Genomic DNA, 104,089 nt, shown 5'->3' on the forward strand with positions numbered 1-104,089 from the left:
AGAGTGTAGGTGCCTTGCCTTATGGCATTGGTATTAAATATGAAAAACCAACAGAGGTTTATAAATATTGGGGCTCGGATGAACAAAAGGAAGAGCTGAACACTTACAAACGCTGGGCCGATAAAGGATTCATTCCCAAAAATGTATTAAACGTAAAAGATACGCTTCAGGATCAAGTGACTTCTGGCAAAGCAGCGAGTATTTTCGGTGATAATCCAACCCGGTTTAATGATATGGTCATTAAGCTCAAAGCATCTCACCCGGACTGGAAGCTCGAGTATTACCCATTCCCTTTGACGACAGGTTATGCAACTCCAGTGCATCCGATTCACAACGGCTTTGCAATTCCAAAAAGCAGCCCAAATCCGGCGCGCGCATTAGCTTTTTATGAAAAGCTTGTGACGGACAAACGCTATAATTTGCTCACGCAATATGGTATTGAAGGCAAAAACTATGAAGTCAAAGATGGTTACTATCATATGATTGGTAGCGGCAGTTCTAATGGATTTTCACGCGAAGGTATGAACAGTTGGGCTTGGCGTAACCCGGAATATATGCTGTTTGATTCAGGCTTTGACCGTGTGAAGAAGATATTTGCTGAGCTGGATAAAATCCAGAACCCTGACCTGTTTACCGGCTTTGCAGAGGACTACACAACCTACCAAGCTGAAAAAGCGGCTCTAGAACAGGTTGAGAAGCAATATCTGTATCCGCTCCAAGCTGGGCTGATCGACAATGTAGATCAAGGCTTGCAGACCTTCTTGCAGAAGGCAAACCAAGCTGGTTTGGAAAAAATTCAAACCGAATATACAAAACAATGGGAAGCTTACGTAAAGGAGAAGGGGATTAAATAAAACATAAAGAATTGTGATAAATAATAAAGCAAGTCTCCAGAAAGTTGGAGGCTTGCTTTATTAATGTCAGTTTATGTTTTTGGGAGCAATGTTCCGTTCTCGGAGCGGTCGTGTAGAGCAGTCTACTTATTGCGCATTTGCTTTAGAACGGCGAAAATCTGTCGGTGTTACGCCCAAGCTACGTTTGAACATGCGATGGAAATAAGAGCTGCTCGCAAATCCGGTTTGTTCTGCTACGTCAGCCACAGACCAGTCGGTCTGTTCCAGCAGTTCACAGGCCTTGCGAATACGGAGTTGTTGGATGACGTCCACGATGGTAGACATGGTCTGTTGCTTATATAGCCTGCTGACATAGATCGGCGACATATCCAGCTCTTCCGCAATCTGATTGAGACAAAAATTGGGATCCGTATAGGCTTGCTCTATTCGTTCATTAATTTGCCGCACCAATCGTTCCTGCTTCGTGTTTCGTTTTTCCGATAGACTGGAGCGAATATGATCAAAGACCAATTGATAATGATCAATAAGATTCTCAGCGGTCTCTAACCGATCTGCGGATGGTAATTCAGGTTTAGTTTCTATAGCAAATCCATTGAGCTCACTGATATGCCGAACAGCATTATTCACACTCATGATGAGCCGGGATATTGCCACTTGAATAGAGGAAAATGGATATTTTTCCATATGCATCAACAATTCTTTGAACATACTGTGTGCATCCTCCGTATGACCAGACAGTAGTGTATCCAGCATTTTTTTCTCTTTATCGGCTGGATATACGTAAGTATTTTGGATATCCTCGTCTGTAGTGTTTTGTGCATTAATAATGCAGCCATGCCCCTGAAAAAATCGGTGCATAGATGCGTCTTGTACCTGGCGGTACAGCAAATGCAGCCGTTCTGGTTGACTCGTGATGGCACTGTAAGTCAGTGAAACGCTCAGCTTCAAATATTCAAAGCAAGCTTCACGTATTTGGCGTAATAAGGTTTCTAGCAGTACAGTGTCTGTATGTTCTGCGGGATCGAGAATGTTAAGCATCAGCAGTACACTGTCCTCATCCATATCAACGGTCTCCACCCGGTACGTTTGTCCGCATATTTCAGAAGCAATGTTCATGATTGCAAACTTATAGGGTAGCAGATCAGGTCCACGTTCGCTTTGCCATCGGGTATATTCATCTATGCGCAGCAGCACAAGGCGGTAGTCTTTGTCGAACTGGAACGTAATCCCAAGCTCGCGTAATCGTTCCGGTTCTTCACCGGCAGGAAGATTTCGGATTCCTCGGATCACATTCCGTAAAATGTTTTGCCGGATCGTGTACATGCTGTTTCGTTTCTCCGATTCCAGTGAATTCATATGCATAACAATTTGGCCAATAGGCGTATACAGCATTTTGGATAGCAGCCACGAAGCCACGAATCCTGCCAATGCAATGATGGCGGCTATCAGTAACATCGCATTACGAATAACACTCGCCATTTTGATAACGCTTTCATATGGGGTGACACTAATATACTGCCAACCTAGTCCGTCCGGGGAGGTGTAGGAAATGAGTGATCTTTTACCATGAAAGTCTTCTACAAAATAGCCTGTTTCTTGTTTTTTGACTCTCGTGTGCAACCATAGCTGCTCTTTTTCGTTCAAAGTTTCGTCTGTCAATGTTGTACCAGACAACAGTCTGCCCTGATCGTCTAAAATATAAGCGGTCCCGCCTGAGATTGGATTCGCCGACATTTCCTTGTTCATCCAGGCCGCCGACACATTCACAATCACAGCCGAATTTATCGCTTCGTTCGAGTTAATTGCGTCATAACATAAATACGTATAGGCTGCGATATCTGGGCTTGCTTGCTCTACTCCAGTTTCGGAGTCTGAGGCCGACAGCAGCGGATACGTGCGTGGAATAGGCGTAAAGGGTTTATAGTCCTGATAATGATCCAGCACGCGAATGATATCTGTATCAGCCAGTTCATGTTTGCTGAATAACCCGTTTTGACCTTGTGATGACGCAATGTAGAAGGTGCCGCTTTTAGGGTTAAACACGTAGATGGATTCGATATACGGCATGGAGTTAAGATAATTGTTCAATTCGGTCATGGCAGCGGTTACATCATATACATTAGGTTTTGGATAATACAACAACTTGGACAGGGTACTGCTGCGATACATTTGAAATGCCAAAGATTGAGCAATAGATGTCATGTTAATAACTTCTTTGCTTCTCAACGTCAAGCTGTTGTGATTGGCCTCGAATGCCTGCTCCTTTTCCACGCGAATATAGTAAAAATAATACACAGTGGTGGATACCAGCAACGTTAGCGTAATACATAACGTAATGCTGACCAGCAATTTGCTGTGAAGCTTGTGATGCTTTTTGAAATTGCTCATATGAACAGGCCTCCTGTCTGTGTGCACGTAGCTGTAAAGTACACCCTATTTATGTATTCATTATACGTGTGATCTTGTGAACAGGACAGTGAACAAACCGATTCTTTGTGAAAAATAATGATTTTTTCGTAAAAAGGCCAGGAACACTTATACGCATTGGATTGCGTCGGTTCCCGGCCGGGTTTGTGTATTCAAATAAAAGAAGGAAAGATGACGGTACTGCAACTAGTCAGGAAATTGAACGTTACCATTAACGATATAGGCTCCGCCTGTACCATTTTCCGCTAGAGCTGGGATTGTATCGTTTAGCACGACACCACGAATGTCCGTAATTCGTATTTTCAGAGGTTGTTTTCCTAAGTTAGTACCTAGAAAGTGGTTGTAATCCTGTTTTTCGAGATTGAGCCATTGTCCGTTTTGTTGGACTTCCATCTTCAAGACCGGATATTTATGATTGCGTACTTGAATGGCTGCCCACCATTGGCTGCTGCCTTCTTTAATGCGGTAGGAGACATTGCCGTTAACCGGAGCTTTGACAACTTTCCACGAAATATTAATTTTTCCGTCTATTTGATTGCCAATCAGGTTGAACGCGTTTGGGGACAGATCGAGTGCGCCACTTGGACCTTCAGGGTAAAGATCAGTTACATATACGGTTGTTTTCCCTTTGGGACCTTGAACTTCCAAATAGGCTCCAGCTAATGCAGCTTTGATTCCGTTATAATTCAGTTGTGTGCGATTAAGCGCTGTAATTTTGGCATCCGAAGGGATGGGATCAAGCAGTAATGCCCCTCCAGAGTAACCTGATCCTGTATATGTGGCGTACCCCGTGTATGTATCATTCCAAGCAGCAGAAGCGGGAAGGGCGAATAATACAAGACTTAGCAACGATGTTAGACCGATGGTTTTGAACTTTCGGAACGTCGATATTTTTTGCATAACATTTCCTCCTTATTCATTTAATAGATTCATATAGTAAATATAAACACTATATTACCTAATATTTCAAATTGTACAATAGGACTTTGAGGCAAAAAGAAAATATTGAAGATGTTTGTCAACATACTCATAGGCCATATGGCGTGTTTTTTAAGAAATGGTTGTACAGATAAAGAACAAGGGGAGGATTAAGTAATGAGGACGAAAATAGGACTTTTGGATGAAGTCTTTTAAATAGAATAAGCGAACTATTGTTCTCCTTTTGTTTGTCGTATACAATCGAATCATGCTGATTCAAATGGAGTGATGTTGAACTCTGTTGTATGCTACAACGAAAGGATGTTTTGCACCATGATGGGAAGAGCCCATTTGATTATTGGAACCGGGGTCTCCCTGTCGGTATTAGCTTTAAGTGGATACGAAGTGACCCCGGCTGCCGTGGCAGCTGCTGTGGTCGGTTCACTGTTGCCGGATATTGATGAGCCTAACTCCATGCTCGTGAGCCGTGCGCTGCCAACCAAAATGCTTAGGCTTATACAGCTTCTAATGATTGGGGCTGCTGGTTGGGTATTTTTCACCCGTTTGGCTCCACCGCCATGGAATCTTGTTTTGGCTTTGCTGATGATCAGTGCTTCTTTTATGCCTTCACGATCCATGCGCAAGGTTATTATCTTTCTAATTGGTATCGGCCTAGCCTGGTATGGAGAATCATATGCACCGTGGAATTATATCGCCGGGTGTCTGCTGATCATTTGTACGTTAGTCCCACACCGGGGGTTGACACATACGGTATACGGGACAGTCGCATGGACTGCGTTGCTTTATGGTACGACACGTTTGCACGGTGACAGCATATGGCTGGCTGGAGGTCTAGCGTACTTGCTGCATTTACTGGCAGATTCCTTGACGAATAATGGAATCAAACCTTTGCCGCCGTTCAAATGGAAGCTGCGATTTAAATTGATGAGTACCGGAACCCGGAAGGGAGCTAAGATAGAAAACGTCTGTATTGCTTTAACTACTGTACTTGTAGTGATTGCTTTGCTTCGTTATAAGCATTTGATTTGATATATTCTATCTTTTGTTTCTATTAAATTAAAAAAACAGTCAATGCACGTTGTACGTGTCTTGACTGTTTTTTTATAGATTGCGATTCTCTGTTACAACTTAGGCTCGTTCAATAATGGTATTCAACGTTGTACGATCCAGATTTTGAACTAGCTTGATGATCAGCTCTTTGGCTGCATCATAATCATCAGTGTGAATAATGGACGAGGAAGTATGGATGTATCGTCCACAGATGCCTATGACAGTGGATGGCACGCCAATTCCGCTCAAGTGCACTTGACCTGCATCGGTTCCCCCTGTGGAGATGAAATATTGATACTTGATTTTGTGAGTTTCCGCCATGTCTTGCACGTACTCCACAATCCCGCGATGTGTAATCATACCCGGATCAAATACCCGCAGCAGTGCGCCTTTACCGAGGTGCCCGTAAGCATTCGGGTCGCCGCCCATATCGTTGGCTGCACTGCAATCCAGTGCAAAGAATATATCCGGCTGAATCAGATTGGCCGCTGTGCGTGCACCACGCAGTCCCACTTCTTCTTGAACAGTGGCCCCTGCATACAATGTATTGGGAAGCTTGTCTTTTTCTTTATGTAATGCTTCAAGCAGTTCAATAGCCAAGCCTACACCGTAGCGGTTATCCCATGCTTTAGCCATGATTTTTTTAGGATTTGCCAGTGGAGTGAAATCACAGATCGGCGCAATGGCCGTTCCTGGTACGATCCCCAGATCTTGCGCTTCTTGTCTGCTGTCTACGCCGATATCCAGATACATATGCTTGATGTCCATAGGTTTGCTGCGTTGCGATTCATCCAGCAAATGAGGCGAGACAGAGCCAACTACACCAATAACTGGGCCTTTTGGAGTCAATACTTGAAGACGTTGTGACATAATGGCTTGGCTCCACCAGCCTCCAACCGGCTGAAAACGAATCATTCCAGTTTCCGTAATACCATTCACGATAAAACCGACTTCATCCAGATGGCCTGCCACCATCACACGTGGTCCACTCTCTTGACCGCGTAGCACCCCAAAAAGACTGCCCAGTCGATCTTGCACGATTTCATCGGTATAGCCGGATATCCGTTCCTTAACCCATGCCCGCAACTCACGCTCATGTCCAGGAATGGAAGGAAACTCCGTTAAGGTTTTAAACAATTCCAATGTTTTTGATTCCATGATGTATACCTCACTCCTTATTAATTAACCAGTGGTCGTCATGTATTCAGTATGAATGGATTTGTATCGAATGTCCACGATATCATTTTCCTGACATAACATTTCTCCAAAAAGCTCATAATGAAAAAGAGCCAAGCAATTCGAACCGCCAAGCGCGAAAACTTACAGATAAGGGGTGGTGAATGATGCCAGCTAAATCCGGGCAGCGCGGTTTTCGTACCAATACGTCGCCGCTGTCCATAAATGAGAAGGACTATCAGAATATTTCACAAAAGCATGAACCCTCGAGAAAAGTATTTGCCAATTGTGTGCGCGCTTTTCTGGTTGGAGGCGGGATATGTGTGATTGGACAGGCGATTCAAGAGGCTTTTATGGCAGGAATGCACATATCAGCCAAGGAGGCCGCCCCGCCGACCTCATCGATGATGATCTTGCTGGCGGTCATATTAACCTGTATCGGGGTTTACGATAAGGTTGCTCAATGGGCAGGAGCAGGAACCGCTGTGCCCATTACAGGCTTTGCTAACTCGATGTGTTCGGCTGCATTGGAATATCGTTCTGAGGGACTGGTGCTCGGAGTAGGCGCCAATATGTTCAAACTTGCAGGCTCGGTTGTCGTATTCGGGGTGGTGGCTGCATTTATCGTAGGCGTTATATATGCCATCCTTGGTGTGGGAGGCAATCACTTATGAGAAGACAGGGCGGACAAACCTGGAAGTTTGAATCGAGACCGCGCATTATTGGAAGTGCCACTGTTGTGGGCCCGGATGAAGGAGAAGGGCCGTTGTCCACAGATTTTGATTATATTTATGACAATATAGAAATCAACGAGAAAACGTGGGAAAAAGCGGAACGTAGATTGATTGAGCATTCTACAGAGCTGGCGCTAATTAATGCCAATTTGAACAAAGAAGAAGTGCAGTTTTTTATTAGTGGTGATCTGATGAATCAGATTATCAGTAGCTCCTTCTCGGCTAGCAAGCTGGCCATTCCCTATTTGGGGGTTTTTGGAGCCTGCTCAACATCAATGGAAAGCTTAGCCTTAGCCGCACTTATTGTGGACTCAGAGGCCGGTGACTACGTGATGGCGGGTACGACCAGCCATAACTGTACTGTAGAAAAACAATTCCGCTATCCTAATGAATACGGATCACAGAAGCCTCCTACGGCTCAGTATACTGTTACCGGTTCCGGCGCCGCAATTGTAGGACATGCCAAGTCAGGAACGGTGGTGGATTGTGCTACCATTGGACGTGTAATGGACATGGGCATTAAAGACCCTTTTAATATGGGTGGAGCCATGGCTCCCGCGGCTGCGGATACGCTGTTGTCTCATTTTCGAGACACTGGCCGTGACCCTGGTTACTATGATCTCATTGTAACGGGCGATTTAGCCTCAGTGGGGCTACCAATTGCCAAGGAGCTGCTCAAAAAAGATGGGTTCGATATGAATCAGACGGAATTTAATGATTGCGGTTTGCTGATTTACGACATCAATAAGCAAAAGAAAGTCATTGCAGGAGGCAGTGGTTGTGGCTGCTCGGCTGTTGTAACCTACGGGCATTTGTTGAAGCGGATCGAAAAAGGAGAGCTGCAAAAGGTACTGGTCGTGGCGACCGGAGCGTTATTATCTCCTTTGACTACACAGCAGGGTGAAAGCATTCCTTGTGTTGCACATGCTGTAGCTTTTGAAGCGGGAGGAACAGTATGATATTTCTATGGGCTTTTTTAGTGGGTGGTGCCATTTGTGTTGTGGGCCAGTTGATGATGGATGTGTTCAAAATGACGCCGGCACATACGATGAGTACGTTGGTGGTTGCAGGTGCAATTGCTGATGCTGTTGGGATATACGATCCGCTTATTAAATTTGCAGGAGCGGGTGCGACCATTCCAATTACCAGTTTTGGTAACTCACTTGTACACGGCGCATTAACCGAATTGGAGAAGGACGGATGGCTGGGTGTCATTACAGGGATCTTTAGTCTGACAAGTGCAGGAATTTCCTCTGCGATTATTTTCTCTTTTCTGGCATGCTTGTTTGTTCGTCCAAAAGGAAGCATATAAAAGACGCGTACTATAGAGTTGACATAAAAATAAATGATTATATACATGTGCCCTTCGGATCTAATGACCGAAGGGTTTTTAATTGTTCTGCACATGAAAGATCGAAAGAAGGATGGAGTTTAAATCATACGGGCAGGGGGTTAAGTGTACTCTGTGCCCACCTTCATGTACAATAATAGGAAACATGTTGCTATCTAGGAGGTTTACAGAGCTATGCCCGTACGTCAAGAATCTGTGCAGATTGTTTCTGCAATCCGTTCTAATCTGGAATCATGTATATTAGGTAAATCCTTTGAAATAAAATTACTGCTTACGGCTATGCTGGCGGGTGGACACATTCTGATCGAGGACGTTCCGGGTACGGGGAAAACGCAAATGATCAAGGCTCTTGCCAAATCCATGCGCGGTGATTACCGCCGTGTTCAATGTAATCCTGATATTCTCCCGAGTGATATTACAGGGGTATCCATATTTCATCCACGGGACGAGCGTTTTTATTTCCGTCCGGGTCCTGTGATGACTAATATTTTACTGGCGGACGAAATTAACCGAGCGACGACGAAAACCCAGTCGGCTCTGCTGGAGGTTATGGAGGAACGCAGTGTGACAGTGGATGGGGACACTCATATGTTGCCTCATCCTTTTATGCTGTGTGCTACACAAAATCCGATTGATTTTGAAGGCACTTATATGCTGCCGGAAGCACAGTTAGATCGTTTTATGCTCAAAATCAGCTTGGGTTATCCTGACATGGAGACGGAGCGAAACATGCTGCTTCATCATCAAGCAGGCCAGCCAGCAGACCGTCTGGAGGCTGTAGCTCATATGGAGCAGATTGCTGACATCCAGCAGGAAATTAGAGGGATTTATATGGACGAAGCAGTGACGTCCTATTTACTTGATATCGTTCGTGCGACAAGAGAACATCCATCCGTGCTGCTGGGAGCTAGCCCCCGGGCGGCGCTTGCTTTTGTAATGGCTGCGAAGGCATACGCTTTTCTAGACAACCGTGACTATGTGCTGCCTGATGATGTGAAGGCGCTGGCACCTTATGTGCTAACGCATCGTTTGTTGCTGCGTCCCGAGGCGCGTCTGGACAGTTCCAGTGCCCAGTCCGTGCTCCAGGCTGTCCTTCGGCAGGTTCATGTACCCGTACGAATGGAGCGTCCTTAGGGAATGAATATGGTCAAAAGGAAGCGCAGGCTTCCACGGCTGTCAGGCCGCATCTGGCTTCTGGTGGTCATATGGGTGGTGTGCCTGCTATATTTGTTGTTTCAGGGCGGCAAGACGTCGGTCATGCTGTTGTCTATGGTTACGCTGTTAATCGTTTATTTATGGATCGTTGGTCTGAGCGGAGTTCGCCGTGTGCAAGGCTCCCGGCAGCTTTCGCAAGGCTCGCAGTTTGGAGAACTGCTGCATGCGGGAGATCAGGTGCATGTAAAGCTGAGCCTCAGTATACCTGGTTTTCTTCCGTTACCCTATGTCATTGTCCGTGAGGTCCTCAAGCGACATACAGGTGAATCCTGGTCGTTTGAGGACAGTGTCATTCCCAGTCTAAAAGGGGGCGGTCAGCTTACATTTCAGACTCCTGCTTTAGAGCGAGGAAGCTATCACTTTGAGGATACGGAATGTGTGAGTGAGGACATCTTCGGCCTGTTGGAGCACAAAGGCAGCTTGAACGCACGCGGTGAATTTCGAGTGCTGCCCCGAACGGTATTCATTCCGTATTGGCAGATGAATGACCGTCGCTCAAGGATGTCTGGACCGCAGACCGTTCAAACTCGAACGCGGCGTGAAACGACACAAATTAACGGTGTACGGGATTATGTATATGGAGATCGGTTTTCGCGCATCCACTGGAATGCGACGGCGCGTACAGGTAGCTGGAAATCCAAGGAATTTGAGCATGAGACCGTTCCTAAAACGATGCTTGTGCTGGACGTACACATGAAGCATTATGTAAACGCCGAACAGTTTGAGCTAGCTGTATCCTCTACCGCTTCATTGCTGGAATATGGTGGACGAGAGCGAATGGGGGTTGGATTGTGCACAGCTGGAGAGAAAGGTATCGTCTTTCAGCCAAGTGAGCAGACAATGGAACGACAACGAATGATGCATCACTTGGTAGACATACACACAACTTCACAAGGTAGCTTGAAATCCGCTGTAGAAAGCAGTGTACGCCAGTTTCCGCAAGGCTGTTATTTTATATTGATTAGTCCGCTGAAGGATTATCAGGCGATGGAGCTTCTTCGCTGGGCCGATACCCGGGGGATGACTCCGTGCCACGTCTATATCGGAGAAGGTTCTGCTGAGGGAGAAGCTGAAGAATGGATGAGCATGCTTCGTGCAAGAGGAATCAAGGGCTACGATGTTGAGAGCCTTGAGGAGCTCCCGGCTGTAATGGGGGGAGGAATACTATGAAGAGCTGGTTACAATCGTTAAAGGGTTCCTGGGCCCCCGCTTTTACATTTTTATGGATTATTATTATTGCCATGCAATGGGTTTCTTTTGCTTCCGAATTATGGCTGGAAGAGACAAGAGCACTTGTACTGATGACCATTACGATGCTGGCTCTGGTGAAGATTGTACTACCATTTCGTCCTTGGATTGAATTTATTGTTAAGGCGGCGGCGCTGTTTTTTATTTTGTATCGGACATTGGTGTCTTACTCCATCATTATCCCCTTCGGAGGGGTAGCCAATCGCCTGGACCAATTTATATCCAATATGTCTCCTTATATTTGGTTTTCCCTTATCGCTTGGCTAGTTATTGAAATGGTGCCGCTCATCGTTACAACGAAGCAACGGATTCTTGTTTTTGTGGGTATTAATATTGCCGCGCTGGCAGTGCTTGATTCCTTCACGCCAACTGTGCTGTGGGAGGAGGTTGCTTGGATCGTCTTTGCTGGTATGGGTTGGCTGGTGACACAGCATCTGCAGTATTTTCGGCAGCATTATCCTCAAGGATGGAAGCATATTCGGCGCTATCCATATAAAATAGCAGCCAATATTGCGGTCATTTTTGCGCTCATTATTATGGCTGGTGTTAATATGCCTGAGGTACAGCCAGCTTTGACTGATCCCTATACAGCGTGGACCCAGAGAGATAGCTCAACCACCGCTGGGATCAGCAATGGATCTGGGGCACTGAATCAGCGGATGAACACCGCATCGGGTTATAGTCGCCAGGATAATCGGTTGGGTGGAGGTTTTAATTTTGATTATTCTCCTGTCATGACCATCACGACCACTCAGCGAAGCTATTGGCGGGGGGAAACGAAACGAACCTATTCCGGTACAGGCTGGAGTGACGGGGGCAACGATGATCAAACGCTGAATGATGTGCCGATGACCGCAGAGCTTGAAAACACACAAGAAACGCGGCATTCGACTGAGCAGGTCGTTCAGACCATTACGATGCAAAACGACCAGAGCTATCCTGTTTTGTTTGGCGCCTATTCGGTGCAGCGTGTTCAATCGGTGGACAGAGATTCACGGGCAGATGGGTTACGTTGGAACCCGGAACAGGCGGAACTGCTTTGGAATCCATCCTCCCGAAGAACTGCTTATCCTAAAACGTATACTCTGGTATCGCATGTCCCTGTGATCCCTGAGAAAGAGCTACGCACAAAAACTTTTAATGAGTTGTACGGAAAAAATAAACAGGAAGCCTATCTACAAATTCCAGATGAGTTGCCACAGCGGGTTCGTGATTTGGCTCAGAACGTAACGTCAACGGCGAAAACGCCGTATGAAAAAGTCGGATTACTACAGCAGTATTTGCAGCAAAATTATGCATATACGAACAATCCGGACCTCTCACGGAAAAGAAGCAGAGATTTTGTGGATGCCTTTCTGTTTGAGATTCGGGAGGGCTATTGCGATTATTATTCCACCTCATTAGTCATGATGGCTCGCTCTGTTGGGGTTCCAGCCCGCTGGGTTAAAGGATATGCACCTGGTCAGCAGACGTTTTCAGATGATGCAACAACGGGCGAAAGTGACGAAAATATGTCCTCTTACTCCGTGACAAATGCGGATGCTCATTCCTGGGCGGAAGTATATTTAGGTGAATACGGTTGGGTCCCTGTAGAAGCTACGCCTGGCTTTGATATGCCGCTGCTTACGGAACAGGAGGATTCAAAGACTCCAGAAGCCCCTGAGGTTAAAGATCAGCCTGAACCAGAACAGCCTGAGCAGACCCCGCAGACTAATCCGGAGGAAGGTTCAAAGATTCATCCTGTAATCATAGGTTCTGCTGCTGCAATTCTGCTGCTGTGGGCTGCTTATATCGTCTGGCGTAATCGCGCAGACATTCACTTTTACCTGCTTCGTTTACGCAGAGGTAAGCCGCTGACCCCGGATGAAAAGGTGGTCGTCGAAACTGAGCACTGGTTAAGGTACATGCGAAGAAAGGGATTTGTCCGCGCCAGTCACGAGACGCTGAGGGAATCAGTTGATAGATGGTCGCTAGAAGTACCGGAACACGCTTCAATTTTACATCAGCTGCTTGGCCGATTTGAACAAGCGCGTTATAGCCCCTCATCCGTAACCGCAGAAGATTGGCATATGGTTCGCCAGCAGGCATCTCTGTTACACAAAGAAGGATGGATAAAACGATGGGCTGGACGAAAAGCTGCGACGGATCAGAAGGATCAAGACTAGTCTATTTTTGATTAGGTCCAAACGCCGTCTAATTTAATCTTAAGCTATATATTTAGTGAAAAAGCTGTCCGTTTGTTGCGGATAGCTTTTTACTAAGCCATAGTAATATGGTATAGTTTGTCGTATGAAACTGAGGTGACCGACGTTGTTTGAAATGCTGATGCCCAAATTACGGGTGAATACCGTCTTTGATATTGATCTTGAAGGCTTGTATGCTCAAGGATATCGCGGCATTATTACGGATCTAGATAACACGCTGGTTGGTGCAAAAGCGCCGAATGCGACTCCCGAGCTGGTGGCCTGGTTTGAGAAGGTCAAACAGGCGGGTTTTAAGCTTGTCATCGTGTCTAACAACAATATGGACCGTGTATCCGTGTTTGCTACGCCTTTGGACATTGATTTTATACATGCCGCACGGAAGCCCTCCAACTCGTCTTTTCGTAGAGCCATCCGTATGATGGGGCTGACTCCGGAAGAGACTATTATGGTCGGGGACCAAATGTTGACGGACGTATTGGGAGGCAACCGACTGGGATTGCATACGGTGTTGGTGCTACCGATATCCATTCATGATGAAGGAGTCATGACCCGATTTAATCGGCGGTTAGAGCGAATCGCGCTCACAAGGTTACGTAAGAAAGGCTTATGGCTTGAGGAGGAAAAGAAGAATGACTGAAAGACCTGACGGCGGCACTGCCGTCAAATGTAGTGGTTGCGGTATCACCGTGCAGACCACTAGCCCGGAGCTTCCGGGATATATTCCTGAAAAATTGCTTACTCGCGAACCTGTCATCTGTCAGCGTTGCTTCCGGATCAAAAACTATAATGAGACGTCTTCAGTTACGGTGGATCAAGATGAGTTCTTGAAGCTGCTCAGCCAGATTGGCGACAAGGATGCGCTCGTCATCCACATTGTAGATATTTTTGATTTTGAAGGTAGCTTGATTTCCGGTTTGCAACGCTTTGTAGGCTCCAATCCAGTTATACTGGCTGTGAACAAGACCGATTTGCTGCCTAAGGTAACGAATTGGAACAAGGTACGTAACTGGGTACAAAAGCAAGCGAAGGAGCAAGGACTTCGCACGGAAGAAATCGTACTGTGCTCAGCTAAAAAAAATCAGGGCTTTGACCGTCTGTTGGATGTGGTATCTGAGCTCCGTGGTAACCGCGATGTATATGTAGTCGGAGCGACAAATGTGGGTAAATCGACGCTTATTAACCGCTTGATTCGTGATTATAGCGATATGGAGCAGGAACTCACAACGTCCCGTTACCCGGGGACTACACTCGATATGGTGAATATTCCGCTCGACGACGGCAAGCACATTATTGATACTCCGGGTATTGTATACCCTTGGCGATTCAGTGAAATCGTCTCCCGTCAGGACTTGAGCGCTATTATGCCGGACAAGCCGCTGAAGCCTGCTGCATATCAGCTTGATGCTGGACAAACATTGTTTTTCGGCGGTATGGCCCGATTTGATTTTGTGGAGGGTCAGCACCAATCATTTACCTGCTACATTAACGGTGGTCTTAAGATACATCGCACGAAGCTGGAGCGAGCTGATCAGTTGTTCGCTGATCATGCCGGGGAATTGTTATCTCCGCCAACACGCGATCAATTGGCAGAGATGCCGGAATGGACAAGACATGAGTTCCGCGTTCCACGCAAATCTCCATCGGACATCTACATTTCCGGTTTGGGATGGATCAGGGTAAATAGCGAGAACGGAGCTCTGATTGCGGTTCATGCTCCTCGGGGAGTCCGTGTGCTTTTGCGGCCTGCGTTGATATAACGTTGCTGTAACCATGTTATAGGGCGGCAAGGAACAGGTACTGGTTCCTGCCGCCATTCATGTATTTGTGCGGCCTAATATTTTGCAATATGGGGGAGAGCAACGATGAACAGCGGGGAGTCTGAAGCGACCGAACAAGGTCTTGTACTATTGGGCGTATTGGGTGATCCGATCAAGCACTCCAAATCGCCTCTTATGCATAAAATAGCTTTACAGGCAGCGGGGATTGAAGGAGATTTTGTACCTCTTCATGTCAAACCGGATCAGCTGGAAGATGCCATGAAGGGGATTCGCGCTTTGCATTTCCGCGGAGTCAATGTGACGATTCCCCATAAAGTTGAGGTTATGAAATATCTGGATGAGATTGATGAAGGGGCCAGACTCATTGGCGCTGTCAATACGATAGTGAATGACAATGGACGTCTTAAGGGCTATAACACGGACGGAATTGGCTACGTACGTTCCCTCAAAGAAGAGACTTCTGTCGAGTTGAAGGGCGCAAGAATTGCTGTTCTTGGAGCCGGAGGGGCTGCTCGTGGCGTGATTCATGCTCTGTTGGAGGAGCAACCGGAATCGGTTATTATTTTGAACCGAACACGTGACAAAGCTGAGCAACTGGCATTAGAGTGGACGACGGAAGCGATCCCAGTGAGGGGTTATTCCAACGAAGATGCCAAGAGCGTGCTCGCCACAGTGAATGTGTTGATTAACACAACCTCGGTGGGAATGTCTCCTTTAGCGGATGAGCTTCCACTGGAAACGAGCTTGATTCCGGAGGGAATCATTGTGAGTGATTTGATCTACAACCCGCTGGAAACGAGACTTTTACAGGAAAGCCGTGAACAGCGCGGCTGCACTGTACATGGGGGTTTGGGCATGTTCGTGTACCAGGGGGCTGTGGCTTTTGAGTATTTTACAGGGGTTGTCCCTGCTGTAGAGCAAATGAGAGCGGCTGTGCTGAGTAGCCTGTCGTAAGTAAGATTGTACATTAAAATTATGGAAATGCTGCATTGTATATGTGGCGACGAAGGGGTTAAATATACATGTTAACAGGTAAACAAAAAAGATATTTGCGTTCAATGGCGCATCATTTGGACCCGGTTTTTCAAGTAGGTAAAAACGGCACGAATGAGCATCTTATGCGTCACATCAACGATGCGATTGAAAAGCGTGAGCTGATGAAAGTGCAAATTTTGAACAACTGTTTGGACGACAAGCATGAAATTGCGGAAGAACTGGCCGAGGAGACAGGTTCTGAGCTTGTTCAGATCATCGGGAGCACTATTATTTTGTACAAAGAATCCCGTGATCATAAGGAAATTGAGTTGCCTAGAGGATAACACGCGGGGAGAAAATTATGAAAATCGGTATTATGGGTGGTACATTTGACCCGATTCATATTGGACATCTGCTGGCTGGAGAAGCGGCAAGAGATGCCTATGGGCTGGATCAAGTATGGTTTATGCCTTCTCATATTCCTCCGCACAAGCATCAGGCGGGGGCGAGCGGTAAGGAGCGTCTGGAGATGACGAGTGAAGCGGTAGCGGGTCATCCTGCTTTTGAAGTGCTGGATATTGAAGTGCTTCGCGGGGGAGTATCCTATACCATTGACACGATCAAGGAGCTTCAAGAGTTGCACTCTGCTGTGGATTTTTATTTTATTATTGGTGCGGATATGGTGAACTACTTGCCTCATTGGCAGGGAATTGAGGAGCTGGCGCAGCGAATTTGTTTTATTGGTGTTCGGCGCCCAGGGTTCCAGCTTGCGTTGGATGAGTTGCCGCATTATTTGAAGGACAAGGTACTGCTGGCGGATATGCCGGTGGTGGATATTTCGTCGACGGATATTCGAGAGCGTGCTGCGGAAGGGCGCACTATCCGTTATCTTGTGCCTGATCGTGTGCATGACTATATTACAAGGGGCTGTTTGTATGAAGTACAGCCGTGAGCAATTAATGGAAGCCGTATCTGGTCAAATGCCTGAAAAGCGCTGGAAGCACACACTAGGTGTTATGCATACCTCAGTGGAGCTTGCGAAGCGCTATGGAGCAGATCCGGATAAGGCAGAACTGGCGGCTATTTTGCATGATGTAGCAAAATATTGGCCTGTTCAGCAGATGGAAGAGGTGATTCGCAGTCATCCCGAATGTGATCAGGAGCTTTTGGAACATGACAAGCAGCTCTGGCATTCAGAGGTAGGATACTGCGTTGCAGCAAGAGATTACGGAGTGGATGATCCGGAAATAAGGAATGCGATTCGCTGGCATACGTCAGGACGCGTAGGTATGAGCCTGCTGGATAAAGTCGTGTGTCTCGCTGATTACATCGAACCGGGACGGGATTTTCCGGGGGTTGAGCATATCCGTAAACAGGCAAAGAAAAGCTTGGAGCAGGGCCTTATCGCTGGATTCGACTCCACGATTTCATTGTTGCTGGAAAAGAAAAAGGTTATTTTTCCACTAACAGTCTTGTCGCGTAATGACTTGATTCAACAACTAAAACAGAGAAAAACGGAGGTTCATGAATGACCCTAACTAATGAGCAATTAATGCAAACAGCGGTTGATGCTGCAAATGATAAAAAGGCAATGAATGTTGTCGCACTGGATTTGCGGGGAATATCACTAGTAGCTGATTATTTTGTCATCTGCCACGGTAATTCGGATACACAGGTACAGGCGATTGCAACAGAAATTCGCAAACGCGCTCATGATGAAGGTGTAACCATCAAAGGAATCGAAGGAATGGATTCCGCCCGTTGGGTTCTAATGGATTTGGGGGATGTAGTAGTGCATGTCTTCCATCGCGACGAGCGCGAATACTATAACATTGAACGACTCTGGTCGGATGCTAAGGTTGTGGAAAAGGTATGAGTTTGATCGCCGGTACTTATGTCACCATTATGGTGGATCGTGAGGTATCTCCTTTCGGCTACTTTCTCACTGTTGGTGAGCAGGATGTGCTGCTGCATTATACGGAGCTGACACGTGAAATTGAAGTTGGTGAACGGTTGGAGGTATTTATTTTTCACGATACAGAGGACCGCTTGGCCGCAACCATGAAAAAGCCGTTCTTGTCGTTGGGCGAAATGGCAAAGCTTGAGGTGGCCGATGTGCATCCGCGTTTGGGTTGTTTCCTAGAGATGGGATTGGGTCGTCAGCTTTTGCTGCCGATTCGTGAGTTGCCAGAAAACCGAGATTTACATCCTCGGGTGGGCGACTACGTATATGCCATTATGGAGCATGACAAGCAAGGCAGACTGCGGGCTAAGCTGGCAGGGGAACAGGAGCTTGCTCCGTTGTGCTTCCACGCCCCTGATTCGTGGCTGAATACGTGGGTACAGGCGACTGTGTACAAGCCGCTTCAAATGGGTACATTCGTTCTGGTGGACGGAGGTGTGCTTGGTTTTGGCGCGATTGGGATGATTCACTCCTCGGAACGCAACCGGATGCTTCGCTTGGGCGAAGAGGTCAAGGTAAGGGTCACACTTGTTCGCGAAGACGGTCGGGTCAATCTGGCGATGTCGCCACGCAAGGAAGTAGGCCGTGATGAGGATGCAGATCGATTGATTGCTTTTCTGAAAGAGCGTCCGGGTGGCGGCATGCCTTACTCCGACGCAACGCCGCCGGATATTATCAAGCAACGGTTTGGTATTAGTAAATCCGCCTTCAAGCGTGCGATGGGCAAGCTGATGAAGGAAGGAATGGTTACACAAAAGGAAAACTGGACCTACCTGGTGGAGAAAATGCCGAAACCGAAGGACGGGAATGGGGAATAAAAATGGCTTCTTACCGGAAGTTTGCCTATGTGTATGATGAGCTGATGCAGGACATGCCGTACCCGGACTGGTTACGCTTTGCACGGCAGGCTTGGGATCAGTACGGTATGCCGCATACGGTGGCTGAGCTGGGCTGTGGAACGGGTTCGATTACGATTCCCCTAGTTAACTCGGGCTTCGAAGTGTCTGGAATCGACTTATCCTCTGACATGCTGGCAGTAGCCCGTCGCAAAATGGAAACCACTCCCCAGGGACAGCGATTGTTTCGTGAGGGAAGCGTTCGCTGGATACAGCAAGATATGAGAGAATGGGTTTTACCCGAGCCTGTGGATTCTGTAATTTCTTTTTGCGATTGTCTGAATTACTTGTTGGAGGAAGAAGATATAATTTCTACTTTTCGTAGAACTCATGCTGGTCTGAAGCCTGGCGGAACCTTCTTGTTCGATGTACATCATCCGCAGACGTTTTTACGTTATGATGAAGAGCAGCCATTCGTACTGGATGATCGCTCTATCTCATATATCTGGACATGTGCGTTGGACACTCCCCGTTGTGAAATTGAGCATCATCTTAGTATCTTTGCGAAAGCAGAACATGAGGGACGCGATTTGTATCAGCGTTTCGAGGAAATTCATGTACAGCGTGCCTATGATCCAGACTGGATGAAGGCAGAATTGTCCAAAGCAGGTTTTCGTGATGTGAAGGTATATGCGGATTTTGAATGGGTAGAAGCAGAAGGTGACGCGGCGAGACTGTTTTATGTTGCTGTAAAATAGTGAAGACTCATTGAGCAAATTTAGGAAAAGAAAGACGCTTTTCATGATGACATGAAGGGCGTCTTTTTGCACTCATATATTCACTTTATAGTTCAACTGAAGCTCATCACCCGGTACACCCCGAATACCCCAGTTCTGTTTGGGCGTTTCAAATATAGTAATCTCAAGATCCTGTGGAGCAATGCCAAAATGGTCCGTAATTCGTTGGAATAACAGCTGGATGAGCTGCTTCTTAGCTTCTGTCGTTCTGCCTTCAAAGATACTGATTTCAATAATGGTGTACGCCTCAGAGCGACCATCGGCATATATAAAGTCTTCCTGATCCATAGGGAAAAAACGATGAAACCTCTTGTCTGGAGGATATTTGAACGCATCCACCACAGCAGAATGAATCACCTCTGAAAGCTGCTTTTTGATTGGATTTAGAGCTTCTTTTATTCCGAAAATTTTAATCTGTGCCATGTCTCAGCTCACCTTTCTTATCTCAACTCAACTCAATTTTCATCAATTTAATTCGAAGTTATTATAAAACATTCGTATGCATGTGTCATGAACAATTAGTATGAAGAGGGTCTTTAACACCAAAGATAGTCCTTATTTGACTTTTTTCGCGGTTTTCAATATAATAGTGCCATTATTAACGGTTAAACAATCGCTGATGAGGAATAGTAGCTTTGTCTGGACATATAGAGAGCCGGCGGGTGGTGCAAGCCGGTTGACAGCGCAAAGTGAACTCGCCTCGGAGATATGCGTCCAACGCAGGAACGCCTTTACAGGTGCTTGTATCCTGTTATTAACCCGCATCGGATCACCTCCGTTATCAGGTGCAAAGGGAGTAGAACGCGAAGAACGCTTTCTGCTAACTAGGGTGGTACCACGGGAATATAACCTCTCGTCCCTAGCGCTGACACGCTACGGGATGCAGAGGTTTTTTTGTTGCATACCGTTTGAGGAGGAAAAAGACAATGACAGACACACAGCCGAAGCACGGCTATCAACCGCAAAGTATTGAACCAAAATGGCAGAAATATTGGGATGAGAATAAGACGTTCCGCACCGGGGAAGAGCCGGGCAAACCGAAGTTTTATGCTTTGGATATGTTTCCGTACCCATCTGGAGCCGGCCTGCATGTAGGCCACCCAGAGGGCTACACAGCTACGGATATTGTTTCACGTTATAAAAGAATGCGCGGCTACAACGTACTGCATCCGATGGGTTGGGACGCCTTCGGTCTGCCTGCCGAGCAGCATGCGCTGGATACAGGGGAACACCCACGCGAAATTACGGTGAAAAACGTAAATAACTTCCGCCGTCAAATCAAATCGCTCGGCTTCTCCTACGACTGGGATCGTGAAATCAGCACGACGGACCCTGATTATTACAAATGGACACAGTGGATCTTCATCCAGCTGTACAAGCGCGGCCTTGCATATGTAGCTGAAGTACCCGTGAACTGGTGCCCAGCGCTGGGAACAGTGCTGGCGAATGAAGAAGTTATTGACGGCAAGAGTGAGCGTGGCGGTCATCCGGTCGTCCGTAAACCAATGCGTCAATGGATGCTGAAAATTACGGAATACGCGGATCGTCTGCTAGATGATCTGGAGGAACTGGATTGGTCTGAGAGTATTAAGGATATGCAGCGGAACTGGATCGGTAAGTCTACCGGGGCAGAGGTTCGTTTTCCAATTGAAGGCTATGACGAGCAACTCACAGTATTTACAACCCGCCCAGATACACTGTTCGGCGCAAGCTACTGTGTGCTGGCACCAGAGCAGGAATTAGTGGATATTATCACTACGCCTGAGCAAAAGGATGCTGTACAACAGTACCGTGAACAAGCTGCTCGTAAAAGCGATCTGGAGCGTACGGATCTGGCCAAGGATAAAACAGGCGTATTCACAGGAGCTTATGCAGTGAACCCGGTGAACGGCGAAAAGCTGCCGATCTGGATTGCTGACTATGTACTGGCAGGCTACGGAACTGGAGCGATTATGGCTGTACCTGCTCACGATACGCGTGACTGGGAATTTGCCAAGCAATTCGGATTGAATATCATTGAGGTTGTCCAAGGAGGAGATGTGGCTAATGAGCCATATACTGAGGATGGACCGCACGTCAATTCAGGCCCGCTGAATGGACTTACCAATGAGGAAGCGATTCCGAAGATGATTGAATGGCTGGAAGCCGAGGGCAAAGGACACGGCAAAGTCACCTACCGCCTGCGTGACTGGCTGTTCAGCCGTCAACGCTATTGGGGCGAGCCGATTCCGGTAATTCATCTGGAGGATGGAACGATCAAAACGGTTCCTGAGGACCAACTTCCGCTCGTACTGCCGGAGATGGACAATATTAAGCCTTCAGGTACAGGTGAATCCCCGCTGGCGAACGCAACAGATTGGGTGGAAACCATTGATCCTGAGACAGGTATGAAAGCACGTCGCGAGACGAATACAATGCCGCAATGGGCAGGAAGTTGCTGGTATTACCTGCGCTTTATTGATCCGAAAAATGACAAAGAGCTTGTATCCAAAGAGAAACAACGTGAATGGATGCCTGTTGATTTGTATATTGGCGGAGCGGAACATGCGGTTCTTCACTTGCTGTATGCCCGTTTCTGGCATAAGGTACTGTATGATATCGGCGTAGTGGAAACGAAAGAGCCTTTTTATAAGCTGGTCAACCAGGGTATGATTTTGGGCAACAACAATGAAAAAATGAGTAAATCACGCGGTAATGTCATTAATCCTGATGATATTGTCAATACATTTGGCGCCGATACGCTGCGTATTTATGAGATGTTTATGGGGCCGCTGGAAGCGACCAAGCCATGGAATGAGAATGGGGTAGAGGGAGCACATCGTTTTCTGTCCCGCGTATGGCGCCTGTTTGTTTCCGAGGATGGTAGCCTGAACGATAAAATTACAAATGACGGCGGTAGCGATGAGTTCAATCGTACTTGGCATAAGACGCTGAAAAAAGTAACCGAAGATCTGGATGCGCTACGCTTCAATACAGCGATCAGCCAGCTGATGATCTTCACCAACGATGCATACAAAGCAGACCTTCTGCCGCGTGCAGCAATGGAAAACTTCGTGCAAATGCTGTCGCCGCTTGCACCCCATCTGGCTGAGGAATTGTGGCAGCTGCTGGGGCACAATGATAGCATTACCTACGCGGCTTGGCCTGCTTATGATGAAGCATGGACGGTGGACGCCGAAGTGGAAATTGTTGTGCAAGTAAATGGTAAAATCGTACAGCGTGCAACGATTGCCAAGGACCTTGATGCTAAAGCGATGGAGGCATTCGCTGTGTCGTTGGACAATGTTCAGCAGGCACTGGCCGGCAAAACGATCCGCAAGGTAATTGCTGTTCCAGGTAAACTGGTTAATATTGTTGCCGGTTAATCGGCTTTAAGCCGAAGGAGACATCTACCTTTTGCATATCCTCTTCATATTTGTTGTGCGTGGCCTGTATCAGCTCGGGAAAGACGCTATGCAGGCTGATGTCCAACAATGCGAGAGCTTCGGCGGTAATACCTCCGGGAACCGCCACTCTGGCCTGTAACTCGGCTGGTGTCATCCCGCCTTCCGTGAGCAGCTTTCCAGTGCCGATGATCATTTCTCCGGCCAGGGCGCATAGCTCCGTACGGTCTATACCTGTAGCTTGAACTGCGGCTTGAATCCACTGGTCCATAAAAAAGGCCAAGAAAGCAGGACCACAACTCGAAAAATCCGACGTGATCCGAGTATAAGATTCTTTAACCCGAATCGGCCTGCTGATGTGGGACATAAGCTCTTCCAGAAGGGTGCGATCCTCCTCTGTAATCCGGCTTCCATGGATGCACAGCGAGGCTCCGCTGCCCACTTGGTGGGTGATACTTGGAATAATTTTGGACACTTTGGCTTTCAGTGCATGTTCCAAAATACGAATCTGCACCGGGCTTGTGATAGATACGACGATTTGCTCTTCTGTAATGACGTTGCGTATTTCATCCGTTACGGCTTTTGATTCCAGCGGCTTCACACAGATAAACAGAACATCGCTTTCCGCTGCCGTTTCACGGTTGCTTTGGGCTGCATGCAAACCTGGATAGCGACGGGCTAGCTCGGTTACCTTGGAATGCGTTCGATTGCTTGCTGATATTTGCTGCGGCTTGAGTGCGTTAGAATTAATAAAAGACTCAATTAGCAGACTTCCCATGCTGCCAGTCCCGATAAATCCAACTTTCATTGTTCAACGTCCTCCTTTCATACTTTGCGGTATAGACGCTGTGCTGTCAGCTGTCATTCTTCTTAGTGTATGCGCCTGGTCTTGGCCGACATGACGAATTTTATGTCTGAGCATGTTAGATCGTCCCCGGGGTCGTACCACTTTTTTGTGAAAATGCTCACAGCGAGACCGTATGGAGGTTGTTTGCACCCTCCGGTTTAACGGGAATTGGACAGACTTGCTCTGTTTGATTGAGACGGTGTTTTCAGTCGGCTCAATTTCCCGAAATCCATGTGGAGTAGGGGACGATACGGAAATGAAACGTGTATGGACAGGAACAGCGATAACGCTTGCTGTAATCGGGAGTGGACTTATTTTATTTGCCGGAGGACAGCGCTCTGAGCCGCAAGAAGAGTGGACTTTACTTAACCATAAGGTGGAGCAGGCTGTGGCGATGGAGGCAGAGCCAAATGAGTCGCAGCGCAGCAGTGACTACGCCCAGAAAAAGCCTGGTGTAAAAGAACCTTCAGACAAAGCTGAGCGCAGTAGGAATGCCGAAGCCGCTGACAATGTGAAACGTGATACTGTGCAGATTTCTACTAGTGTATCTGCTGCTGTGAGCGAAAACTCTATTACGGGAAATTCAAGTACCGTAAAGCAGTCAGGTGTTGCGAATCCGAGCTCAGACACAGGTATTATTAGTTCGAGTGGTGCAACGACGAGTAGGACCAATAGGGTAAGTGATTCGGTTACTACACCCGATTCCGGCGAAAAAAAGGTAAACATTAACACGGCGACTGCTGCTGAGTTAATGGAATTACCGGGGGTTGGGGCTAAAAAAGCCGAGGCTATACTGAACTACCGTAATCAGCACGGGGCGTTCAAACGTGTGAACGATTTGGATCATGTAAAGGGAATCGGAGCTAAAATGTTGGCTAAAATGAAGCCGTATGTCAGTTTGTAATTTATATAAGATTATAATGTACAGGTCCTGAGAACGGCGGTAGCGGTATGGTTTACGTTTTAACTTGTTTATACGGGAGAGATGGAAATGAGTGCAGATGTACGCAAGGACTGGGACACCTATTTCATGGATATCGCTTATATGGTATCCACCCGTTCGCGCTGTGCGCGGCGTCATGTTGGAGCCGTACTTGTACAAGGTAAAAAGCTTTTGGGGACGGCCTATAATGGAGCACCATCCGGGGTACCTGACTGTTCTGAGGCAGGCTGCATGATCTCAGAGGAGTATGAGGTCGTTCACCGTGATGGGCGCGAGGAAATGGTTAAGAAGCAGCGTTGTATTCGCACTATTCATGCGGAGCAGAACCTGCTGCTGTTTACTGACCGAATTGATCGTGAAGGCTCTTCAGTATATGTCACCGACCAGCCATGCTGGACGTGTGCCAATATGTTGGCGAACAGCGGTATTGTGGAGATTGTATACCACCGACCTTATCCCAAAGATGCCGACAAGGTTCGTGCTATGATGGAGGAAAAGGGAATCGCCTTTCGTATGCTGAAAACCTATCATCCACCAAAAGAAACGCTGATGGATGTAATGAATTAAAAAAGTAAACGAGGAAGAACCTCTGACGAATGCTATTTTGTCAGAGGTTCTTTTTGTTTTGTGTTTTTTGGACAGAAAGCAATGTTTGCTACCGGAAGGTGATTGTATTCAGGCTAAGCTTGTGTTAACTAGACCTATATTGACCCTTACTGTTTGTTGGATTACAGGAAGTGCGGGAGCATGTCTGTATTCTGGACATATGCTTTTGTTACTCTGGGCGGGGGTTACCCTGATCTTTCCGCTTATAGCTTTATGGATGAAAATCCCCATCCGGCATATGGTATTACTTTGGCTTGCATTCAACGGGGGTGGATTTCATTGGTTTTGGCATGATACGCATAATGTTAGCAGTATTCCCGATGCTCTTCATGTATCGTCTTCTATGGTGGAAGACATGCCTGTTCAAGTAGCAGGGCTTATCGCTTCTAAAGTACAGGTAGATGGTGATCGAACACAGTTTGAGATGAGAGTCACCTCAATCAATCACTACGGAAGTCATTCGAAAAAGGACGAGAATCGTACACCAATTTCTGAACAGGTCATTGTTCATATCAAGTTGGCTGCCAAGCAGGAACAGCAACTTGCGGCAGCGTGGCAACGTGGAGATGCAGTCGTACTGCGTGGCACCTTAAAGGCTCCTACAAAAGCGGGGAACTTTGGTAGCTTTGATTATAGTGAATACCTGCACACACAGGAAATCCACTGGCTTTTCAAAGGCGATGGAGCAGCCTCGTTACAGAAGCAGGAGGCTTCACTGTGGAACCGCTACACTTTGTTCAGATGGAATGATCAGCTAAGGGAGCAACTAGGGCAGAGAATGGAATCGGCATTTACATCACTTCATCACGCAGGATATATGAAAGGACTGGTGCTTGGGGTAACAGATGAGTTGGACCCAGCAACGTATAACGAGTTTACGAAGCTTGGTTTAACGCATATTTTAGCAATATCGGGCATGCATGTGGCGGTATATGCAGCTACACTATTATATTTACTCAAGCTACTAAGAGTTAGCCGCGAGACATCTCTTACAGTCGTTTTGATACTCATTCCGGCTTATGTCCTGCTGACAGGTGCTTCTCCCTCTGTTGTGAGGGCGGGAATTATGGCGATGATCGGCTTGTTTGCAGCCCGACGAGGTGTGCTCAAAGACGGACTTAATATTTTAAGTATATCCGCGTTGCTCATGCTGATTTGGAATCCATATTATCTACTTAGCGTCAGCTTTCAGCTTTCCTTTTTGGTGACAGGTGGGTTGCTCATTTATATGCCGCTTATGAAGCCGTTTTTCGCCAAATGGCCTCTCCTGATCGGCGGTGAGATTGCGATTACAATTACGGCACAGCTTGTTTCGTTTCCAATGACGGTATTCTACTTTAATCAATTTTCGCTGTTATCATTTGCGGCCAATTTTGTGCTTGTACCCCTTATTACATATATCGTGCTTCCAATAGGTACGGTGGCGATGGGGCTTTCCTTTTTGTGGGGGGATGGGGCTCGTATTCTTGCGTGGCCGGCAGAGCAATTGAACGATTTGACCTTTTTACTAGTGAAATGGCTGAATGTGGATGATGCTTATGTGAGTATTTGGCCGTCTTCCTCCATCCTGTGGGTCATGGCGTATTACGCAGCTCTGTATAGTGTTCTGTACTGGCTTAAAACGTGGCTGACATCTCGCAGGCAAACAGACGATAATTCTGTTTTGAATTCCACACCCATATCATCACCCGTTTATACGGGATTAGCTGCTTCTGCCGAATGGGCTGCTGTTTTGAATACAGCTCATGAACCTGAGGGAGCAGGGAAATTTGCGCGTCGACAGTGGAATGGTTATCGTCATTTGGCACTGGCTCTAAGTGTTATCGCCTGGCTTGGCATATTGTATACAGGTTACCAATCTCCTAGTGGAGGAAATACGGGAACTGTTCAATATCTGGATGTGGGCCAAGGTGACAGCATTTTAATTACCACGCCGGGCGGGAAACATATTTTGGTGGATGGCGGGGGTACAATGGACTTTGCTACAGGGAAAAATGCTTGGCGCAAACGCGCAGATCCCTATGAGGTAGGTGAAGATACGATTGTACCCTTGCTAAAGCAACGAGGTGTACATCGGCTGGACGCTGTCATTTTAACACACGGAGATCATGATCATGCAGGAGGACTACAGGCTGTGCTTGACCAGATTCCCGTATCTACCTTGTTTTTTAATGGTACCCTGACAGATAAAGCCCCATTCCGTAAGCTGTTGAACACGGCTTTAGACAAGCAGATTAAGCTGTACGGTGCACATCATAGTATGGAATGGGAACCAGACCAGGCTACGAAAATCCGCTTTCTCTATCCGTTTACGCCACCGGAGAACGAATCTGAGCAGTTGCCTGTTATGAAGGAGCAAAATCATTACTCTGTTGCCATGATATTGGAGATGGAGGGAGCCTCTTTTTTGTTCACAGGAGATATGGATGATGCAGCAGAGTCGTCGTTGCTCTCTGAATTAACTCGTTTTTCATCAGGTGTGAAAGATAAGGGAGCAGCGGGGGCTGTCGGGAAAGCTGTAGATGTCATGAAAATAGCACATCACGGTAGCAAGTATTCCACCTCGGAAGAGTGGTTATCCTACTGGCGACCGAAAGTATCCGTTATTTCGGTCGGTGCGACCAATACTTACGGACATCCGAATGAAGCGGTATTGGAACGTTTATCGGCAGTTGATTCTGCTATATATCGAACAGATACGATGGGAGAGATACAGATTCGAGCGCAGCAAGGTAAACTGAGTGTGCGGTATCAACGTAAACGGTACAAAACAGATACTAATACAACAACATACTAAAAGGGTGCTCACTCTCAGGAGTGGGCTGTTTGCTTTGAATCCAATCTGCATGGACAGTAGCTGTAAGCTTTGATAGAATCATATGAGTAATGAAAATGAGAATCATTATTAACGGGAGGAATATTGTGAGTTATTTTAAATTTAGAGCCTCAGCTTGTTTGTTCATCATTTCATTAATGCTGGTATTGAGTGCATGCGCTACAAGTGGGGGTGGGACTGTAACAGAAAGCGGTCAATCGACTGCTCCCAAGAGCACATCAATTGGAGGTGAGGCTGCCACGCGTACATATGAAAGTGATAAAGGTACAATTACCCTTCCTGAGCATCCTCAGCGTGTTGTAGTTGCAGTTGGTGATTATGTAGGTGATGTGCTAGCACTTGGTATTACACCTGTAGGGGCTCCAGATACCGTATTTAATGCTCCATATTATAAAAAATACTTGAATGGTGTTGAAAATATCGGTGACAGCTCCGCATTGTCCCTTGAAAAGGTGATCACCCTAAAGCCGGATCTGATCATTACCTATGATGAGAAAGCATATGAAAATCTGAAAAAAATAGCGCCTACTGTGTTTATTCCATATGGTAAATATCAATATAAGGACCGTCTGATGGAGCTGGGCAAAGTGTTAAACAAGGAGCAGGAAGCGAAGAATTGCCTGGCTGATTTTGCAACCAAGATTGCTGAGAAGAAACAGGCTTTGTCTGACGTCATTGATTCGGGTAAAAAAATCGCTATTTTTGAGATTACAGGAAAAGAATTATATCTATATGGAAAATCTTATGGACGTGGAGGAGCCATACTTTATGATGAGTTGGGACTTCATGCTCCTGAGAAGGTAGAAAAGGCAGCGTTCGAGAAGGGGTGGGCCAGCATTTCAATAGAGGCTTTACCGGAGATGCTGGGAGATGCCGATTTTTTAATGTTGGGTATTCGAGGCGACGGAGCAGACCAAGGAAAAGATATTTTATCTAAAAGTGTGTGGAAGAACCTTTCTGCCGTTAAATCAGGTAAAGTATATCAATACTCAATCGACGATTTTTATTTTCAAGATCCGATTGCTCTGACTTATCAATTAGAACTCATATCTGATTTTTTGGTTTCCAAGAAGTAACAATATGATCCTGCAGCTCGATAGGCTAGCATTTAGATGTATGTAGGAGCTAGGGGAAGGTGACTACCTTCCCTTTTTCTGTTATTCTAAGGGAGGATACGCTGGGGATTCTGGGCTTTTTGGTATAATTTTTTTTGTTAAAAAAATAAAATTAGTGTCAGACGTCTATCCTGCAACAATTTGCAAAATGGATACGTCTGTAATATTGCAGGGAGAGGGGGATCCTTTGTGGTAGAGCAGGGACTCATTCGAGCCGCTCAATCGGGCGATCGCGACGCTCTCATTACCCTATTAAGAGAGATAGAACAGCATGTGTACCGTACGGCATATTACATTCTAAACAATGAGCAGGACGCCATGGATGCTTCACAAGAAGCCCTCATACGGATCTATTCCAAAATTAACTCTTATGAGGAAAAAGCGCAGTTTAAAACTTGGGTCCAACGCATTGTAACGAATATATGCATCGACAAATTCAGAAGAACGAAACCCTCGGTTTCCATTGACGAGCACGACATGATATTCAACGATCCCCAAAACGTGGAGGTCGAGGTGTTGACCTCTTACATGGCACAGGATGTTCGTGAGGCTATACAACAGCTTCCGGAGCACCACCGGACGGTAATTGTCTTAAGATATTTGCAGGATTTCTCCTATAACGAGATTGCAGATTCTCTGGATTTGCCGCTAAATACGGTCAAGTCATACTTATATCGTGCAAGACAGCAATTGCAAGGGCTACTTCAGGAATATCAGAAAGGTGGTGTATCAGGATGAAGTGTGGGGAAGAGGTGATGGATTGGATGCAGCGTTATGTGGATCATGAGCTGGGCGAAGAAGAGACGTCCCAATTAATGAACCATATTGCGACTTGCCCGGACTGTGCGGAAAAATTTCTTATTCTTCAGACACTCTCTCGCGAGCTGGAGGAATTGCCTGCGGTTTCCCCGGCGTTCAGCCTGGTGGATTCCATCATGCCTCAGCTTGATGCCATTGACCGCGCACGTGAAGAGCAGGGAAGTGCGCTTCAGGAAATGCAGCCTGTGGCTGTAGAGCCTGGACCAGTGCCTAGACAGCGTACCCAGCCTACACCTTGGTGGAATCGAATGGCTGGGCGCGCTGCTATGGGCGTGGCTGCCGCTGCTGTTGTACTGGGGATTGTAGTATTTAACTTCGAGCCTAAAACAGTGCAGGATGCGGAAGGCATACTTACAACCCAGTCGCCCGAAGTGACGAATCCGCAGAATCAGACGGAAATTCCTCCAGAGACATCCAATGGCAGTGGAGGCCGTGATGCAATTGGTTCGGATTCTACACAGCAGCCGTCAGAGCAGGGGCAAGGAACGGATGCATCTCAGCTACCTGCGGATAAAGATCCTGACCTGAGCAAAGGTGCAACCAATGCAGACGATGAAAAGAACTCTTCCAAACGGGATGCTGGGAAACGTGACGATCAGCGAGCTGGGGAGGAAGATTCGACGAAATCTGCACCAGCTGAACGTTCTTCTCGTCAGGAGGAAGGGCAGGGACAGCTACGTACGGATCGTCAGATGACAAAGGAAAATCCGTCTGCTGGAGATGCTCCTAAATCTGAGGACAAACAGTTAAGTCAGGAAAAATCTGATCAACCCACGATTGCTCCTGATGAACAGTTAGAACCGAAAATGGAAAAAGCGCCCCTAGCGGGTACGGGTACGGCTCAGGACGGTAATAACGATAGCACGAGTACGAATGATTCATCTTCGTCGCTTAGTCAGGAATTGAAGGTGCAGGAGCGGATTGCGTCAAACGAAACGTCGAAAGACACGACTTCCAAAAGCATCACTAAGGATTCGGGGAATACCTTGGGAACGGATAGCAGCAATGCAGCTTCTAATGATCAGCAATCATCCGTGTCACAAGACCCCGTTCGTAAAGAAGGCTTTGTATCTAATTCACTGGTCTCTCCAGACAACGATAATGCTTCCAGCTATAGTGCCCAATCCGCATCTACAGATCAGCTCAACTCGCCTGATGGTAGCTATGCGGTGGCTATTGAGGGCAAAAAGCTGAAAGTGTATAAGCTTTCCGATAACGGTGTAGACCGAACAACCCTGGAAGTCCGTACTTTAAAAGGTGCCTGGGTCAAAGGAAGCTGGTCAGAAGATAGCCAGACCTTTATGTATGAGACGGAGCAGGATGGGACAGCAAGTAAATATACGTACACCGTCCCGCGCAGCACTGGAAAATAGTTTCCGTAAGTTGACACACTTTTAAAAACAGAGAATAAACTATATGAACCGACGTCGTATCCCGACGGCCGAAAGTTTCTAGAGCTTTCTGCTGCCGTGTTGATATAGATGGTGGTGAAGGGATCCTGCCTATAGGCAGGGTCCCTTCGTTTGTATCATGACTTGCCTTCCGTTCGGATGTCGGGTACGATCAGTGGGTGGGGGGAACGGAAAATGGATGTAAAAACAGCCTCTAAGGCTATTCGCAAAGGCGACATTTCGCCAGTGTATTTGCTATACGGCAGTGAAAAATATCAAATGAAGCAGTTTGTTGAGATGCTTAAAGAGAAAGTGGTGGAAGAGGAGCACCGTGACTTCGCAATCATTCCTTATGATTTAACCGAAACGCCCATTGAGGTGGTCGTGGAGGAGGCAGAAACAGCGCCTTTTCTGGTACCAAAGAAGCTGATTATTGTACGGGATACCAGTGTATTTGCAGCAGGCAAAGATAGCGGTAAGATAGAGCACCGGCTTGAGACGCTGTTGACTTATATGGATAACCCGACTGACTATAGCGTCATCGTTTTTACGGTTCAGGCTGAAAAGTTGGATGAACGGAAAAAGATTGTCAAAAAACTGAAAAGTGATGCTTCGGTTATTGCTTTTGCTCCAATGGGTGGAGATGATCTTGTGGCTTGGATTCATAAGCGTGCAGGAGAAAGAGAAGTGCAATTGGCTGCAGGAGCTGCTGAAAGCCTCATTCAATTCACAGGTACCGGGCTGCAATCCTTGGCTGCTGAGATAGACAAGCTCTGCTTGTACGCAGGAGCACAGGGAACCATCTCATCTGCTGATATAGAATCCCTGGTGCCTCGTAACACAGAGCAAAACGTATTTGCGATGGTTGAGGATCTGGCTAATTTGCGGCTGGATAAGGCACTCAGTATTTTCTATGAGTTGCTTAAGCAAAAAGAGGAACCGATCAAGATTGCCGCTTTGATCACGCGCCAGTTCCGTATTATGTTGCAGGTCAAAGAGCTGGCAGGTCAAAGCTATTCCCAGCAACAAATTGCGAGTCAGCTTAGTTTGCATCCTTATGGGGTGAAAGTTGCAGGAGACCAAGCGCGGAGGTTTCGCCCTGAGCAGCTGCGTCAGCTTCTCTACGAATTGGGCGAGCTGGATTATCATATGAAAACAGGTGTCGTTGACAAGGTACTGGGATTGGAGCTGTTTTTGATGAAAATGGGTGCGGGGGCTTCAATCTAATTCCCCCCATGTGCTGTTATAGAGTCAGCTAATGTATCGTGAAAAGCTGACTCTATAAATTAATAAAAGTTATAAACTAAAAAAACCTGATCAGCCAAGGCTGGTCAGATTTTTTTCATTAACGTATGAAAGTAGCTCTTGCTTACGCTTGAGCTGTAAGAGCGTTAAGTTTTTTCGCCAAGCGGGATTTCTTGCGAGCAGCTGCATTTTTGTGGATCAGACCTTTAGTTACAGCCTTGTCCAGCTTTTGGGAAGCTACTTTGAAAGCAGCAGCAGCAGTTTCAGCTTCGTTACCTACCAACGCTGTATCGGCAGCTTTTACTGCTGTACGAAGCGCAGATTTTTGGGAAGCGTTCAACGCACGGCGTTTGTCGCTAGTTTTAACGCGTTTGATAGCGGATTTGATGTTTGGCATTACATTCACCTCCTGTAAAGGCATTACTTATGAACACAAACGTTTCACAACTTAAAATATTTTAGCATGCCACACCTCAAATTGCAATAAGAAAACATTCTGAGGCGATGCGAATTACAGGATGAAAATGGATGTGCATAAACCTGTTGGGTGTCTCGCACACTATAGTCAAAGATGGTATCCAAGGAGGCTTAAAAGATGGATCTGGATTTGCAGAAGTATGCGGTACGCACGGATTTGGCATTAGAGGCAAGAGAACTGGCCGAACGGGATCAGCCTGTACCTCTGGCGGGCATAAGTGAGAATGTGGAGGAAGATAACGGAATCAAAATCACACGGCTGGATGTACTGAATGAAGAAGGAGCCAACCGTATTGGGCGGGTACAAGGACATTACGTCACACTAGAAGTACCCGGCCTGCGTGAAGGCGACACGGGGCTCCAGCAACGTGTCGCTATTGCATTTGCAAAAGAAATGGAGCATTTTATACAAAAAATAGGAATCTCTAATACGGCAAAGGTACTGGTGGTAGGTCTGGGCAACTGGAACGTCACTCCCGATTCGCTGGGTCCGCTTGTCGTTGAAAATTTAATGGTGACTCGTCAATTTTTTGAACTGACACCTGATCAAATCAATCCGGGCTATCGAGATGTGAGTGCAATTGCACCGGGCGTCCTGGGTATTACGGGGATCGAGTCCAGTGAAATTGTTCAAGGCATCGTGGATCGCACAAAGCCAGAACTGATTATTGCCATTGATGCTCTGGCGTCACGTTCACTGGAGCGCGTCAACACGACTATTCAGGTGGCCGATATCGGGATACATCCGGGTTCAGGTATTGGCAACAAGCGGCGCGGTATCACCAAGGATATTATGGGTGTTCCGTGTATCGCTATCGGCGTACCAACGGTATGCTACGCTTCGACCATTGTCAATAACGTAATTGAACTGATGAAAACACATTTTACCAAAGAAAAGGCTTCTACAAAAGCAATCCTGGGGATGTTGGACGATATTTCAGAACCTGAGAGACTTGGGCTGGTGAGAGAGGTCCTACAACCGCTGGGACATGATCTGATCGTGACTCCTAAAGAGATCGATGAATTTATTGAAGATATCGCGAACATTATTGCTACTGGATTGAACGCTGCTCTGCACGAAGCTGTTGATCCTGGCAATGTCGCCGCCTATACGCATTAATCAAGGGTGGTAAAATCGTATTTCATACACAATAGTCTCTATTTAACAGGAATCTAATCTCTTTCAAAAAGGGAGGTGATATACCTGTAATAGAGATTTTTTGTGTTCTAGCAATTGTTCTCCGTTCATAGAGTTGAAGTATAAGAGATTTCCGTAGCAGATAGGAACCCTATGTTCCTAAATAAAGCGGGTTTCGACGGGACGAAGGAGGACAAGGCTCACATGAAAAAAATTCAGACCTGGAACGTCGGAAGATGGAGAAGAAAAGGTATCGAAATTTTGGCGATGGGACATACGCTTGTGCTGCTGATCATGGGCTCGGCGCTTTTATTTGTCGTTTTGGGGCTAGGGGGATTGGCAGAAAATCGTCTACAAACCTCTCCTGTTTCTTCCATGAAAGGATTGGCAGGATCGGTGTCCAGCGGTTTTTTCGCGGATATGCTAGGTATGGAAGTACCTCATTTGGCACAAAAGAAGCAGCAATCTTCGTTGTCGGGTGAACAATGGTCGCCTTTTGTTTTTCAGATGCTTACAGGTATTAATCCGCAGGATCCCAAAAGTCTCATTTCTCGTGAGATTCCTGGCATGTCTGCAGGAGCACCTGTCTTGCTGCGCAAGGGTTCGGGGAACACCAAGGTAGAGGGTCCTACGGACTATCAGCCCGATCAGGGGACGACGGATGCCCCTGGTGGCTCAGATGCATCTGAGAATCCACCGACTACTACGCCGGATATTCCGACAACACCGGAAACAGACCCGGTACGTGAGGATCATCCAGGTGATACAGCCAAAGGGGACAAGCGTATATTAATCTACCATTCTCATCCCAGAGAAGCATATAACCCACTACTCAGCAAAACCAGTTCCAACCCCAATTCAGGTTCTAAATCAGCCAATGTGTCAAGGGTAGGGGACTTTGTAAAGAAGAGACTTGAAAAGCAAGGGATATCCACATTGCATGTAAACAAGGATTATGCCACTACAGTTCAAAATTACAATTGGAACTACTCCTATAAATATTCACGCGAAACAGTCAAGGAAGCTTTAGCTGGAAATAAAGGTTTAACTTATCTGCTTGATATCCATCGAGATTCACAACGTCACGGAAAAACAACAGCAACCATTAATGGGCTTTCCTATGCCAAGGTATATTTTATTATCGGGCATGACAACAAAAATTGGCGCGAGAATGAAGCTTTTGCTGCTCGTATTCATGAAAAGCTGGAAAAATCGTATCACGGCGTATCACGTGGTGTATGGGGGAAAGATGGTGGCAAAGGCAACAACGGTGAGTACAATCAAAGCTTGTCTTCCCACAGTATTTTGATCGAAATCGGGGGTATTGACAACACCGAGGAGGAGTTAAAACGTACCTCGGACGTTTTGGCGGACATGATCGGTGAAGTGTATTGGGAAGATCAGAAAGCTCAGAAAGCGGGCACTAACGTATCGGATACAAAAAAGAGCAACAGCGGCAATTAAATGAGGTAGCGGTAAGGGGGAAGGGTAATGTCTGGACATTTTCGTAAGAAAGCACTTGGATTTGTACTGCTCATGGGGGCAGGTATTCTACTCGGTATGCAACTGGCAGGATCTGGCCTGCGTTCAGTGTATGGACCGGAATGGAATGGGGATACGATACAATCGGTAAATCAACAGAAAGTCGGATATGAACAGACGGTTATTGAGGATACACCCGCAGTTAACACTCGTGCATATAGCGGTACGTATAGCACAAGTGGAAATGTTAATGTTGAGCCGACAACGGGAGTGGGTATAAACGAAGCTAGTGGAAGGGAAGAAAATGAGGAACAGACGGAGCACGGGGCATCCAGGTGGTATTCGACGACTGCGCAGCACATCAATACTCAGGGCCTGGATACACCGCGTGAACTGCTGGCCGTCAAGGAACAGCAAGCCTCGGTGGATACCATGGCGGATAAAACAGCTGGGTTGCTTCAAAACCTGTCGAGACAGGGCATTCGATGGGTCGTATCTGTATTTGATGGAGTAACAGAATAGAAATATTGCTGACCCCCCTTACAACTGCTATAATAAGCTGATTGACACTAGGCATTGTGTGGGGGTAAGGCATGACTGACATTTTGGCAAGACAACGTAAAATTCGGAACTTTAGTATCATTGCACATATAGACCATGGTAAATCCACGCTGGCTGACCGGATTTTAGAATATACCGGTGCACTCACTTCTCGTGAAATGCAGGAGCAAGTGCTTGACCAGATGGAACTGGAACGGGAGCGCGGAATTACGATCAAGCTCCAGGCAGTGCGACTCACTTACAAGGCCGATGACGGCGAAGAGTACATTTTGAATTTGATTGATACACCGGGACACGTCGATTTTACGTATGAGGTATCCCGTAGTTTGGCAGCCTGTGAAGGTGCTTTGCTGGTAGTAGACGCCGCGCAGGGAATCGAGGCACAGACGTTGGCTAACGTATATTTGGCGTTAGATAACAATCTGGAGATTTTGCCGGTGCTTAACAAGATTGATTTGCCAAGTGCTGATCCTGAACGGGTAAAACAGGAAATCGAGGATGTTATCGGCTTGGATACAAGCGAGACCGTGCATGCTTCAGCCAAAGCTGGAATCGGTATCAAGGAAATTTTGGAGCAGGTAGTCAGAAGTGTGCCTGCTCCGCAAGGTAATCCGGATAATCCGCTCAAGGCACTCATTTTCGATTCGCACTATGATCCTTATAAAGGCGTTATCGTATATGTTCGCGTCGTGGATGGTAGTATTCGAGCCGGTTCGAAAATTAAAATGATGGCGACTGACAAAACGTTTGAGGTTATTGAAGTTGGTGCTTTTATGCCGCGTATGAACATCGTGGACGAGCTGAATATCGGTGATGTTGGCTTTATCGTTGCCGGAATTAAGCATGTAGGCGATACGCGTGTCGGGGATACCGTGACAGATGCAAAAAATCCAACATTAGAACCGATGCCAGGTTATCGCAAAATAAATCCGATGGTTTATTGCGGTCTGTATCCAATCGAAACATCGGAGTATAACGATCTGCGTGAGGCGCTTGAAAAGCTACAGTTGAACGATGCTTCGCTCAGTTTTGAGCCGGAAACATCAAGCGCGTTGGGCTTTGGCTTCCGTTGCGGATTCCTTGGTCTGCTTCATATGGACGTTATCCAGGAGCGGATTGAACGTGAATTTAACATCCCGCTGATTACAACAGCACCAAGCGTTATTTACCGCATAAAGTTGACGAATGGGGAAACGATCCAGATCGACAACCCATCGAATTATCCGGAAATCGGACGGATTGAACATGTGGAAGAGCCCTATGTAAAAGCAGGTATTATCGTCCCTAATGATTATGTAGGTACGGTGATGGAGCTTTGTCAAACCAAGCGTGGGGAATACGTAAATATGGAATACCTGGATACGACACGGGTAACCATTACGTATCAAATTCCGCTGTCTGAAATCGTATATGATTTCTTCGATCAGCTTAAATCAAGTACCAAAGGTTATGCTTCCTTTGATTATGAGATTTCAGGCTATCGCCAGTCCAACCTGGTGAAAATGGATATTTTGTTGAATGGCGAGCAGGTCGATGCGCTGTCGTTCATCGTGCATAGAGATCGGGCTTATCATCGCGGACGTATTATCTGTGAGAAGCTGCGCGAGCTCATCCCGCGTCAAATGTTCGAGGTGCCGATCCAGGCATCTGTGGGAACAAAGGTTGTGGCGCGTGAAACCGTTAAGGCGATGCGTAAAAACGTCTTGGCCAAATGCTACGGCGGCGATATTTCTCGTAAACGGAAGCTGCTCGAAAAGCAAAAAGAGGGCAAGAAGCGTATGAAGCAGGTCGGTAACGTAGAAGTACCACAGGAAGCATTTATGGCGGTACTGAAAATAGATGAGTAAAGCTGCTTGAAGTATTCGTCCATTCTTTCATGGGGCATTTGCCGTGCATGGAGAATGGACGTTATTTATTTGAGCAAGCTATCCAGAGATGGAGTGTTTGTTATCTCAGTTGCAAAAATAGTATATCAACAGCATCTTTAGCGTATTTCTAAAGATGCTTTACTCTTACTGCAACACCTACACCACAAAAAAATGACCGATGGTGGTAGGCAGCAGCGGAGTGGATGGAATCGTTCTGAAGAAGCGTTAGCGTTCGCCTTTATCCCCGGATTTTACCCTATTAAGTTTATTTAGAAAGAAAAAATCCGGGGGTAACAGCGATCGGAAGAATGATCCATCCACGGAGCGTTCTCCCCCTCTTCGCCATTTTTTTCAATCACCACACTCTGAATTGACAAGGAGGATCGGTATGACCGCATCCATACAAAAACATGAACATTCATCCGCCCCTCAAGCGGTTTACCTGCATATACCTTTTTGCACGAATAAATGCTTTTACTGTGATTTCAACTCTTATGTGCTCAAGGATCAACCTGTTATGGAATATCTGTATGCACTGGAACGGGAAATGGAACATACAGTCAAGCTTCACCCGCCAGGAGAGATTAAAACCATTTTTGTCGGGGGTGGAACACCAACAACCCTAAACCCGAAGGAAATGGAATATTTTCTGAAGAGTGTCCGAACCTATTTCCCTCATTGGGCGGAAGATATTGAGTTTTCCATGGAAGCCAATCCAGGCACCACTGATTTTGAAAAACTCTCTGTGATGAAAGAAGGCGGCGTCAATCGACTGAGCTTTGGTGTACAGGCTTTTCAGAATGAGCTACTCACAGGCATAGGTCGCATTCACAGTACAGATGACGTATATCGTAGTTTGGAAAACGCCCGTAAGGTCGGCTTGGACAACCTGTCGATTGACCTGATGTTTGGTTTGCCGAATCAAACGGTGGACATGCTGCATGAAAGCGTGAGTAGAGCACTAGAGCTGGAGCTTCCTCATTACTCTATCTACAGCTTGAAGGTTGAAGAAAACACGCTCTTCCACACGCTGTATCAGAAAAATCAGCTACCGCTTCCACACGAGGATGATGAATTGGAAATGTATTTACTTCTCATGCGTCGCATGAAAGAAGCGGGGTATGAGCAGTATGAGATTAGCAATTTCGCAAAACCAGGTTTGGGGAGCAAGCACAACATGACCTATTGGCGAAATGAAGACTATTACGGTCTCGGCGCAGGGGCACATGGATATGTTGGCAGAGAGCGTCATATGAACATTAAGGGTATTAACCCTTATGTGGAGGCTAGTCGTAATGGGCTGCCACGTCTGGATAGCTTTGAGGTACCGGCGGCGGAAGCCATGGAGGATTTTCTTATGGTCGGTTTGAGAATGCTAGAGGGCGTTTCTAAGTCCCGCTTTGAAGCTCAATTCGGTCAGGCGTTGGAGGATACATTTACTGCTCCTCTCGGAAAAATGCTCAATGCCGGGTTAATCGAATCAATTGAGGACGGTTATCGTTTGAGTGAACGCGGCATTTTATTCGGAAATGATGTATTTGCAGAGTTCATCGGTTCTATCACGGTAAATTCATAAGTCGTAGGCTTCAGTACAGTACGTTTCAACTTTATAAGCTGGGACGATCATTTTATAACACCATTCTGTCACAGCAGGGTAAATGGAGTATTGCGATTCTATGCGTTATGTTGTATATTTATTCATTATATGCGGCAAGCGGCAGGAGGAGAGCAAGATGGCTTCAGTGTGTAAAGATATATTGTGCAGAAGTGCGGTTCCTGAAGATGTGGAGCCTTTATATCAAATGATTAGCGGCTATGCAGAGCGGGGGATTATGCTGCCACGTTCGAGGGAAGTGCTTACGCGCCAACTGGAGCTGTTTATTGTTGCAGAGGTGGACGGCGAAGTTGTTGGTTGTGGTTCTTTATGCAAATTGGGCGCTGATCTGGTAGAGATTCGCTCCCTTGGCATCTCTGAAGGACACAAAGGTATGGGTATTGGCTCCAAGCTCGTGGAGGGCCTTATTATAGAAGCACGGCGGCAACGTATTCCTAAAATTATGGCATTGACCTACGAGGTCTCCTTTTTTATAAAAAACGGTTTTGATGTAGTAAGCAAAGAGATTTTCCCTGAAAAGGTATGGACCGACTGCATTCACTGTAGTAAACAAAACAATTGTGATGAAATCGCAGTGTTGAAAGTACTGAACTGACCTGTCAATAGTGAGGTCAGTTCTTTTTTCATCAGGACCTAATCATGCGTATATTATACAGCCTACATTGTTTAATCCTGATTCATTTCTCATATGTTTTGAGCAACCACCAAATGAATTGATGATGAGGCTCCAGTTCGGAAGGTATTCCATTCAGGCTTCTTATGGGTTGGTCCTTATGATAATCAATATCATTATAAAAGTATGCAGTGCCGTCTAATGGAACTCGGTGTTTATATTTATACAAGGCGACAACATATCTTTCGGACTCTCCGCTTCTGCTTGGACTATATGTATATCCTTCCCAATCGGCTAGTGTTAAATCATCGTAATGTTGTATTGCCGATATACTGTATTTTATTTGCTTGGGAATACTTGGACTGAATTCTTGAGGGTAAAACAAAATGGTATTCCATATGCTTAAAAGTATTGTAGGAACCAAGATTAAGGCACAACACAGGGGGCTTAATTTACGAATTAAATGGATGACTGAAATAATAAGGGTTGCATTCAGGATGAAAACCAATGGCAAAGCAACTATTCTTCCTAGTCCTGTATACGGAAACAACTCAATTAAAATCTGAAACAAACAAATTGTAGGTAAAAGTGCGATCGATGCGTATAAAAGATTGCGGCGATTAGTTCTCAAATTTAATTCCTCCTCAAGGACAAAGAAGCTATAATGGTATGGAGACATAGTCTCGAATTTTTCTATTTTCTGTGTCACTATACATAAATACGGTTTTTATACGCTGTATATTGAGATTTTTCGTGAAAAAGTGTAAACGTTGTGGATTCATTCCAGTAAACTAAACTGTTGTGATAAATCTTGTTTATTGAAAATACTGAACTGACTTGACAATGATCAGGTCGGTTTGGTATTTTTGTATTAACGGTTAGCACTCATCGCGAACGAGTGCTAATGATTCCATTAACAATCATGCTATTATGGATAAACAACAAGGGGGGATTCGCTTGTTAACCGAACGTCAGAGACTCATTCTGAATGCGATTATTGATGACTACATTCGTTCGGCTGAGCCAGTGGGTTCCCGCAGCATATCCAAAAGGCAGGATGTCGGATTCAGCCCGGCCACAATCCGTAATGAAATGTCGGATTTGGAGGAACAGGGCTATCTGGAGCAACCCCATACTTCTGCGGGACGCATCCCGTCTCATAAAGGCTACCGTTATTATGTGGACCATCTGGTGCCACTGAATACACTGAAGCCTATGGAAATGCGGGAACTGAAAGCCTTTTACGCCGAAAAGCTGAATGTAATGGAGCAAGTGATCCAGCATGCGTCAGGCATTTTGTCCCATATGACCAATTATACTTCCATCCTGCTTGGGCCGGAGGTTTTTCATACTTCATTGCGTCATTTTCAGCTGCTGCCGCTCAACGAAACGACGGCTGTGGCGATAATCGTGACCAATACCGGTCAGGTGGAGAATAAAACGGTAGATATTCCACCGGGAATTTCAATTTCCGAGATGGAGAAGGTTGTGAATTTACTGAACAGCAAGCTGGTCGGTGTGCCGATTTATCAGCTTAAATCACGCCTTTACACCGCACTTGGTCAGGAGATGGAGAAGCATGTGTCTCATTTTGAGGACGCTATGAAGGTGCTGGATAAAGCACTGGATAATGAATCGGATCAGCGCTTGTATTTGAGCGGTGCGACGAACATGCTCAATCAACCTGAATTTAAAGATGTAGAAAAGGTTAAACATATTCTCGATCTGCTGGAGGAAACACCAACGCTACTTAAACTAATGACACCTGTTGCCGGAGCACCTGAAATTCAAGTCCGCATCGGCACTGAAAATGATCATGAGGCGTTTGCCAATTGCAGCCTAATTACTGCTACGTATGCAGTAGACGGAGAAGCGTTGGGTACTATAGGCATACTGGGTCCGACACGGATGGAATATGCGAGAGTTATTAATATTTTGGGTATCCTGTCTAAGGATTTGACCGCAATGCTAACGCAGCGGTTTAAATAGAACAAGACCGCATAGGTTGCGGTACTACATGTTCCGCGCCGGGATACGGTTTGTATCCTGCGTGGGTGCATTGTTGCGTGTTTTTGTAAAGGTAGTTATGACTTGAAGGAGGTGAAACATTTTGAAGGAAGAACAAGCGTTCCAAGAAGAAAAACAACAAAATGTAAGCACAGAGGAAGCCGCCGAAACGAGCCAGCAGGAAGAGCCGGTTAATGAAGCGGCGACACTGGAAGACCAAGAAAGCGAAACAGAGCTGACTAAGCTTCGCGCTCAGGCGGAAGAGCATCAGCAACGGTTTTTACGCGCTCAGGCGGATTTTGATAATTTTCGCCGTCGTACGCTGAAAGAAAAAGAAGACCTTGCCAAATATGCATCTATGAAGCTGGTTACCGAGTTGGTGCCTGTTTTGGATAACTTCGAGCGTGCGCTGGCAACAGCACCGCAAGGAGCGGAGTCTGAGTCATTCAGCAAAGGCGTGGAAATGATTTTCCGCCAGTTTGAGAGTGTGCTTCAGGCAGAGGGAGTAACGGCCATGAATTCAGTGGGACAACCGTTTAATCCTGATTTCCATCAGGCTATTATGCAGGTAGAGAGCGAAGAGCATGAGGAAGGCATCGTCGTTGAAGAGGTACAAAAAGGATACATGCTGAAGGACAAGGTGCTTCGTCCAGCGATGGTAAAAGTGAGCATGTAGCTTTTTCAATATACATTAGAAATACATCATTTTGATTCAACCATTCTGGCCTGCGGGCCTCGTATATACAGAAGGAGGAATTGTCCGATGAGCAAAGTAATCGGTATTGACTTAGGTACAACCAACTCTTGTGTGGCTGTTATGGAGGGCGGCGAAGCGGTCGTTATTCCAAATCCGGAAGGCGCACGCACAACCCCTTCCGTTGTTGGTTTCAAAAAAGATGGAGAACGTACTGTAGGGGAAACGGCAAAACGCCAAGCAATTACGAACCCAGATCGTACAATCATGTCCATCAAGCGTCACATGGGTACAAATCATAAAGAAAGCATTGACGGCAAGGAATATTCCGCACAGGAAATTTCCGCTATGATTTTGCAAAAGCTGAAATCCGATGCTGAAGCTTACCTGGGACAAACGGTTTCTCAAGCTGTTATCACTGTTCCAGCTTACTTCAATGACGGTCAACGTCAAGCAACCAAGGATGCAGGTAAAATTGCCGGTCTGGAAGTTCTGCGGATTGTCAATGAGCCAACAGCAGCTGCATTGGCATACGGTATGGAAAAATCCGAAGACCAAACGATCCTCGTGTATGACCTGGGTGGTGGTACATTCGACGTATCCATTCTGGAACTGGGCGACGGTTTCTTCGAAGTTAAAGCAACAAGCGGCGATAACAAGCTGGGTGGCGATGACTTTGACCAAGTGATTATTGATTACCTCGTAAATGAGTTCAAAAAAGATCAAGGCATTGACCTGAGCAAAGATAAAGCTGCTGTACAACGTCTGAAAGATGCAGCGGAAAAAGCGAAAAAAGAACTGTCTGGCGTACTGACAACAACGATTTCTTTGCCGTTTATCACAGTAGCTGATGGCGTTCCACAGCATTTGGAGTTGAACCTGACTCGTGCGAAATTTGAAGAATTGTCTGAAGGTCTGGTAGAACGTACTTTGGGACCTACTCGTCAAGCGATGAAAGATGCAGGCATGAGTGCCAGCGACATCGACAAAATCGTTCTGGTCGGCGGTTCCACACGTATTCCGGCTGTACAAGAAGCAATCAAAAAGCTGACAGGTAAAGAGCCTCACAAAGGCGTAAACCCTGATGAAGTGGTAGCTTTGGGCGCGGCAGTTCAAGCGGGTGTACTTACTGGTGATGTGAAAGACGTCGTTCTCCTTGACGTAACTCCACTGTCCCTCGGTATTGAAACCGCAGGTGGCGTATTTACTAAAATGATTGATCGTAACACGACGATCCCTACGAGCAAATCGCAGGTGTTCTCGACGTATGCCGACAATCAGCCTAGCGTAGAAATTCACGTGTTGCAAGGTGAACGTGAAATGGCAGCAGGCAACAAAACGTTGGGTCGTTTCCAATTGGGAGATATCCCTCCAGCACCACGTGGTGTACCACAAATCGAAGTTACCTTCGATCTGGATGCGAACGGTATCGTGAACGTATCCGCTACAGATAAAGGCACAGGCAAAAGCCAAAAAATTACGATCACATCTTCCAGCGGCTTGAGCGATGAGGAAGTAGAACGTATGATGAAGGATGCCGAGTTGCATGCGGAAGAAGATAAAAAACGCAAAGATTTGGTAGAAGCGAAAAACGCTGCGGATCAACTGATCTACTCCGTAGACAAAACGATTAAAGATCTGGGCGAAAAAGCGGATGCAGGCGAAGTCGAAAAAGCAAATGCAGCTAAAGAAAATCTGCAAAAAACGCTGGAAACCGACAACCTGGAAGACATCAAAAAAGCTACTGAAGAACTGACTGAAATCGTTCAGCAATTGTCTGTGAAGCTGTATGAGCAAGCTGCTCAAGAAGCGCAGGCTCAACAAGCTCAAGATGGCGCAGCAGACAGCAAAGGCCGCGACAATGTGGTTGACGCGGACTATGAAGTTGTTGACGAAGACCAGAAGAAAGACTAATCTACGGATCGGGTAGTGGTAGCTTTACGGTACACCGATGCGTTATGATATACTGAATAGTAATTGCAGCGTAGCTGCCTTGATAAATAACAATTAGCCGAAGGGTAACAGTTATTTCCAAGATAAATAAGCATATTACGGGTTGTACTGCCTTGAAATGATGGGAAGGTCAAAGCCGGGTCATCCCGTGCCTTTGGCTTTCCTTTTATATGTAGTGCAGACACGTTGTAGGCATGGGGGTGGAACATTGGCTGATAAGCGTGATTATTATGAGGTGCTGGGCGTCGCGAAGGGCGCTTCGGATGAGGAAGTCAAAAAGGCTTACCGTAAGCTTGCGCGTCAGTATCATCCGGACGTGAACAAGGCTGCGGACGCGGAAACTAAATTTAAAGAAGTGAAAGAAGCTTACGATGTTCTCAGCGATGGTCAGAAGCGGGCAAGATACGACCAGTATGGTCATGTAGACCCGAACCAGGGCATGGGAGGCGGCTTTGGTGGTGGTGCCGACTTCGGTGGCGGGTTTGGCGATATTTTTGATATGTTCTTTGGTGGCGGCGGCAACGGTCGACGCGATCCGAATGCACCGCAGCGTGGGAACGATCTTCAATATACGATGACGATTGAATTCAAGGAAGCGGTGTTCGGTAAAGAAACCGACATTCATATTGAACGTACGGAAACATGTGATACGTGTCACGGTACGGGAGCCAAAGCGGGTACTCAACCACAAACCTGCTCCGTCTGCCACGGTAGCGGACAGGAAGAAGTGGTGCAGAATACACCGTTTGGTCGTATGGTTAATCGACGCGCCTGCTCCAATTGCAGCGGTTCCGGTAAGATCATTAAAGAAAAATGTACGACTTGTAGCGGTTCGGGTCGGGTACGCAAGCAACGTAAAATTCATATCCGTATTCCAGCGGGTGTGGATGACGGCGCACAAATGCGTATTAACGGTGAAGGCGAAGGCGGTGTCAACGGAGGACCGGCAGGTGACTTGTACGTCGTGTTCCGCGTGAAATCGCACGACTTCTTTGAGCGTGAGGGAGACGATATCTACTGTGAAATTCCGCTGACGTTCTCACAGGCAGCATTGGGAGATGAAGTCGAGATCCCAACGTTGACCGAGAAAGTGAAGCTGAAAGTTCCAGCAGGTACACAAACAGGTACTTACTTCCGTCTTAAAGGAAAAGGTGTGCCAAAACTGCGCGGCGTAGGTCAGGGTGACCAGCATATTAAGGTCGTTGTGGTAACGCCTAGTAAACTGAGTGAGGAACAAAAGGATTTGCTGCGTCAGTTCTCTTCGCTTAGCGGAGAGCAGACACATGAGAATGAGCAGTCTTTTTTTGACCGTGTGAAGCGCGCCTTCCGAGGCGACTAAGCCCAATTAGGAATCGCGGAGCTTCAACCATGAATCAAAGGAAACTATTCCGCAATTGCGGGATAGTTTCCTTTTTTTATATTCACGTAAACACATACATAACCATTTTTGTATAGGCATGTTGAACTGTTGAGACTTAATATCAAGTAGAAAGGGGTGAGTTCCATCGGAAATGTACAGCTCAAGCTGCGTCGGGGTAAACCGCTATTAAAGCTCAGAGGCCTAATTACACTGCTAGTATGTCTAGTTATGGCACTTGTGCTTCTACCTGTAACACTGTTATTTGCTGAGAGAGTGGAGCATGAAACTGAGAAGGGACTAGAAGAAAAGGCAATGTCCATCGCGCGTACACTCGCCCATACGCCGCTTATTGTCGAGCAATTGCAAGGGACGGGTTCGTCTCCTTCCATGCAGGAGTATGTGAAGAGGGTTTCAGCAGCAAATCACATCCAGTTTATCGTGGCAATGGATATGAAGGGAATTCGTAAAACGCACCCGGATGCTAGGATGATCGGCAAAGCCTTTGTCGGCGGAGACGAGTCTACTGCACTTCATGGACATGAGAGCGTATCCGTTGCGAAGGGAACATTGGGCTTGTCCATGCGAGCCTTTTCCCCCGTGTTCGGTTTAACGGGGAAGCAGGTAGGGGCGATTGTTGTGGGTATATCCATGCAAGATGTACAGATGGCTCAGGAAGGCAACAACCGCCTTATTGCGATAGCCATTGGCACTGGAATGTTGATTGGCACTGGAGGTGCCGTTGTGCTGGCTCGTAAAATCAAAAATATGCTAGTCGGTCTCGAACCGCCGGAAATCGCACGCTTGCTGGAGGAACGCAGCGCTATGTTGCAATCTATCAAGGAAGGAGTTATTGCGGTAGATGAATTCGGTTGCGTCATGCTGATGAATGCAGAAGCGATACGTCTGCTTAGACAAGCGGGGATTGAAGATTTCTCATTCTCCGGACAGGAGATTACCGTTTATCTATCCGCTTTTCGATTGCAAGAGGTCTTGGAAGCGAGTACTCCACAAATGGATGAGGAAATGGAGCTGGGTGGAATAACCTTGCTGACCACCAGTGTTCCGATACGGGTCAAGGGGGAAATTGTGGGGGCAATTGTAACCTTTCGGGATAAAACGGAGATGAACCAGCTTGCGGAACGTTTGACAGGAGTGTCCCTGTACACAGAAGCACTACGTGCGCAGGCTCATGAATTTATGAACAAGCTGCATGTCATTATGGGGATGGTACACTTACGAATGTATGATAAACTGGAGCATTACATTATGGATGCCGTCGAGCATCATCAAGTGGAGATTGGCTCCATCACCCGGCAGATCAGGGACCCAGTTATGGCAGGGTTTGTGTTGGGGAAATTAAGCCGGGCCAGAGAAGTAGGGGCGAATTTTGAACTGACTCCAGGTAGTTACTTGCCCGAATCCAGTCAAACTCAAACGACGCATGAACTGATTACTATTCTTGGCAATCTGTTTGATAATGCGGTGGAGGCGATGGAATCTTTGGAGCACAAGCGGATTACCCTTTCACTTTATTATGAGGAAAGTCAGAAGAACGGTTATCTGACCTGTATCATGTGCGATAATGGTCCGGGTATACCGCAAGGGCTTGTAAAGGCTATATTTGAAAAAGGTTTTTCGACCAAGGGAGAGTCACGAGGAATGGGCCTTTATCTGGTGACGCAAAGCGTGAAGAGATTACAGGGAAGTATAAAGTTGATCCCAGCCGAGCAAGGGTGCTGTTTTCAGATTACGATTCCATACATGATAGCGGGGAATGATGAACATGATTAATGTCCTGATTGTAGAAGATGATCCGATGGTTGCGGAATTTAACCGCAAATATATGGAGCAGGTGGAAGGTTTTCGATGTGGGGGCTGGGCTTCTTCTGTAGAAGAGGCGAAGAAATATATAGCTGAACAGGCCATTGATCTGATACTGCTAGATGTGTATATGCAGGAGAGCAATGGCCTCGATTTACTGTCATTCATACGGGAGACAGGTGTAAATATAGATGTCATTGTCATCTCGGCTGCAAGTGACATGAACAGTGTCAAAAAAGCGATGAACTTCGGCGCGGTGGATTACTTGATTAAGCCGTTTCACTTTAACCGTTTTTTGGAGGCCCTCACGGGGTACCGAGAGCACATTAGCATCGTGCGTGAGCACAATCTACTTTCTCAGGAGGAACTGGACCGACTGATTTATCATAAAAGCTTGACTAAAGACTTGGCACGGTTGCCCAAAGGCATAACTAAATCCACGCTGGCTATGATATGGAATTGTATCCAGCGGCATAATAAGGTACTATTTTCCACCGAGGATATTGCGGAGAGCGCAGGGATATCCAGGGTGTCTATGCGCAAGTACCTGGCTTTTATGACAGAGATTGAGGCTCTTTCCATGGAAACCATATACGGTACCATAGGACGCCCTGTTTACCAATACCGAATATTGCCACAGGCAGAAGGCATCATGAACAGTTTTATTTAAATCTTCTTTCTGATTACTTTAATTACAAAAGTGAATGATTAGTTATAAAACCAAATAAAGCGTTTTCCAAGGTGTAGAATGGAAACATGATCATCATTCTTCACTTTATGGAGGGAGATTTATGGAAAATGCTACGAATCAGCCTGTCATTCAAAAGGGGCAAAGATGGAGTAAAAATTTTGTAGATGGCCTCAGAATGCTGGGTAGGGTAAAGTTGGGGGTTATTCCTCTTCCACTCTATGCCGTGATCGCGCTGATTGTTTATGCAGCTGCAGTTACTGAAAGACTTCCAAACGATCTGTTGGGCGGGTTTGCCGTCATCATGATTTTAGGTATACTGCTCAGTGATCTAGGGGCCAAACTTCCATTGCTTAAGCATATTGGCGGGCCGGCCATTTTATCACTTATGGTTCCATCGTTAATGGTATTTTGGAATATGTTTAGTCCATCTGCGATGGGTGCGGTACACACGCTTATGAAAACCTCGAATTTTCTTTACTTCTACATCGCATGTCTAGTAACGGGAAGTATTCTTGGCATGGATCGCAAAATGCTGATGAACGGAATTGTTAAAATTTTTGCCCCCATTATTATAGGATCTATTGCAGCTGTTGGCGTGGGAATGGTGGTGGGTATGGCTTTTGGCTATAGCGCCTATCATACATTTTTTTTCATCATCATTCCAATTATCTCCGGTGGGATTGGGGAAGGCATTTTACCGTTGTCCATTTCGTATGGGTTGGTGCTGGGCAAGGATTCGGCAGTATTCGTATCCCAGTTTATCCCGGCTGCAATTATTGGGAACATTGTTGCAATCATAGGTGCGGGTGTTCTGAAGAGATTAGCAGAGAAAAATCCAAAAACTTCGGGTAACGGGAGGTTAATAAAACTGGAGAAAGATACAGACAAGTTAGCTCCGGCAAGTCTGGAACAATCGATTTCTTTTCCATTGATGGGAGGAGGTCTGCTGTTGGCCTGTACTTTCTTCATTGTGGGTAAGCTGCTGGAGCCGTATCTCCATATTCCAGGTCCGATCCTCATGATTCTAGCGGCGGCATTAATTAAGTGTATTCAGATCATGCCGAACACATTGGAGCAGGGAGCTTTTCACTTGTACAAATGTATAACGGCAAGTCTGACGTGGCCCTTGATGGTGGGATTGGGTATTTTGTATGTACCTTTGGATAGTGTAGTTGGGATTTTAACGGTTCCTTATGCCATTACCTGCGCATCTGTTGTAGTTGCATTGATTGTTACCGGATACTTCACAGGAAAATGGATTCACATGTATCCCGTAGAAGCTGCTTTGGTGACTAGCTGTCGCGGTGGGTTAGGGGGCACGGGAGATGTAGCCATTCTGTCTGCGTCCAATCGGATGGAACTGATGCCTTTTGCACAAATTGCAACACGTATTGGCGGGGCAGGCACGGTCATTTTAGCAACTTTGTTACTCCAATTTTGGAGCTGATGAGTTTTATACACAGGACTGAGTTTCATATCCAAATAGAGACATGAAAGGACGGAGAAAAATATGAGCAGTTTAATAGACGAAATTAGAGAATTACATGCAGGTGGCAAAATGGAGACCTTACCAAAGAAGCGAATTGAAACGATGGAGGGGCTGTCCAAAGTGTATACGCCGGGTGTAGCTGAAATTTGTATGGAAATCGCCAATGACCCAGCCAAAGCGTATCAATTAACGATCAAAAAGAATACAGTAGCAGTCGTTTCAGACGGAACAGCAGTACTTGGATTAGGAGATATCGGACCGGAGGCCGCTATGCCTGTAATGGAGGGTAAAGCAGTGTTGTTCAAACAATTTGCAGGTGTCGACGCCTTCCCAATCTGTCTCAACACGAAGGACGCTGATGAAATTGTTCAAATTGTCAAAATGATTGCTCCTGCCTTTGGCGGCATTAATTTGGAAGATATATCTTCGCCACGCTGTTTTGAAATCGAGAGACGGTTGAAGCAGGAACTAGACATTCCAGTATTTCATGATGATCAGCATGGTACGGCAGTTGTTGTATTAGCGGGTCTGGTCAATGCATTAAAGGTATGTGGCAAAAAAATGGAGGATGTTAAAGTTGTATTTGCAGGGATTGGTGCGGCGGGTATGGCCTGCTCCCGTATGCTGCTTAAGGCAGGTGTGCGCAATCTGATTGGCGTTGATCGACAGGGAGCTATTCATCGTGACGTGGAGTACAGTAACCCGCATTGGACAGAGTATGCGAACATGACTAATCCGCACAATTTAAGTGGAAGTTTATCCGATGTGATTGTGGGAGCTGATGTATTCATCGGTGTGTCAGGCCCGAATATACTGACTGTAGAGGATATAAAGAGCATGGCAACTGATCCTATTGTGTTCGCCATGGCGAATCCGAATCCGGAAATTGATCCAGCTGTAGCCGCACCTCATGTACGTGTACTTGCTACCGGTCGCTCCGATTTTCCAAATCAGATTAACAATGTGCTGTGCTTCCCGGGAATTTTTCGGGGTGCTCTAGATTGCCATGCTACGACGATTAATGAGGAAATGAAGCTAGCTGCCGGACTTGCCATCGCTGATGCGATCTGTCCTGAAGAGCTAAGTGAAACTTATATCATACCGAATGTTTTTAATCCGAAGGTGGTTCAAAAGGTACGGGATGCTGTTATTCGTGCTGCATGGGAGACAGGAGTAGCCAAGTCAGGTGAAGCTCCGGCAGCTACTTTACACCCGTAAAAGTTATATTCTTCACAAACTATAGTTCACTGTCTAGGCCCACTGTTTCCATTATCGTCTGCATCCGTCTAGTCTTCGTAGGGAATATAAAATCGTGCCAATGAGCAGGATATAACAAAGCGTAACGCTCTATGCTTTTGAAGAGCAGTTACGCTCAATACTACACAGGGAGATTTTGAGATGGGCGAAAAAAATATTTTGGCGTATTTCAAAAGTCCTGAGGAAGCACAGGGAGCCGCTAGAAAACTGGAAGCACTCCGGGTAGCCGATGTGTCGATAGACCGATTTAGCCGGTATCCGCGGCAGTCTACTGGCAACGCCGGATTGCCTGTATTTTCAGGACAGATTAGCAGCTTGTCCTCACTGACACAGGGCGTGGACTTTACAGATGCAACTCCAGCAATACTGGCTGCGGCTGATCCGTCCGCCAGTGGCATGAGTGATGGAGGACAAGGCGGACCGACAGGCCGCGATATTTTGTTGACCGCTGTGGTGGATGAATCCATACATCATCAGGCGATGTCCATCGTGGAACAGGCGGGTGGAATGCTGTGAAAAGTTTGGAGGGAGCAGTGACCGATGTCCAAAAACAAACGGTTTGATAAAGTGCTGACCAAAACCGAAAAAATCAAACGCATGCAATCTGCTAAAAATGAAGATGTTGAGTTCTCGGCAGATCAGGCAGATGCTGAGGATCTAGAAGCGATCCGGCGTAGCGAAGTAGCTGACCGTCGTCAGCAGCGTATCATAAACGACAATGAGTAGAATTTAATAAAACGGGTTATCCCCATCAACAATGATGATTTTGGGATAACCCGTCTTATTTGTGTTCTTTCCTCTTCCTATTCATTATCCGCTATATGCTGTTGCACTAAAAACAAGAGGACCGGAGACAAATGCAGTCGTCGCAGGCGTCTGATTTTCAATAATCAGTTGGTAGTTTTGCACGCCCAGAGGTGCAACGTCTACCGTTTCGACATTAAGAATAATATTGTTATCGAAGACATTGGATTCCAGTCCGTAATAAATTTCTTTGCCAGCTCTCCAAATCCGTACAAGTACTCTAATGTTACCGGCACCGACAAAACGTAGTCCAATCGAGGCTTTTAACTCTACTCGGTTGTTGACAGCTCCAGGAATAGCAGGATCAATAAATACAGACGTCGTAGCAATTCCAAGTCCGGCTGGAGAAATCGGAACAGGAAGATTTATACCATTCGTGATAGGTGTAATAACACTGGCATTATAATCTAACACCGTCTTTGCCATACTAAATCACTCCTTTTCTAGTATATTGTATTGTATGTACTAGAGTTAAGGGTGCTTGGACTAAAAGAGAGGACAACAAATACAAGCTCTACAAAAAATATTTTGAGCACCGATAATATTAGCTTTTTTGAACTCCTGTGCATGTATATAGTACAATGTAATGTATGCATGTGAAATGAGGAGGAAATGAAAACCATGTTGTGGAATGAAATTACAATACATACAACCGAAGAAGCCATCGAAATGATTTCGAATTTTCTGCACGAAGCAGGTGCAGGAGGGGTTTCCATTGAAGAATCTGGTTCGCTCAACAAGCCACGGGATACATCCTATGGGCAGTGGTATGATCGGCCTTTGAACGACATACCTGAAGGACAAGCGATCATCAAAGGCTATTTTGCCGAAGAAGTGGACATGGATAGTATTCGTTCGCAGATTGAGCCGCGCGTCGAAGAATTGAGAACTTTCGATATTGATCCTGGTGAGGTTCAGTATGAGCTGAAAACAGTTGATGAGGATGACTGGGCAAATGCTTGGAAGCAATATTTCAAGCCTTTGCGTGTATCGGACCGTCTGACGATTAAACCCACTTGGGAGGAATATGAGCCTGCGAGTGAAGAGGAAAAAATCATTGAACTGGACCCTGGTATGGCCTTTGGGACCGGAACGCATCCTACGACATCCCTTTGTCTGAGAACGCTGGAGTCTGTGATTAAGGGTGGAGAAGAAGTTATTGATGTCGGCACGGGTTCCGGTATTTTGGCCATTGGAGCTGTAAAGCTGGGAGCGAAGCATGTACTTGCCTTGGATTTGGACCCGGTGGCAGTATCCAGTGCGCGGGAAAATACGCGTTTGAACGGACTGGAGGAACGCATCACCATTAAAGAAAGTGATTTGCTATCTGTGCTTAATGCAAGCGATCCAACGCTGGGTATCCAGTTACCGGTCAAGCTGGTGGTAGCTAATATATTGGCAGAGATTATTCTGCTGTTCATTGATGATGTATATAAAGCCCTGGAACCAGGTGGTATTTATATTGCTTCAGGGATTTGGAAGAACAAAGAAGAGGTTGTCGAAACTGCTTTGAAAGCAGCTGGCTTTGAGATTGCCGAAATAAGCCGGGATGAAGATTGGCTGGCGTTTGTGGCGAGAAAGAGGTAAGTATGGATTTTCTACAAAATATTTTTCGTGTAAATTTAAATGTTCTTCCCTTTTATTTACTGGCTGTGATCATATCGTTCACGGTTCATGAGTTTGCACATGCGTATTATGCCAATAAATTTGGTGACCCTACGGCCAAGCTACTTGGGCGTGTGACTTTAAATCCGGCAGTGCATATTGACCTGCTGGGTACGCTGCTGCTGTTGATCGGAGGCTTTGGCTGGGCCAAGCCAGTTCCGGTTAATCGTGACAATTTTAGCCGTCCGCGCCTCATGGGCATTATCGTATCGGCTGCGGGTCCGCTGAGCAATCTGCTGCTTGCATTTGTTACTACTTTGATCTATGCCGTGCTCCTTCATTTTCAAGTATTGCCGGGGATGGAGAACCAACGGGTGGCTCAAGCAATCTATTTGTTTATCAATGCTCTGATCAATTTAAATCTATTTTTGTTTATCTTTAATTTGATCCCACTGCCTCCACTGGATGGATACCGGATTGTGGAAGATGTGGCCCCCACTCCTGTGCGCCGCAAACTCCAGCAGTTTGAACAGTGGTCGATCTTTATTTTTCTGCTTATCCTGGTCATTCCGCAGGTTCGAGCTGTAACGATTGAACCTCTTTACACGCTGGCCCAGATGATTTATATACAGTTTTTGCAGTTCTCTTTTTATATCACTGGATTGTTTGGAGCCTAAGGGCTCCTTTTTTTACGAGAATAGGTAGGTATAACCTGAATAGAAGAGGGAACAGACTGGTCATACAGGCGCAAAAGATGATATGATGTTGCTTGGTGATTTATTCGGATTTTGTACGGAACGTTAGTGGACAACAGTTATTTTTAGAATGAGGATTTTGCAAAATCCAGGAATAGGTGTGAGAGAGAATGCAGCGTTATTTTATTCCGGCAGAGCAATTTCTAGAAGATCACGTGATTGTCGCGGGTGAGGACGCGCGGCATATCGCTAAAGTCATGCGGGGCCGTAGTGGTGACAAAATTATAGTTAGTGACGGGGTATCTAAAGAAGCGCTGGTTGCTTTGAATACGATTGAGCAGGATCATATTACGGCGACGATTATTGAGCCGCTGAAGATGACCTCTGAACCACATGTGCAGGTCACCATCGCTCAGAGTCTTCCTAAAGGAGACAAGATGGAGACGGTGATGCAAAAATGTACAGAAATCGGAGCAACCGGGTTTGTACCGTTTTTGTCCGAGCGTACGGTCGTGCAGTATGATGCCAAAAAAGAAGGCAAGCGACTGGAGCGTTGGCGCAAGATTGTGAAGGAAGCGGCTGAACAAAGCCACCGTAACCGGATTCCAGAAATTAGCGCGCCCATGACGTGGAAAGAACTTCTGGCTTCTTTTGCTGGGTATGATTTGATATGTTATTGCTATGAAAAAGAGCAGGGTAAACAGCTACGGGATGTAATCCAGCCTTTGGCAGGACAATGGGCGTCGACGGACATGCCGCGTGTTCTGCTGGTGGTAGGCCCGGAAGGCGGCTTTACTGAAGCGGAAAGCCTGGAGGCCGAGCAGGCCGGGGCACAGTCTACAGGACTGGGAAGACGTATTTTGCGTGCTGAGACCGCAGGAATGGCTGCATTGGCATGCATTTTATATGAGACAGGAGAAATGGGAGGGGTTTAATATGCCGTCAGTGGCATTTTACACATTGGGCTGTAAGGTAAACTTTTATGATACAGAAGCGATCTGGCAGCTGTTTAAAAATGAAGGTTATGAACAGGTAGACTTTGATGAGCAGACTGCTGATGTTTATCTTATTAATACATGTACCGTTACGAATACCGGTGATAAAAAGAGTCGTCAGATTATTCGCCGTGCGATTCGCCGGAATCCAGATGCCATTGTGGCAGTGACGGGCTGTTACGCCCAAACTTCTCCTGCCGAAATTATGGATATTCCTGGCGTTGATCTCGTTATCGGGACTCAGGACCGGGACAAAATTATTCCGTTCGTGCAGGAAATTCAAGGGACGCGTCAACCGGTGAACGCCGTGCGCAATATTATGAAAACGCGTGTATTTGAGGAAATGGATGTACCTGATTTTGCTAATCATACTCGGGCATTTTTGAAAATTCAGGATGGGTGCAATAACTTCTGTACTTTCTGCATCATTCCGTGGTCGCGGGGTCTATCCCGCAGTCGTGACGCTGCGAGCATTATTGCACAGGCGCATCAACTGGTACACGCAGGCTACAAGGAAATAGTACTCACTGGTATCCATACAGGCGGTTATGGTGATGACATGGATAATTATGACCTATCTGATCTGCTGTGGGATCTGGAGAAGGTAGAAGGGCTGGAGCGTATCCGTATCAGTTCGATTGAAGCCAGCCAGATTGATGAAAAAATGCTTGATGTGCTGAACCGTTCCACCAAGCTGGTTCGTCATTTTCACATACCGCTTCAGGCGGGGGATGACACTGTATTGAAACGGATGCGTCGCAAGTACACGACAGAAGAGTTTTATAACAAAATGCTTATGATTCGCAAAGCAATGCCAGATGTAGCGATTACAACGGACGTGATTGTCGGCTTCCCTGGGGAGACGGATGAAATGTTCCGCAATGGCTATGAGCTGATGAAAAAAATCGGTTTTTCGGAAATGCACGTGTTCCCGTACTCCAAGCGCAGTGGAACTCCTGCGGCGCGTATGGAGGATCAGGTGGACGAAGACGTGAAAAATGCACGAGTGCATGAGCTGATACAACTGTCAGAGCAAATGCAACTGGCGTATGCTGAGAAGTTTGTAGGTCAGGTGCTGGAGGTCATTCCGGAAGTTGCGCCGAAAGGGACCGAAGATAGCGGCATACTCCATGGATATAGTGACAATTATATTCAACTGGCGTTTGAAGGTACTGAGGATCTGGTTGGCAAGGTATGCCGCGTGAAGCTGACGAAGGCAGGCATTAATGAAAGTGAAGGCCAATTGGTCCGCGTACTAGAGAATGGGTTGCAAACAGCTCTGTAAGAACAAAAAAAGCCTGAACAGGCAATAGAGATGGCAGACAAGGATTTCGCCTTTCCTTACAGAGAGGACGGAATCCTTGTTGCGCAAGGAAGGGAGATTACAGGATGGCAGCAAAAAAGGAAATTTCCGCAGGCGGCGTTGTGTTTCGCAAACAGGGGGAGCAGCTTGAAATTCAGCTCATTACTGACCGATATGGCAAGGTATCCTTGGCTAAAGGGAAAATGGAGTTGGGAGAAACAATCGAACAGACGGCTTTACGTGAAATTCGCGAGGAAACAGGGTTGAACGGGCGGATTATCCAGCATGTAGATATGATTGCTTATACGTATCAGCATCCAGAATTTGGGGAAGTAGATAAAGAAGTACATTATTATCTCGTAGAGGCACTGGATGGGGATTTACAGGCACAGATCGAAGAAATTAAAGGAGTTGCGTGGCATACGCCTGAGGAAGCATGGCGTCTCCAGCGCCAGGGTGGGTATGACAATAATGATGTCATTTTAAGCAAGGCGCTGTCCATGCTAGGAATTAATGTTTGATTCTGTGGGGAGATATACGATCCTCTAAACGCGTCCACACAGGTAGATAGCAGAGAGGCAAGACCAGCAGAGAGCTAATAACGTTAAACAGAGTTTGGGCATGGGCTACCTTGGCTCCGGGCTCGGTAGATATCCAGGCAGCGGCCATCTCCAGACCAGGGATCAACGGCATAAAGAGCAAGGCTCCGCCGACGTTCAGCAGCACGTGGGACCAGGCTACAAATTTGCCGGACACGCTGCCGCCAACAGCGGCAATCAGGGCGGTTACGCAGGTGCCTACATTGGAGCCGATGACGATGGCGATCCCCACATCGGCTGGCAAGGCTCCAGCAGCGGCAAGGCTAATCGCCATGCCAATGACGGCTGCGCTACTGTGAACCAGCGCGGTCAGGCAGGCTCCAGCAGCGAAGGCCCACCACATGTTGGCTGCAGCGTGATCAAGAAACCAACGGAATAGTCCGGCCTGCTCAATCCAGGGTCCGACCGACTGCATCACGCGAATACCCGCCAGAATCAGCGAAAATCCAGCAAAGACGAGGCTGATATATTGTACAGCCTGCGAACGGCTGAGCCCATTGGAGCCGGATGAAGCTCCGGCAGACACATACTGGCGGCTGGGGACAGCTTCACTCCACAGGACGGCAGTGCTCCAGCAGAGCAGTGAGCCGCAGAGCAGCGGAACAGCCAGCTTGCCGAGCTGGAGCCCCATCAGCTCGGTGGTCAGGCAGGTGCCGATATTGGTGCCGAGAATGATGCCGAGCGTGCGGCCGTAGGTCAACAGCCCGGCGTTGACCAGTCCGATCGTCAGCACCGTTACGGCGGTGCTGCTTTGCAGCAGGGCGGTAATGCCTGAGCTGAACAGCATGCCCCGCCAAGGGGAAACGGTGGCGTGGTTCAACCAGCGGGTGAGGAAGGGGCCGGCCAAATGCCGGAGGGCTGCTTCCATCAGCTTCATCCCGCCCAAAAAAATAAACAGCCCACCGCACAACGGGAGTATAACATGTATAAACACGGGCATAGCCCCCTTTTCTAGGTGAAAATACTTATGTAACAGCCTATGATCTGTCGGGGACAGCCATGACAAGCATGGCCGAGCTGTTTTTTTATAGAACGATAATTTTTGTAGTATCTTCACAAGCTTTAAAAGCGTGACGTCGATATACAGGCGGGCAGTAGCGGAGCGGTTCATTTGAATCTGGAGAAGCGCCAGCGTTCGCCTTTGCAACGGGATTCTTACCTTTAAATGTGTTACCTAATTCCAAGAATCCCGTTGCAACAGCGATCGTAAGATCAAATGATCCGCGGAGCCGCGCCCCTATCGAACAACGTTTTAACACTTTGAGTAATTCAAGAATGGGAGTGAAGGATTTTGCCTTCAGTAATATTAGAACGCAGCCGTAAAAAAAGGCTGGAGCACGCACACCCTTGGGTGTTTAAAAACGAAATAGCCAAGATTGAGGGTGACCCAGAGGCAGGCGATTTGGTCAGCATCGTTAACCATCAGGGGCGTTATTTGGCGACAGGTTACTATAATCCGGCTTCACAAATTACAGTACGTGTGATGTCCTATGAGCCGCTGGAAGCAATGGATCAAAACTTTTTTGCCCAACGCTTTCGCAAATGTCTGGAGCACCGCGAACGTTTTGTGACCGGGGGAGACGCTTATCGGTTGGTGTACGGCGAGGCTGATTTTTTGCCTGGACTGATTGTAGATCGATTTGGTGATGTGTTGGTCGTGCAGTTGTTAACGCTTGGCATGGATCGGCGCAGGGAAGAAATCAGGGATGCGCTCGTTGAAGTAGTGGGTCCTGTTGGTATATATGAGCGCAGTGATGTATCCATCCGTGAGCTGGAAGGATTGGAACAAACAAAGGGTCCTTTGTACGGTGATTGCCCGCGTCATGTGGTGGTGACGGAAAATGGGCTGCACATCAAGGTTGATATCGTAGAGGGCCAGAAGACGGGTTATTTTTTTGACCAGCGTGAAAATAGAGCGGCCATAGCACCGTTGATGACAGGTTGGGGAGCACGTAGTGGAATTACGCTACAAGAAGTTGCTACAGACTCAGGGGACGCTGGCACAACGGTCATGAAGCCAGTGAATAAAAGCGGTAAGGTTGTTGGATTTCCATTCTGGGACGGCGCAACCGTATTGGAATGTTTTTCACATACGGGAAGCTTTACGCTCAATGCATGTAAACATGGTGCTAAAAAAGTAACTTGTCTTGATATTTCTGAGCATGCGATTGAAAGTGCGCGGGATAATGTCAAGCTGAACGGTTTTGAGGAACGCGTCGAGTTTGTCGTCGACGATGCTTTTCAATATTTGCGCAATCAAGTGAAAGGTGTAGAGGAACGCAATGCACGAGCCGGGGGCAAAGGAGATACATCCAAGCCGCTGACAGCAGGTGGCGGACGCACCTTTGATGTGGTCATTCTCGATCCGCCAGCCTTTGCCAAAACGAAGAACGCTGTCAAAGGAGCTACACGTGGATATAAAGATATCAACCTGCATGGGATGAAGCTTGTCAATGAGGGCGGCTATCTGGTGACAGCGAGCTGTTCGTTCCATATGCGGCCAGAGCTGTTCTTGGACACTATTAAGGAAGCGGCGGCAGATGCCGGCAAAATCCTTCGTCTGGTAGACTGGAGAGCGGCTGGTAAGGATCATCCTCAAATTTTGGGTGTGGAGGAAGGCCATTACTTGAAATTCGCCATCTTTGAGGTGCGCAGCCGGACACAGCTTTAGGTTTCAACAAAGTCAAAGTCAATCGCCTTTTTGGTGATTAAATAGGTAAAATAGACTCATTTTAGGTATAAATCAGTCCTGTAGAGAAGGCATGCACCAAGCCAACCTGCGGGACTGATTTATTTTTAGGGGGAGGATGAATTGCTACAACATGGCAAACGTACGTTCTTTTCTCCCTTGCCTGATATGCTATACTGTTTAATAGAATGTTGTTCGTTGGAAAGGAGGCCGCATCATGTCGGTCCGCTTGTTGATTGGCCGCTCTGGTAGTGGTAAAAGTACGTTAATCCGCAATGAAATGACGTCTATGTTACGCGAGGAGCCGCTAGGTAAGCCTATGCTGTTACTTGTGCCGGAGCAATCGTCATTTGCTTCTGAGCATGCGTTACTTACAGAAGCCGGAAACGGTATTCAGGGGTCGGTGCGCGCCCAAGTGATGGGATTTCATCGTCTTGCCTATTTAGTTATGCAGGAAACCGGGGGTTCTGCACTGGTGCCTGTAACGGAAGAAGGCAAGAAGATGCTTTTATATAAAATTATTCGTCGTCGCAAGGATGAACTGAGCTTGTTTAAGGATTCGGGAGACCAGCTCGGCTTTGTGGATCGGTTGAATACATTGTTTACGGAGCTAAAGCAGTATGGAAATGATACTCGGTCTGTACCCGAGCAACTGGAGCGAATGAACGCTGTGGGAGAGTCAACTCCGATTTTGCGCGGCAAGCTCAAAGATATCAGTCTAATCTACGAGGATTTTGAACGAGAGCTGACGCTTAAATATATAGACGGTGAAGATACGCTGCGTATGCTGGCAGAACAGATTGCGGAGTCTTCCCTTGTGCGTGGAGCAGACATTTGGATGGATGGCTACCGTAGGTTTACACCACATGAATACAAGGTGGTGGAGCAACTTATGCTGCATGCCTCTTCGTTGACGGTGGCGCTGACTTGCAACCGTAGCTACGAGAGCGGACAGCTTCCGCATGAGTTGGATTTGTTTCATCCTTCGGCGGCTACGTATGTAAAGCTCAAAGGAATGGCAGACGAGCTGATGATAGAGACGCAGACACAATTACTGCGCCCTGATCCGTTGCCGAGATTTAAGGAGCGTCCGGCGTTGGCGTATTTGGAGGCTAACTTTGAACATCGTACAGGGTTGCGGAATCAGGAACAACGGATGCGGCTGCAGCAGCTACGAGAGCAGTGGACAGAAGAACAGCCGGAGGGCATAAAACTGTACACTGCGGCTAATCGCCGTGCAGAGCTGGAAGGGGCTGTACGCGAAATGCGCCGTCTGGCCCGAGTTGAAGGCGCGCGTTACCGGGAGATGGCTCTGTTTGTACGTCATATTGAAGATTATGAGCCATGGGTGGAACCGATATTCAAACAGTATGAGGTTCCAGTATTTCTGGATCAGCGAAGAAGTGTATTACATCATCCTTTGGTGGAATTGATTCGGGCTTCGCTGGATATCGTGCAGCGGCGCTGGCGGTATGAGGATGTATTCCGTGCGGTCAAAACAGACCTTCTACTGCCGCTGGACGGTCGGGTGAGCCGCGAGGAGATGGACCGTTTGGAAAACTATGTTCTGGCCTGCGGAATACAAGGCAGCCGTTGGACAGATGGTCGGCCGTGGCAGGCTGTGCCCAGCTTGTCATTGGAGCTGGAGGAGCAGGAACGGAACCGTAGGCGGGATGAAACGTTGGATTTGATGGAGCTGTGCCGGGATGTGATCGTGACGCCTTTACGTGCGTTTGAGAAACGTGTGGGCAAGGCACGAACTGCACTTGAGAAGTGTGAAGCGGTATATCTGTTACTGGAGGATGCAGAAATCGGCCACAAGCTGGACGCCTTCATTCATCAGGCAGAGGAAGCAGGAAAACCTGAGCAGGCGAAGGAGCATCGTCAGGTATGGGATGCAGTGCTTGAACTACTGGATCAAATCGTCGAAATGATGGGTGATGAGAGGCTGGATACCTCTTTGTTTGCGGGTGTGCTGGAAACGGGATTGGCCGAGTTCCGTATGGGACTTGTTCCGCCGGCTCTGGATCAGGTTCTGGTCGGAAACACGGACCGTACGCGTGTATCCGGTATTCAACATGCCTTTGTGCTAGGTATGAACGAAGGTGTGATGCCGGCTGTGTTCCATGAGGACGGTGTGCTGAATGAGCAGGAGCGTACGGCATTAAACGAACGAGGCGTAGAGCTGGCGCCGGATATGACAAGACGTCTGTTGGACGAACGTTTTCTCGCTTATACGGCCCTTACCTCAGCCAGTAAAAGCCTGTGGATGAGCTATGCAGTGACTGATGAAGAAGGCAAGTCATTGTTGCCGTCTGAGTTAGTACGACATATGCGGCACCTGTTTCCTAGTCTGGACGAACGTCCGTTGGCTGGATACCCTTTGCCTGGGGATGCTTGGACGACGCAATGGGAGTATGCTTCTCATCCGTCCGAGGCTTTGCCGCAGCTCACTGCGCAATTACGGCATTGGCGACGTGGCGGTGACATTTTATCTCCTTGGTGGGAGGTATATAACTGGTATGCAAGCCAGCAAGGGCGTGAGAAGGACAAGCTGCGTCAGCTGTTGACCTCACTTTTTTATGAGAACCATGCCGAAATGCAGAAGGAAACAAGCCGCCGTCTGTACGGTAGCAAGCTGCGTACCAGCGTATCTCGTATGGAACGTTTTGTGGCATGTCCATTTTCGCACTTTGCCTCTCACGGTCTTCGTTTGAAGGAACGTCAAATGTATCGCCTGAAGGCCCCGGATATCGGACAATTATTCCATGCAGCGCTTGGAGAGATGGCGATCAATCTGCGTAAACGCAATGTCAGCTGGGGCAGTCTCAGCACCGAGGAATGCCGACAAGAGGCGGAAAGTACAGTGGAGCGTTTGGCTCCTCGTCTGCAAGGCGAGATTTTAATGAGCTCCAAGCGGTATGGCTACATTTTGCGCAAATTGAAAGACATCGTGAGCCGTGCTTCGTTGATTTTAGGTGAACATGCGCGAAGAGGTAGTTTTGAGCCGATTGGGCTGGAGTTGGACTTTGGACCGGGTCAGCAGCTTCCTCCGTTAAGCTTCCGGTTAGATAACGGCGTTGTGATGGAAATTGTCGGACGGATTGACCGTGTAGATGTGGCAGAGGGAGAAAAGGGGTTACTTTTGCGTGTCATCGATTACAAATCTAGCCAAAAGGATCTCAAGCTGCATGAAGTGTACTATGGCCTGTCCTTGCAAATGCTCACCTACCTGGATGTGCTGCTGAATGCGGCGGAGGAATGGTTGGGCGAGACAGCTTATCCAGCGGGTACCCTGTATTTTCACGTCCACAATCCGATGTTGCAGTCGCCTAACGGTCTTAGCGCAGAACAGGCTCGTCAGGAGCTTTTGAAACGTTTTAAGATGAAGGGATTATTGCTTGCGGATCGGGATGTAGTTGGACAAATGGATACAGCATTGGACAAAGGATATTCCTCTATTTTACCTGTTGCGGTGAAAGCAGACGGCAGTTTTTATAGCAGTGCTTCGGTTGCTTCGCCGGAACAGTGGGACAGCTTGTTAGCCTCGGTGCGTAATAATATTCGGACGATTGGCACACGGATGACAGAGGGCGATGTGGCCATTGAACCTTATCGAATCCAGCAAGAGACGGCTTGTACCTTCTGTTCTTTTAAGCCTGTTTGTCAATTTGACGACAGTCTGGAGGGCAGTGGCTACAATCAATGGGGTAAACCCGGTAAGGATCAAATCTGGAATCTGTTGGGTCATACACAGGAAGGGAAAGGAGGAATGGACCAATGATAGGCACGTCAAACACTAAAGACATGCCGAAGCCGGAAGGCAGTATGTGGAGCGATGACCAGTGGCGTGCCATTTCGGAATCGGGTAACAACATGCTGGTCGCGGCAGCGGCAGGGTCAGGCAAAACAGCGGTGCTCGTAGAGCGTATTATTCGTAAAATTGTCGATCCCCAGCTTGGCTTCAGCGTGGATCGGTTGCTGGTAGCAACCTTTACGAAGGCTGCAGCCGCCGAAATGCGTCAACGGATACGCGAAGCGTTGGAACGTGTGTTGGAACAGGAACCGGAAAGTGAGCATGTACGCCGCCAGCTGTCGTTGCTGAATCGGGCCTCGATTACAACGCTTCACTCATTTTGTATGGAGGTCATCCGCAGGCATTATCAGGCCATTCCTCTTGATCCTGGTTTTCGGATTATGAATGAGCATGAGACAGAATTGTTGCGTCAGGAGCTTCTAGAAGAACTGTTTGAGGAGAAATATGAGGCTCATGATGAAGGTAGTACATTCCGCAGACTGGTCGACTGGTTTAGTGGAGAACGCACCGATGATGCAATGTACGTGCTTGTTCAGCGGTTGTATGATTTTTCTCAAAGTCATCCTTGGCCAGAACATTGGCTGCGGGAGACAGCGGCAGCATTTCGTGTACAGGATGTAGCTGCTTTGGGAGATACACCCTGGGTTCGCAGCATTTTGGCGGATGCTGCACTTTCATTGCGCGGAGCGGCGAGCTTGCTGGAACAGGCGCATGAAACAGCTATGCAGCCCGGCGGTCCTGCACCTTATGCCGTGACACTGCAAGAGGATGCGGCGATGGTGAAGGGATTACTGCAAGAGCTGGAGACAAAGCCGTGGGCATCTCTATATGATCATTTTCAGGCAGCTGCTTTCGGTAAGCTCAAGCCAGTCAAAAAAGATCAGACTGAGCCTGCATTGCAGGAACGGGTTAAGACGCTGCGCGAAGCAGCCAAAAAAATGATTACAGATATGAAGGCTTCCCTGTTTGGCAGGAGAGCAGAAGCTTATTGGGAGGAGCTGCACGCCGCGGCTCCGCTGATGGACGAATTGGTAGAAACCGTGATTGTATTCGGGGAACGATTTCAACAGCACAAGCAGTCAAAAGGGTTGGTGGACTTCGGGGATTTGGAACATTATTGTCTGAAAATATTACGACATCCGGATTCTACTCCTTACAAGCTACTACCTTCCGACGCTGCGCTCGAATACAAGGCGCAATTCGACGAGGTGCTGTTAGATGAGTATCAGGATACGAATACCGTACAGGAAGATATCGTTAGGCTAGTATCACGGGAGGAACCGGGTAACCGTTTTATGGTGGGCGACGTGAAACAGAGTATTTATCGGTTTCGGCTGGCGGAGCCGGGTCTGTTTTTGAATAAGTATCAACGGTACGGCATGCAGGAGCAGGAAGATGGATTTTTAATTGATCTGGCGCGTAATTTCCGCAGTCGGGAGGAAGTTGTCGATGCGGTCAATTTGGTGTTCCGCCAGATTATGAGTGTGGATGTGGCGGAAATTGAGTACGATGAACGAGCCTGGCTGGTACACGGCGCATCCTATCCCGACCCGTCGGATCAAGACACCGCATCTGTATACGCACCTGAGTTGCTCTTAGTTGATAAGGGTGGACAGGGTCTTTCCGAGGCTTCGGAGCTGTCCGAAACGGGGGACGAATCTGCTCTACAGGAAAGTGAGCTGGCTGAGCTTGCGGAGCTAGAAACGGCACAGTTAGAGGCTCGTGCGATCGCGCAACGGATTAAAGAACTGACCGGAGACACTGGACAACCACTGTTGATTTACGACAGAGGATTAAAAGCGATGCGTCCGGCAGTCTACGGCGATATCGTCATTTTGCTTCGTTCGGCAAGCGTGTGGGCCCCCCTAATTGTGGAGGAACTGCGGCTTGAGGGTATTCCGGCCTCCGGAGAGCAGACGACAGGCTTTTTTAAAGCAACGGAAGTTGAGGTGATGTTGTCTCTGCTGCACATTATTGATAATCCGCAGCAGGACATCCCGCTTGCATCCGTGCTTCGTTCGCCAATTGTTGGCTTGACCGAAGATGAACTTGCACAAATTCGGTTGGAGAAGCCGGATGGATTATTTTATGACGCATTGCTGGCGGCGGCAGAAGCTGACCCACTGGAAGAAAGTGAAAAAGGGATCGCAGCTGACATCATGGAGTTGGATCTTTTCCCTAAGGACTCTTTATCTTCATCTGACTTTGGTAATAGAAATGACGGGAATACGTTATCTGCCCGACTACGTTCATTTTTGCGTAATTTGGAAGCCTGGCGGCAGGAAGCCCGACAAGGCAACTTAAGTGCATTGATTTGGAATGTGCTGGAGGAAACAGGATATCTGGATTGGGTCGGTGGACTGCCTGGCGGCTCACAGCGTCAAAGTAATTTGCGGGCGCTATATGACCGAGCGAGACAGTATGAGACTTCTACGTCCAACCGAGGATTGTTCCGATTTCTGACCTTCATTTCCCGTCTACGGGAGCGAGGCGGTGATTTAGGATCCATTAGCGGGGGGACTGAACCTGATCAGGCTGTCCGTATTATGACCATTCATAAAAGTAAAGGACTTGAATTCCCTATCGTGTTTATTGCCGGGACAGCAAAAATGTTCAATCAACAGGATCTCAATGCGCCGTTTCTTATGCACAAGGAGTTGGGGTTTGGTCCTAAATATGTGGAGGAACAAAATCGTGTCAGCTACCCTACGCTGCCTAATTTAGCGATCCGCCGACGCTCACAGCTGGAGCTATTGGCTGAGGAAATGCGGGTGTTATACGTGGCGCTTACGCGTCCGCGTGAAAAGCTGATTATGACCGGAACCGTGAAGGATCTCGCTTCGCGCGCAGCGGGTTGGGCACGTGCCAAAGAACATACGGAAACGGTCTTACCAGACTATATGCTGGCGGCAGGCCGCAGCTATCTGGACTGGGTAGGTCCTGCTTTGATTCGGCATCCTTCTGCTACTTTGTTGAGGGAAGCGGCAGGCGATCAGGATGGGTACTATCACAGGCTGGAACATATGCCGGGAACAGACTGGTTATTTAAAATCGTCGCCTCGGAAACACTTTCCGGCTCTCGTGTGAACTCAGATCATGAGGAAGAGGTGTCGGGCGAAGAGCGCCAAAAGAAGACAGAAGCACTGAGAAATGCGGAGCTAATCGACTTGAACGAAGAGAGTGAAACGGATATTGAAGCTGCTCTTTCCTGGATCTATCCGTATGAACGGGCTGGCAAGACCGCAGCCAATACATCGGTCACTGAGATGAAAAGATGGCTGGAAATGCAGGAGATGGGTTCGGACGATTGGCTGAATCTATCTAACTCTCTACTAGCAGAGTCACCGGAGGATCGGGAGGATCCTCACACTGGGGGTAGTCAATTACACTTGCGCAGACCTAAGTTTATGGGGAATCAGCGACTGACTCCAACGGAACGAGGAACAGTCTATCATACGTTGATGCTGCATTTGCCATTAGATGGGGGGATGAGCGCCGAAGTTATTGAGGAAACCAAGGCTCGTTTGCTCAATCAGCGTATGTTACTGGATGTTCATGCAAAGGCGCTAGATACGGATAAAATATTACGCTTTTTCACTAGTGAGCTGGGTAGCAGAATGCTAGGGGCATCCCATGTTCAAAGAGAGCTTCCGTTTACTTATACCATGCGGGCAACCGATTACTGGAACCACAGCTTACCATCAATGTCACCAGGACAAGAAACAGATTCGGAAGGTGGACAGGACGGAGATAAAGTGCTGATGAACGGGATTATTGACTGTCTATTTGAAACTCCCGAAGGACTCGTGCTGGTGGATTATAAAACAGATCGGATATCTGAATATCGTACATTGTCCCATTTAACAGACCAATATCGTTTTCAATTGGAGCTGTATGCCCGTGTGATCGAAGAGATTACAAGCAAAAAGGTTGCTGAGAAGTGGCTGTATTTTTTAGAAGCTGGAGAGAGTGTACAGCTGTAGTTATATAGATAGGAGAGGAGGAATAGCATGCGGATTTTGCATACAGGTGATTGGCATTTGGGCCGCACGTTGGAAGGACGCAGCCGTTTGAAGGAGCAGGAGGCGTTTTTGGAAGAGTTGGCGAAAATGGCTGACGATCAGCAGGCCGATTTGATTATGATGGCTGGAGACGTATATGACTCAGTCAATCCTTCGGCCGCAGCCGAGCAATTGTTTTATGAAACGTCTGCCCGTCTTACGGCTGGAGGAAGACCACTAGTCGTCATTGCGGGCAATCATGATCAGCCGGAAAGGGTATCCTCGGTCACACCTCTGGTGAGCGGGCGTGGAATTACATTGTTGGGACTGCCCCATGGGGAAGCGGTACGCATTCGTACACCGCGAACGGGTGAAATGGCATGCATTGCAGCCTTGCCATATCCATCCGAGTCTCGTCTGAACGAGCTATTGTCTGAAGACGGAGATGAAACAGTCTTGCGCGAGGCATACAGTCGCCGTGTGGGCTTGCTGATGTCACAACTGGGTACAGCATTTCGGCCTGACACCGTTAATTTGTCAATGAGCCATATTTATGTGCTCGGCGGGCTGGAGTCGGATTCGGAACGTCCGATTCAGGTCGGGGGGGCGTATACCGTAGATCCGTCTGCTTTGAGCATTGGGGCACAGTATACGGCTCTAGGACATTTGCATCGTCCCCAATATGTGAAGGGAGACGGGCTGATGCGTTACAGTGGCTCGCCGCTGGCTTATAGCTTTTCCGAAGCCGGACAAGCCAAATCGGTTACGTTAATTGACGTGGTTGCTGGCAAGCCTGCTCAGGTCGAGGAACTGTATATCACCAGTGGACGCCCATTAGTGAGGTGGCGTGCACGGGGAGGTCTGGAGGAAGTATATCGCTGGCTGGACGAAGGATTGGATGCCGATGCCTTTATTGATCTGGAAATTACGCTGGATGAAGCGATGTCGATGGGAGATATTCAGCGGCTGCGCAAAAGCCGTGAAGGCATCATTCATATTCGCCCCATGTATCCAGAAATGGCTGCCGCACAGCTGGAGCACCAACGATCAGAACTGCCAGTGCATGAGTTGTTCCGGGCATTCTATCAGCGGCAGACAGGCGGAGCACAGCCGGATGACGGATTAGTGCAGTTGTTTCTGGAACTGGTGGAACAGGATGATGCTAGAGACCACGCTGAGGAGGATGACGCATGAAACCAATCCTTCTAAAACTGGCGGGGTTGCAAAGCTACCGGGAGTCACAGGAAATTCACTTTGACGATTTGACCGAAACTGGACTGTTCGGGATATTTGGCCCAACGGGTAGTGGAAAATCAACGCTGCTGGATGCCATTACGTTGGCTATGTACGGTAAAGTGGAGCGGGCAGTGAATGGTACACAAGGCATTATGAATCATGCTGAGGATACATTGTCTGTTGCATTTACGTTTGAATTAATGTCAGCTCAAGGTCCTCGTCGCTACCGTGTAGAACGACGTTTCAAACGTGCTGGAGGCGTATCGGTTAATAATACGCTTAGCCGTTTTATTGCGTTAACAGAGGATGGCGAGGAAGTGCTTGCCGATAAGGTGCAGGATGTGACGCGCTGTGTGGAGGAGTATATTGGTCTGAAAATGGACGATTTTACACGAGCTGTCGTATTGCCGCAGGGAAAGTTTGCGGAATTCTTGTCCTTAAAAGGCAGTGAACGCAGACAGATGCTTCAGCGTTTGTTCCATCTGGAGAAGTACGGAGACCAACTTGCGCAGAAGCTAAGCCGTCGTGTGAAAGATAACGATACCGCACTGAAAGCGTTAGAGGCGGAGCAGCAAGGGCTGGGGGATGCCAGTGCTGAAGCGCTTGAACATGTAGAGTTGCGTCTCAAAGAGGCGATTGCCAATGCAGAAGCTTCGCGTCGTGAGCTAGAGCGTGTCTCACGTGAATGGGAGGCGCTAAACAAAACCCGTGAGCTGGTCGTCGAGCTCAGCCAAAGATCGAACGAGCTGGAGCAGTTGGCAGCACAGGAGCCGGGCATTGCTTTGCTGGAGCGCAAGCTTCGCCAAGCATCTGCAGCCGAGGCATTGCTGCCTGCGCTGACGGATTGGAAGGAAGCCATTGCCGAAGCGGAAAAACGGCAAAAGAGTGCCGAAGAAATGGAAGTCTTGGCCACTACCGCGCAGGAGGCTGCGCTTGTGTCTGCGCAAGCAGATGAGCAGGCCCGGCAAGCACTCAGTGCCGAAGAACCGAAGCTATTGCTTCGGATCGACCAACTAGAGCAGGCGCTTCAACTGGAGCATGATACGGAAGCGTTGCGGACCGAACGGGAACGTCTGGCGGCCGAGCTTGTGCAAAGCGAACAAACCCTTGCTGAACATGCAGAAGGACTCGCAAAGGAACAAGAGCTACAGACGCGAGGCTTGAAGCGACAGCAAGAGCTTCAACAAGAGCTAAAGCAAAATGAAGTGCGGGCAGATGAGCGGCGTATGCTGCAAGAGGCTGTGCAACGGTTGCAACAGCTGGAAATCGCGAATGAGCAATTGCGTGAAGCTGAACTGGAGTACACCGCTCAGGAGAAACGGCTTGCGCAAGCTGACGAACGTTTAAAGCTGACGGACCAGAAGACACAGGAGACAGAGGCACGGCGTTCTGCCTTTGCTGCACAGGCAGCTGATGGTATTGAGGCATTGCTGACGTTGGAGGCAGAGATCACTGCCGATATGTCGTCACTGGCTTCCGAGGAAGAACAAATGCGCCACGAGCTCCGTGCGGAGGAGCTGGGGCGTCTCGCACAGCATCTCGCTGCCGAGTTGCGCGAAGGCGAGCCGTGCGCAGTGTGCGGCTCGCTGCATCACCCCGCGCCTGCCGTCGTTGCGGCGCATAGCGCGGATGCCGCTGCGCCAGATGAGCTGCACCGCCTGCGGCTTGGTTTGCAGGAGCTGCGCCTCACACTGCGCCAGCAGTTGCACGAGCAGCGCAGCTTGCTGGCGCAGCCCGCCACCGCAGACAGCGGCGCTGCCGCCACGGGCGAGCCTTTTACGCCTGCGGCAGCGCCAGCAGAGCCGCGCGGTATTGCCGCTTGGGTGGAGCGCTGCACGGCGCTGGAGCGTGCTGCGGCAGAGCTAGCCGCACGTGCGCATGCACTGCCTGCCGAGGCGCAGGCGCTGCGCGAGGCAGACGCCGCCGGACAGCAGCGGCGCATCCGTGCTGCTGCCGAGCAGGAGGCAGCAGCTGCAGCGCTGACGCAGGCACGCAGCAAGCGCGAGGCATGCACCACGCGCAACGAGGGGCTGCGCGCCGAATGGGCGGCGCAGCTGCCGGATGTCGCTCCGAGCGAAGCTGCGGAGCGCTACCGTGCCATGCAGGAGCGCGACGGGCGTGCGGAAGAGCTGCGGTCCCGGCTGGAGACGAGTGTGACCTTCCTCGAAGGAAAGGCGGCGCGTGTTCAACAGATACAGCAGAGTATCATCGAGGAGGACAAAATCATTATTGCCCGTCGTACAGGGCTCCAAAGCAAAGATGATTCGCTTCGTGAAAAGCTAGCACAGCTCCGAAAATGGGTTGGAGATGGCCAAGCGGCTTCATTGCTGGAAGAAGCGACCTCGCGACTGTTGGGGCTGAAAAACGGAGCCGAAGCCGCGGCACGCCGCCGTACCGAAGCGGAAGAACGCAAGCAGCAAGCCGTTCATGCTTCACTGATTGCCCGGCAGGCCTCCGACTCGGCAGAAGAAAGACGTCAGATGGCAGAGTCCCGTTGGGGCAACCGTCTGGAAGCCTCCTCCTTCGCTACGGAAGCAGAAGTCATGGAATGCTGCCTGGGACCGGAAGAAGCCGCACGCTATGAGCGTGAAGCGAGTTTGCATCGAGAACGGGAAAAAGAGCTGTCTTCCCGCTTAAAACATGTCGAAGAGCAGCTGAATGGAGCAACGGTAACAGAGGAACAGTGGGAAACGGCTACTGCACAGCTACGTGATTGCCGTGCACGCGACGAAGAGGCGCTTCAGAATCGCGCCAAGGCTGAGCGTGATTTAGAGGACTTGCAGCATCGACACGTCCGCTGGATGAAGCTGGAGTCCAATCGTATACATTTGCGTAGCGAAGCGGAAAAAATGTCCAAGCTCCAGTCTGTTTTTCGTGGCAATGCCTTTGTTGAATATATTGCCGAGGAGCAGCTCATGCAGGTCAGCCAGTCAGCTTCACGCCGCCTGCGTTTTCTGACCAAGCAACGTTACGCGCTAGAGGTAGATTCCAGCGGTGGTTTTGTCATTAGTGACGATGCCAACGGTGGGGTCAAACGTCCAGTATCGACCTTGTCCGGTGGCGAAACGTTCCTGACCTCCTTGTCGCTTGCGCTTGCGCTGTCGGCTCAAATTCAATTGCGGGGCCAATACCCTCTGCAATTTTTCTTTCTGGATGAAGGCTTTGGAACGTTGGACCCTGAGCTGCTTGACACAGTGATCACTTCACTGGAAAAGCTGCACCACGATCAATTGTCTGTTGGTGTGATTAGTCATGTGCCTGAACTACGGGCCCGTCTTCCGCGCAAGCTAGTTGTTCTTCCAGCAGAGCAGGCTGGAGGCGGCTCACGTGTGGTTATGGAAACTTTTTGAAGTAATGTGATACAGGTCACAGATACAGTTTCAAACTATTGTTATAATACAGCCAAGCCGACAAGTTAATCATACAGCACCCCGGCGGACGTATGCTGCGGAAGAAATCTTCCCGTCATACGTCCGTTCAGAGGGGCTCTGCCAAGAGCTCCCGGGGTGCTTCTTTTTTTTGCAAGCCGGAATTCGCCCAATTTGATGTAGCAAATAGCCCGTTTTTGAATAACATACGGTATACATGCAAGAGCCTAGGAGGAAACAACCATGGAAAAAAGCATGACAACCGAAAAAGTTACAGCACCGGAACAGACGGATGCTAAAACACTATGTCAAAAGCATATGCATCGTTATGTATGCGTATGGGTGAAGGACGGGACAATGTATGATGGCATTGTAGAGCATGTGGATGATGAAAAGATATACTTAGCCGTTCCTATGGGTGGAGACGAGATGGAGAAAGTCAATGTTAATCTCCCATATCCACCTAACAATTGTGGCTGCGGCTCCCGTGCTTATGGTGGCTATGCGTCTTATCCTCCGTACCCATATCCGTACCCGTATCCAGTACCCGCTTATGCATATGGGTTCCCATACGGACGCCGTCGCTTTAATCGTTTGATTCTGCCACTTGCAGCGTTGACAGCGATTAGCTTGCTGCCTTATTACTAATCCTAATTCCTTAGTCGCCAGATATAGTGAATTCTCTGCTCTCTCCCGCCTACAGTTCTTGTACAGTACAAGTGACTTTAAGGCGCATCCATACATCATCACCATGCAAGGCTGTTTCTTCCATTATGAAGAAACAGCCTCTTTTTCACGTAAACCATCCCAAATATGATCCAATAATTGAAACTGTATCAGTACAGTTCAATGAAATGAGGTATCCTGTTTATCCATAAACCATGGTAACATCTAGCGTGTAAAGAAACATAAGACGGAATAAGCATGTAATGAAATGAGCATGTAATGAGTATGTAAAGAGCAGGTGGGAGGATATTGTGAAAAAATACGTTTCAATTTTATTGGATATAGAACTTAAAATTCGCGAGGGACAATATAAATCAGGTTACAAGCTGCCGTCGGTCCGTGAGGCTTCTGAATTATACAGGTGCAGCAAAAGCACGATTTTGCGGGCATACGCTGAACTTGAAAAGAAACACGCCATCTATTCCATACCGCAAAGTGGATACTATGTAGTGGAAAATTCGGGCGATTTACACCATAGCCATATGCAAGACTTCGTTGATTTTGCCTCAGCCTCCCCGGATTTAAATGTATTCCCTTATCTGGATTTCCAACATTGTTTGAATCAGGCTATTGACACCTACAAATATCATCTGTTCACTTATGGCGATTCGCAAGGACTGGAAACACTGCGTCATACGTTGGTTTCCCATTTGGCTGATACTCAGGTGTTTGCAAAAATGGATCGGATTATCGTTACTTCGGGTGTTCAGCAGGCATTGGAGATACTCGCTAAAATGCCGTTTCCCAATGGCAAAGAAAAGGTTTTGGTCGAGCAGCCAAGTTACGATATATATTTGCGTTTTCTGGAGGAAGAGAACATACCCGTCAGTACCATCGTCCGGACAGCGGAAGGTATGGATTTTCACGAATTGGAGAATCAATTTAAGAACGAGAGCATCAAGTTTTTTTATACCATGTCAAGATATCATAATCCATTAGGAGTCTCTTACAACACAGAGGAGCGAAAAGCGATAGCTGCCTTAGCCGCCAAATATGATGTGTACATTGTAGAAGATGACTATATGGCAGATTTGGGGGCCGATCATCTTTTTGATCCCATTTATGCATACGACCAGACGGACCATGTTATTTATTTGAAAAGCTTCTCGAAAATCATTTTCCCCGGCTTACGATTAGGAGTTGCGGTATTGCCAGAAGCCCTATTAAAGACGTTTAATACCTATAAAAGATATGTCGACACATCTATTTTGTCTCAGGCGGCTCTTGATATTTATATTAAAAATGGAATGTATGAACGCCACAAGCACACGATATGCAACCTGTATTCGGAGCGCGTTCGTGCTCTTAACAAGGCTGTGGAACGATACAATCAGGCCGGATACGTTCAGACTTCAGCTGTAACCTCAGGAGTTTATATGCAGTTTAAACTGCCTCGGACGGTGAATTTGGAACGCTTGGTACAGTGTCTTTCCGCGAGGAACATCCAGGTTGTAGCTGGCAAAGGCTTTTATTTATCAGGCTATAGGGAACAAGAGAAGTTTTTGCGCATAAGTATTTCGCGCGCGCAGTTGGATCAAATTGATGCAGGGGTGAAAGCTATTATAGAGGAAGTTAGTAAGGGAAACTGGTATTAAGACCCTTTTTCCGTTATGATACATATAGAAACATAAGTATAACCAAACATGGCTGTATATGTTTCTATTCAGTGTGGGAAATACATAACTTTGAATGCCGAGAGCAAGGGCTGTTTATGCCTATTTACTTACGATCGGCTCACTGCCAAAGGAGGGTTTTGAATGGACGATCTGTTTTTGAAAATTGTGGATGGAACCATCCCCAGCAAAAAGGTGTTGGAAACCGACAATGTGCTCGCATTTCATGACATCCAGCCTGCGGCGCCAGTACACGTGCTCATTATTCCCAAAAAATATATTCCTTCGATGAATGCTGTGACGGAGGAGGATCTTCCTCTTATCGCGGAGATTCATCGTGTTGCGGTTGAGGTTGCGAAAAAGTTAGGAATCGCTGAGTCTGGCTATCGGTTGATTAACAACTGTGGCCCGGATAGTGGACAAGCGGTGGGGCATCTGCATTATCACTTACTGGGCGGCGCCAAATTGGGTGCCTTGACAGGTATTTCAGACTCACATTCTTAAAAAATGACAGAGCTTGTCTTTTCAGTAATACGGAAGTGAATGGAGAAAAATGGCCCTTTATGTATTCATTTTTTCTTATAGGTTGACACCTGGTTTCCGTTTCACCTATAATAAAATTTGATGAACCGTGTTATTGCTCTTGGACGGTCTGGTCGGAGGGAGGGAAAACTGGTGTCTGAAACTAAAGTTCGCAAAAACGAGACAATTGATGCTGCACTTCGTCGCTTTAAACGTTCCATTGCTAAGGATGGCGTATTGGCTGAGGTGAAGAAACGCAAGCATTATGAAAAGCCAAGCGTAAAGCGCAAGAAAAAGTCCGAGGCTGCTCGTAAGAGAAAGTTCTAGGAGGATCTAAGCAATCATGAATTTGAGCGAACGATTGAACGAAGATATGAAGCAAGCAATGAAGAGTAAGGACAAGTTCAAACTCTCCACCATTCGAATGGTTCGTTCTACGATTAAAAATCTTGAAATAGATTTGAAACGGGATTTGGACGACAACGAAGTGCTTGATATTCTGAGTCGTGAGATCAAACAGCGAAAAGATGCCCTCCATGAATTTGAAAAAGCCGGTCGTGATGAACTTGCGACAAGCACTAAAGCAGAAATAGAGATCATCGCTCAGTACCTTCCCGAACAACTTTCTGAGGAAGAAATTAAAGTTATTGTACAGCAGACCATCCAGGAAACCGGTGCTTCTTCGAAAGCCGAGATGGGGAAAGTAATGACGGCCTTGATGCCTAAGGTAAAAGGCCGCGCTGACGGTAAGCTCGTGAACCAAGCGGTTCAGCAATTTCTGCAATAAACCTGCGACAAACAGGAAAACACAACACCCTCTGTTTACAGAGGGTGTTATTTCTATATAAGCGATGCCTACCATAGAATGTAATGATGAAAGATTCTTATATGTAAGCGTTATCGTTAATTGTGTGAAACGTGATGTCCATTGGGTGCGTAAAGTATCTGACAGCCGTCAGGATTAGCAATATACCCAATAATTTCACATTAAATCCTGAAAACTGTATAGTTTGTCTAACAAAGTTTGGTATGCTGTAACATAGAAAGATCGAAAGGGGGGAGAGAAATGCATAGAGAACATCACCACTCCAGTCGCAAATTGATCTTTTTAACGTTGTGGATTATGGTATCCGTTTTGCTGTTACCCTTAGTTCATTCTGAATCAGCGGCGGCCCAAACTAAAGGTGGAGCTGTGTTTGTTATACCAGTTGATCAGGAGATTGAGCAAGGTCTGGGCAAATTTATGGAACGTGGATTTGCAGAAGCAGCAGATTTCAAAGCAGGTCTGATTTTACTGGATATTAACACTCCCGGTGGACGGGTAGATACAGCGGAGAAGCTGGGCAAACTGATTAAAGACAGTCCAATTCCGACCGTAGCCTATATAAGGGGCGAAGCGGCCTCAGCGGGTAGCTATATTGCGTTGAGCGCAAACAAGATTGTTATGAAACCGGGGAGTATTATCGGAGCAGCAGCGTTAGTAGACGGCAGGGGGCAGGCTATCACAGATCCAAAAACGATAGCCTGGTGGAAGAGTAGCATGGCATCTGCCGCAGAAGCTGGCGGACGTAATCCGGATATTGCCAGAGGTATGGTTGACTCTAAAACGACCATATCTATTCCAGAGATGAACTTTAATAAGGAAAATGGTCAGATCATTTCTTTAACCAGTGAGGAAGCGCTGAAGTTGGGTTATGCGGATCACATCGCGTCTTCCGAACAAGAAGTTATCCAGTGGATGGGTTACAGCATGGATGATGTAATTCATGTGGAGCGAACATGGGCTGAAAAAGCAGCCGAGATATTGACCAACCCAATTGTGCAGACGTTGCTTTTATTTATCGGTATCGCGGGTATCGTTATTGAGCTGCTCGTACCTGGTTTTGGTGTACCGGGAATTTTGGGCATACTCGGATTTGGGTTGTATTTTTTCGGCAATTATATCGCTGGTTTTGCAGGTTCGGAGACGTGGTTGTTGTTTATTATCGGTCTGGCTCTGCTTATCCTTGAAATGTTCATCCCAAGCTTTGGTGTTTTGGGCATTTTGGGTTCAGTCAGTCTTGTCGCCGGAGTTGTTCGCGCAGCATACAACATGCAGCACGCGTTTATATCTTTGGGCATTGCCTTTGCAGCTGCGGTTGCCGTGGTGGCGATCATTGCGGTTGTATTCAAGGACCGAGGGATATGGAACCGTTTTATACTTAAAGAAAGTTTAACGGCTGACCAAGGTTTTTCTTCAGTTGTGAACCGGGAAATGCTATTAGGTCAACGGGGTGTCAGTCTGACACCACTTCGTCCAGCCGGAACGGTGCTGATCGCTGATGAGCGAGTCGATGTTGTAACGAACGGCGAGTTTATTGCTACAGATATGCCGATTATAGTATCCAAAGTAGAAGGTGGGCGTATTGTGGTCAAGGCAGACACTAGCGTCTAAATAAGTAAACAACAAAGAATTAGATTAATGGAGGATGATGCGAGTGTTCGAATCAGGTATTGTCAGCGTTTTGCTGATTGCCGTTGTAGTGATTATTGTATTGAGCGTATTTTTCAGTTTCTTCCCGGTGATGCTGTGGATTTCAGCATTGGCTTCGGGTGTGCGCATTGGTATCATTACGCTGGTAGCTATGCGGTTACGGCGCGTCACGCCAAGCCGAATTGTCAATCCGCTCATTAAGGCAACCAAGGCGGGTCTGGGCTTGAACATCAACCAGCTGGAAAGCCATTTTCTCGCAGGAGGGAATGTAGACCGAGTGATCAATGCGTTGATTGCTGCGCAGCGAGCTAACATTCCGCTTGAGTTTGAACGTGCGGCAGCGATTGACCTTGCGGGACGGGATGTTCTGCAAGCGGTCCAAATGAGCGTTAATCCGCGTGTTATTGAGACACCTATTGTGGCTGCGGTCGCCAAGGATGGTATCGAAGTAAAGGTTAAAGCTCGTGTTACGGTGCGTGCCAACATTGATCGACTTGTTGGGGGTGCCGGAGAAGAAACGATTATTGCACGGGTCGGTGAAGGTATTGTTACAACCGTAGGTTCCAGTAACTCGCATAAGGACGTATTGGAGAATCCAGATTCAATTTCAAGAACTGTATTGTCCAAAGGTTTGGATGCCGGGACAGCATTTGAAATCTTGTCCATTGATATTGCGGACGTTGATGTAGGTAAAAATATCGGTGCTTTTCTACAAACAGAGCAGGCGGAAGCCGACAAACGTATTGCGCAGGCAAAAGCAGAAGAGCGGCGTGCGATGGCTGTAGCGCAGGAGCAGGAAATGAAGGCACGTGTTGTAGAAATGAGAGCACGCGTGGTGGAATCCGAGTCCGAAGTGCCGCTGGCAATGGCTGAAGCGCTGCGTGGCGGGAAGCTTGGCGTCATGGACTATATGAATTTGAAAAATATTGAGGCAGATACGCAAATGCGTAGCTCCTTAGGCAAACCGAATGAGAACTCGGGGAATGACAACAAGAACCGGGATTAATAACGGGACATAGCCGATGAATTACGGCAGCTAGGTGGTGAGTAATGAACTTTATCAGCTGGATCTTTGAACATTTGTATATCCTGATCGTGATTGGCTTTGCTTTGGTGTCCTTCTTGGGGAAAAGCATCCAAGGTACAGGGCGGAAATCACCGCCGCGAAAAGGTATGCCTACCTTTGGGGGTGATCATGGTTCTCGCGGGCTCTCGACGTCATCCAGACCCTTCACAACGGAACATGGGCAAGAGCAGCGCCAGCAGGATGTTGCTGGTGAGTTGCAACGTCAATTTCCTAATGAACGACGGGCGGTTATGGAGGCTCGTCGTATAGAAGAAGTGGGCGATCGGTCGGAAACGGAAGAACGGATGGACCGGGATTCATTAGATAACGGTTCGACTCTAGAGGATCGGATCCGTGCTATGGAAGAAGAACGCAGATTGGTTTTAGCCCGTCTCGATCGTATATCCAACGCGAGGGAGTCAGGGGAAATTACAGATGCGCCAGAGATAGCTTCGCAAGACCGTAATACGGTGGATACGGCTGATCTGCGCAGAGGTGTGATTTGGGCAGAAATATTAGGTCCTCCGCGTTCCAAGCGCTACATGGGTGGAGGAAGACGTTAAAATGATAGTGGATCCGTCACGGCTTTGGCTGTGGCGGATCTTTTTTGTGATGCTTTAGGAATACATAAGCATGCTCAGAATAAAAAGTGAATTAACGACAAATGCTCTAATTACCTGACAACGAATGTGATAATCTCTTGTGTGCCCTAGGTTTCTAACATTTGCTGTCATCTAAAATGGCGGCATTTTGTCTAATTTAGGGCCTCATTTATGAAAATATATTCGTGAAAAATGATCAAATGTAACAATATGAATGAGGCTTTCCGAAAGCAGTTTTCATTTTTTCTTTTTTATATATAATGTTCTCAATGATAGATACTTATGAAATTAACTCCATATTTAGCTAAAATTTGATTTAAATTGAGGTGATAAAACGAGGTTATAAAAATGAAAAATTAATTTTTAGGAGGATGGAATGGATGGGGAATAGCTTGTTCAGAAAGAAGAGCATTGATCAGTTGATTGCTGCTACGCGGGGAGAAAAAGCACTCAAAAGGGAACTGGGTGCGTTTGATTTAACGATGCTTGGAATTGGAGCCATTATTGGAACGGGGATTTTTGTGTTGACAGGTACGGGAGCAGTTACAGCTGGTCCAGGCTTGGTTCTTTCTTTTGTGATTGCGGGACTCGCCTGTTTATTCGCAGCATTGGCTTATGCGGAGTTTGCATCCACCGTTCCAGTATCCGGTTCTGTTTACACTTTTACATATGCAACGATGGGGGAACTATTGGCCTTTATTATTGGATGGGATTTGATTTTGGAATACATGCTGGCAGCCAGCGCCGTTTCCGCAGGTTGGTCGGGTTACTTTGTATCATTTTTGAATGGAATTGGCCTTCACATTCCGCTTGAATTCACTGCTGCACCTGGGGCTTTAAAAGACCAAACGACTTATTTTAATCTCCCAGCTTTTTTAATTTTGATGGGTATCACGTTCTTACTTTATTTTGGGATAAAAGAATCAAAACGGATAAACAACATCATGGTAATCGTAAAAATTGTTGTTATTTTATTGTTTATCATTGTTGCTTTTAAATATGTGAAGCCAGATAACTGGACACCGTTTATACCGTTTGGGTTCAATGGGGTGTTTGGAGCCGCAGCTCTTGTGTTTTTTGCTTTTATTGGTTTTGATGCTGTTTCATCAGCAGCTGAAGAAACCAAAAATCCCGCTCGTGATTTACCGCGAGGCATTATTTTCTCACTTGTTGTTTGTACATTTTTGTATGTCGTTGTTAGCGCGATTATGACTGGTATAGTACCGTTTATGCAATTTGAAGGTATCTCTCACCCTGTGTCATTGGTATTGCAGGTTGCGGGTCAGAACTGGGTTGCAGGTATTATAGATATAGGAGCTATCTTAGGAATGACAACGGTCATGCTGGTTATGCTCTATGGTCAAACTCGCATTATGTTTGCTATGTCACGTGACGGCTTAGTCCCCAAAGTATTATCCAAGGTTCATTCCAAATATAAAACGCCCTACATTAACACGTTGTTTTTCGGTACTTTATCTGCATTAATGGGTGGGCTGATCCCGTTAGATGAGTTAGCTAGTTTGGTGAACATTGGAACCCTGTCAGCATTTATTCTGATTTCGATCGCCGTCATCGTTATGAGAAAAATACAACCTGATTTGCCAAGGGCCTTCCGATGTCCTGGAGTTCCGTATATTCCAATTCTGGCTATCGTTTCATGTGGGGTGCTCATTCTTAATTTGAATGGTCAGACATTTATTCGCTTTATGATTTGGCTTGTCATTGGTATGGTTGTTTACTTCTTATACTCTAGAAAAAACTCTCTTTTGAATCGAGATACCGAGAAATAACCGTGTCATATAATGAAAATCAAAAAAGCCAATCTTGTTTTCGATATGAAAACGAGGTTGGCTTTTTTGGTTGTGAATTTTGAAAGACCCATCTTTTGCCTCTGCAATATAGTAGCAGCTACGAATTGTAAGTTTAGCCTCATAAATGCGGGGACTGGATCATAAAATGTACAGAACAGATATCTGTGGCGCTGGTGTAATGGTGTTCACTGATAATAAGAATATACGATGAAAAGCCAGCAGCGTAGCTGCCATGAAACATCTATGGGTCCGAATGGCAATAACAGAAGATGAAAAAATAGCAGCGTGCTGTCATCAAAACAACTATGAGCCGATGGATAACAGATGTTTTGATGACGGGAAAGGAGATTTCGCCGTATGAGCAGGATGAGCCGCAAACTGCGAAAGTGGGCCAGCGAGACGCTGGAGCTTCCGCAGGACATTCTATTTGACTTGCCGCGGTTAACCCTCATCGGCAGCCGCCAGCTTTATGTGGAGAATCACCGGGGCGTGGTGGATTTCACGCCGGATCAGCTCGTACTTGCACTTGCGCAAGGCAGGCTGAGGGTGTCCGGCCATGATCTAGTCATTACGTCTATTCTGCCAGAGCAGGTAAGTGTGGAGGGACATATAACGGATATCCAAATGGAAGGAACGGAGGAAGGCTCGTGAAACATCCTGCTTTAGCAAAGCTGCATGGCACGGTTACCCTTGCTGTCAAGGGCGAAAGTGTGGAAGCTTTCATTAATTTACTCACCGATCAACATATACCTGTTTGGAACGTGCGGCCGATGGGTACTAGACATGCAGAAATGAACCTTCTGCTGCCGCACGTCTTCCTCCTACGCCCGCTTTTGAGAAGGACAGGCTGTAAAATGCATGTTCTGAAGCGGCAAGGGCTTCCCTTTACTGTTATACGACTTGCCAAACGTAAATTTTTTCTGGCTGGATTGGCTTTGTTCTGGATAGGTCTCCTGCTGATGTCTTCGCTTATCTGGGACATTGAAGTGAAGGGGAATGATAAGCTCTCGACGGAATCCGTTCTCAAAGCCGCCCGACAGGAGGGGCTGTATCCGTTTCAATGGAGCTTTCGTCTTTCCAGTCAAGACAAGCTTTCCCGTGCGCTCATGCAGAAGCTTCCAGAGGCATCCTGGATCGGTGTGGAAAAACAGGGTACTTTGGTGACGATTCAGGTTGTTGAAGCTTCACAGCCTACCCCTGCGCCGCTCTACAGCCCACGTCATATCATCAGTAAGGCAGATGCGGTAGTCACTGAAATTTTTGCCGAGCAGGGTCGTCCTGTCGTGCATAAAAATACGCGTGTCAAAAAAGGAGCCATTCTCATCTCGGGAACGCTTGGAGATGAGGAGAATCAGCAGCAGGTCGTAGCCAAAGGAGAGGTTAAGGGTCTTGTATGGCATGAATACGAAATTAGCAGTCCCACGGTGCAACGCAGCAGCACGTATACAGGTACCAGTCACGACCGCTTGTATCTGGTGTTAGGCAACCGTGCGATACAATTGTGGGGATATGGGAAAATACCTTATTCTACACATAAAACAACAGTTGAACATGATCCGCTAACCTGGCGTTCCTACAAACTTCCAATGGGTTGGATGACCGAAAGTGTGAGGGAGACAAAGATACAAGAGCAGAAGCTTACGGAAGCAGAAGCGAAAATGTCAGGAATAGAAGGCGCGCGAGCTGATATTTTAGCTAAATACGGCAAAGGAACGAAAATAATAAGTCAAAAAATTTTGCATGAGAAGAGAGAGAATGGTAAAGTTTATATGAAAGTGCTTTTTGAAGTGGAGCAGGATATTGCGGAAGAACTTCCGTTAGTTCATAACCAAGGAGAATGAGGCTATTTGGCAGAACAACAACGCAGCATACAAATTGCATTGAACAATGCGGGAGAAGGACAGGCGTTATTTGGCCCGCAGGATTCCTTTTTAAAATTAATCGAAGCCGCTATTCCAGCAAAAATAGCATCTCGTGAGGCAGAAGTTAATGTTTTTGGTAATGCACACGAGGTGGAAGTGCTCGAACAATTGTTCGATGTATTACTCCAGTTAATTCGCAATGGGTATATACTGACCGAAAGGGACGTCCATTATGCGATTGAATTGGCCAAAGATTTGCGCGCTGATCAGCTGCTCGATTTGTTCAAGGGTGAAATTACGACGACGTTCCGGGGTAAACCGATTCGCGTCAAAACGATTGGACAAAAGCACTATGTAACCACGATTAAGAAACGCGATATTGTATTTGGAATTGGCCCGGCGGGTACTGGTAAAACCTATCTGGCTGTAGTACTGGCCGTAGCTGCCCTGAAGGAAGGTTCAGTCAAGCGAATTGTACTGACTCGTCCTGCGGTGGAAGCAGGTGAAAATTTAGGTTTTTTACCAGGGGATTTACAGGAAAAGGTTGATCCGTATTTACGCCCATTGTATGATGCCCTATACGATGTGATGGGCCCAGAGCAGACTGCAAAGGCACTGGAGCGCGGGTTAATAGAAATTGCTCCTTTGGCTTATATGCGGGGACGTACGCTGGATGATTCATTTATTATTTTGGACGAAGCGCAAAACACCACACCCGAGCAAATGAAAATGTTTTTGACTCGACTTGGCTTCGGCTCCAAAATGGTTATTACCGGCGATGTCACGCAAATTGATTTGCCTCGTGGCAAAAAATCCGGTCTGATTGAAGCGAATGCGATTTTACAAGGGATTGAGGAAATAGGCTTTGTCCAGTTTGCAGAAGAGGATGTTGTCCGTCATTCCCTCGTTCAAAAAATCATTGTTGCTTATGACCGTGTTGCCGAAAATCAAGGATAGCCATTCAATCACGAGTATGGTGTGTACGATCAGAAGTATAAAATGAGCAGTGTAGCTGCCTTGAAAAAGATGATGGAGAGGGATTGTTTTAGATGACCTCGAAGGAATTATCTAAAGGGAAAACGTTCCAGCATAGAATGAATGGATGGAAGTATAGCGTGGCGACACGCTATCTTCTGTTTTTATTTTTGGTGGTTCTTTTTTATGTAGGCTTTGCGTCCAAGCTGCTTCCCGAGCGTTATGATATTCGGGTAAATCAACCGAGTGAAAAGGAAATTGTCGCCCCGATGCAGCTTCCTAACAGTAAGGCGACTTTGAAGGCTCAAGAGGAATCAGCTGAACGTGTGCAGCCCATGTATACCATTGTGCCCGTTCGCAACGATAACCTGATTACTGGTATTTTGGATCGAATTGAACGGCTCAATCAGGATGATCAGGTTTCCAGAGCAGATAAGATTTCGATTTATAAGGATGAGATTCCGCAACGTGCACGGGAATTTGTGCAAAATTTTGTGAATAATAGCCGTAATGCAGATGCCTACCCAGATAAGCTGCTGGATGAAGTGCTGGAAAAAACGAAAGAGCAAACGTACCGAATTCCAGAGGAGACATTCATTAAAATTCCGCGCCTTACATCTGAGGATATTGCTGAAATGCGGCCTGTTGCCCGTGAGATTGTGACAGGGTTGATGAATGATCAAATTACGGATGCTCAGACAGCCCGAGCGAAAGTAGCTGAGCGGGTTAGTACAAGCTCGCTTACTAAGCGTACTTCACGGGAGGTTGTTCAGGAACTTGCAAGGCTTGTGATTACCGCCAACAAGTTTTATGATGATACAGCTACGAAGGACGCCAAGGTACAGGCTCGTGAAGATACACCGACAGTTTACATTAAACAGGGTGAAGTACTCGTCAAGAAGGGTGAGATTATTACCCAGGAAATCTATACACTGCTTGATGAAAATGAATTGCTCAAGGATAAAATCAATTATTGGCCACAATTTGGCCTACTGATGTTGTCTATGATGCTGGCATTGGGCCTGTTTATGTATATTCGTCAATTTCAATCACGAACACGAAACTTCAAGTATAATAATGCGCAGTTGCTCATGCTAGTATTAATCTTTGTGATTACAGTAGGAGCAATGATGTTAATTTCCATACTGCAAAACAGTGAACGTTCCTATCTCGGCTATCTGGCGCCTATCGCGCTTGGAGCTATGCTCGTAACGCTGTTGCTTGATATGTCGTTGGCTTTCGTATGTGCCGTTATATTCAGTATATTGGCAAGTGTTATTTTGAATGTCCGTCAGGGACAAATTTTTGACTTTAATTTTGGATTTTTTGCTATTGTGGTCTGTCTGGCAGCGATTTTCTCTACCCATCGAGCCAGCCAGCGTTCAACACTGTTCAAAGGGGCGATTATGGTATGCCTGTTCGGTGCCCTGTCTGTTTTTTCTCTGGCACTGATTGACCAAGGGAATTGGACTCAAACGACGACGCTCTATGGGGTAGCCTTTGCTTTTGCAGGCGGTCTGATAACAGCAATACTTGTTATAGGGCTAATGCCATTTTTTGAGTCTACTTTTGGTATCTTGTCGGCACTGAAGCTTGTTGAACTGTCGAATCCCAACCATCCATTGCTCCGCAAGCTGCTTACGGAGACACCGGGAACGTATCATCATAGTGTAATGGTGGGTAATCTGTCAGAGGCCGCAGCGGAGGCTATAGGAGCAAACGGCTTGTTGTGCCGGGTTGGTTCGTATTATCATGATATTGGTAAAACCAAGAGGCCTTCGTACTTCATTGAAAATCAAAATGGGTTGGAAAATCCACATGATTCAATAGAGCCCAAGCTTAGCAAATCCATCATTATCGCCCATGCTCGTGACGGCGTGGAAATGCAATTGGATTACAAGCTACCCAAGCCAATTCGCGATATTGCCGAGCAGCACCACGGAACGACATTCTTACACTATTTTTATCACAAGGCGTTGCGTGAGGCTGAAGAGCGGGGGGTGGAGCCTGACTTCACGGAGGATGATTTCCGTTATCCGGGACCGAAGGCTCAGTCTAAAGAGTCTGCTGTGGTGGGAATTGCTGATAGTGTGGAGGCAGCAGTTCGTTCCTTACGGAAGCCGACGGTGGAACAGGTTGAATCCATGATTGAGAAAATTATTAAGAGCCGTCTTGATGATCACCAATTTAACGACTGCGAGCTGACCATGCGGGAGCTTGATATCGTGGCTCAAACCCTCAAGGAAACAGTAATGGGGATTTTCCATTCCCGTATTGAGTATCCAGAGGAAAGGCCCAAGTCTGAAAACGGAAAAGCTTAATATAACTTGTGCATGAAGCACGGGTAGAGCACTAGAATTAAAAGGAGCGGTTGGCATGGGCCTTCAATTAGCTTGGAATAATGAACAAAACGATATGGTAATTAACGAATCTTTAATTACGCTGCTGAACACCTTATTAGAGGAGGCAGGCAGAGTGGAAGGAGTCACAGACGGTGAGGTAGCCCTTACCTTCGTTAATGATGAGCAAATTCATGAGTTGAACAGGGACTATCGGGGAATTGATCGTCCCACCGATGTGTTGTCTTTTGCTATGAAGGAGACACTGGATGAAGAGCTTGAAATTATTTACGAACCGAATGAAGAAAATTCATTGAATGATGTACCGGATGTTCTGGGGGATATTATAATCTCTGTACAGACAGCGCAAGCTCAGAGCGAAGAATACGGACATTCCATTGAGCGTGAAATCGGTTTTTTGTTTGTTCACGGCTTTCTGCATCTGTTAGGCTATGATCATCAGGATGATGTGAGTGAAGCTGAAATGATGGGCAAACAGGAAGCTGTACTGGCTCAAGCGGGGTTGACAAGGTAATGAGACGTCAGCCTTGGAGAATGACCTTTCGCTATGCTGCAGAAGGCGTGATGTATGCTCTGCGTACGCAAGTCAATATGCGGATACATGTGGCCGTGGCGTTCCTTGTCATTGTAGCAGGCTTAACTCTGCACATCTCCCGGCTCGACTGGTTATTCGTCTGCGTGGCTATCGCTATAGTCATTGTAGCCGAACTGTTCAACACCGCTGTTGAAGCGGCGGTGGATCTCATCTCACCTGATATTCATCCGCTGGCCAAAGCGGCTAAAGACACCGCCGCCGGAGCCGTGCTCCTGGCAGCGGTTTTTGCTGTAATTATTGGTATATTTGTGTTTTATAGGCCTATGTTGACGTTAATTAGTTCGCTGTTTTAATGGAAAAACCAAAATAAAATAGGTGCTTAATCGCGCTGGAGGAAATGAAATGGCTAAGAAACACTTTAAATCAGGCTTTGTCGCAATTGTTGGCAGACCCAATGTCGGAAAATCAACACTGATGAACCACGTCATTGGGCAGAAGATCGCCATTATGTCAGACAAGCCGCAAACTACACGCAACAAAATTCACGGCGTATTTACTACGGAGGACACGCAAATTGTATTTTTGGATACACCCGGGATTCATAAGCGCCAGTCAAAATTAGGCGATTACATGAATCAGACTGCTTTTAATACGTTGGGTGAAGTAGAAGCGGTACTTTTTCTTATTGACGCTGCTGAAGGCCTGGGCGGTGGCGACCGTTTTATTGCGGAACAGCTTAAACAAGTAAAAACGCCAGTTATCTTGGTGCTGAATAAAATTGATCGCATTGAGCCGGAAGCGTTGTTGCCCCTGATTGAGCAGTATCGCAAGTTGTATGACTTTGCAGAAATCGTACCGATCTCGGCCAAAATGGGCAACAATGTAAACACCCTGCTGGAGCAGGTGCAAAAATACTTGCCAGAAGGTCCGCAATATTATCCGGATGATCAAATTACCGACCATCCTGAACAGTTTGTTATTGCCGAGTTGGTACGGGAAAAAATTCTGCATATGACACGTGAGGAAGTACCCCATTCTATTGCGGTTATGATTGAAGACATGAAAGTGCAGGATAATGGGGTAGTGCATATTATGGCTGTTATTTTTGTAGAGCGTGACTCCCAGAAGGGGATCATTATCGGCAAACAGGGAGCCATGCTCAAAGAGGTGGGCAAACAGGCCCGCCAGGATATCCAAAACCTGCTAGGCTCCAAGATTTTCCTGGAACTTTGGGTTAAGGTAAAAAAAGACTGGCGCAACCAGGACCGCGTCCTTCGTGACCTTGGCTTCCATCGCGACGCTTAAAAACAGAATTCGATTCTACGTTACTTTAGTTCAAGGGTTTATTGAGGCTAAAAAAATTGATATTAAATATGTATAGTTGTTGTAAGCATCATAAAAAAGCCGTCCGATCTCTATGACTGAGATAAGTAACAGTCTTCTGGTCATTCAAAGCGCCGCGCATATGCGGCGCTTAACTCTTGCTCTTTTTTACCCTTTTCGTCGAGTGATGAAATAACGAACGTTTTAAAAAAGGTTATCTGTATGCACGTTGTAGCGGAGCGAAGGCTTTGAAACTGAAGAAGCGATAGCGTTCGCCTTTACCCCCGAATTTAACCCTTTGTATGTTTGTACATTCAAATAAATTCGGGGGTAACAGCGATCGTAAGATCAAATCATTTGCGAAGCGGCATTCCAATCTACATACAGCAGCCTTTTTTAACGCAATCCATTTATTTCATCGCATACTTCTCCCCTCTTCGCATCATCCTATTTTTGAGATGCAAACGTCATTTCCGAAGAAAGGATGAATACGATTGCGAGATTTTTCGTGGAAGTATTTTGCGATGACTGGAGATGTCGGTGCGTATCTGTTATATCGGGAGAGCGCCGTGACAAGGGAGCAAGACACGGATGAGGGAGAGTCGGACGAGCATGAAGAAGCCCGTGAATAGTACAAGCCACTGGCTTCTTCGCGAATGTTTGGGGGAAGAGGCATGCTTTACAGGGTGGAAGGAATCGTCATCCGCAGCATGGATTACGGTGAGGGGAACAAAATTATTACGCTTTGCACCGAAAGCGGAGGCAAAGCAGGCGTGCTGGTCAGAGGTGCAAAAAAGTCCAAAAGCCGTCACGCTGCTTTAACGCAGCCGTTTACGTACGGTGAATTCGTTTTTTTTCGAAACACAGGCTTAGGCACGTTGAATGCCGGTGAAATCATCCAATCCCACCATACATTACGCGAGGATATTACTAAGGCTGCTTACGCTTCTTATGCTTGTGAATTACTCGATCGGGTGTTACAGGATGAGGAAACAGGTGCGTTCTGGTTTAAGCAACTAAAAGCATGTTTGGAGGCGCTGGAGAGTGGCAAAGATCCGCTGATCGTCATGAGTATTTATGAATTTAAAATATTGCAGGCGGCCGGATATGCTCCTCAGCTTGATGCATGTATTTCAAGTGGCCAACAATGTGCTGATGAAGATATGTTTGTCAGTCCGAGGCTAGGCGGAGTTTTGTGCCGAAGCTACAAGCATTTTGATCCAGCTGCATTGAGCGTGACTCCACGTACATTGAAGTTGCTGCGCTTGTTCGCCAGAATGGATTTGAATCGGCTCGGCAACATTGACGTGAAGGACTCCACTAAGCTGGAGATCAAACATGTCATGCGTCAGTTCATGGATATGCAGTTGGAGGTCAAGCTGAAATCCCGCAATTTCTTGGATCAGCTCGACAAGTACGATATGTGAAACGCCCTATTCTCTTGACTGTATTGCTGAAAACGTGTAATATCCTACTATATATCTCCTTCGGGAGCAGATGCATTGAACGAGAAAGTAGCGGGATGTATTCTCTGTAATTAGCGAGTTGGGGACGGTGTAAGCCCAGCGGGGATTCTTCGTGAACAAGGCACTCGGGAGCATCTGAATGGACACGGAAAAGAGGATTACGATCTGATTGGTGATGTAGGATCGCAATCAAGTAGGGTGGAACCGCGGGAGTCAGCTCTCGTCCCTACGTCTGTACAGGCGTAGAGGCGGGGGCTTTTTGCTGTCTCTAGCAAGGCTTTTGGGATAAAATAGCCCTGTACATACGAGCTTAATGAGAAGAAATCACCAACATTTGAGGGAAGTAGAAAGGGAGCGTGTACCAATGAATTTTCAGCAGATGATTTTAACGCTGCAACAATTTTGGGCTGAACACAACTGTATTATTGTACAGCCGTATGACACGGAAAAAGGGGCAGGCACGATGAACCCAATGACGTATTTACGTTCGATCGGACCTGAGCCGTGGAATGTAGCTTATGTTGAGCCTTCTCGTCGTCCGTCAGACGGACGTTATGGTGAGAACCCGAATCGTCTGTATCAGCATCATCAGTTCCAAGTAGTTTTGAAGCCTTCACCGGATAACATTCAGGAATTGTATTTGGAGAGTTTGAGCCGTTTGGGCATTAACCCTCTGGAGCATGATATTCGTTTCGTTGAAGACAACTGGGAAGCACCGACGTTGGGAGCGTGGGGCTTAGGTTGGGAAGTATGGCTGGACGGTATGGAAATTACCCAATTCACCTATTTCCAGCAAGTGGGCGGTATTGATGCCAGTCCGGTTGCCGTAGAAATCACGTATGGTATGGAGCGTCTTGCTTCCTACATCCAGGACAAGGAGAATGTGTTCGATTTGGAGTGGGTCAATGGAATCACGTACGGTGATGTTTTCCACCAGCCTGAATTTGAGCATTCCAAGTATACGTTCGAAGTATCTGACGTCAAAATGCTCTTTACTCTTTTTAATATGTACGAAGAAGAGGCAAATAAAGCGATGGCGCAGCATCTTGTATTTCCAGCCTATGATTATGTGCTGAAATGTTCTCATGCGTTCAACTTGCTGGACGCTCGCGGAGCGATCAGCGTGACGGAACGGACTGGGTTTATTATACGAGTACGTAATTTGGCGCGTCAGGTGGCTGCGACCTATCTAGAGGAGCGCGAGAAGCTGGGCTTCCCGCTGTTGAAGAAAGGAGGTGCGGCAAATGTCTAAGGATTTATTGTTTGAGATCGGGTTGGAAGAAGTCCCTGCACGTTTTATCCCGAATGCGATTCAGCAGTTGAAGCAGCGTATGACGGCGTGGCTTGACAGCTCGCGTATTGCTTATGGTGCTGTAGAGGCTTATGCTACACCTCGCCGTTTGGCGGTACTTGTCAAGGAAGTAGCGGAGAAGCAAGAAGATATTAACGAAGAAGTTAAAGGTCCTTCCCGCAAAATCGCACTCGACGAAGCTGGTAACTGGAGCAAGGCTGCACTAGGCTTTGCTCGCAGCCAAGGTGTTGATCCTGAACAGTTCACATTCAAGGAGCTTGGAGGCGTGGAATATATTTACGCCACTAAGAGCAGCATAGGAGTACCAACAGCGGATGTACTATCCGAAGGTTTATTGCACATTTTACATGCCATGACATTCCCTAAATTCATGCGCTGGGCAAGTTATGACTTTAAATTTGTTCGTCCGATCCGCTGGTTGATTGCCTTGTTTGGTAACGATATTGTTAATTTGGAGATTGCTGGCGTGAAGTCAGGAAATGTGACAAGAGGGCATCGTTTCCTGGGACAGGATGCCGTTGTAGCAAGTCCAGCTGACTATGTTGAAGTACTTCGCAAGCAGCATGTCATTGTGGACATTGAGGAACGTCAAACGCTTATTGTAAAGCAAATTGAAGCGCTGGCTGCCGAAAAAGATTGGACGATTGCGGTCAAGGATGATCTGCTGGAAGAAGTGCTGTATTTGGTGGAAACCCCAACAGTACTGTTCGGAGGTTTTGATCCTGCGTTCCTGAACATTCCGAAGGATGTACTTATTACTTCCATGCGTGAACATCAACGCTATTTCCCAGTGCTGGATCGCACAGGAGAGCTACTGCCATACTTTGTTACGGTACGTAACGGAGGAAGTCAATCGCTGGAAGTCATTGCTAAAGGGAATGAAAAAGTATTGCGTGCGCGGCTGTCTGATGCCAAATTCTTTTATGAAGAAGATCAGAAGCTGGAAATTAAAGATGCACTCTCCAAACTGGAAAGTATCGTTTTCCACGAAGAGCTGGGAACGGTTGGAGACAAAGTGCGCCGAATTCGCCGTATTGCTGATGCTCTGGCAGAGAAACTTCACGTTTCCTCAGATACACAGGAATCGGTTAGTCGAGCAGCGGATATTTGTAAATTTGACCTGGTAACACAAATGGTATATGAGTTCCCTGAACTGCAAGGTGTGATGGGTGAGGATTATGCTCGTAAGGCTGGAGAGAAGGAAGAAGTGGCGAGAGCGGTGTTTGAGCATTACCAACCGCGTTATGCAGGAGAAACGGTTCCTTCAACGAATGCTGGAGCGATTGTAAGTATCGCAGACAAGATAGATACCATTACAGGATGCTTCTCCATCGGTATTATTCCAACAGGTTCACAGGACCCTTACGCGCTTCGTCGTCAGGCAGCAGGTATTGTGCAGATCTTGTTGGATCGTAAGCTTTCGGCTACGTTATCTGATGTGTTCAATATCGCGCTCGATGTGCACGGCAACCTTGGAAATATGAAACGTTCCGCAGATGAAATACGTAAAGAATTACATGAGTTTTTCGGATTACGGGTGAAGAAACTATTGTCTGAGACACTTCGCTATGACGTTGTGGATGCTGTGCTTGCAGCTGGATATGACGATGTTGCTTCCGTTGTTAACCGCGGAACTGCATTAATGACTGCCGTACAAACAGGTGAGGTATTCAAAGCAACAGTTGAATCCTTTAATCGTGTAGGGAATCTGGCTGCTAAAGCAGTGCATAAGTTAGTTAATACGAGTGAGTTTACGGAGCAAGGCGAAAAAACGCTTTACGAAGCATGGTCTAGCGCTTATGAATCTTATAGCGTAGCTTTACAGGAAGGTGATGCGACACGAGCGTTAGCGCTTGCTTCATCTATTACCCCTGCGGTGACGGCATTCTTTGATTCCGTTATGGTTATGGCTGAGGATGATGCTGTTCGTAATAATCGTTTGGCATTGCTGGCTGCTATTGACTCAGAACTGAAGCGTTTTGCCGATTTTTCCAAGCTTGTAGTTTAAACGTCAGTTGTGGTAGTATGAACAACTTGAAAAAATGGGTATAAATATACGGAACGGTGTAAGAGTAATCTTGCAGCCGTTCCGTATTTTACTCGAATGCGGATGGAGATGGGGGATGCTCATGGAGGAAACCGGAACTTTACTGGATGTGCGGATCGTTGTTGACGGGGACGCTTGTCCTGTTAAAAGTGAAATTGCGGAGATAGCTTCCCGTTTTCATATTGAGGTTATTATGGTATCTTCATATGATCATCTCATTCAGGGCAGCAAAGGCGTAAGCGTCGTTAAAGTAGACCGAAGCGACCAAAGTGCCGATCTCTATATTGCCAATCATATCCGCCGCGGAGATATTGTAACCACCAATGATTATGGTCTTGCTGCACTTGCCTTGGCAAAAGGTTGTGAAGTGATGTCTTTTCGCGGAGCTATGTATCGAAACGATTCGATAGATTTCATGCTTGACCGACGTCATACTTCTGCCAAAGAACGGAAAAAAGGACGTTATGGAAAAGGTCCTAAACCGTTTACATTAGAGGATCGTGAAGTTTTTCAACATAAACTGACAAAACTTTTACTTCGCTTGCAGGAGAATGAGTAACGGTATCGAATTATATTTACGTGCTAAAGAGATGAAGGTGGTTAATATGAGTGCCGGACAAGGCAACATACCGGACGATATCATTGAGTCGGTTTTACAACATCATGATATTGTAGATACGGTAAGCAAGTACGTGCATTTGACCAAGCAGGGGAAATATATGAAAGGCCTCTGTCCTTTTCATTCCGAAAAAACCCCTTCATTCACCGTGACACCGGATCGTCAGATTTTTTACTGCTACGGCTGCGGCGCGGGAGGCAATGCCATCAAATTTATGATGGAAATCGAAGGACTATCCTTTCCCGAAGCTGTCAGGACAATGGCAGAAGAAAGTCATATCCCGCTCGGCGAATGGCAGGGACGTGATTCATCGCATCAGCATCCTGAGTTGGACAGGCTGTTGCAAGCGTATGAGTTAACTTCTAAGATGTACCATTTTTTGCTTAAAAATACGGAGCACGGCAAACCAGCCATGGAATACTTGCGCTCACGGGGATTCAGTGACAAGATCATTGATCAATTTCAAATTGGCTATGCACCCAACCGATGGGATACGATCGTTCAGTTTCTGGAGAAGCGTTCTTTTGATCCCTTGGAGATGGAAAAGGGAGGGCTTATTTCTCCCCGGCATGAGGGTGATGGATATGTGGATCGATTCAGAGATCGTATCATGTTTCCTATTTGGAATCGCAACGGAAAAGTTATTGCCTTTGCAGGCCGTATACTTGGTGAGGGACAGCCGAAGTATTTGAATTCACCGGAGACCAAGCTATTCAACAAGAGCCGAACGCTGTACAATCTCCATCATGCTAAAACCTCAATTCGCAAGCTACGCCAAAGTGTTCTTTTTGAGGGCTATGGTGATGTTATCTCGGCGTGGGAAGCTGGCGTACAAAACGGGGTGGCCGCCATGGGCACTGCTCTAACGGAGCACCATGCTACGATGTTAAAAGGACTGTGCGACGAGGTTATTATTTGTTATGATGGTGACCGGGCAGGACAAGCTGCTGCGCTTAAAAATTTTCCGCTGTTGGAAAATGCGGGGCTTCACGTGAAAGTAGCGCTGGTCAGTGACGGTATGGACCCGGATGATTTTATCCGGCAATACGGCGGCGAACGATTCCAGCGCCAAATTATCGAAAGTGCTGTTTCAACGGTGAAATTTAAGCTTATATATCTGAAAAAAAACCATATACTGCAAGAGGAAGAAGGAAGAATCGCGTATTCCCGCGAAGCATTAAATGTCATTGCACCTCTGTCATCCCCGACCGAGCGGGAAGTGTATTTGCGCGAAGTATCATCCGAAGTCAAGGTGGATTTTGAAACCTTGAAGCAAGAATGCAATTTACTCCGTCAATCCCTGCAAAAAAAACAGAACTTTGGGGATAATAACGAAAATGGGTGGAATAATGGTAGGCATAAAAAAGGGCAGGTCTCCACACCTAATCTGTTGCCAGCTTACCATGTGGCTGAACGCAGGCTGCTTCACTGGATGATGCAGGATTTAGAAGCTGCAGAGTATGTAGAAAAGCATCTGGGCGACGCCTTTAATATTGAGGATCATGCAGCAATTGCTGCTTATCTATATGCCTATTACGCGCAAGGGAAGTTACCGGATACAAGCCGTTTTATTTCATCTTTGCAAGACGACCGACTGGAGAAGAACGTAAGTTCGATCATGATGATGGATGCTCCAGGCGTATGGGCACCGCACATTTTGGATGATTATATTCATCAAGTGCGAAAATTTCCATTGCAGGAGCAACTGGATTTGAAAAGGGAAGAAATGAGAGCCGCTGAGCGCTTAGGTGACTTTTTGCGCGCAGCACAAATTGCAAGTGAGATTATAGCCCTAGAGAGACAATGAACACACAGAGGTCGGATGTTTCTAGGGAGGAGGGAGTCGAAAGATGGCGAATGATCAGCATACTGAACTGGAGACGGAACTAACACTGGATCAGGTTAAAGATCAACTGATTGAGTTGGGTAAAAAAAGTTCTTCTCTGAACTACAAAGATATCATGGAAAAACTGTCGCCGTTTGATCAGGACCCCGAGCAAATGGATGAGTTTTATGAGCAGCTGGGTGACTTGGGGATTGAGGTTGTGAATGACAACGACGAAGAAGTTACCAGATTGCGTCAAAATGACGACCCTGAAAACAATGATGGGGATGATTTTAATTTCGATGACGATCTGAGCCTGCCTCCCGGTATTAAAATTAATGACCCGGTCCGGATGTACTTGAAGGAAATCGGTCGTGTACCGTTGCTTTCTGCTGATGATGAGGTGGAGCTTGCCAAACGGATCAATAACGGCGATGAAGAAGCTAAGCGTCGGTTGGCAGAAGCGAACTTGCGTCTGGTTGTAAGTATTGCCAAACGTTATGTTGGTCGCGGAATGCTTTTCCTGGATCTGATTCAGGAAGGTAATATGGGTTTGATTAAGGCAGTAGAAAAATTTGATTACGAAAAAGGCTTTAAATTCAGTACGTATGCAACCTGGTGGATTCGTCAGGCCATTACGCGCGCAATAGCCGATCAGGCGAGAACGATCCGTATTCCGGTGCATATGGTGGAAACGATCAATAAGCTGATTCGCGTATCGCGTCAACTGTTGCAAGAGCTGGGGCGCGAACCTACGCCGGAAGAAGTGGCTGCCGAGATGGAGCTGAGCGTGGAAAAAGTACGGGAGATTATGAAAATTGCCCAAGAACCGGTTTCATTGGAAACACCAATTGGTGAAGAGGATGACTCACATCTGGGGGATTTCATTGAGGATCAGGAAGCATTGGCGCCTGCAGATGCGGCTGCCTATGAACTTCTGAAGGAACAGCTTGAGGATGTACTGGATACGTTGACCGAACGGGAAGAGAATGTTTTGCGTCTCCGCTTTGGTTTGGACGACGGAAGAACCAGAACTCTTGAAGAAGTTGGTAAAGTGTTCGGTGTTACACGTGAACGTATTCGTCAGATTGAGGCCAAAGCGCTGCGTAAGTTGCGCCATCCAAGCCGCAGTAAGCGACTGAAGGATTTCCTCGAATAGAAGCGTAACATTGCGGACCTTCTGCGGCTTGAAGCGCGCAGGGGGTCTTTTTTTATCTCATGGCAGCCTTGGTGGAGGGGAAGAAGCTTGGACCAGGAGAAAAAACGGGCAATACTGTTACATGAAATTGAGCATTGGCGGCGAAGTCGGCTGCTCCCTGAGCAATATTGCGATTTTTTGTCTAACCTGTATCGGGAGGACGAAGATCCGTCGCAGAGCCAGAACCGTAACAACACCGGGCTGCTTACATATCTTAGACACGGGCATGGGATCGCCTGGCTTCTTGGTTTTGTCATTATTTCCTGCATTTGTTTGATCGGTTTTTATTTTACCGCTTTTCCGTTGGCAATGCAAATATTCTCGGCAAGTGCAGTTACTACGATTTGCTATGGAGTGGCCGCATTTTGGCGGTCTTCCGAAAAGAGTATGAGTGCGATGTTGAGCACTTTAGGCAGTGCGATTATGCTGGGTTCGGGTGTGTGGATCATTCAGCTCCATCAAGGTGAAGCTAAGGTTTGGTTTCTTTTTCTCGTAGGCCTATGCGGTGTAGTATGGTGTCTTGTGGGATTAACTTTGCGGATCAGCTTACTTCATTACTGTGGTCTTGCTGGGCTGCTTTTAGTGTACGCGGTCCTTATAGGCCGCTACTGGCCTACAGCAACTTTAGTGATGCTTGAGGCCTTTTGGATTTTGCACGCAGTATTGTTGATCTGGTTAAGCTGGTGGGTACATCGCCGCTTTCCGCGTCTCGCTTTGGTTTATTTCGCTATAGGCATGACACTAGCATTTATGGCTGAAGCAGACATGATTATCCTGCGCCATCAAGCAGCGGGAGATGTGGTGTTTTACAGCATACTGAAGTTGGCATTTGTTGTAGGGATTTTATTTTGGACTCGAAAAAAATGGATTACGTGGGTGACGTCATGAAACTTTCTCAACGATTACAATATATTATGGAACAAATTCCTGCCGGGAGCAGATTTGCGGATATTGGCTCGGATCATGGACTGCTCCCTGTGGCTGCAGTGCGTAGTGGCAGAGTACCGCAAGCCGTGGCGGGTGAAGTCAACGATGGGCCGTTGCGTGCGGCTCAAAAGCAGGTGGCCGAAGCAGGTCTTACTAATCGCATTGCGGTTAGAAAGGGAGATGGCTTGGCTGTAATTAAGGCCAATGAGGTTGATGTTATTACAATAGCCGGCATGGGTGGTGCCTTGATCGCTTCCATTCTAGAGCAAGGGAAAGACAAGCTTGTTTCAGTAAAACAACTTGTTCTACAGCCTAACGTAGGCGAGGATATTTTACGCCGATGGCTCATTGAACATCAATGGGTACTAACAAGTGAACATATTATGGAAGAAGACGGAAAAATATATGAGATTCTGACGGCAGTACCTGATTCGGTAAGCCCACTGAAACAGGGTGAGCTGTATCAACCATGGAAACTTCCCGATAGTTCGCTGGTACTGACACAGGATTTGTTGATGCAACTTGGACCGCTATTGGTTAAAGCACCGAATGAAATCTTTTTTTATAAATGGAAATTGGAGATTCGCAAGCTTCAGGATGTGCTGGCACAAGTGGCACGGTCAGATCAGGAATCCGCACAGCATAAGCGGGAACAATTGCGCAAGCAAATTGAACAGCTAGAGGAGGTACTTGCATGTTTGCCAAAGGACAGACAGTAATTAGCTACATGGAGCAGCTGGCTCCAAAATACTTGGCAGTTCCAGACGATAGAATCGGGCTTCAGCTGGGTAGTCTGCAAAAGGAAATCAAAAGCATATTAGTAGCCCTGGATGTTAATGATGAGGTTGTCGAAGAGGCAATCCGCATAAAAGCTGACCTCATTATTGCGCATCATGCGATTATATTCCGCCCTCTTAAAGCTTTGAACACGGATCAGCCTGCGGGCAGATTGTATGAAAAGCTGATCAAGAATGATATTGCTGTTTACATCAGTCATACGAATCTGGATACGGCTGAGGACGGCATGAATGACTGGATGGCGGAAGCACTGGGTATTCAAAGTGAAGGTACGCTGGAGGATGTTCACACCGAGCAATTGTTCAAGCTTGTCGTTTTCGTACCCAAAACACATCATCAACGGGTACTGGATGCCGTACTGGGAGCGGGAGCTGGACATATTGGCAACTACAGCCATTGCAGCTTTAACATTGATGGCTACGGAACTTTTGTGCCGGGTGAAGGCACACAGCCGTTTTTGGGTGAGCCGGGTAAAATGGAACGTAGTGAAGAGGTTCGTATTGAGACCATTGTACCGCAGGGTGTACGCAATAAAGTTGTTCGAGCGATGCTGAAGGCTCATCCTTATGAAGAGGTGGCTTATGACCTGTACCATATGGATTTGCAAGGCCGTAGCTTTGGTTTGGGTCGGGTCGGCAAGCTTAAGGAAGCCTGCACGTTACGCGAGTTTGTCGATGTTGTGAAAAACGGTCTCAACGTCGAGCATGTACGTGTGGTGGGCGACTTAGATCGTACGATCAAAAAGGCAGCCGTGCTTGGGGGCTCTGGCAGCCGTTATGTGAACAAGTCGCTTTTTAAGGGGGCTGATGTATTAGTCACGGGGGATATTGACTATCACACGGCTCAGGATGCCCTTATGGCGGGGATTGCTATTATTGATCCTGGACATAACGCTGAAAAGATTATGAAGCCTAAAACTGCAGAGTGGATGCGTAAACGCTTGGCAGAAGGTCGATACTCAACGGAAGTACATGTATCTCAGGTGGAAACTGAACCTTTTCAATTTTTGTAAAACCTCAACGTCTATGAGAAAATAAAGGTGCTTTCTACTTTTTACAATATTTTCAGGGTTGTAACGTGCGCGCGTTCCCTGTATACTATGTAATGTTGTTCGGAAAGTTTGACAGACAATCGCTGGCGGCGTAAGCCGCGAGAGGAAAGTCCGGGCTCCATAGGGCAGGATGCTGGATAACGTCCAGTCAGCGCGAGTTGAAGGATAGTGCCACAGAAATGGACCGCCGATGGCCGCTTGCGGCACAGGCAAGGATGGAACCGAGGTGTAAGAGACCCCGAGGAACGCTGGTGACTTCGTTCCTGGTAAACCCCATCTGGAGCAAGACCTAATGGGACACAGCTTCTTCGCGAAGCAGCCTTAGCCCGAGGCGTGTCTAGGTTGGTCGCTGGAGCTGGATAGCAATGTTCGGCCTAGATAGATGATTGTCGCTTGTAGTGGGAGGGTAGTTCCCGTCTGTACCACGAATAGCACAGAACCCGGCTTACGGAAAACTTTCCCCACTGCAACACCTTAAAATGTAGGAATTTAACTTTTGTAAATGACCTGTTTGCATGAAAGCCTTTAATCCAAATGTATTTATTGAATTAAAAAGGGTGTGTCATATTCCTGTGGGAATCATGACACACCCTTTTTAACATACCGTATTTGCGCAGAAATAGTGCATTTTTAGAATGAAGCCCCCAAGCATAATTACTGGAGGCTTTCATTTTAATTTTTACTCCCTCTACCGTAAAAACGTGCGAGGAAGAGGCACGTAGTCAGCGTAGCAACGCATTTGAATCTGTAGAAGCGAGGCGTGCGGCTTTTGTCCCAGATTCCACCACTATTCAAAATCCAAAAGAATCAGGGATAACAGCAATCGTAAAAACAACGTGAAGCGGGCCTCACGTACGTGTTCTGCCAACTCCATCAGCGTACGCTTTTTACCACACTTTCCTCTGTGTACATCTTCAGTGCTCGATCCAATCGGTCAACTGCTTTTGGAAGCAGAGAAGGATCGGTATGCGTGAAGTTGATTCGCATATGGTTGCTGCCGCTCAGGTCAGCATAGAAGACTTGTCCAGGCACAAATGCGACTCCTTCCTCAATTGCGAGTTGCAGCAACCGGTCAGAACGGAAGCCCTCAGGTAGGGTAACCCACATAAACATACCGCCAAGTGCATCATTCCATGTGATTCCTTCCCATTGGCGTTCTTTCATCAGCGATGTGAGACGTAGCATACGAGTGTGGTACTCGGCGGACACGGTACGAATATGTCCGTCCAAGTCAAAAAAGTCCAGTAACTCATTCAAAGCACGTTGATCAATACTGCTGGAGTGCAGATCGGCAGATTGTTTGGCATTCGCGACTTTAACGACGATAGCTTGATCGGCTACCAACCATCCAGAGCGAACACCTGGAGCGACAGTTTTAGAGAATGTAGAAGTGTACATTACATGACTGTCTCCACCTAACTGTTGATCAATTGAGAAAAGGGATGGAAAGTTAAGGTTTTCGTCAAATTTAAGACGTCCGTAAGGATCATCTTCAAAAATCAAAGTGCCGTATTTACGGCATAGTTCAACAACGCCTGTTCTGCGTTCCATACTCCAAACACTTCCTGCCGGGTTGGAGAAGGTGGGAATGACATACACGAATTTAGGCTGATGTTTTTTGATCTTGGCTTCAAGATCATCTAATTGCATACCGTTAGAGTCTGTATCTACACTTACAATGTTGGCACCATAGGAATTAAATACCTGAAGAGCGGCCAAATAAGTAGGGGACTCCACCAATACAGTATCCTGCGGATCGAGCAACACACGCGAAACCAGATCAATGGTCTGCTGTGAGCCCGTCGTCATAATGATATTATCTCTGGTGACGGAGATGCCTTGGGATGACATGATTGCTGCAAGACGTTCCCGTAGAGGAATGTAGCCCTCGGTTAGGCCGTATTGAAGAGCGGTAGTACCGCCGAGGCGAAATACCCGCTCATAGGCTTTAGCAACAGCTTCGATGGGGAAAAAGGCATCGGCAGGAAGGCCGCCTGCCAGAGATAACACATCTGTTCCCTGTGTCAGCTTTAAAATGTCCCTTACCATGGACGAGCCCTGGGTACGAGCCATACCCGAAAATTTGTGTTCCAATCCAATCATCTCCTGTGTTCTATACTGTACTATGAAATTTGTTGTATTATATCGATAATGAAGTATAACAGTAAACGTCTAAATGTAACAGTTGATTTTTGGAGGGGACGGTTCCGATGCATATTGATCTCAGCCGCAATAGCAGTGTCAAATTATATTTACAGATTGCCAAAACATTAGCAGATCGCATCCAGTCTGGATTGCTGCCTCAGGGCACAAAGCTTCCGTCTGTCCGTCATCTGTCCAGCCTGCTTGCGGTAAGTCCCGTAACTGTAAGCAAGGCGTATGCTGAGCTGGAGTCTATTCATTTGGTTACCTGTACACAGGGAAAAGGTTGCTATGTAGCGGAGCCTTCGGTAGCTGTTCAACGTGAGGGAGCGCAGGATTTGTCATGGCAAATGTCGCTGATCGATTATTTGCCGCGCGCACAGTTATGGAGAAACTTTAACCATAGCAGACAGGTTCCCTATTCTTTTCATATAGCAGCAATTCAACCGGAGCTTCTTCCTACACGCGAAATCATCGCTGATACTCAACGTCTATCCTCTGGAAATCCCGATGCAATGGCAGCATACGGTACTTTTGAAGGTGATTTAGCGCTGAGGGAAGTGTTTGTAGATCACCTGAACGAACGCGGTATATACACAGTGGCAGAACAGCTGCTCGTGACCAGTGGTGCCCAACAGGGCATTGACCTGGTGGCACGTACCTTTGTTGGTTCTGGTGATGTTGTCTACATGGAGGCTCCTACATATACGGGGGCCATTGATGTGTTTACCAGTCGTGGTGCCAAAGTAATTATGATTCCGATGGATGAGCAGGGCATGCGGATCGATATCCTCACACGTCTTTGCGACACTCATCCCCCAAAACTGATCTACACGATACCCACCTTTCATAATCCTACCGGAGTAACTTTAACGATGGCCAGACGCACACAATTACTGGATCTAGCTCAAAGTTATCATTGTCTCATTGTTGAAGATGATCCATTTTCCGACCTTTATTATAAAACAAAGCCGCCACTCTCTATCAAGGCGCATGACCAGTCCGGACATGTGATATATATCAAAAGCTTTAGCAAAACCGTTGCTCCCGGCTGCCGTATAGCTTGTGTAGCGGCCACGGGCAGTGTAATGGATCGTTTGGTGGCTGCCAAGTCTACAACGGATTTGGGGAGCCCTCTATTAACACAAAAAGCGCTACTGCCCTTTATCAAGAACCGACTTGATCAGCACCTTGTTTGGTTGCGGGAACAAATGCGGGATCGGTTGACAGTCGCATTGCACACGCTCCAGCGCTATGCTCCGCCAGAGGTCAGCTGGTATGCTCCCGAAGGCGGCCTAAATGTGTGGATTAAGCTTCCTCCTAATGTTGATATTCCAGAGTTGGAGCGGCTGGCTGACCGAGAAGGCGTTTCCTTTTTACCTGGGGCAGTATGCTATGCAGGTGGTATGGACAGTAATCATATCCGTATTTCTTTTTCGTATGCGGACAAGGAAACACTTAAAACAGGTCTTCACAAACTGTGCCGTTTGTTGGGTGAACTGCTTGATCGTTCGGTCATTGTTGAGCGGAAGCCTATTTTATAAGGGATATTTGTATTAGGGGGTAAACATCCAAGCACAGCACCTGCCTTCTTAATATGCTGTACTAATTCACCGAAAGGAGTTGCACATTATGAGTCATTGCCCTTACGACCCGATCGTGTGCCCGCCGATCCAATTTGTAAATCATCAATTTTTCCCACAAGTCGTGCCTGTGGTTCATCCGATTGAAATTGTAAATCAGACGCACATTGTACCTGTACCTCATCACGTATTTCCGGTGAGTATAAAGGATCCTGGAGAACCTTGCTGTCATACTCGCAGCCATGGCAAGCGTTCTGTTCGCAGCAGTTCCAAGCGTTAATAAAGCCCAAAAAAGCAGCCATGGAGTGAAGTGACCCCTTAAAGTTAGACAACTATTTTTATGCAACCAGTTGGGCATGAGCTCGGTATTGTACCGGGCTCAT

Annotated in this window: 90 protein-coding genes, 1 other RNA gene and 1 other annotated feature (1 of these 92 running past the window's edge); of the genes, 81 read left to right on the top strand and 10 right to left on the bottom strand. The window is 47.0% G+C overall.

Translation table 11 applies throughout. The features are described from left to right. Positions 1-854, top strand: the 3' portion of a protein-coding gene (locus ACUYLD_RS19410) for an extracellular solute-binding protein (RefSeq protein WP_446675773.1). The gene continues 688 nt to the left of window position 1, outside the view; the window shows 854 of its 1,542 coding nt (coding positions 689-1,542); its start codon lies beyond the left edge, outside the window; it ends in the stop codon at positions 852-854. A gap of 126 nt (positions 855-980) precedes the next feature. Here ACUYLD_RS19410 and ACUYLD_RS19415 read toward each other — a convergent pair whose 3' ends face one another. Beyond that, positions 981-3,242 carry an AraC family transcriptional regulator gene (locus tag ACUYLD_RS19415; RefSeq protein WP_446675774.1) on the bottom strand — a complete coding sequence of 754 codons (2,262 nt, stop codon included), beginning with the start codon at positions 3,240-3,242 and terminating at the stop codon, positions 981-983. 225 nt (positions 3,243-3,467) lie between these two features. Beyond that, on the bottom strand, positions 3,468-4,181 hold the full coding sequence (locus ACUYLD_RS19420; protein WP_061830386.1) for an expansin EXLX1 family cellulose-binding protein: 714 nt from the start codon (positions 4,179-4,181) through the stop codon (positions 3,468-3,470). 351 nt (positions 4,182-4,532) lie between these two features. Between ACUYLD_RS19420 and ACUYLD_RS19425 the strand changes: the two genes are divergently transcribed. Further along, positions 4,533-5,249 carry a metal-dependent hydrolase gene (locus ACUYLD_RS19425; RefSeq protein WP_061830385.1) on the top strand — a complete coding sequence of 239 codons (717 nt, stop codon included), beginning with the start codon at positions 4,533-4,535 and terminating at the stop codon, positions 5,247-5,249. Between the two features lie 99 nt (positions 5,250-5,348). Here ACUYLD_RS19425 and ACUYLD_RS19430 read toward each other — a convergent pair whose 3' ends face one another. Then, positions 5,349-6,428, bottom strand: coding sequence for a M42 family metallopeptidase (locus tag ACUYLD_RS19430; protein ID WP_061830384.1), 1,080 nt, complete (start codon positions 6,426-6,428; stop codon positions 5,349-5,351). A 185-nt stretch (positions 6,429-6,613) separates the two neighbouring features. Between ACUYLD_RS19430 and spoVAC the strand changes: the two genes are divergently transcribed. The 15 genes from spoVAC (at position 6,614) to ACUYLD_RS19505 (ending at position 19,508) form a co-directional block, all read left to right on the top strand. Beyond that, the gene (gene spoVAC / locus ACUYLD_RS19435; RefSeq protein ID WP_025723396.1) at positions 6,614-7,120 is read left to right on the top strand and encodes a stage V sporulation protein AC; all 507 of its coding nucleotides are present in this window, start codon (positions 6,614-6,616) and stop codon (positions 7,118-7,120) included. Further along, positions 7,117-8,139, top strand: coding sequence for a stage V sporulation protein AD (gene spoVAD / locus ACUYLD_RS19440; RefSeq protein ID WP_023989537.1), 1,023 nt, complete (start codon positions 7,117-7,119; stop codon positions 8,137-8,139). The genes spoVAC and spoVAD overlap by 4 nt, the downstream gene beginning before the upstream one ends. After that, the gene (spoVAE, locus tag ACUYLD_RS19445; RefSeq protein ID WP_013311204.1) at positions 8,136-8,492 is read left to right on the top strand and encodes a stage V sporulation protein AE; all 357 of its coding nucleotides are present in this window, start codon (positions 8,136-8,138) and stop codon (positions 8,490-8,492) included. Before spoVAD ends, spoVAE begins: the two co-directional genes overlap by 4 nt. 213 nt (positions 8,493-8,705) lie before the next feature. Beyond that, on the top strand, positions 8,706-9,665 hold the full coding sequence (locus tag ACUYLD_RS19450; RefSeq protein ID WP_103049576.1) for an AAA family ATPase: 960 nt from the start codon (positions 8,706-8,708) through the stop codon (positions 9,663-9,665). 3 nt (positions 9,666-9,668) lie between these two features. Then, entirely contained in the window at positions 9,669-10,916 is a 1,248-nt protein-coding gene (locus tag ACUYLD_RS19455; RefSeq protein ID WP_446675775.1) for a DUF58 domain-containing protein, read from the top strand. After that, positions 10,913-13,159, top strand: coding sequence for a transglutaminase TgpA family protein (locus ACUYLD_RS19460; RefSeq protein WP_446675776.1), 2,247 nt, complete (start codon positions 10,913-10,915; stop codon positions 13,157-13,159). The genes ACUYLD_RS19455 and ACUYLD_RS19460 overlap by 4 nt, the downstream gene beginning before the upstream one ends. 145 nt (positions 13,160-13,304) lie before the next feature. Continuing rightward, positions 13,305-13,835, top strand: a complete 531-nt coding sequence (locus ACUYLD_RS19465; RefSeq protein ID WP_446675777.1) for a YqeG family HAD IIIA-type phosphatase — start codon at positions 13,305-13,307, stop codon at positions 13,833-13,835. Further along, positions 13,828-14,955, top strand: a complete 1,128-nt coding sequence (gene yqeH / locus ACUYLD_RS19470; RefSeq protein WP_039272319.1) for a ribosome biogenesis GTPase YqeH — start codon at positions 13,828-13,830, stop codon at positions 14,953-14,955. Before ACUYLD_RS19465 ends, yqeH begins: the two co-directional genes overlap by 8 nt. Before the next feature lie 105 nt (positions 14,956-15,060). Further along, a complete protein-coding gene (aroE, locus tag ACUYLD_RS19475; RefSeq protein ID WP_322160757.1) occupies positions 15,061-15,930 on the top strand; it encodes a shikimate dehydrogenase in 870 nt (289 codons plus the stop codon). 68 nt (positions 15,931-15,998) lie between these two features. After that, positions 15,999-16,295, top strand: a complete 297-nt coding sequence (yhbY, locus tag ACUYLD_RS19480; RefSeq protein ID WP_446675778.1) for a ribosome assembly RNA-binding protein YhbY — start codon at positions 15,999-16,001, stop codon at positions 16,293-16,295. Positions 16,296-16,312: 17 nt separating this feature from the next. Continuing rightward, positions 16,313-16,903, top strand: coding sequence for a nicotinate-nucleotide adenylyltransferase (nadD, locus tag ACUYLD_RS19485; RefSeq protein ID WP_039272317.1), 591 nt, complete (start codon positions 16,313-16,315; stop codon positions 16,901-16,903). Then, positions 16,887-17,483, top strand: coding sequence for a bis(5'-nucleosyl)-tetraphosphatase (symmetrical) YqeK (yqeK, locus tag ACUYLD_RS19490; protein ID WP_039272316.1), 597 nt, complete (start codon positions 16,887-16,889; stop codon positions 17,481-17,483). Before nadD ends, yqeK begins: the two co-directional genes overlap by 17 nt. After that, positions 17,480-17,827, top strand: coding sequence for a ribosome silencing factor (gene rsfS, locus ACUYLD_RS19495; RefSeq protein WP_025723405.1), 348 nt, complete (start codon positions 17,480-17,482; stop codon positions 17,825-17,827). The genes yqeK and rsfS overlap by 4 nt, the downstream gene beginning before the upstream one ends. Then, entirely contained in the window at positions 17,824-18,732 is a 909-nt protein-coding gene (locus tag ACUYLD_RS19500) for a CvfB family protein (RefSeq protein WP_029515375.1), read from the top strand. Before rsfS ends, ACUYLD_RS19500 begins: the two co-directional genes overlap by 4 nt. A gap of 2 nt (positions 18,733-18,734) precedes the next feature. Next, entirely contained in the window at positions 18,735-19,508 is a 774-nt protein-coding gene (locus tag ACUYLD_RS19505) for a class I SAM-dependent DNA methyltransferase (RefSeq protein WP_250268861.1), read from the top strand. Between the two features lie 72 nt (positions 19,509-19,580). On the opposite strand, the gene ACUYLD_RS19510 is transcribed toward ACUYLD_RS19505, so the two are convergent. Beyond that, positions 19,581-19,970, bottom strand: a complete 390-nt coding sequence (locus ACUYLD_RS19510; RefSeq protein ID WP_069290032.1) for a tautomerase family protein — start codon at positions 19,968-19,970, stop codon at positions 19,581-19,583. 184 nt (positions 19,971-20,154) lie between these two features. Beyond that, positions 20,155-20,411: a binding site (T-box leader), on the top strand. Positions 20,412-20,473: 62 nt separating this feature from the next. Here ACUYLD_RS19510 and leuS point away from each other — a divergent pair. Further along, entirely contained in the window at positions 20,474-22,912 is a 2,439-nt protein-coding gene (gene leuS, locus ACUYLD_RS19515) for a leucine--tRNA ligase (protein ID WP_250260885.1), read from the top strand. Here leuS and comER read toward each other — a convergent pair. Continuing rightward, on the bottom strand, positions 22,893-23,738 hold the full coding sequence (gene comER, locus ACUYLD_RS19520) for a late competence protein ComER (protein ID WP_028540440.1): 846 nt from the start codon (positions 23,736-23,738) through the stop codon (positions 22,893-22,895). The two genes, leuS and comER, sit on opposite strands and share 20 nt — an antisense overlap. A gap of 295 nt (positions 23,739-24,033) precedes the next feature. On the opposite strand from comER, the gene ACUYLD_RS19525 reads away from it, so the two are divergent. The 8 genes from ACUYLD_RS19525 (at position 24,034) to holA (ending at position 32,714) form a co-directional block, all read left to right on the top strand. After that, positions 24,034-24,681, top strand: a complete 648-nt coding sequence (locus tag ACUYLD_RS19525) for a ComEA family DNA-binding protein (protein WP_446675779.1) — start codon at positions 24,034-24,036, stop codon at positions 24,679-24,681. Between the two features lie 87 nt (positions 24,682-24,768). Then, positions 24,769-25,287, top strand: a complete 519-nt coding sequence (locus tag ACUYLD_RS19530; protein ID WP_025723414.1) for a deoxycytidylate deaminase — start codon at positions 24,769-24,771, stop codon at positions 25,285-25,287. A 180-nt stretch (positions 25,288-25,467) separates the two neighbouring features. After that, positions 25,468-25,620, top strand: a complete 153-nt coding sequence (locus ACUYLD_RS19535; RefSeq protein ID WP_341163795.1) for a hypothetical protein — start codon at positions 25,468-25,470, stop codon at positions 25,618-25,620. Continuing rightward, on the top strand, positions 25,550-28,123 hold the full coding sequence (locus ACUYLD_RS19540) for a ComEC/Rec2 family competence protein (protein ID WP_446675806.1): 2,574 nt from the start codon (positions 25,550-25,552) through the stop codon (positions 28,121-28,123). Before ACUYLD_RS19535 ends, ACUYLD_RS19540 begins: the two co-directional genes overlap by 71 nt. Before the next feature lie 125 nt (positions 28,124-28,248). Further along, positions 28,249-29,238: an iron-hydroxamate ABC transporter substrate-binding protein gene (locus ACUYLD_RS19545; protein ID WP_446675780.1), complete on the top strand. Its 990-nt coding sequence runs from the start codon at positions 28,249-28,251 to the stop codon at positions 29,236-29,238. 228 nt (positions 29,239-29,466) lie between these two features. Then, positions 29,467-30,015, top strand: coding sequence for an RNA polymerase sigma factor (locus ACUYLD_RS19550; RefSeq protein WP_013311184.1), 549 nt, complete (start codon positions 29,467-29,469; stop codon positions 30,013-30,015). Then, the gene (locus ACUYLD_RS19555; RefSeq protein ID WP_446675781.1) at positions 30,012-31,469 is read left to right on the top strand and encodes a zf-HC2 domain-containing protein; all 1,458 of its coding nucleotides are present in this window, start codon (positions 30,012-30,014) and stop codon (positions 31,467-31,469) included. The genes ACUYLD_RS19550 and ACUYLD_RS19555 overlap by 4 nt, the downstream gene beginning before the upstream one ends. A 213-nt stretch (positions 31,470-31,682) precedes the next feature. After that, on the top strand, positions 31,683-32,714 hold the full coding sequence (gene holA / locus ACUYLD_RS19560; protein WP_029515366.1) for a DNA polymerase III subunit delta: 1,032 nt from the start codon (positions 31,683-31,685) through the stop codon (positions 32,712-32,714). Positions 32,715-32,856: 142 nt separating this feature from the next. On the opposite strand, the gene rpsT is transcribed toward holA, so the two are convergent. Next, entirely contained in the window at positions 32,857-33,129 is a 273-nt protein-coding gene (gene rpsT / locus ACUYLD_RS19565; protein ID WP_013311181.1) for a 30S ribosomal protein S20, read from the bottom strand. A 198-nt stretch (positions 33,130-33,327) separates the two neighbouring features. Between rpsT and gpr the strand changes: the two genes are divergently transcribed. The 6 genes from gpr (at position 33,328) to ACUYLD_RS19595 (ending at position 40,468) form a co-directional block, all read left to right on the top strand. Beyond that, positions 33,328-34,329 carry a GPR endopeptidase gene (gpr, locus tag ACUYLD_RS19570; RefSeq protein ID WP_039272306.1) on the top strand — a complete coding sequence of 334 codons (1,002 nt, stop codon included), beginning with the start codon at positions 33,328-33,330 and terminating at the stop codon, positions 34,327-34,329. A gap of 222 nt (positions 34,330-34,551) precedes the next feature. Further along, the gene (locus ACUYLD_RS19575; protein WP_254325236.1) at positions 34,552-35,811 is read left to right on the top strand and encodes a stage II sporulation protein P; all 1,260 of its coding nucleotides are present in this window, start codon (positions 34,552-34,554) and stop codon (positions 35,809-35,811) included. Between the two features lie 27 nt (positions 35,812-35,838). Next, entirely contained in the window at positions 35,839-36,351 is a 513-nt protein-coding gene (locus ACUYLD_RS19580) for a hypothetical protein (protein WP_440722690.1), read from the top strand. A gap of 71 nt (positions 36,352-36,422) precedes the next feature. Beyond that, entirely contained in the window at positions 36,423-38,237 is a 1,815-nt protein-coding gene (lepA, locus tag ACUYLD_RS19585; RefSeq protein ID WP_029515362.1) for a translation elongation factor 4, read from the top strand. A gap of 409 nt (positions 38,238-38,646) precedes the next feature. After that, positions 38,647-39,834, top strand: a complete 1,188-nt coding sequence (gene hemW, locus ACUYLD_RS19590) for a radical SAM family heme chaperone HemW (protein ID WP_039272303.1) — start codon at positions 38,647-38,649, stop codon at positions 39,832-39,834. 157 nt (positions 39,835-39,991) lie between these two features. After that, positions 39,992-40,468: an N-acetyltransferase gene (locus ACUYLD_RS19595; protein ID WP_250260891.1), complete on the top strand. Its 477-nt coding sequence runs from the start codon at positions 39,992-39,994 to the stop codon at positions 40,466-40,468. An 82-nt stretch (positions 40,469-40,550) separates the two neighbouring features. On the opposite strand, the gene ACUYLD_RS19600 is transcribed toward ACUYLD_RS19595, so the two are convergent. After that, on the bottom strand, positions 40,551-41,117 hold the full coding sequence (locus tag ACUYLD_RS19600) for a hypothetical protein (RefSeq protein WP_446675782.1): 567 nt from the start codon (positions 41,115-41,117) through the stop codon (positions 40,551-40,553). Positions 41,118-41,443: 326 nt separating this feature from the next. On the opposite strand from ACUYLD_RS19600, the gene hrcA reads away from it, so the two are divergent. The 10 genes from hrcA to ACUYLD_RS19650 all read left to right on the top strand — a co-directional run bounded on the left by hrcA (position 41,444) and on the right by ACUYLD_RS19650 (position 52,484). Beyond that, a complete protein-coding gene (hrcA, locus tag ACUYLD_RS19605) occupies positions 41,444-42,475 on the top strand; it encodes a heat-inducible transcriptional repressor HrcA (protein ID WP_013372178.1) in 1,032 nt (343 codons plus the stop codon). Positions 42,476-42,596: 121 nt separating this feature from the next. Further along, on the top strand, positions 42,597-43,169 hold the full coding sequence (grpE, locus tag ACUYLD_RS19610; protein WP_254350312.1) for a nucleotide exchange factor GrpE: 573 nt from the start codon (positions 42,597-42,599) through the stop codon (positions 43,167-43,169). Positions 43,170-43,256: 87 nt separating this feature from the next. Then, positions 43,257-45,101, top strand: a complete 1,845-nt coding sequence (gene dnaK, locus ACUYLD_RS19615; protein WP_013311171.1) for a molecular chaperone DnaK — start codon at positions 43,257-43,259, stop codon at positions 45,099-45,101. Between the two features lie 247 nt (positions 45,102-45,348). Further along, positions 45,349-46,479: a molecular chaperone DnaJ gene (gene dnaJ / locus ACUYLD_RS19620; RefSeq protein ID WP_069290025.1), complete on the top strand. Its 1,131-nt coding sequence runs from the start codon at positions 45,349-45,351 to the stop codon at positions 46,477-46,479. Positions 46,480-46,635: 156 nt separating this feature from the next. Further along, complete coding sequence (dcuS, locus tag ACUYLD_RS19625; protein WP_446675783.1) at positions 46,636-48,291, top strand: DcuS/MalK family sensor histidine kinase; 1,656 nt, start codon at positions 46,636-46,638, stop codon at positions 48,289-48,291. Further along, positions 48,284-48,991: a two-component system response regulator DcuR gene (gene dcuR, locus ACUYLD_RS19630; protein ID WP_446675784.1), complete on the top strand. Its 708-nt coding sequence runs from the start codon at positions 48,284-48,286 to the stop codon at positions 48,989-48,991. The genes dcuS and dcuR overlap by 8 nt, the downstream gene beginning before the upstream one ends. Before the next feature lie 121 nt (positions 48,992-49,112). Then, positions 49,113-50,459 carry a 2-hydroxycarboxylate transporter family protein gene (locus ACUYLD_RS19635; RefSeq protein ID WP_446675785.1) on the top strand — a complete coding sequence of 449 codons (1,347 nt, stop codon included), beginning with the start codon at positions 49,113-49,115 and terminating at the stop codon, positions 50,457-50,459. A gap of 63 nt (positions 50,460-50,522) precedes the next feature. Further along, positions 50,523-51,719 (top strand): NAD(P)-dependent malic enzyme, encoded by a 1,197-nt coding sequence (locus tag ACUYLD_RS19640; RefSeq protein ID WP_446675786.1) that lies wholly within the window; start codon positions 50,523-50,525, stop codon positions 51,717-51,719. Positions 51,720-51,899: 180 nt separating this feature from the next. Next, positions 51,900-52,274: a hypothetical protein gene (locus tag ACUYLD_RS19645; RefSeq protein WP_013311164.1), complete on the top strand. Its 375-nt coding sequence runs from the start codon at positions 51,900-51,902 to the stop codon at positions 52,272-52,274. Positions 52,275-52,298: 24 nt separating this feature from the next. After that, positions 52,299-52,484, top strand: coding sequence for a YfhD family protein (locus tag ACUYLD_RS19650; protein WP_069290020.1), 186 nt, complete (start codon positions 52,299-52,301; stop codon positions 52,482-52,484). 84 nt (positions 52,485-52,568) lie between these two features. On the opposite strand, the gene ACUYLD_RS19655 is transcribed toward ACUYLD_RS19650, so the two are convergent. After that, a complete protein-coding gene (locus ACUYLD_RS19655) occupies positions 52,569-52,988 on the bottom strand; it encodes a hypothetical protein (protein WP_039272296.1) in 420 nt (139 codons plus the stop codon). Between the two features lie 195 nt (positions 52,989-53,183). On the opposite strand from ACUYLD_RS19655, the gene prmA reads away from it, so the two are divergent. The 5 genes from prmA to ACUYLD_RS19680 all read left to right on the top strand — a co-directional run bounded on the left by prmA (position 53,184) and on the right by ACUYLD_RS19680 (position 57,681). Beyond that, positions 53,184-54,149 carry a 50S ribosomal protein L11 methyltransferase gene (prmA, locus tag ACUYLD_RS19660; protein WP_069290019.1) on the top strand — a complete coding sequence of 322 codons (966 nt, stop codon included), beginning with the start codon at positions 53,184-53,186 and terminating at the stop codon, positions 54,147-54,149. A 2-nt stretch (positions 54,150-54,151) separates the two neighbouring features. Further along, positions 54,152-54,844 (top strand): site-2 protease family protein, encoded by a 693-nt coding sequence (locus tag ACUYLD_RS19665; protein ID WP_023989504.1) that lies wholly within the window; start codon positions 54,152-54,154, stop codon positions 54,842-54,844. A 188-nt stretch (positions 54,845-55,032) separates the two neighbouring features. Continuing rightward, positions 55,033-55,797, top strand: coding sequence for a 16S rRNA (uracil(1498)-N(3))-methyltransferase (locus tag ACUYLD_RS19670; RefSeq protein WP_446675787.1), 765 nt, complete (start codon positions 55,033-55,035; stop codon positions 55,795-55,797). A 1-nt stretch (position 55,798) separates the two neighbouring features. Next, positions 55,799-57,142 (top strand): tRNA (N(6)-L-threonylcarbamoyladenosine(37)-C(2))-methylthiotransferase MtaB, encoded by a 1,344-nt coding sequence (mtaB, locus tag ACUYLD_RS19675; protein WP_254350307.1) that lies wholly within the window; start codon positions 55,799-55,801, stop codon positions 57,140-57,142. A 104-nt stretch (positions 57,143-57,246) separates the two neighbouring features. Continuing rightward, positions 57,247-57,681, top strand: a complete 435-nt coding sequence (locus ACUYLD_RS19680) for an NUDIX hydrolase (protein WP_013311157.1) — start codon at positions 57,247-57,249, stop codon at positions 57,679-57,681. Here the strand turns inward: ACUYLD_RS19680 and ACUYLD_RS19685 are convergent. Then, the gene (locus tag ACUYLD_RS19685; RefSeq protein ID WP_446675788.1) at positions 57,671-58,693 is read right to left on the bottom strand and encodes a Na/Pi cotransporter family protein; all 1,023 of its coding nucleotides are present in this window, start codon (positions 58,691-58,693) and stop codon (positions 57,671-57,673) included. The two genes, ACUYLD_RS19680 and ACUYLD_RS19685, sit on opposite strands and share 11 nt — an antisense overlap. A 357-nt stretch (positions 58,694-59,050) precedes the next feature. Here ACUYLD_RS19685 and ACUYLD_RS19690 point away from each other — a divergent pair, with 357 nt between their 5' ends. The 32 genes from ACUYLD_RS19690 to rnpB all read left to right on the top strand — a co-directional run bounded on the left by ACUYLD_RS19690 (position 59,051) and on the right by rnpB (position 100,444). After that, positions 59,051-60,430 carry a class I SAM-dependent rRNA methyltransferase gene (locus ACUYLD_RS19690; protein ID WP_446675789.1) on the top strand — a complete coding sequence of 460 codons (1,380 nt, stop codon included), beginning with the start codon at positions 59,051-59,053 and terminating at the stop codon, positions 60,428-60,430. Positions 60,431-60,665: 235 nt separating this feature from the next. Beyond that, positions 60,666-64,232 carry a helicase-exonuclease AddAB subunit AddB gene (gene addB, locus ACUYLD_RS19695; RefSeq protein WP_446675790.1) on the top strand — a complete coding sequence of 1,189 codons (3,567 nt, stop codon included), beginning with the start codon at positions 60,666-60,668 and terminating at the stop codon, positions 64,230-64,232. Beyond that, complete coding sequence (gene addA, locus ACUYLD_RS19700) at positions 64,229-68,248, top strand: helicase-exonuclease AddAB subunit AddA (protein ID WP_446675791.1); 4,020 nt, start codon at positions 64,229-64,231, stop codon at positions 68,246-68,248. The genes addB and addA overlap by 4 nt, the downstream gene beginning before the upstream one ends. Positions 68,249-68,275: 27 nt before the next feature. Next, positions 68,276-69,460, top strand: a complete 1,185-nt coding sequence (locus tag ACUYLD_RS19705) for an exonuclease SbcCD subunit D (RefSeq protein WP_446675792.1) — start codon at positions 68,276-68,278, stop codon at positions 69,458-69,460. Then, entirely contained in the window at positions 69,457-72,852 is a 3,396-nt protein-coding gene (locus ACUYLD_RS19710) for an AAA family ATPase (RefSeq protein ID WP_446675793.1), read from the top strand. Before ACUYLD_RS19705 ends, ACUYLD_RS19710 begins: the two co-directional genes overlap by 4 nt. Before the next feature lie 261 nt (positions 72,853-73,113). Beyond that, on the top strand, positions 73,114-73,518 hold the full coding sequence (locus ACUYLD_RS19715) for a hypothetical protein (protein ID WP_254330583.1): 405 nt from the start codon (positions 73,114-73,116) through the stop codon (positions 73,516-73,518). A gap of 329 nt (positions 73,519-73,847) precedes the next feature. Continuing rightward, entirely contained in the window at positions 73,848-75,191 is a 1,344-nt protein-coding gene (locus ACUYLD_RS19720) for an aminotransferase-like domain-containing protein (protein ID WP_446675794.1), read from the top strand. Between the two features lie 162 nt (positions 75,192-75,353). Further along, positions 75,354-75,713 carry a histidine triad nucleotide-binding protein gene (locus ACUYLD_RS19725; RefSeq protein ID WP_025722131.1) on the top strand — a complete coding sequence of 120 codons (360 nt, stop codon included), beginning with the start codon at positions 75,354-75,356 and terminating at the stop codon, positions 75,711-75,713. Between the two features lie 171 nt (positions 75,714-75,884). Further along, complete coding sequence (gene rpsU / locus ACUYLD_RS19730) at positions 75,885-76,058, top strand: 30S ribosomal protein S21 (RefSeq protein ID WP_005547957.1); 174 nt, start codon at positions 75,885-75,887, stop codon at positions 76,056-76,058. 16 nt (positions 76,059-76,074) lie between these two features. Continuing rightward, positions 76,075-76,518, top strand: a complete 444-nt coding sequence (locus ACUYLD_RS19735; RefSeq protein WP_013311146.1) for a GatB/YqeY domain-containing protein — start codon at positions 76,075-76,077, stop codon at positions 76,516-76,518. Positions 76,519-76,797: 279 nt separating this feature from the next. After that, entirely contained in the window at positions 76,798-78,165 is a 1,368-nt protein-coding gene (locus ACUYLD_RS19740; RefSeq protein ID WP_039272283.1) for an NfeD family protein, read from the top strand. A 43-nt stretch (positions 78,166-78,208) separates the two neighbouring features. Then, entirely contained in the window at positions 78,209-79,210 is a 1,002-nt protein-coding gene (gene floA, locus ACUYLD_RS19745) for a flotillin-like protein FloA (protein ID WP_039272282.1), read from the top strand. Between the two features lie 44 nt (positions 79,211-79,254). Then, positions 79,255-79,833: a hypothetical protein gene (locus ACUYLD_RS19750; protein ID WP_250268853.1), complete on the top strand. Its 579-nt coding sequence runs from the start codon at positions 79,255-79,257 to the stop codon at positions 79,831-79,833. A 419-nt stretch (positions 79,834-80,252) separates the two neighbouring features. Then, complete coding sequence (locus ACUYLD_RS19755; RefSeq protein ID WP_446675795.1) at positions 80,253-81,662, top strand: amino acid permease; 1,410 nt, start codon at positions 80,253-80,255, stop codon at positions 81,660-81,662. Between the two features lie 378 nt (positions 81,663-82,040). Then, positions 82,041-82,334 carry a sporulation protein YqfC gene (gene yqfC / locus ACUYLD_RS19760; protein WP_029517796.1) on the top strand — a complete coding sequence of 98 codons (294 nt, stop codon included), beginning with the start codon at positions 82,041-82,043 and terminating at the stop codon, positions 82,332-82,334. Continuing rightward, on the top strand, positions 82,331-83,524 hold the full coding sequence (yqfD, locus tag ACUYLD_RS19765; RefSeq protein WP_440722685.1) for a sporulation protein YqfD: 1,194 nt from the start codon (positions 82,331-82,333) through the stop codon (positions 83,522-83,524). The genes yqfC and yqfD overlap by 4 nt, the downstream gene beginning before the upstream one ends. A 6-nt stretch (positions 83,525-83,530) precedes the next feature. After that, positions 83,531-84,502 carry a PhoH family protein gene (locus ACUYLD_RS19770; RefSeq protein ID WP_029517794.1) on the top strand — a complete coding sequence of 324 codons (972 nt, stop codon included), beginning with the start codon at positions 83,531-83,533 and terminating at the stop codon, positions 84,500-84,502. A 92-nt stretch (positions 84,503-84,594) separates the two neighbouring features. Continuing rightward, positions 84,595-86,841: an HD family phosphohydrolase gene (locus ACUYLD_RS19775; RefSeq protein WP_039272278.1), complete on the top strand. Its 2,247-nt coding sequence runs from the start codon at positions 84,595-84,597 to the stop codon at positions 86,839-86,841. A gap of 55 nt (positions 86,842-86,896) precedes the next feature. Further along, positions 86,897-87,394, top strand: coding sequence for an rRNA maturation RNase YbeY (gene ybeY, locus ACUYLD_RS19780; RefSeq protein WP_025722123.1), 498 nt, complete (start codon positions 86,897-86,899; stop codon positions 87,392-87,394). Next, the gene (locus tag ACUYLD_RS19785; RefSeq protein WP_039272277.1) at positions 87,394-87,768 is read left to right on the top strand and encodes a diacylglycerol kinase family protein; all 375 of its coding nucleotides are present in this window, start codon (positions 87,394-87,396) and stop codon (positions 87,766-87,768) included. The genes ybeY and ACUYLD_RS19785 overlap by 1 nt, the downstream gene beginning before the upstream one ends. Before the next feature lie 49 nt (positions 87,769-87,817). Further along, a complete protein-coding gene (gene era / locus ACUYLD_RS19790; protein WP_039272276.1) occupies positions 87,818-88,720 on the top strand; it encodes a GTPase Era in 903 nt (300 codons plus the stop codon). 512 nt (positions 88,721-89,232) lie between these two features. Next, on the top strand, positions 89,233-89,370 hold the full coding sequence (locus tag ACUYLD_RS19795; RefSeq protein ID WP_013372137.1) for a YqzL family protein: 138 nt from the start codon (positions 89,233-89,235) through the stop codon (positions 89,368-89,370). A 42-nt stretch (positions 89,371-89,412) separates the two neighbouring features. Next, a complete protein-coding gene (gene recO / locus ACUYLD_RS19800; protein ID WP_013311133.1) occupies positions 89,413-90,165 on the top strand; it encodes a DNA repair protein RecO in 753 nt (250 codons plus the stop codon). Between the two features lie 403 nt (positions 90,166-90,568). Continuing rightward, positions 90,569-91,456, top strand: coding sequence for a glycine--tRNA ligase subunit alpha (glyQ, locus tag ACUYLD_RS19805; RefSeq protein WP_023989480.1), 888 nt, complete (start codon positions 90,569-90,571; stop codon positions 91,454-91,456). Then, complete coding sequence (gene glyS / locus ACUYLD_RS19810) at positions 91,449-93,524, top strand: glycine--tRNA ligase subunit beta (RefSeq protein ID WP_446675796.1); 2,076 nt, start codon at positions 91,449-91,451, stop codon at positions 93,522-93,524. The genes glyQ and glyS overlap by 8 nt, the downstream gene beginning before the upstream one ends. Positions 93,525-93,645: 121 nt before the next feature. Beyond that, the gene (locus tag ACUYLD_RS19815; RefSeq protein ID WP_446675797.1) at positions 93,646-94,122 is read left to right on the top strand and encodes a YaiI/YqxD family protein; all 477 of its coding nucleotides are present in this window, start codon (positions 93,646-93,648) and stop codon (positions 94,120-94,122) included. Further along, a complete protein-coding gene (gene dnaG / locus ACUYLD_RS19820; RefSeq protein WP_446675798.1) occupies positions 94,115-95,989 on the top strand; it encodes a DNA primase in 1,875 nt (624 codons plus the stop codon). The genes ACUYLD_RS19815 and dnaG overlap by 8 nt, the downstream gene beginning before the upstream one ends. A gap of 43 nt (positions 95,990-96,032) precedes the next feature. Further along, positions 96,033-97,166 carry an RNA polymerase sigma factor RpoD gene (rpoD, locus tag ACUYLD_RS19825; RefSeq protein ID WP_007431230.1) on the top strand — a complete coding sequence of 378 codons (1,134 nt, stop codon included), beginning with the start codon at positions 96,033-96,035 and terminating at the stop codon, positions 97,164-97,166. An 87-nt stretch (positions 97,167-97,253) separates the two neighbouring features. Continuing rightward, entirely contained in the window at positions 97,254-98,093 is an 840-nt protein-coding gene (locus tag ACUYLD_RS19830; RefSeq protein ID WP_446675799.1) for a hypothetical protein, read from the top strand. Next, positions 98,090-98,851 carry a tRNA (adenine(22)-N(1))-methyltransferase gene (locus ACUYLD_RS19835; protein ID WP_446675800.1) on the top strand — a complete coding sequence of 254 codons (762 nt, stop codon included), beginning with the start codon at positions 98,090-98,092 and terminating at the stop codon, positions 98,849-98,851. Before ACUYLD_RS19830 ends, ACUYLD_RS19835 begins: the two co-directional genes overlap by 4 nt. Then, on the top strand, positions 98,827-99,942 hold the full coding sequence (locus ACUYLD_RS19840; RefSeq protein ID WP_446675801.1) for a Nif3-like dinuclear metal center hexameric protein: 1,116 nt from the start codon (positions 98,827-98,829) through the stop codon (positions 99,940-99,942). The genes ACUYLD_RS19835 and ACUYLD_RS19840 overlap by 25 nt, the downstream gene beginning before the upstream one ends. 103 nt (positions 99,943-100,045) lie before the next feature. Next, positions 100,046-100,444, top strand: an RNA gene (rnpB, locus tag ACUYLD_RS19845) — RNase P RNA component class A. Positions 100,445-100,854: 410 nt separating this feature from the next. Here rnpB and ACUYLD_RS19850 read toward each other — a convergent pair. Further along, positions 100,855-102,075, bottom strand: a complete 1,221-nt coding sequence (locus tag ACUYLD_RS19850) for an aminotransferase-like domain-containing protein (protein WP_446675802.1) — start codon at positions 102,073-102,075, stop codon at positions 100,855-100,857. A gap of 116 nt (positions 102,076-102,191) precedes the next feature. Here ACUYLD_RS19850 and pdxR point away from each other — a divergent pair, with 116 nt between their 5' ends. Further along, on the top strand, positions 102,192-103,667 hold the full coding sequence (gene pdxR / locus ACUYLD_RS19855; protein WP_446675803.1) for a MocR-like pyridoxine biosynthesis transcription factor PdxR: 1,476 nt from the start codon (positions 102,192-102,194) through the stop codon (positions 103,665-103,667). An 88-nt stretch (positions 103,668-103,755) separates the two neighbouring features. Further along, the gene (locus tag ACUYLD_RS19860) at positions 103,756-103,986 is read left to right on the top strand and encodes a hypothetical protein (RefSeq protein WP_081112406.1); all 231 of its coding nucleotides are present in this window, start codon (positions 103,756-103,758) and stop codon (positions 103,984-103,986) included. Positions 103,987-104,089: the final 103 nt, after the last annotated feature.

Source organism: Paenibacillus sp. SER-28, from assembly GCF_052906305.1.

Bases quoted from the DNA above. Each gene is read 5' to 3' on its own strand.
- ACUYLD_RS19450 (WP_103049576.1), top strand. From the start codon at position 8,706: ATGCCCGTACGTCAAGAATCTGTGCAGATTGTTTCTGCAATCCGTTCT.
- ACUYLD_RS19860 (WP_081112406.1), top strand. From the start codon at position 103,756: ATGAGTCATTGCCCTTACGACCCGATCGTGTGCCCGCCGATCCAATTT.
- nadD (WP_039272317.1), top strand. From the start codon at position 16,313: ATGAAAATCGGTATTATGGGTGGTACATTTGACCCGATTCATATTGGA.
- spoVAE (WP_013311204.1), top strand. From the start codon at position 8,136: ATGATATTTCTATGGGCTTTTTTAGTGGGTGGTGCCATTTGTGTTGTG.
- lepA (WP_029515362.1), top strand. From the start codon at position 36,423: ATGACTGACATTTTGGCAAGACAACGTAAAATTCGGAACTTTAGTATC.
- ACUYLD_RS19635 (WP_446675785.1), top strand. From the start codon at position 49,113: ATGGAAAATGCTACGAATCAGCCTGTCATTCAAAAGGGGCAAAGATGG.
- rsfS (WP_025723405.1), top strand. From the start codon at position 17,480: ATGACCCTAACTAATGAGCAATTAATGCAAACAGCGGTTGATGCTGCA.
- yqeH (WP_039272319.1), top strand. From the start codon at position 13,828: ATGACTGAAAGACCTGACGGCGGCACTGCCGTCAAATGTAGTGGTTGC.
- ACUYLD_RS19420 (WP_061830386.1), bottom strand. From the start codon at position 4,181: ATGCAAAAAATATCGACGTTCCGAAAGTTCAAAACCATCGGTCTAACA.
- ACUYLD_RS19425 (WP_061830385.1), top strand. From the start codon at position 4,533: ATGATGGGAAGAGCCCATTTGATTATTGGAACCGGGGTCTCCCTGTCG.
- ACUYLD_RS19500 (WP_029515375.1), top strand. From the start codon at position 17,824: ATGAGTTTGATCGCCGGTACTTATGTCACCATTATGGTGGATCGTGAG.
- ACUYLD_RS19710 (WP_446675793.1), top strand. From the start codon at position 69,457: ATGAAACCAATCCTTCTAAAACTGGCGGGGTTGCAAAGCTACCGGGAG.
- dcuR (WP_446675784.1), top strand. From the start codon at position 48,284: ATGATTAATGTCCTGATTGTAGAAGATGATCCGATGGTTGCGGAATTT.
- addB (WP_446675790.1), top strand. From the start codon at position 60,666: ATGTCGGTCCGCTTGTTGATTGGCCGCTCTGGTAGTGGTAAAAGTACG.
- ACUYLD_RS19735 (WP_013311146.1), top strand. From the start codon at position 76,075: ATGAATTTGAGCGAACGATTGAACGAAGATATGAAGCAAGCAATGAAG.
- ACUYLD_RS19835 (WP_446675800.1), top strand. From the start codon at position 98,090: ATGAAACTTTCTCAACGATTACAATATATTATGGAACAAATTCCTGCC.
- gpr (WP_039272306.1), top strand. From the start codon at position 33,328: ATGGATCTGGATTTGCAGAAGTATGCGGTACGCACGGATTTGGCATTA.
- ACUYLD_RS19785 (WP_039272277.1), top strand. From the start codon at position 87,394: ATGAGACGTCAGCCTTGGAGAATGACCTTTCGCTATGCTGCAGAAGGC.
- dnaK (WP_013311171.1), top strand. From the start codon at position 43,257: ATGAGCAAAGTAATCGGTATTGACTTAGGTACAACCAACTCTTGTGTG.
- ACUYLD_RS19840 (WP_446675801.1), top strand. From the start codon at position 98,827: ATGTTTGCCAAAGGACAGACAGTAATTAGCTACATGGAGCAGCTGGCT.
- aroE (WP_322160757.1), top strand. From the start codon at position 15,061: ATGAACAGCGGGGAGTCTGAAGCGACCGAACAAGGTCTTGTACTATTG.
- holA (WP_029515366.1), top strand. From the start codon at position 31,683: ATGGATGTAAAAACAGCCTCTAAGGCTATTCGCAAAGGCGACATTTCG.
- ACUYLD_RS19655 (WP_039272296.1), bottom strand. From the start codon at position 52,988: ATGGCAAAGACGGTGTTAGATTATAATGCCAGTGTTATTACACCTATC.
- ACUYLD_RS19430 (WP_061830384.1), bottom strand. From the start codon at position 6,428: ATGGAATCAAAAACATTGGAATTGTTTAAAACCTTAACGGAGTTTCCT.
- ACUYLD_RS19755 (WP_446675795.1), top strand. From the start codon at position 80,253: ATGGGGAATAGCTTGTTCAGAAAGAAGAGCATTGATCAGTTGATTGCT.
- era (WP_039272276.1), top strand. From the start codon at position 87,818: ATGGCTAAGAAACACTTTAAATCAGGCTTTGTCGCAATTGTTGGCAGA.
- ACUYLD_RS19510 (WP_069290032.1), bottom strand. From the start codon at position 19,970: ATGGCACAGATTAAAATTTTCGGAATAAAAGAAGCTCTAAATCCAATC.
- mtaB (WP_254350307.1), top strand. From the start codon at position 55,799: ATGCCGTCAGTGGCATTTTACACATTGGGCTGTAAGGTAAACTTTTAT.
- pdxR (WP_446675803.1), top strand. From the start codon at position 102,192: ATGCATATTGATCTCAGCCGCAATAGCAGTGTCAAATTATATTTACAG.
- addA (WP_446675791.1), top strand. From the start codon at position 64,229: ATGATAGGCACGTCAAACACTAAAGACATGCCGAAGCCGGAAGGCAGT.
- ACUYLD_RS19650 (WP_069290020.1), top strand. From the start codon at position 52,299: ATGTCCAAAAACAAACGGTTTGATAAAGTGCTGACCAAAACCGAAAAA.
- ACUYLD_RS19815 (WP_446675797.1), top strand. From the start codon at position 93,646: ATGGAGGAAACCGGAACTTTACTGGATGTGCGGATCGTTGTTGACGGG.
- ACUYLD_RS19640 (WP_446675786.1), top strand. From the start codon at position 50,523: ATGAGCAGTTTAATAGACGAAATTAGAGAATTACATGCAGGTGGCAAA.
- ACUYLD_RS19705 (WP_446675792.1), top strand. From the start codon at position 68,276: ATGCGGATTTTGCATACAGGTGATTGGCATTTGGGCCGCACGTTGGAA.
- ACUYLD_RS19750 (WP_250268853.1), top strand. From the start codon at position 79,255: ATGAACTTTATCAGCTGGATCTTTGAACATTTGTATATCCTGATCGTG.
- ACUYLD_RS19575 (WP_254325236.1), top strand. From the start codon at position 34,552: ATGAAAAAAATTCAGACCTGGAACGTCGGAAGATGGAGAAGAAAAGGT.
- recO (WP_013311133.1), top strand. From the start codon at position 89,413: ATGCTTTACAGGGTGGAAGGAATCGTCATCCGCAGCATGGATTACGGT.
- ACUYLD_RS19535 (WP_341163795.1), top strand. From the start codon at position 25,468: ATGTCTGTATTCTGGACATATGCTTTTGTTACTCTGGGCGGGGGTTAC.
- ACUYLD_RS19725 (WP_025722131.1), top strand. From the start codon at position 75,354: ATGGACGATCTGTTTTTGAAAATTGTGGATGGAACCATCCCCAGCAAA.
- ybeY (WP_025722123.1), top strand. From the start codon at position 86,897: ATGGGCCTTCAATTAGCTTGGAATAATGAACAAAACGATATGGTAATT.
- leuS (WP_250260885.1), top strand. From the start codon at position 20,474: ATGACAGACACACAGCCGAAGCACGGCTATCAACCGCAAAGTATTGAA.
- ACUYLD_RS19580 (WP_440722690.1), top strand. From the start codon at position 35,839: ATGTCTGGACATTTTCGTAAGAAAGCACTTGGATTTGTACTGCTCATG.
- glyS (WP_446675796.1), top strand. From the start codon at position 91,449: ATGTCTAAGGATTTATTGTTTGAGATCGGGTTGGAAGAAGTCCCTGCA.
- ACUYLD_RS19460 (WP_446675776.1), top strand. From the start codon at position 10,913: ATGAAGAGCTGGTTACAATCGTTAAAGGGTTCCTGGGCCCCCGCTTTT.
- ACUYLD_RS19455 (WP_446675775.1), top strand. From the start codon at position 9,669: ATGAATATGGTCAAAAGGAAGCGCAGGCTTCCACGGCTGTCAGGCCGC.
- ACUYLD_RS19505 (WP_250268861.1), top strand. From the start codon at position 18,735: ATGGCTTCTTACCGGAAGTTTGCCTATGTGTATGATGAGCTGATGCAG.
- ACUYLD_RS19680 (WP_013311157.1), top strand. From the start codon at position 57,247: ATGGCAGCAAAAAAGGAAATTTCCGCAGGCGGCGTTGTGTTTCGCAAA.
- spoVAC (WP_025723396.1), top strand. From the start codon at position 6,614: ATGCCAGCTAAATCCGGGCAGCGCGGTTTTCGTACCAATACGTCGCCG.
- yqfC (WP_029517796.1), top strand. From the start codon at position 82,041: ATGAGCAGGATGAGCCGCAAACTGCGAAAGTGGGCCAGCGAGACGCTG.
- dnaG (WP_446675798.1), top strand. From the start codon at position 94,115: ATGAGTAACGGTATCGAATTATATTTACGTGCTAAAGAGATGAAGGTG.
- ACUYLD_RS19670 (WP_446675787.1), top strand. From the start codon at position 55,033: ATGCAGCGTTATTTTATTCCGGCAGAGCAATTTCTAGAAGATCACGTG.
- ACUYLD_RS19740 (WP_039272283.1), top strand. From the start codon at position 76,798: ATGCATAGAGAACATCACCACTCCAGTCGCAAATTGATCTTTTTAACG.
- glyQ (WP_023989480.1), top strand. From the start codon at position 90,569: ATGAATTTTCAGCAGATGATTTTAACGCTGCAACAATTTTGGGCTGAA.
- ACUYLD_RS19645 (WP_013311164.1), top strand. From the start codon at position 51,900: ATGGGCGAAAAAAATATTTTGGCGTATTTCAAAAGTCCTGAGGAAGCA.
- ACUYLD_RS19530 (WP_025723414.1), top strand. From the start codon at position 24,769: ATGAGTGCAGATGTACGCAAGGACTGGGACACCTATTTCATGGATATC.
- hemW (WP_039272303.1), top strand. From the start codon at position 38,647: ATGACCGCATCCATACAAAAACATGAACATTCATCCGCCCCTCAAGCG.
- ACUYLD_RS19775 (WP_039272278.1), top strand. From the start codon at position 84,595: ATGACCTCGAAGGAATTATCTAAAGGGAAAACGTTCCAGCATAGAATG.
- prmA (WP_069290019.1), top strand. From the start codon at position 53,184: ATGTTGTGGAATGAAATTACAATACATACAACCGAAGAAGCCATCGAA.
- yqeK (WP_039272316.1), top strand. From the start codon at position 16,887: ATGAAGTACAGCCGTGAGCAATTAATGGAAGCCGTATCTGGTCAAATG.
- ACUYLD_RS19415 (WP_446675774.1), bottom strand. From the start codon at position 3,242: ATGAGCAATTTCAAAAAGCATCACAAGCTTCACAGCAAATTGCTGGTC.
- ACUYLD_RS19525 (WP_446675779.1), top strand. From the start codon at position 24,034: ATGAAACGTGTATGGACAGGAACAGCGATAACGCTTGCTGTAATCGGG.
- ACUYLD_RS19595 (WP_250260891.1), top strand. From the start codon at position 39,992: ATGGCTTCAGTGTGTAAAGATATATTGTGCAGAAGTGCGGTTCCTGAA.
- rpsT (WP_013311181.1), bottom strand. From the start codon at position 33,129: ATGCCAAACATCAAATCCGCTATCAAACGCGTTAAAACTAGCGACAAA.
- ACUYLD_RS19665 (WP_023989504.1), top strand. From the start codon at position 54,152: ATGGATTTTCTACAAAATATTTTTCGTGTAAATTTAAATGTTCTTCCC.
- spoVAD (WP_023989537.1), top strand. From the start codon at position 7,117: ATGAGAAGACAGGGCGGACAAACCTGGAAGTTTGAATCGAGACCGCGC.
- ACUYLD_RS19715 (WP_254330583.1), top strand. From the start codon at position 73,114: ATGGAAAAAAGCATGACAACCGAAAAAGTTACAGCACCGGAACAGACG.
- rpoD (WP_007431230.1), top strand. From the start codon at position 96,033: ATGGCGAATGATCAGCATACTGAACTGGAGACGGAACTAACACTGGAT.
- comER (WP_028540440.1), bottom strand. From the start codon at position 23,738: ATGAAAGTTGGATTTATCGGGACTGGCAGCATGGGAAGTCTGCTAATT.
- yhbY (WP_446675778.1), top strand. From the start codon at position 15,999: ATGTTAACAGGTAAACAAAAAAGATATTTGCGTTCAATGGCGCATCAT.
- ACUYLD_RS19555 (WP_446675781.1), top strand. From the start codon at position 30,012: ATGAAGTGTGGGGAAGAGGTGATGGATTGGATGCAGCGTTATGTGGAT.